Origin of the sequence: Pseudoalteromonas simplex, from assembly GCF_015278155.1 — a bacterium.
Taxonomy (GTDB): domain Bacteria; phylum Pseudomonadota; class Gammaproteobacteria; order Enterobacterales; family Alteromonadaceae; genus Pseudoalteromonas; species Pseudoalteromonas simplex.
This window is the reverse complement of sequence record NZ_JADILN010000009.1, coordinates 1-115,343: the sequence shown is the minus strand read 5'-3', so window position 1 is coordinate 115,343 and position 115,343 is coordinate 1. Positions and strand designations below refer to the sequence as shown.

Genomic DNA, 115,343 nt, shown 5'->3' with positions numbered 1-115,343 from the left:
CTTATAGGTACAGAGCAATGACTTTTACGCGCAGACGCTTTTTAAAAGCATCGGCGGCTGGTTTTGGAGCCGCCGTTTTATCTTTCGGTTTAACGGGCTGTAGTCTTAATGACGATGATGACGAAACTACAAAGCAAACCCCTGTCAGCTTTGATCACGGTGTTGCCAGTGGCGACCCGCTCGCTGACAGCCTCATTATTTGGACTCGCATAACCCCTCTTGAAAACGTCACGAGTATTAACGTAGTTTGGCAAGCCTCAACAGACGCTAACTTCACAACCATTAGCCATGATGGCGAAACACAAGTAAGCGATGCAACCGACTTCACCTTAAAAGTTGATCTGCAAGGCCTCGATGCCAATACCACCTATTACTACCGCTTCATAAGTAATGGTAAAACCTCACCCACTGGAGTAGGTAAAACGCTTCCAACCGACAACATAGAACAAGTTAAATTTGCTGTTGTCTCTTGCGCTAACTATCCTGCTGGCTACTTTCATGTGTATGGCGAAATCGCAAAACAAACCGATTTAGATGCAGTACTGCACCTAGGTGACTACATCTATGAATATGGTAATACAGGTTATGCCACTGAAGATGCCGCCGAACTTGGCCGTTTATTACCTGATGACAATAACGATGAAATCATTTCTTTAGCGGATTATCGCAAACGTTACGCCCATTATCGTAAAGACGAAAACCTGCAAGCTGCCCATAGTCATTGTGCATTTATTACTGTTTGGGACGACCATGAAATAACTAATGATACATGGCACAGTGGTGCAGAAAATCACAACGACGGCGAAGGTGAATTTAGCGAGCGCAAAATGCATGCGCTACAAGCCTACTTTGAATGGATGCCTATCCGTAATGTTGCCGATAAAGAGCGTATTTATCGACGCTTCGAGTTTGGTAATTTAGTGTCATTGCACATGCTCGATACCCGTGTTTTAGCTCGCGACGAGCAAGTTAATTATGCGGATTTCGACTTAACCAACAGCCAAGGACAAACTGACTTTGTTGCAGCAATTAGCTCACCTACTCGTGCTCTATTAGGTAACGAGCAACTTACATGGCTGACTGATGGTTTAACGACAGCAACAACACAATGGCAAGTACTTGGGCAACAGGTGCTGATGACCAAAATGCATTTGCCATTCGAGATTTTACAGTTACTAATGAATATCCAAGTGACTCAAGCAAACGGTGCTGATCCCTCGGCATTACTTGCTCAAGCAAACACATTATTTAGTGAGCTTGCGCAAATTAAAGGACGTATATTAGGTGGCGATCCAACGGTTACTAGTGAACAGAGAGCACGTGTAGAAACAACAGCACCTTATAATCTTGATGCATGGGATGGCTATGCTTATGAGCGCGAGCAAATACTAGGAACTGCAATTGCAGCACAAAAGAATTTAGTCGTTTTAGCTGGTGATACGCATAACAGTTGGGCAGGACAATTAGTCACTGATGCAAGCAATCCTGTTTCTGCTAAAGCCGCAGCTGGTGTTGAATTTGCAACATCTTCGGTTTCATCACCAGGTCTTGAGAACTACTTAGCGTTAAATACGCAATCGAACGAAGCTGTCGCACAAATTGAGCAAGTCATTGCATTATTGGTTAACGACTTAGCTTACAATAACTTAGTTGAACGCGGCTACTTAACCGTCACCTTTACTCAACAACAAGCGCTTGCCCAGTGGCATTATGTAAGTAGCGTTAAAACAGCCGATTACACACTGCTTAGCGAGCGTCAAAAAGCGCTCAGCGTACAAGCTGGTAACCCTACTTTACAAATGGTTTAACGCTTTTCATCTAATAGCGTAACTAACATTTGCTCAATGTTTTTTACGCTATAAGTAAGTGAACGCAGCAGCTCTAACTGACTATCTTCAGGTTGATGCTCAGCTTTAGTACTGCTGCTTTGAGTCATCTCATCTTTTTGTTTTAAGATTGCCTCGCGAAACGTCTCTGCATCAACCACTCCGAGCAATGATACTAATGCACCTTGCCCTGATTGACCTGCCGTTTCAAAACTCAGTCGATAAAGACCAAATTGACGCATTAAAGGACCTTGACTTAGTGCTACATCGGTTATTTTTTCAAGTGGGATCGATTTTTCTTCTTTAAAAAAGACACCGCGTTTTACCACTAACTTACGTGTTAACAACGTGGCTGACATCGCCGCTAAAATACGCCCTGCCACCAGCCAGATTATTAACGCAACAATGGGAATGAAAGGGATCCCTACCATACTAATCACACAGGTAAAAATACCCAGTAATAACCAATACTGTTTTACTTTTGGATCAAAGCTGGCACTCAATAAACTGGTTTCTGTCATCATAGGCTCCTTGATAGAGAGTTATGACAATATACAAACTTTTCATTAAACACAAAAAAAGCCGAGCAAAGCCCGGCTTAAGGGTACTGCAGGGAAAGCTATTCCACTGCTTCAACCGTCACTGTTAATTTACTCAGATCAGGTCCTTGCACTGTAAAACGATAATCCCCCGCTACAGCAATACTCAAGGTGATATCGCCCCCAACGGCTTCTAATAAGGTCGCTTCACCAATAATAGCGATGGGTGAATCACCACTACCGCCATAATTTATGGTGTTCCAGTCGCTTGAAGCGACTTTGAATCCATATTCTCCCACTTCAAGTGCCAGTGTCGTACTATATAAAGCATCGCCAGTATAAATTAACGGATCCACTGGATCCCAATTATTCATGCTGCCTCGCAAATAGACTTGAGTTTCGCCAAACATTTCTGCATTAAATACGGTCATGAGTGGCTCTTCAAGGTTACTAGCATCAAACACAAACTGATATTGACCATCGCTGGCAATATCCATTGTCATGTTTGCGCCTTTTACTGCGAGTAGTTTTTCAGTACCCACTGTAACCGCTGCGCTACTTTCACCTGAGCCATAATCGACTGTATTCCAATCACTTGAAGCAAACTTAAAGCTATAGCTACCTGCAGTTAATTGTTTAGTGAAAGTATAAACACCTTTGCCTTGGTACATTAACTCATCACTGGTATCCCAACTATTGAAGTCACCGCGCACATAAATTGGGGTGCCAACAAATGGCTCTTCATTATAGATTTTAAGCACTGGGTTATCGGTGTCTGTGGCATCGAATGAGAACACATAAACAGCATCCATTGCCGCCGTAAAGGTCATATTGGCGCCACTGCGTGTTAGCGGCTCATCTTCACCTTCGATCACTTCAGCAACATCGGCAGAAAGCGCACCAAAATCAACGGTAGACCAATCTTCAGAAGCCACTTTAAATTCATAGCTACCTGCTGTTAGAGGAATCGCAATTTTGTACTCGCCATTACCTACATATTCAAAGCTATTTGCCGTCCCCCAGTCATTTAACGAGCCACGAACATAAACTGTTGTGCTACCAAATGGAACAATATCTGGCGCCCCCACAGTCGCATCGGCACTTAAGCCTTCACCTTGTGCATCAGCTTGTGGTTTCACAAACACAGCAACAGTATATGGTGGAACATTAAAGGTACCTTCGCCCTCACCAGCCATAAAGCTTGCCGCTGACATACTTGAGTCAACACTCGCTTTTAAAACAGGATGAAGCTCAAAACCCGCAGCCGTTGATACCGTATGCGATAAGCTTTGCTCAGTGCCGTTCATCACCACGACAATGGCATCGTATTGGCTATCTAGGTCAGTCAACCCAACACCATCATCAATACTCATCACCACTAAACCTTGTTGTTGACGCTTACCAATATTGTGGAAGCCAACGCGGTCTAGAATGTCTTGCTCTGTGGTTAAACTAAATAATGGGCTGGCACTACGAATTGCTAAGAACTCAGTAAATACATTACTTGCGTACTCAATGTCGCTTGCCATCGCTTGCGCATTCGTATTTGCAGAAATAGGTGCAATTTCGCCCCACTTCGCTTGGTTATCTTGCGCAGGAGGTAGGCCTACATTCCAGTTATTGGTATCCATACTGAAATCAACAAAGTTGAACCAATCACCAGAATCATAACTGTTACGATCCATTGATTTAGAACGCAGCATATCAGCACCCATTTGCATAAATGGAATACCTTGGCTCATCAGCGGCATAGCTAAAGCCATATTGTGAACACGCACACGCTCTTCAATACTTAAGTTAGTGCCATGTTTATATTGCAGCTGATCCCAAAGTGTTTCGTTATCATGCTTAGAGACATAGTTAATGCTATCAGCTGGGTCGAGTGCATAAGCTGCTGGCTGACCACCCCAACTAAAGCTGCTACCTTTTGCTGAATTACCTTTAAAGTCTTTAAGAATGTAGTTTTGTAAGTTACCTGCCAGCGATAAACGCAACGTATCTTGCTCAGATAAATTGCCATCTGTGGCATTATTGCTAAAGAATGCACCACCACGAATTGCTTCACGGATACGGTCATTAAAGGTACCTACTTCAGTTCCAGCCATATCCATTTGTTTAGCTTGCACAAATAAACGGTTATCAGCGACTTCATCAAAGTTCCATCCTTCACCGTAAAAGTAAGTATCTGGGTCAACTGCTTGCACTGCATTAAGCGCTGCCATAATTGAGGCTTTTGGCATATGCCCCATCACATCAAAGCGGAAGCTATCGTAACCAAAGTCACGGGCTAAAATCACCATAGAGTCAGTAACAAACTTATCCATCATGACATGTTCTGTTGCAGTATTCTCACAACATGTTGAGCGTTCCATTATGCCTGTTGTTTCGTTATATCTGTGGTAGTAACCTGGTACTAGTTTATCAAACACAGATTTATCCCAAACACCTGATGAGGTAGTGTGGTTATAAACAACATCAAGCACAACACGCAAACCAATTTCCTGTAAAGACTGGATCATCGCACGCGTTTCTTTGACTCGTGCAATACCTTCAGGCGATGAAGCGTAAGAGCCTTCAGGCGCAATAAAATGATGCGGATCATAACCCCAATTAAAGCTATCAACACCACGCATAGCATTAGCTAGTGCTTGAGCATCATCAGAACCAGGCAGGTAAGACGCCATTAAATCAACTATCAATGCACTCTTATCTTCGGTTTTACATGCATCAGCATCATCGTCAATGCGGCTACATAAATCACCTAAGGTTGCAGTAATATCAACACGCTGACTAGCATCTTCATCTATGGTGCCAATATCAGTCAGTGGCAGTAAATGGAAATGAGTTAAGCCATTATCTGCCAGCTTTTTAAGATGTTGCATTGGTGCGCTATCAAGTTCAGTAAACGCTAGATACTTACCACGGTTTGCTTCACTGACAGTTTCATCACGCACACTAAAATCACGTACATGACCTTCGTAAATAACCGCTTGCTCTGGGTAATCAACCGTTGGCACCATACGCTCATCCCAGCCGGTTGGTTTAGTATCTTCATCATTAAGGTTAATCAATTGGCTATATAAACCATTGGTCGAAACGTTTAATGAGTAAGGATCTGTGCTCCATAAGCTTTCAATTTGCTTGGTCGCTGGATGATAAACATCAAACATAAAGCGGTAGTAATGGCGATCGTGACTAATATCGATATTGCTAGACCAAATACCCGTTGTGCTATCCAAGGTCATAGCAAATTGTTCAAGCTCTGTTTTATCAGCATCATACAGCGCTAATTTCATATTGCTTGCAGTCGGTGCCCATACCGACACATCAATGCCATTATTTGCATAATGCACACCAAGTTGTGCTTCATTAGCGTCACTTTCGTCACTGGTATATAAGTCATCGAGGGCTTTAGCGGTTTGCACATAAGTGGCTTCTGTTAGCTTGCCATCAGCGTCATAGCCTGCCACAACCAGTTGTTGTTTAATAAGCTCTTTTGCAGTGGCGGCATCCCAGTTACCTTGGTACGCATTCCATCCGGCAAGGTGTGGTACTTTAGCGATTTGCTCATCACTTAAAGATGTCGATGTAAGCTCAACCACTTGACCATTTAGCTCTTCGGTGTCTTCATCTATCGCTAAATCTGCATTGTTTGATGAGTGTAATTTAATGATACTAGTCAGTTCATTACTTGGATTATAGACAAAGGTTGAGAGGTCAAGCCAATGTGCTGAGGCACCTGAAAGACTCACTCCTAAACTCAAAATTGGGAATTCAAAAACAGATGGTTCACCATGAAAAGTAAAGTTCATACGTTGGAACTTTTCATCGTCCTGCATCAATGGCATTTTTAAGTCAACATCACCAAACGCTTTGCCGGACCCTTCGGTTCCAATATGCACAATGAAGTTAGCACACTCGTTGTAACCCTCTTTTAGTTTTACAATCCAATACGCGCCGTAGTTAGGGTCAACACCATCGTATTCATGACCATTTGCCCAATCAGTGGCATCAAACGGTGCAGCGTAAGCATCACAGTCATCGTTATTCCATGAGTGTAAACGGTATCCTTCATAGATTTTATCTGTGCGGTTATAGAATAAGATGGCTTCGTCGTCTGCAGGGAAAACCACAGGATCAGGCAAAGTGGGATCAGCGCCTACTACGCAGCTCTCATTATTTTCATCTGGTACGGAATTGCCTTTACAACTAATTGGTGGTGGATCTACACACTCAGTCCCTGCTTCATTAGGGATTTGCGGTACGCTACAAGTTAATAAAACTTGCCCAGAATCTATATCGTCACTTGCGCCACCACCACATGCAGTTAGCAATACCATGCTACATGCAATCAGTAAGCGGTTTAAATTAGCTATTATTTTCATATTATTATCTCCAGCTTACTGATCAATGGTTATAGGTAAAACCCAGATAAAACTGACGACCAAAGAATTGCGTGGTGCCTGTTTTACTGGTTGTTCCAAAATAGCTTTGTGTTGGTTCATCGGTTAAGTTATTCACTTGTAATAACATGCCGAATGAATCTGTGAACTGATACGATGTTTGGAAATCGACAACCGTTTCTGCATCAAAATTCACCACTTGCTCATTGACAGCAACTTGCTCTGAAACAAAATCATCGCGATAACGCACATTCAAACGTGTTTCAAAGTTTTCATAGCTGTAAAAAAGTGTGCCGTTAAAGACATTGTTTGATAGACCAGGCAAATCTTGCGACACAGAATCGCCACCTAAGTCGGTGATAGACTGCACTTCGCTCTCGGTATACGAGTAACTGGCGTTAATACCTAGGCCTTCAAACGGCGAGGGTAAGAAAGAGAAAACTTGCGTATAGGCAAGCTCAATACCACGAATATAACCGCCTTTGGCATTGTTAACCGCAGTGGTGTACACCCCATTAGTAGTTTCGATTTGCTCACCGCTCACAGGGTCAATAATGTATTCTGGTACGTTAAAACCATTACCCTTAAAGTCAAAGTTCTCTATGGCTACCGTATCTATGAATGAGTCGATATTCTTATAAAACGCAGCAACAACCAGTGCACCATCGGTGTCTTCAAAGTATTGCTCGTACGAGATATCGTATTGATCAGCATAAAAAGGTTTTAAGAATGGGTTATTAGTACTTGAACCGTTAATTTCGCCGTCATTGTTAACCGATGCACTGGCATCGCCTGCTAAACGGTTAATCGGAGCACGCGCCATCACTTTTGCCGCAGCAAAACGAATTTGTGTCGCGTCACTCACTTTAAAGTTTAGGTTTAATGAAGGCAGGTAGTCTGTGTATTTTATGCCTAACACGCTTGGTGCATAAAGGTCGTTAACAATGCCATTGTCATCAACAATATACTGCGCACCGAGTTGTGGGTCACCACCGACGTTTTCAAGCACCGTCGCGGACTGATCGGTATCTACTCGGCGAATACCAATATTACCTGTGATTGGCAGCTTGCCAATTTCAGTATCAATGTTAAGCATAAGGTAAGCGGACACCACTTCTTCATACACTGAACCACTTTGCAACATGGTCCATGAATAGTTAGTGGTATAGTCTTGTGCATCTGGCTCACCATCACCATCTAAATCAACAACACCATCAGCATTACCCCAGGTTTGTACTGGTTGCGGAATACCATTTGGGAACCATGCGTTAAGTGCTTTATCTAAATCTATCGCTAGATATGATGGGAAATAACTAAACTCACCTTGCCAATCAACTACGGTGGTCATGTCATCGGTAAGGCGAAGCGGTGGTTGAGTCGAAGAAAATGCACCATCGTTACCGTATTCAAATACAGAGCGATTATTGCTGTATTCACGGTCAGAATAACGAGCGCCAAATTCAATGGAGCTAAACCAGTTACTCTCTAACTCATACTTAAAATCGAGTCGAAATGCTTTTACTTCATCTTCATTTTCATACGGGTAAATACCGTATTTACTTACCATAACTCGGTCAATATCGCTAAATGCGTCGGCTTGGTTAAAACCTACATCAGGCAAGTTTAAGCCGTTCAATTGATAGTTAAGTGATACATTAGTATCGAACACTGGGTTCTCAACGGTGGCATCTTCCGCAACCAATGCCCAAAGTAAACCATTACGGAAATTACTCTTAGCACGTGATAGCGACACGTCAGCATTGACATTCAAACGCTCGGTAACTTGCCAATCGGCATTAATGCCATAGCTGTCTACTTCATCGAAATCTTGGTTATCATCATTAACGATTTCAACACGGGTAAAGCTATTTGATGTACGGTTAATTGCACCACCAATCACCGCATTACCGTCAAGCACTGGGTTAGCATACACCGCAGACGGACCACCAAACTTAACTCGGAAACCACGAGCAAATGACTCGCTATCAAAACGCGATAAAAACGCATCACCCTTTAATTTAAAGTTATCGGCTGGCACCCATTCAATTGAGGTTAAATAACCATTACGGGTTTCTTCACCACCTAAGTGCTGAAGCTCAAATCCCTCGCTGATGTATTCATTGGCAGGATTATCTGCAGGGCCATCGGTATCATTTGCCAGTCCATCAACATCTTTGTTTCCGTTATATGCTAAACCAATAAACTGAGTCGCCACACTTGGTTGGAATAAGCGCGCATAACCCACTGCGACACCTAGCGTATCGTCAAGAAACTTACCTTGGTAAGAAAAGCTAATACGGTCGCCGTACTCGGTTGCATCAAAGACCTCTGAAGCACGGTCGTTATACATACCGCGCACATTCGCGGTAAATTTGTGTTGCTGGTCATTATCCAATGGGCTGGCTGTTTGAAGCTCTACCGTACCTGCTACGCCCCCTTCAATGAGCGATGCCTTTGGCGACTTATAGACCGCCGCTGAACTGATTAACTCAGAGGGGTATTGGTCAAACTCAATACTGCGACTACCACTAGTAGATACTTGCTCACGACCATTTAATGTCGAAAAAACAAATCCACCAGATAAACCGCGGATGTTGATTTCGGCAGCTTGGCCTCCGGTACGTACCGCCGAGATCCCCGGTAGACGTGTTAATGCATCAGCCATAGACACATCAGGTAATGCCCCTAAGTCATCAGCTGATAGTTGCTCAGAGACTGTGTCGCTAAAGCGTTTTTGATTTAATGATTGAATTAAGCTGCGACTAAAGCCGCGCACTTCGATTACTTCAAGCTCAGGATCGATTTCCTTTGCTGATGTGCGTTCTTCTTCCGTCGCCGCTATTGCACTATTTGCTGCCACTAAAGCCAGCATAAGTGCACTTAGCTTGAATTTCCCCATTGGATTTCCACCCTGTTGTCGTTGGAGGTGTTGTATTTGTGGTTATTGTTGTTGTCAAAAAACAACCAATAAAGTGTAACCAAAAGGTAAATATTGTGTGATGAATACGTATGCAATAGGAGCTTGCTGGGGAGAGCAGCGATCACAACCCTTTTTTATTAGTGATGTAATCGCAATATAGAGGGATTTATAAAGTAATAACGACGCGAACAGCTAAGGCAATAAAGATAACCCCTAGCAATTTTTCGAGCCATGGATTTGTCTTGGTGAAACCAAAACGCTTTTTTGATATGTCGGTTAACAGTGCAACAACTAGATACCAGCCCGTATCAAGCACAAATACCGTTAAACACATGATTAAACCAACTTGCAAAGTCAGCTTTTCAGGATCAATAAATTGCGAAAACAGTGCTAAAAAGAACACCGCAAGTTTTGGGTTTAAAAAGGCAATAGCAAAGCCATCTTGCAATGCGCTACGAGGACTCGGCTTAGTCTGCTCAACATTCAATGTTTGCGAGCTAGGTTTAGCTAACAAAATACGAATACCCAAATATGCGAGATAGGCTGCACCGCCATAGACCAGCACTTGATAAAGCGTTGGCAACTGAGTCATCAGCGCACCTAAACCAAGTAACGAGGCACACGCATAAAAGCCAACCCCAATACCATGGCTTAACGCCGCTAACATGCCATTCTTCATACCGCCATGTAAACTGTGCTTTAAAACCACAGCTAAACTCGGCCCCGGCGACATCGCTCCCATCACGCAAATTAAAACTAAACTCAACCACTCAGTTAGTGTCATTATTCGTTATTCTCGATTAGCAATAAAACGGATGTTATCTGACCATAAACCCCTGTTGCTGTAGTGATGGTTTTCACTTGCCAACCTGCTTGTCCTAATTCGAACACTCGTTGATTTAATGCATCAATATCGATGCCGCCAAAAAAGCGTTTCTTTTTAAACTCTACAACTTTTTGCATGTTAGTCCGTCAGTTGGTATTCAAAGTCATAATGATGAATACCCGATTCAATTCGAATTGCCATTTTACCAGAAATACCTTCAAGTTCACCTGCGCCTGAGTCTGGTACCACTTCTAAAATCAATCGGTCAGCCCCTTTATCCATGGTGCCAAAATGTTGCAGCACAAAACTGCCTTGCTTACCTTCTAAGCTACCAACAACTTGCTCTATCGCTACATAACCTGCACTGCCCTGAGTTGCAGTCATGGCACTGAGCATTTCGCCTTGGCTTGTTGCTTCTAATGGACCTGAAAACTGTTTATCAATCGACATACGTCCTAAATTTACGCCATCTTGCCCTGTGGCATAGCCGCCAATTGGGTTTAATTTTACGGTGAATTGACCACTGATCGTTGTAGATTCCATACTAATCCCTTAATAACTGTTGATTTTTAGAGCATTGATAACCATATCTATACCCTATTCATCAACAAGAATCTAGCATGTCTACCAATAAAGAAAAGGCCGCATTTAGCAGCCTGTTACCGATTTTAGCTTTTATTAAACCCTATAAATGGGTGGTGTTTGCAGCCCTTGGCGCCTTGCTGCTTACGGCCGGTGTTAACTTATCACTCGGACAAGGCGTTAAATTTGTTATCGACCATGGCTTTATTGCAGGCTCACAAGCTCAGCTTCAACAAGCAGTAATGGTGTTGATTGGTTTAATAAGCTTATTAGCTGTAGGTACTTTTTGTCGCTTTTATTTAATGTCGTGGATTGGTGAGCGAGTCAGTAACGATATCCGTAAAGCCGTGTTTGATCGCATCGTTACATTACACCCGAGCTACTTTGAAGAAAACCGTAGTGGCGAGCTGATGTCGCGCCTGACCACCGACACCACCTTATTGCAATCTATCATTGGTTCCTCTTTTTCAATGGCACTACGTAGTAGTTTAATGCTGATTGGTGGCTTGGCTATGCTACTTATTACCAACCTAAAGCTGACTCTTGTCGTTGTTGCCTGCGTACCAGTAGTATTAGTGCCGATGATGATTTTTGGCCGAAAAGTAAGAAAACTGGCAAGCTCAAGCCAAGATGCCATTGCCGATATCAGCACCTATGCTGGTGAGATCATTCAAAATATTAAAGTAGTGCAAAGTTATAGCCATGAAGAACGTGAAAAAGCAGCATTTAGCGAAGAGACCAACAAGGCGTTTCAAGTAGCGAAGAGCCGAATCAAACAGCGCTCGTTTTTGATTGCAGCGGTGATATTTCTGACCTTTAGTGCTATTAGCGTGATGCTTTGGGTTGGTGGCAGTGACGTATTAGCTGGCACTATGACAGGTGGTGAGCTAGGCGCTTTCGTGTTCTATGCGATTATGGTGGCGATGTCTGTAGCAACCGTTGCCGAAGTGTATGGTGAGCTGCAAAGAGCCGAAGGTGCAGCAGCACGGCTGTTAGAGCTACTTGCCGTTGAAAGCATGATCAAAAGTCCAGATACAAATCATGATGCACAACTTGAAGCAAACAAACTTAATCACCCTGCTATCGAGTTTAATGAGGTATCTTTTCATTACCCTTCAAGGCCAGATAAAGCCGCTTTAAATACGCTGAATTTACAAGTAAAACAAGGTCAAACTCTTGCTATCGTTGGCCCATCGGGGGCTGGTAAAACAACGTTGTTTGAGTTACTGCAGCGCTTTTACGACCCAAGTTCAGGGAGTATTTCGCTGGCAGGAATAAACATAAAAGCACTCTCTCTTGATTGCTTACGCCAACAAATGGGGATGGTGGCACAAAACCCAATTTTATTTAGCTCAGACGTAATGCATAACATACGTTATGGCAACCCAAGCGCCAGCGACGAGCAAGTATATGCGGCGGCCAAATATGCCCATGCCGATGAGTTTATTAGTCAACTACCAGATGGTTACCACAGCTTTTTAGGGGAGCAAGGTGTTAGGCTTTCAGGTGGGCAAAAACAACGCATAGTTCTGGCCCGCGCAATATTAAAAGACCCTGCAATTTTATTGCTTGATGAAGCAACCAGTGCACTCGACGCACAAAGTGAGTTTCATGTACAAGCTGCCCTTGAGCATTTAATGAAAGACAGAACAACACTGATCATTGCCCATCGTTTGGCAACGGTTAAACACGCCGATGTGATTGTCGTGATGGATAAAGGAGAAATTATTGCAACGGGTACGCATCAGCAATTGTTTGAGACTAACCCATTGTATAAACAATTGTGCGAATTACAGTTTAATCGAGATTAAGAAGGGAAATGTCAGGTTTGAAAGGGCATATCAAACCTGACCACAAATCTAGATATAAAATCTAACCTTGTGTATTCGGTACGATCTGAATTTCTACGCGGCGGTTTAAAGCTCGGCCATTTGCTGAGTCATTGCTTGCCACAGGGCGTGTTTCACCATAGCCTCGTGTGCTGATACGCGCAGACATAATCTGATGATTCACTAAGTAATCTTTTACGCTTTGCGCACGTTGTTGAGATAACGTCATATTGTAGCTATCTTTACCTGTGCTGTCGGTATGACCTTCTACGCTTAAGTAGGTTTTTTCGTATTTATTCATCACCTTAGCAATCGCATCTAAGGTGCTATGAAAGCCCGACGAAATATAAGATTGGTCAGTTGCAAAAGTAATATTTGATGGCATGACTAGACGAATATTGTCGCCTTCACGAACCACTTCAACACCTGAGCCTGCTAGCTCATCGCGAAATGCTTCTTCTTGCTTATCCATATAATCGCCAACGGCTGCACCTGCTAATGCACCAATAGCCGCACCAATGAAGATACGTTTATCATCGTGGTCGCCAGTTGCTTTACCTAGAACGGCACCTGTAGCAGCACCAATCGCAGCGCCTTTACCTGTATTCGTTGTCTCACAACCTGTCAATAAAACGGCTAATACGCCCACTGTTAAAACTGATTTTGTAAAAGTCATGTGTCTCTCCATGGCAATTATTCAAATTGAATTGTTAACAATTATGAATGAACGTCTATGAACAAACTATGAAGAATGGGTTACTTATCGATTGCTACAGCAGTAACCGGAGGTAAGTTATAACTTTTGACCAATTCTGTTAAACGGCCATTGAGGACTAAGGTATTAAGGCGCTCTTGAATTTTTTCGGCTAAACTCGAGCTTGCAAACTGTTTACTTAGGACAATGTGACCATAAATAACATCTTTATAGCGATAAGGCATTTTTACAATTTCTTGTGAAGGTCGCTGCAAAAAAACGGAGGCATGATCTGCAGTCTCTTCAACAGCAATCACTAAATCAACACGATTTTTTAATAACATCTCAAAAGCATTATGTTCGCTTAAAGCCTCGATTTTAGTGAGGGTTTTATCAGTGTCGAAGCGGGGAAAATGCGCAGCACCTCGCATTACCGCAATGCGCTTACCGACTAGGTCTTGATAATTGTTTATTTTAAGCTCGCTATCAGCTTTTGCATAAAACACGAAAGAAGACGACAGCATCATATACGGCGGGGTAAGAAACTGCATTTTTTGTTCGCGCGCTTCTGTGCGAATAAGGCCGCCCATCACATCCAGCTCATTTTGCTCAAGCATCTTTAAACAACGAGAAAATGGGCAAGCAACATACTCAAACTTAATTGGTAAGCTAGGTTGCATTTCACGCATGATATCAACAATTGCGCCACTCACTTTACCATCATCAGAAATCATGCCATAAGGGGGCGCATGATCAACAGCCACCAACACTTTCTCATAAGAGTTCGCAGATACTAAGCCACTGAAAAAAAATAACAACAAACTTGCAATGTAGTGTTTCATAGTGATACTCATGACTACGTTCACTGGTTCTGTATATTGTAGACGGCCTTGTGTCATAAAAACCACAAAAATGTCATACAATTTTGTCATAATTGAAAAAAAATTACTGATGGCAAATCAATGTTATTCATCATATTTAAGCAATTCTTTTTATTAGGCTGTATGAGCTTTGGTGGCCCTGCAGCACACCTTGGTTACTTCAAACGCCACTTTGTTGATAATTTAAAATGGCTTTCTGCTGAACGCTATGCCCAACTGATTAGTCTTAGCCAAGCATTACCGGGCCCAGGTTCGAGTCAAGTTAGCTTTGCGATGGGGGTTGAAAAAGGAGGGGTATTGGGTGGCCTGTGTGCTTTTATTGGGTTTACCCTACCCTCATTTTTAATCATGTTTTTTCTGGCTCTAAGCGCTCATCAATTTGGTGATATATACTTTGCAGTAATTGCTGGGCTAAAACTCTTTGCAGTAGTGATTGTTGCCGATGCAACCTATAGCATGGCAATGAGCTTTTGCAAAAACCACTTACATAAACTTATAGCAGTGCTAAGTACTGTTGTATTGATTATTTTCTCACAATTATCGAGCCAAATTTTAGTACTTATTGCAGCAGCGGCTATAGGTTGGTGCTATCCACAGCTTAAATTACCTGAAAGCCAAGAGCAAAAATCAGTGAAAATAGCTTGGTTACCACTTGGCTTATTTGCCATCTTGTTATTAATTAGTTTTTTACCTTTCGGTGAATGGCTCTCTTTGTTTGCCCCATTTTATCAAACTGGCGCTATGGTCTTTGGTGGCGGTCACGTTGTGTTACCTATTTTACAAGCTGGTGTACCGAGCCTTGAAACTGAGCAGTTTTTATCGGCTTATGCCAGTGCCCAAGCCATACCTGGACCGATGTTTACTATCGCTACTTATTTAGGCGCACAAGTTACACCAAGCATTCCACTTGTAGGTGCTATTGTCGCGACCATCCTGATTTTCTTACCGGGTTTTTTGTTGATGTTAGCCTTTATGAAAAGCTGGTTACAGTTAGCAGATAAGCCACGCTTTGCAGGCAGTATCGCAGCGCTAAATGCCGCTGTAGTGGGGTTTTTAGCCGCTGCTCTTTATTCACCGATTTGGCAATCGGCAGTGCAAAATCTATGGCAAGTAGCTTTAGTCATTGCAGCATTTACATGGCTAAGAATGGCAAAGCCACCTATTTGGTGGCTTTTGTTAGGCTTTATTACGATTAGCTTATTGATTGGTCAGCTTTAAGCTTTCTCACGTGGAGGATTAGCTACCTTGATACTAGGTTTTAAGCCAGTTTGGGCTTCGCTTGTGCTCAACTGACCCGTAACACTTTGATAAGGTCTAAGCCCAAAAATAGGCAGAACAGCAAGTAGATGATCCATGATCTCTGCTTGCAAGTGCTCGTATGAAATCCAGCGCTTATCCTCACTAAAGCAATAAAACTCAATCGGTAAACCATGATTTATTGGTTGCAGCTCTCGCACCATTAAAGTTAAATCACGATTAATTTTTTCATGTTGCTTTAAGTAACCTTCAGCATAACGTCTAAATAAGCCAAGATTTGTTACTGGGTTAGGTAAATTTGCTACTCGTATGTAGTCATGCAAAGGAATTGCATCATCAATTTGCTCTCGAAAAGCATCATCCACCAAACGAATACTATTCATATCAATGTTTAAAGAACGCTTGATACGACGACCACCTGACTCTTGCATACCACGCCAGTTTTTAAATGACCCTGCAACTAACATGTAAGTTGGAATGGTTGTAATGGTATTATCCCAGTTACGCACTTTTACTGTATTTAAACCAAGGTCGATAACTTCACCGTCCGCGCCATAGCTATCCACTTGGATCCAATCACCATAAGTCACTAATCGATTAGCTGCTATTTGAATACTGGCGACAAAACCCAAAATGGTGTCTTTAAATACGAGTAAGGTCACCGCCGCTATCGCACCAAAACCAGACAAAATATAAGTTGGCGACTTCTCTAGCAAAATGCTCACAATGAGAATGGCGCAAACCATAAAAGTGATAAGTTTTACAACTTGGATCAAGCCCTGAATCGGAATATCGCGCGCAAAATCAAGCTGATTATAAATACCACCAGCAATGCTCACCACACTACTTAAAATGAAGCCACCGTAAATGATCAGTGCAATTTGACCCACCGTTTTAAGTACTAATGCAGCGACATCATGAACTGGATAAACATAATCGAAGGTCGCTAAATAAAGTACACAGCACAATATCCCTGCAAAACGACGGTTTAACTTATTGAGCATAGGTGTGAGCGCACCAATACGCTCAGGAGACAGGCGTGTAACAACCTTTTGAATACCCGGCAGTAATAAGCGACGGGTAAACATGTAAATTATTAGTAATGAGCCAACACCGATAGCTGTAGCGGTTAATGCACTTATTAGCGCCGCGTCTGGCATTGATTCAAACCAAGGCATCACCAACTCTTGTAGGTGAGTTTGCTTCATGGCGCTTCAATCTCCTTATTGATGGTAGCAAGGTACTCAGCTTGCTGAGCTTGGTGATAAGTTAGTAGCTGAGCATCTTTTTGTAACCACAACTCATTAATATGTTGTTGGAAAGCCGTTCTAAATGCACGGTCATGCTGATAATCACCAATCATCTCTGCGCTAATTGCTTGCACTTGCACTTCAACTTTAATCACGTTTAAACGGCCACGCATCAGGTTACGGCAAATATGGTCGCCCTCCCCCTGATAAATAATCGAGGTATTTAATAATGCATCAAATTGCTCACCTAACACCTCAAGAGCAAATGCTATACCGCCTGCTTTGGGCTTTAAAAGGTAAGTAAACGGACTATTTTGCTTACTGTGCTTTTGACTTGTAAAGCGCGTGCCTTCAACAAAGTTAATGATTGTTGTTGGGTGATTACGAAAATCACGGCAGCTACGTTTGGTGCGCTCAACATCAAGCCCTTTCAGCTTAGGATTTTTTGCCAGTTGCGCTTTGCTCACCCGCTTCATAAAAGGCATACCCATAGCCCATGCGCCAGTGCCAATGAATGGCACATACTTCAGCTCATCTTTTAAGAAAAACTTTGGCGCGGGTAAAACATCGATTGCACTCAGAACAACAATGTCTAGCCAGCTCATATGATTAGAGATAAGTAAGTACCAACCATCTCTAGTAACTTTACCTTTAATATCAATTTCAATTACTGGGCAACCTAACCACAAGGCAAAGCGGTTACCTTTACACCAACCGCGATAAGCTAAATGAAGAATATCGCTAACCACCTTAAATGGCAGTAGTAACTTAAGCACACCAAACAGCAGCACCAGCGTGCCCCAAATAATCACATTAGCAAACAAGACAATACTAACTAGAACGCCTGTTAACCAATTTGGTAAAAATTTCTTTAACATATGTGTGCTCTCGACTGCGTTAGCAATACTACTGCGTTTTAGCTTCTAATTCGGCTAACTGTTGATTTTTTTCTTCCCAAATTCGATTTAGCTCAGCTTGAAAATTTACTCTAAACTCTGCATCGCCCGTATAATCCCCAATCAAATTTGGACTCACTTCCATCACTTCTACTCGCACATCGACTTGCTTTACTCGACCACTAGCAAAGTCCACAAAGCTAGGAATACCACCAGGGTAATGAATGGTTACATTCACTACTTTGGAAATTTGTTCACCCATTGCTTGCATAACAAACGCAACCCCGCCCGCTTTCGGCTTTAATAGGTGCTCAAAAGGACTATTTTGGCGAGAATGCTTTTGCTCAGTAAAACGCGTACCTTCAACAAAGTTAACAATACTCACTGGCATTTCTTTAAACTTTTCACAGGCTTTGCGCGTGGTTTCTAAGTCTTTGCCACGCAATTTAGGGTTTTTCTTTAACTGGGCTTTACTCGTACGAGTCATGAATGGGAAATCCAACGCCCACCATGCAAGACCCAAGAAAGGAACGTATATCAGCTCTTTTTTCAAGAAAAAGTTTAAAAACGGAATACGGCGATTAAACAGACGTTGCATAACAACGATATCGACCCAGCTTTGATGATTCGCGATCACCAAGTACCAGTCTTTCGCTTTTAACTGCTCAAGACCTGTCACGTTCAGATTATATGAAGCAAATATGTTTTGGTTGATGCTGTTGCAACTCACCCACATAGTGGCGCATTGCTTAGCAATCCAACTCATTAATTTTTGCAATGGCTTGATTGGAATAAGCTTTATGAGGCCACAAATAAAAATAGGCACAAACCAAAAAAGGGTATTGAGGGTGTAAAATAAAAAACTGAACACACAACGGATCATCGACATTACTACTTATTCCTTTAACGCTTAATCTTCAAAATACGTATAGCCAGCAAGGCCTGCATTTAGTTCTGATAAATATTGTGCCTTAGATTGCTCATCAATTGCCAGTGAGTTGACCCGTTTTGCAAAGTTTTCAGCAAGAATCTCGCTATCATAATCAACAAACTTTAATACGTCCTTAACACTGTCACCTTTAATGGCATTAGTCAGTTGATAGCCTGCTTCTGTAAGCTCAACATGCACTGAATCTGTATCGCCGAACAGGTTATGTAAATCACCTAAAATCTCTTGATACGCACCCACTAAAAACATTGCAATATGGTATTGCTGACCTTGCTTGTACTCAGGAATAGGTAAGCTGCTCTCTATGCCTGTGCCTTCGACATAATCACGAATTTGCCCATCTGAGTCACAGGTAATGTCTTGAATAATGGCGCGCTGTGTTAATGGCTGATGCAAGTTTTCAACTGGCATGACAGGGAATAACTGCCCAATCCCCCAGACATCGGGGAGTGACTGAAATAATGAGAAGTTAACGAAGAGCTTATCGGCAAGTTTCTCGTTTAAATCGTCTAACACTTCTCGATGTGAACGGGCATTCTCACTAAGTGATGCACGAACACGATGTAAAATTGTGAAATACAACTGCTCGAGCTTCGCCCACTCAAGCATAGTGAGTAGGCCATGCACATATTGGTCATGGGCTTCACTGAATAGATGCATTGCATCATGATAAATTTCCAACGCCATTCGCGGTGTTAAACGCTGTAAACACTGCCACATTTCATCTAGTACCAATACACTGCCTGCCTCTGGCGCCGTTGGATTTGCATGGTTTGGCGCACGCTCAACATCAATAACATCTGTAATTAATACCGCGTGGTGCGCTGTTAACGCACGGCCTGACTCGGTAATAATGGCAGGGTGTTTAAGGTCATGTTGCTGACACACTTCAGCAAACGCATTAACTACATTACGCGCATATTCTTCAACACTGTAGTTCATTGAACACGAACTACGTGACCCAGAGCCTTCGTAATCAACACCTAAACCGCCACCGACATCCACGGTATTAAGTGGTACGCCTAACTGTGTTAACTCTGCAAAGTGACGAGCACATTCACGCAGTGCGCGATGAATATCGCGGATATTGGCAATTTGCGAGCCGATGTGGAAATGCACTAGTTGCATTAAATGAAGTTTATTGCGCGATTTAAGCAGCTCAACCGCAGATAGCACTTGCCCTGCTGTTAAACCAAACTTACCTTTTTCACCACCGGTATTCTGCCATTTCCCCTTACCAACCGAGTTTAAGCGAATACGAATCCCAATTGATGGCTCGATGCCTAGGTCATCAATTTCTGCCAATAGAGTAGTTAGCTCAGAAAGTTTTTCTACAACAATATGAACCTTATGACCCATGCCTTGGCCAATACAGGCTAAGCGTAAAAACTCACTGTCTTTATAACCATTACAAACGATGGTAATTGGCTCTTGTGCTACACCTAAAATAGCCATCAGCTCAGGTTTTGAACCGGCTTCAAGGCCCACTAAACCACTTGGGTGAGCAAGTAGTTTACTGACCACAGAACGCTGTTGATTAACTTTAATTGGATAAACACAGGTATAACTACCTTGGTATTCACGGGCATTTCGTGCTTTGGTAAATGCGCTAGTCAGCGTTTCAACGCGATTTTGTAAGATATCGGTAAAACGCACTAAAACAGGTAGGGTAAGACCTTGCTTTTTAAATTGCTCAGTCAGTTCAGATAAAGACACCGCGGCTTTAGTTTGATCGCCATCAGGGTAAGCCACCAGCTCACCTTGTGCGTTAATGTCAAAGTAACCGTCACTCCAGTGAGCAACATTGTATGTTTCGCGTGCTTTATCTAAACCCCAAGTCATGGCAATGTCTTCTGTAAATTCATTAAATATAAACGCACATTTTAATACGCTAGGGCTGACCACGCTAACAAAAATTGCGCTGTATGCCAAAGTGATAAAAAATATTCGCTATACTGATTAAAATTTGATTGAGCAATTAGCCAAGCACTGGCAGAATTGCACCCCCTTTTTTACCATTAACCAAAAGTGTATAAGCAAGATGGCTAATTTAGATCAAAATAACTGGTTCACTGAAATTAGTGACCGTGATGGTAGTGCCTTTTCATTACGCATTACTAAAAAGCTTGATGAACAGCAATCGCCATTTCAAAAAGTAGAAATGTACGAAACAACTGACTTCGGTAATCTGATGATTATTGACGGTTGTACTATGGTAAGTAGCCGTGAAAACTTTTTTTACCACGAGATGATCAGCCATCCGGCATTGCTTGCACACCCAAATCCAAAAAATGTTGTGATCATTGGTGGTGGTGACTGCGGTACTTTACGCGAAGTATTAAAACACCCAAGTGTTGAAAACGTAACGCAAATTGATATCGACGAAGTCGTGACACAAATGTCACTTAAATACTTCCCTGAGCTGTGTGAATCAAATCAAGATCCGCGTGCTACAGTGATGTTTGATGACGGCATCAAGTACATGCGCGAAGCAGCGCCAGAATCAATCGATGTAGTCATTGTTGATGGTACAGATCCAGTTGGCCCAGGCGAAGGTTTATTTAACCACGCTTTCTATACCAGCTGTTTAACTGCACTTCGCCCGGGTGGCATCTTAATTCAACAAAGTGAATCGCCACTTATGCACATGCCACTTTTAGTTGAAATGCGTGATGCAATGACTGAAGTGGGCTTTGTTGACTTACAAACGCTGCCTTTCCCACAACCAATTTATCCAAGTGGTTTATGGTCTGTAACGCTTGCTCGTAAGTCAGAAGCGTTCGCTGGTTTTCGTGAAGATGATGCCAATAAACTTGCGCAAAGCACTGAATACTATAATGCAGGTATTCACCACGGTGCATTAGCCACACCTAATTATATGAAACGTGCTTTCGAGAAAAAGTAAGCGTTTTGACTAAATGAAAAAAGGGCTCATTGAGCCCTTTTTTGTTGTATTAAACCTTAAATCTATTAACTAACTGATTCAGTTCGTCAGTAAGCTGATTCATACGGTTAGCGACCTCTTGTGTTGAACTCGCTAACCCGCCTCCATGTTGGGTTTGATCGTTTAGATCAGACAGGTTTTGACTAATTTCATCTGCCACAGCAGTTTGCTCTTCAGTTGCTTGTGCTGTTTGCATCGCCATATCATTTACTTTGACCGATGATTCTTGCATCGAGTTAAGTATATCGTTAGTTTGGGTAAACGACTCAACTGCTTCATCAGCAAAACGCTTACCACTATTAATCGCCTGTAAGGATTGCTCAACACTGGCTGCAAATTGCTCAACCATAGTTTGAATATCATTAGTGCTTTCTTGGGTCCGAGTTGCTAGGGTGCGAACCTCATCTGCAACCACCGCAAAACCTCGCCCTTGCTCACCAGCTCGCGCAGCTTCAATTGCAGCATTTAGTGCAAGTAAGTTAGTTTGCTCAGCTATAGCGCGAATAACTTCAAGCACTTTAGCAATGTTGTCTGAGCTTTGTTGCAGTTCAGTGGAACGTTGGCTGGCATGTTCCATATTATCTGACAAGGCAACAATTTTTCGACTCGAGTTATCAACCGCAGCCAAGCCTTGTTTAGCCAGTTGCTGTGAGTTGTCAGCTTCATGGGATGAGTTTTGTGCCACACCTGCAACCTCACGACTTGCAACGCTCATTTCATGTACTGCACTAACTATTGATTCAGATGCTTGGCTAAGCTTTTGATTTATTTGATGGTTCTGATTAGCAAAATTATCAAGGTCACGACCTAAATTATGCAGCTCTTTAGCCTGTCCAAGTATGTCTTTGATAAGTTGTTGTAGGTTATCTAAAAATCCGTTAAAAGCCGTCGCAAGTTCTGCAAACTCGTCTTGTGTTTTTACATTGATACGGCCTGTTAAATCACCATCTCCCGACGCAATCTCATTAATTCGCTCTGTCACAAAGTTAATCTGCTTCGTGAGTTGTCGAGGTACATAATAGCTAAACCAACCAGCGACAAGTAAAACGATAGCGATCATTATCATTAGTTTAACTTTAAAGCTGATAACACCATCCATTAACTTCTCAGTTTCAGATTTTGATGTTTTATCTGCTGCTTCGCCTGCTTTATCTAAAATATCCCTCAGTGCTGAAAATGTTTGTTCAGCAATCTGCTTTTTTTCACTGTTTTGTGGGTCATTAATAAAGTTTTTTGATGCCGAATACCATGAATCAAATGCGCTATCAAAATGACGGAACCGGTCGACTACCTCGGTGTAAGGTGACATGTAAGACAAGTATTGCCCAAAGCGCTCTTTAACTTGATCGGCATTTTCTTGATGTTCATTTAGATAAGTTTTGTCTGTGTTACTGCTTGTAACAAGAGTAAGCTCGGCAACCTTTGCTTGGTAAATATCTCTATCAGCATTAACAACGACCGAAATCGCATTCAAAAATCGTTCTGATTGCGCGTCAACAGCTTGTTTTTGCAAACTGATAAGATAAGTGTAGCCTGCAATTAGAATAAGAATGGCAATGCCTAACAAAATAATCGGTAGGGAACTTTTAACGCGAATGCTTTGTAAATTCATACATTTTCCTAATTAAAAATCGAAACCAGCATGCTTATTGAATCTTAGCTGAAAAATATAAAACTGTATGAAATTAAAAGTGCCAACTCGCTGAAAGCTGAAATTGCTGCTGCGAGTTATGCTCATTAAATCCCATACCGGGTCTGTTTTGAGCGTCACTGCTCAGCACTGAATATTCAGCACCTACTTGCCACTTGGTTGACAGTTGATAACGCCAACTTGCGGTTAAAGCTTCTCCACGACTTTGGTTAGGATCAAATTGCCAATCATCATGATCGCTAACCTTGAAATAATCATACCTAATTGTGAGACGATGCTGGTCTAACTTGTGGCTTAATAAAACAAAATGGCTATAAAAATCATTGTCTACCCCACGATTTGTGCCCATCGCAGTTTTACCATCAAGGAGCTGTACAATAATGCGTGTTTGCTTATTAAATTTATACAACCATGCCGCGCTTAAAAAACGTGTATCCCACGCATATTGACCAGTACGGGTATTCAAAGCACCTGGATCGCCATTGTTGTCATAATAATAGACACGTAATTGTGATTTTTTTTGATAATCCCAATGAGCGCCAACGTAATAGCCAAAACGCCCATCTACTTCTTCGAAAGGCTCCACGTGCTCGGCTTGCTTATCTAGCTGCGACCATTCAAATGAACGTGGCACAGCAAAATCAATTTGTTCATTGAACGTAGTCTGCCTGTCATGCATAGCAAAGCCACGCCATGACAGCAACGTCCCAGCAGGATCGTTGCCTTTAAAAACCGCAGCAAAGCCTTCAAAACTATGATTACTTCTAAATTGCCTACCTGGGCGCTTGATGTTTGCCTCTAAACCAAAGATACGCACTTCTTCGCCAATCCAAGTATTAATCGCAGAATTAGTGTAGTTATAAGGTGACATCCAGCCATTTTGCGGGTTCTCAAGCGACATTTTGGGATAAAAGCCACCTCCTTTCACTGTCCATTTATAACGAATAGCTGTAAGAGGCTGATATTGCAAATAAGCCTGAGTTAAACCAACTGTTAGTTCTGGATCAGGATGAGCGTTAAGTACTGTGTGCGCAGACCAATCGCTATTTAACTCAAACCGACTACTCAGCATAGCTTGGGATATCACAACACCATCATGCTCTTGGTCATAACGGTATAAGCCAATTCCTTTACGCTGATAGCTCGCTAGTTGGTCACCACGCACAGCCGAAACAGTTACCAGCCCATCATGCTCAGCATATACCACTGCAGGCAACCCAAAAACACTCGCCAATAGCAAGGCTTGCCATTTATTCATAATCATCAAACTCGTCACTGCTTAGTTCTAATTTTGGTAATAAGTTTTGCTTTAACTGATAGCTCAACGACTTTGCATTGTTCGTTATCTCGATAGTTTCTGGTGTACTGATATCATTAAAGCGGTCATGCCAAACAGCCAGAGTAAACTTACTTTCAGGTAAGCTTAATTCAACCATACCTTGATCATCTGTTTGCCCATAGATCCCACCATCGACGACCACAATGTAACCCAGCATCCAGTCATGAATGTTACAGCCAAGCTCAACAACCCCCGATTGTGCAAAGTTAATCGGTTTTTCGGGTTTATCGTGGTAAAGCTTTAACTCAAATTGCTTTGTTTTAGAAAATGAATAAACGTGGTGCATGATTGAATCAAGGTTAGGAAATTCAACATTTGCCCCTTGTGGCACTGCCAGCACATGAGGCACAAAGGCACGTTCTTTTTGGCTCATGGTGTAGTGACTATCAGCTACACCAAGCTGTTTTGAACCTTTGAGCCAAACCACGGCATTCTTGACTGGCTGATTCTGCTTATCAACTATCTGTATTTGCTGTGCCAATAAACTTTGACTAAACAATAGTAGCAACAGGGTTATTCTTATCATTTTGCTTAACCTTTTTAGGTGCTAGGCTGGATATCGCCGCGTTCACTTTGTTGAATACGTATGCAGATCTCTCGTATTAACCGGCAAGTCACTTTATGCTTTAAGGATGTATGTGAATACGTGACAACAATCCATAACCATAAGCCACCAAGGAACAACAATGCGATTAACTGCCTTAATGTTAGCAGCCTTTTCAGGTACTTGCCTAGCACAAACCACAACCATCAGTTCACCAGATGGGCAGATCAAAGTAACTATCTCAGATGAGCAACACACACCTAGCTACGAAATCAGCTTTGCAGGTAAACAAGTCATTGCGAACTCTTCGTTAGGCCTTGTTTTTAAAAAACAACCAGCAATGAGCGAAGGTTACAAAATTAGCAGCCAAACCACTGATTCGGTAAAAAGCAGCTGGGAGCAACCGTGGGGTGAACGCCAAACTGTGGTTGATAACCATAACGAAGTCGCTGTTACCTTTAAAAAACCACAACCACAAGGTGGCACGTTTACGGTACGTTTTCGCGCTTTTAATGATGGTGTAGGTTTTCGATACGAATTACCAAAACAAGCTGGCTATGATGATGTAGAAATCACTAAAGAACTTACAGAGTTTGCTATTACAGACTCATCAGATGCAACGGCTTGGTGGATCCCCGCTCGTGGTTGGAACCGTTATGAATATGTTTATAACACCACCCCACTTCATAAAGCGGCACTTGTGCACACACCATTTACTATAAAAAATAAAGAGGGTGTGCATATTAGTATTCACGAAGCCGCCCTTGTTGATTATGCAGGCATGGTTTTAAATCAACGTCGTGATGGTACTTTCCAAGCCGATCTAACACCTTGGTCAGACGGTGTCGCGGTTAAAAAGCAAGGCGCATTTAATACTCCTTGGCGTACAATTCAAATTGGTGATGAAGCCGTTGATTTAATCAACTCAGATATCATCTTAAACTTAAACGAACCAAATAAACTGGGTGATGTATCTTGGGTAAAACCAGGTAAATACGTAGGTATTTGGTGGGGTATGCACATCAATGAAAATACTTGGGGTAGCGGTAAAATTCATGGTGCAACCACTGCAAACACTAAATATTACATGGACTTCGCTGCTAAATATGGCTTCGATGGCGTGCTAGTTGAAGGCTGGAATATTGGCTGGGATGGCGACTGGTTCTATAACGGTGACGTATTTAGCTTTACACAACCTTATGACGACTTTGATATTGAAGAACTGACACGTTACGGCAAAGAAAAAGGCGTACAATTAATTGGTCACCACGAAACGTCGGGTAACGTGACCAACTACCGTAACCAAATGGAAGATGCATTTGCGTTATACGAAAAATCAAATGTAAGCCAAGTTAAAACAGGTTATGTTGCTGACGGTGGTAACATCAAGCGTATCGATGAAAACGGCATTGTACGCAAAGAGTGGCACGATGGTCAGTTCATGGTTAATGAATACCTACACAACGTAAAACTTGCTGCAAAACATAAAATTAGTATCAACACGCATGAGCCTGTGAAAGATACCGGCCTACGTCGTACATACCCAAACTGGATTGCTCGTGAAGGTGCCCGTGGTCAAGAGTTTAACGCATGGGGTACACCGCCGAACCCACCAGAGCATATTCCAATGCTAGCTTTCACGCGTATGCTTGCAGGCCCAATGGACTTTACGCCAGGTATTTTTGATATGGGCTTTAACGGTTTAGGTGCTGATACCAACCGCCCACAAACAACCCTAGCGAAGCAATTAGCGCTATACGTTGTAATGTACAGCCCAATTCAAATGGCGGCAGATTTACCACGTAATTATTTAGCGAAGCCAGATGCATTCCAGTTTATTCAGGATGTACCAACTGATTGGCAACAAAGTATTGCACTACAAGGTGAAGTTGGCGATTTCGTTGTATTTGCACGTAAAGAACGCAAGCGTGATCAATACTCAGGTAACGACTGGTATCTAGGTGCTGTTACAGACGAAAAAGCCCGCACTTTAGAAGTGAAGTTAGACTTCTTAGATAAAGGTAAAAAGTTTGAAGCGCAAATCTACCGTGACGGTGACAAAGCTGAATGGGTAAATAACCCTTACGACTTAAAAGTAGAAAAACGCATAGTGACTGCTGATGATAAGCTAACGTTAAAGCTTGCCACCAGCGGCGGTACAGCGATTCGTTTTAAAGCAATCTAAGCTAAAAGCTGTTAGTTTAAGCTTCAAGTAAAAAGAGCGCGGCATTTGATGTCGCGCTTTTTTATTGCCATAAAAAAGCAGCCCACTCGGGCTGCTTAAAACTTAAAGCTTAAAGCTAAATACTTTTAAAAAGGCAAATAGATTTGCGCGCTGAGGCCACCTTCTGGGCGATTAAGTAGTTGTACTCGGCCGCCGTGCATATCGACAATACGTTTAATTATCGCAAGGCCTAAGCCACTGCCTTCGCTACCGCGAGCGGCATCACCTTGTTTAAACGGTTCAAATACAGTTTCAAGTTCGCTTTCAGGGATCCCCGGGCCATGATCGTTAACCACGACCATAGCAAACTTTTTATTACTGCTCACGCGGGTTTCAACCTCTATATCACCATCTGAATAGCGAATTGCGTTTTCAATCATATTAGTAACAACACGCTTTATTGCTACCATACTCACTGGCACTTCGCTTAAGCTCGGATTCTCTTTAAAGGTAATAGTGCGGTGATGTTTTTGTTCAGCTTCGACAACTTCAGAAACAATCGCGTTTAAGTCTTCTAGCTCAAGTTCTTCACGTTTGTGGTGGCGTAAATATTCAATGAATTGGTCGATAATGGCATTCATGTCTTCAATATCATGAATGATCCCTTCACGCAGGTAATCTTCATCGTCCGACATCATTTCGGTGGCAAGGCGAATTCGTGTAAGCGGCGTGCGCAAGTCATGAGAGACACCTGCCATTAATAACCGACGGTCGTTCTCAAGAGCTGCAATACCACGCGACATTTGGTTAAACGCACGGGTTACTTCAATGACTTCTGTAGAACCTTGTTCTTCTAATTTGGTAGAAAAGTCACCTACCCCTACTTTAACAGCGGCTTGTTGCAGTGCTTTTAAAGGTCTATTTAGATGGCGGGCAAACAACCAACCACCGAGCACACTTAAAAAGCCAATACTCGATAAATAAAAGGTTAAGAATTTTAGGTTGTTTTCTTGCAGGCCGGTGAGCGGCACGCGTACCCAATAACCCGGTGCTTGTGGAGCTTCAACCCAATAAACAAGTGGGTCGGTTTGGCTAATACGTACCCGAGCAGAACCATTGAGCTCTTTCGACATACTGCGCGATAACATGGAGTACTCACGAGTTTCAGCCAAACCCTGACTCATCGCTTGGCGCTGGGTCATCACTTCGATGCCGGTGATCTCAAAAAACTTATCAGAAGCTTCCTTGCTAACCTCAACCCCTTCTTCCCATTCAATAAACACGGTTTTCACCTGTTTAGATAGGATCAGGTTTACTTGTTCTATAGTTGGTTTAACAACATAAAAACTGACCGTAATATAAGAGACAATTTGATTGATTAACAGCAGGGCTGCAACCAAAAATACCGTTTGTCCAAACGCACTACGTGGAAACATGCCCATTACTGTTATTTTTCACCGTCTGGCACAAATACGTAGCCTAAACCCCATACTGTTTGTATATAACGAGGATTAGCGGCATCCACTTCGATCATGCGGCGTAAGCGTGAAACCTGAACATCGATACTGCGCTCAAGCGCACTGTAATCTCGGCCGCGAGCTAAATTCATCAATTTATCGCGACTAAGCGGTTCACGCGGATGAGTCACTAACGCTTTTAATACTGCAAACTCACCACTGGTTAACGACATTGTTTTATCACCATGGCTCATTTCACGGGTCGCAAGGTTTAGTGTGAAATCACCAAAGCTAATTTCGTTTTCTTCGGCAGCAGGCGCACCTGGTACTTCTTTAGCACGACGACGTAAAATTGCTTTAATACGCGCCAACAGTTCACGTGGGTTGAATGGTTTAGGAATGTAATCATCAGCACCAAGCTCTAAACCGATTATGCGGTCAACTTCATCGCCTTTGGCTGTAAGCATTACAATTGGAATGTCATTTTCTTTTTGACGTAAACGACGGCAAATTGATAACCCATCTTCACCTGGTAACATTAAATCTAATACAATCAAGTGGAAGTTCTCGCGCTCTAATAAGCGATCCATCTGCTCTGAATTTGCTGCTGAGCGAACAATAAAGCCTTGTTCTACAAGGTAACGCTCTAGCAAGCTACGTAAGCGCATATCGTCATCAACAACCAATACTTTTGTCGTTTCGTGTCCCATAACTTTCATTCTTTTTGTAATATGTTACTTATTAATATAAATGAAAAAGTTAAGAATAAAAAACGAATTACGCGCTTAGATTGTTACTGAACATTTCAAAACCCCACTCGACAAAGGTAAAAGACTTTTATACCTTGCGGCTGGTTTTCTTTTTAGGCTGAATAAAATGGCAAAGACAAATTTAATAACCCGAGAAGGGTATCAGCAATTACAACAAGAACATGACTACCTATGGCATGAAAAGCGCCCTGAAATCACCAAAATTGTGACTTGGGCAGCAAGCTTGGGCGACCGTTCTGAAAACGCAGATTATCAATTCAACAAACGTGTTTTACGACAGATAGATCGCCGCGTACGCTATCTTCGTAAACGCATGCCTGATCTTAAAATTGTTGACTACAACCCACAGCAAGCAGGAAAAGTGTTTTTTGGTGCTTGGGTCGAAATTGAGAATGAACAAGGCGAAACAAAGCGCTTTCGTATTGTTGGCCCCGACGAAATTTACGAGCGCAAAGATTACATTTCGATTGATGCACCTATGGCTCGAGCGCTACTTGGCAAACAGGTTGATGATGACTTTTCGGTGAACACACCTGAAGGCGCAAAAGAATGGTATATCAATGAGATAACTTATCCGGATGCAAACTAATTTTCCCTGAAAATTCAGAAAGCGTTAATTAGTGATTGTTTAGTCTAAAAATGTGATCTATAACTAAAGTTACTCAAGATAAATCATTACTTGAGTTTTAGAAGGTAGTAAGTATGTCAAACGCAATACAACGCATAATGAATAATGCCATTGTATTCGCACTATTAATTAGTGTGAGTTTGATATCTTATGCCAGTGATATAGAGAGCCATTCAGACAGTGTTACGCCAACCGCTCACTTTATTGCGTGTGATAGTGCAGACCCTGCTAACTTAGATACCGACCTCGATAAACATACTCCTGCGTTCATCACTAATGTAGCCCAACCACTGCAAGATGCGCCTGTTGTTTCGTATGTTCCCCCTTGTAATAAGGTGTCTGTTTATAGCGCGCACCAGCGAGGACCACCTGCTTTTTAATTAACTCAAATTTTCTATTTCTGTTTTATTAAAATGTATGGTGATCAAAATGAATAAATTCAAAGAATTACGTCTTCAAGACATTTCTAATGGTGCTTTATCTAATACTGTAAACGAAGTTGAACCAACCCTCGACTTAACTTCTCCAGCGCTAAAAGTATTAAATAGCTTTACAAGCAAAGACCCTGTGCGAGCACATCATGATTTGAGTATCGTCGATGCACTTAAACAAACCAGCAGTCGTTGTTCTGACTTTATTTTAGTCGTAGATAATGACGAAAAGCTTATTGGTATTACTTCAAGTGCTGACTTACAAAGCTCTAAAATCATGATTCTTGCTCAGCGCCTCAATTTACATCGCAATGAAGTTACTTTGCAGCATGTAATGACACCACTTAGCAGCTTAGCTGGTGTAAGCTTACAAAGTATTAGCTATGCATGCATTGGCGATGCACTGCAAACTATGGAACACCAAGGTATGATGTTCCTTTTAGTAACCAGCGCTGAACATGAAATTTGTGGTTTGATTTCAGCCCGTGAAATTGCTAAAAAATTACATATTCCTGTTAATATCAACCCAATTGCTAATGGCTTCAGCGAAGTATTACAGCAGGTTGATCACCCGCACTAAGCGTTAAAACCCGCGTTGTGTAAGACTATTTTTGCAGGCCTTAAAAGCAGTGCTTTTAAGGCCTTCTTATTGTGATATTATTCAGGCAATTAATCTTCAGTTTTACTGATTTTCTATTTTTAAAAAGGGTTATGCATGAGCAATATCTCTGCACGCTTAGCAACTGAGCTAAGTGCCCAGCAACCACAAGTTGTTGCTGCAATCAAATTACTTGATGAAGGTGCCACAGTTCCTTTTATCGCCCGTTATCGTAAAGAAGTAACTGGTGGCTTAGATGACACGCAATTACGTTTACTTGAGCAGCGTTTATCGTATTTACGTGAATTAGAAGAGCGCCGCAGCTTTATCCTTAATACTATCGAAGAGCAAGGCAAGTTAACTGCTGAGCTAAGTGCTGATATTAATAACGCTGACAGTAAAACTGAGCTTGAAGATTTATATCTGCCTTTCAAACCTAAGCGCCGTACAAAAGGACAAATTGCCATTGAAGCGGGTATTGAGCCGCTTGCCGATGCGCTATTTAACAACCCTAGCCTCGACCCTGAACAACAAGCAAGTGACTACATTAATGCCGATGCAGGCTTTGCAGATAATAAAGCGGTGTTAGATGGCGCTAAATTTATCTTAATGGAACGCTTTGCTGAAGACGCCAAATTGCTCGCTAAATTCCGTAGTCATATCACACAACATGGTCAGATTGAAAGTACTGTAATCGCTGGCCAAGAAAATGAAGGCGTAAAGTACCGCGACTACTTTGAGCATCAAGAACCACTTAAAAAAGTACCATCACACCGTGCACTTGCTATGCTGCGTGCGCGTAATGAAGGCGTCTTACAACTTAGTATCAACCCAGAGCCTGGCGCAGAAAATCCGGCGCAAGTGTGTGCACAAATGATTGCCGATCATTATCGCTTAGATGTTAGCAATTCTGCTGCAAGTAGTTGGTTAATGGGCGTAGTGCAATGGGCATGGAAAATTAAGTTAAGCCTTCACCTTGAGAATGAATTTTTAGGTGCAATGCGCGAAAAAGCAGAAACCGGCGCAATTGACGTTTTTGCTAAAAACTTAAAAGATTTATTAATGGCCGCTCCTGCAGGTCCACGTACTACGTTAGGTCTCGATCCTGGCCTGCGTACTGGTTGTAAAATTGCCGTTGTCGATAGCACTGGCAAGCTGTTAACAACACAAACAATTTTCCCGCACGCACCACAAAATCATTGGGATAAATCACTTCGTACTTTAGAACAACTATGCCGCCAGCATAAAGTTGAGCTAATCGCTATTGGTAATGGTACGGCTTCACGTGAATCTGACAAGTTAGTTGCAGAGCTGATCAAAGCGAACAGTGAGCTTAAGCTAAATAAAATTATGGTCAGTGAAGCGGGCGCTTCTGTTTATTCAGCGTCTGAGTTTGCCGCCAATGAATTCCCTAACCTTGATGTTTCACTACGTGGTGCTGTGTCTATCGCGCGCCGCTTACAAGACCCACTTGCTGAGCTGGTAAAAATTGAGCCTAAATCAATCGGTGTAGGTCAATATCAGCACGATGTATCGCAAAGCCAACTTGGTCAAACGCTAACATCTGTGGTTGAAGACTGTGTAAACTCAGTGGGTGTAGACTTAAATATGGCGTCGGTGCCATTACTTACTCGCGTATCTGGCTTAAACAAAACGTTAGCACAAAATATCGTTAGCTACCGTGATGCGAATGGCTCATTTAGCAAACGTTCTGAACTTAAAAAAGTTGAACGTTTAGGGCCTAAAGCCTTTGAACAAGCTGCCGGTTTCTTACGTATCAGCACAGGCTCAGATCCTCTTGATAACTCGTCAGTTCACCCTGAAGCCTACCCAGTTGTTAAGCGTATCTGCGAGAAGAACAGCTTAGATGTTAACAGCCTAATTGGTAACTCTGACATCCTAAACAAGCTCGTTGCGAACGACTACACAGACGAAAAGTTTGGTTTACCAACGGTTACCGACATTATCAAAGAACTTGATAAACCGGGCCGCGACCCGCGCCCTGAGTTTAAAACAGCTGAATTTAAAGCCGGTGTTGAAACCATTAATGACCTAAAACCGGGTATGATTTTAGAAGGTGTAGTGTCTAACGTTGCTAACTTTGGTGCCTTTGTTGATGTGGGTGTACACCAAGACGGTTTAGTGCATATTTCTGCTATTACGAACAAGTTTATCTCTGATCCACGTGAAGTGGTTAAAGCGGGCGATATTGTAAAAGTAAAAGTAGTTGAAGTAGATGCTGCCCGTAAACGTATTAGCTTTACCATGCGTTTAGACGATGATGTTGATACCAGCAATAAAGCCGCATCAGCTAGCAAACCTAAGCCAGCTGCGAAAGCGAAAAGTGCACCTAAACAAAAACGCGAATTTGGCAATGTTGCCATGGGTAATGCCTTTGCTGATGCATTTGCCAATGCAAAAGTGAAAAAATAATAGGCTGTAGGCATAAGTTGAAAAAAACCGCGTAAGTGTAAACTTACGCGGTTTTTTATTTTAGAAGCTTAAATAAAAGCAGAGAACTGATTTTGATTAGTTGGCGAGGTCGCTGCTTGATAAAAATTAGCAATACGTGCAGCGCGCTCATCTACTTCAACGTCACGCTTTGCTGTTTTGGTTTCGCTAGTTTGAGTAGCGCTATCTTCACCATACTCACTGTTTATTTTGAAGGTCGATTTACCTGAATCAACATCGCCATCGGCTGATTGACTGGCGAGCTCAGCTTGCGCTGCCATCAGCTTTTGCGTGGCATCTGCGGCAATTGAACGATCAGCACTCGAAGGCTCTTGTGGTGCAAGTGCTGCAGCACGCACCGTCTGCATTTTTTCAATTGTGGCTTTTGGGTCGCCTTCAATTACAGCAACATCAATTTGCACCTCGCCGCCCACAGCATAGTTCGTACCATCAGGACCGCGTTGATATTCATAGCTTGGTGAGCCCGCATATTGCCCCCCCACTGATGCATGAGCTTGCTCATGAATACGTACTTCGGTATCGCGGGCTTTTAGCTCTTTAATTTGCTCAGCATCTTGCTGCTCTTGCTGGGCAACCTTTTGCTCTTTTTGCTGCTCTTGTTTAGCTTCTTGTTGTTCTTGCTCTGATTGTTCAGGCTCTTCTTGCTCACCACCTTGCTTACGTTCTTCAATCACCTTGTCTTCAGCCAGACGCCCTTTTGCATCATACGTACCCGCCTCAGAACCCGGCTGCTTGGTTTTGTCGCCATCATTCAGGGTTTTATTTTCTGCGTTACTCGGCTTGGTAGCGGCAGGTGGCGGGATCACTTCACGTAACTGATTATCACGGCGAGCACTTTCGGTGTGCACGTTCGCCGTGTTGATATTAATCGAAGGAAACGGAGTGACGATATTCATAAGTTTTTAAACTTTAATATCTATTAATGTGCCGAGCACTTCATCAGCAGTCTGAATCGTGTTGATATTGGCTTTTGCATTAAACTCTTCAACTTTTAAGTTAACAAGCGACTCATCAATTGGGGCAGGTTGTGAAACTGGCGGAGTTACAGCTTCATTTGGAGTCGCCGCTTGTAATTGGCGTTGTTGAGCTAATTGGGCATCATCTTGCTGATCAATTGAGGCACGGCTAATCTCAGCGCTTGCCTTTTCGATACCTTGGCTTGCACGGTTATAACCTTCTACCGCATTATTAAAAACAGAACTGATTGGCATAACACCCTCCAACAGTGAGATCTACCCGGTAAGTATCGCTCATAAAACGAGCAAAATAAAGCTAAATCCCGCTATTTTTCTGGTCTCTCAGCGAGTTTTGCTTAACACATTGATTTCAGTGCTGATATAAATGCTGCTTTATGAGAAATAAAAGGCGCATGTGAAGCTTTATCTAAAACCTCGTATTCAAACTGGGGTTGTATGGCATGCATTTTTTCAATCGCACGATACGGTACTAATGAATCTAAGCGACCGAAAATACCACGCACAGGTACGCTAAGGTTAGCGAATAGTTCCCGTAAATCATCCTGCTGTAAAATGTCTAAGCCCGCACTTAAAGCTTGCTCTTGAGGCGCAGGGTATTGGTTTAAAAGTGCTTTAAGTTGCTTAATATCATCCCGAGCTGATTCACTGCCCATCGCTTGTATCGCCAAAAACCGTTCTATCGTTTTTTCTCTGTGACTAACTAGCTGATCTTTAAATGCATTTAATACGTCAGGTTTGATACCCGGCCATTCGTCGGTTTGCGCAAAAAAAGGCGTTGAGGCAACCAACACAACCTTTGCTACTTTGTCAGGCCAATGTGCTGCAATATACAAGGCAAAAAGCCCGCCCAACGACCAGCCAACAAGAATAGACTGATCATTTAGCTGTGTACTTAGTTGCTCAGCCGCAGCGTGCAATGTGTAAGGTGTGGGAATAGACTGTGCGTTACCAAAGCCAGGTAAATTAAGGCAACGGACTTCACCATCATGAAAAAACTCAAGCTCAGGTTTGATCACTTGCCAAACCCCTTGGTTCATTCCCCAGCCATGTAATAGCACCATATCATTTTGCATATTTTGTATTTCCCAACCACACTTAGCGCTCATAATAGCGTTTAAAGGAATGAATGCAATGTCTCACTTACCTCATGCCTTAAAACTAGGGCTAGACGCACTATTCCCCAACTTTTGCATTAGTTGCCAGAATCACATACAGGCTGATCAAGCTTTGTGTCAGTATTGTTTAGATGACCTTAATTTATTTGACCTTACACGCCATCCAAATCTGTTACACCGACCAGATATATGTGATGCATTTCCTGATAGTAATTTTGACCATTTAATTGCCTGTGCGTGGTATCAAGCACCTTTTAAACTTTGGCTCAAGCAATTGAAATTTAATGACCAACAATATTTTCGTGTGGCACTACAACAAGTGATAGGGAAACAGCTGCAATTAGCTCGTCAAGTTAATGCAAATTGGCCAGACCTTTTTATTGTGCTGCCTCTGCATAATCAACGCTTTTTAGCACGCGGCTTTAATCAGGTAAGCCAAACTTGGCTGCCTGTTTTAAAAAACCAGCAATGTACTGTTAGCTCAGCTCTTTACAAGCAAAAAGCAACCAAAGCACAATCACAGTTAAGTAAAGCGAAAAGAGTTAAAAATCTACAAAATGCATTTGTTTGTCAGCAAGATTTAACAGGGAAAACCGTGGCAGTTGTTGATGATGTGATGACCTCTGGCGCAACTTTAAATGCTGCGACAGAAGCCATAAAAAATGCAGGGGCGAAGCAAATATGGGCTATGCTCACTTGCCTAACAGGGTTAGGCAACCTGCATTATGATTAAGTGTGATTATTTATCACCAGAGGCATGAAAGGCATTACCAAAAAATAAGGCATTGCTTAGTAATCGACTCGTGCCGTACCAGTAACCACGGAATACTGGGTTATCTGTCATGCCTATCACACTGCCTTTGCCATATGAATGCGCAATGAGGCCAGCAGCACCCGCTACTTGCTCTACGTTTACGTCATCAGTAAAGCCAGCTAAAAGCGGTTTATCTGTGTAAGTAAGCACATTAACAAATGGGGCATCTGACTTCTCAAGTAGCCAAGTGCTATTCTTAAACACAGGTAATGTATTACGATTCAGCGAATAGGTAAGTGGGTGAGATAAATCTACAGAGGTATTAAAAATTGCGCCGGCAATACGCTGACGGCCTGCTAAGTGATCTTTATCAGCATAGCTAAGCCCTGTGGTATCAAAGGCACTCGCTACATCACGACGAGATAAGTAATTGGCTTTTAGTAGCTGCTGATCGGCTAAGAACTTAGCACCGCCTTTGTGACCCCAAATAACACCGCCTTTACGCACCCACGACTTAATAGCCACTTTAGTCGCATCATCAAGACGATTGAAATTTCCGTGCGCTAAAATAATATGGCTGTAGTTTTCAAGGTCGATGTTACCTAAACGTTCCATTTCGATAATGCTTGGCGCTGTACCAACAAAACGATCTAAGTAGTACCACACTTCTCCCAGCTCATACTGGCTAGTTCCTTGACCACCCACTAGCAATACTTTAGGCGCTTTCACAACCGCCATTGCACGAGAACCTAAATCAGCCCCCTTCACCGTTAAGCCCGAACTAATGGGTGTAATTTCAATGCCAAACTCATTCTGTGCTTGGTTTAAATAACTAACCCAGTTGCTATCAGTTTGCAGACCAGCAGGAACAAGAATACTACCTGGCTCAAAAGCGATTTCACCTGATGGTGTTTTTGCTGTTAGTGGGCTTAATGCCACACGTGCTTTCACGCCTTGCTCGAGTAAGCTATTAAGCATTTTTGGCGCTAGGTAGTCATCCCATTTGAATGCGTAAGCATAGCTTTGCGGTAATGCTGCAAAGCTTGACTTAACACTTTGCTGCCAAGGCATTTTTGCCACATTTAAACCCCAGTTGCTGCTTACCTTTGCAAATTCTAGGTTGAAGGCATGAGCAAGTGTCCAGCCAGATACATCATAAAACGTATTATCAACAAAACGCTGCTGCTCACTGAAAATTGCTTTAATTAAACGAAATTGTGGCTGTGCTAATGGCACATAATAGCTCTGCTCAGAAAAGCTTTGACCGTTTACTTTTAACGGCTCTTCTAACATGTACGCATTGATTTGATGTTGTCTAAGTAAATCAAGGAAGTATTGCATGCGGCTGTGATCAGCGCCGCCTTTAACTACATACCCTTTAAAGTCTTCATCACCAGCAAGATCAACTGCTTTGTTGTAAAATTTTGCTTGATAATCAAGTAAGTCTGTACGGTTATCAATCGCTGCTTGGAATGTCGATAAGCTAGTTAATAACTGATTTTTAATTGTAAACGGGAAGCTTAACGGACCGTTGATCGTTTCTTGTAAGTGACCACGCGAGCTCGCTTGTTCAAATAAGATGCCTACACCGCCATTGACGTCTGGGTAAGTTGAGCCTTTACCATAGTAAAAGTCATCAAAGCTTTCTTCAGTGAAGTAAAGTGCGTTGTGCTCATCAAGTGTCTTTGCATGATAGTTTGCAATTGCTTTAGTCAGCGTGACATTTTCTTCAGGCGTGATTGGGTGCTTACGAGTTGGGATCCCTGGTTGGAAAAAATAAGTGCTGTTTGGGCCCATCTCATGGAAGTCAGTTAGGATATTCGGTTTCCATTGGTGAAACTGTGCAATACGTGCACGTGATTCAGGATGTTGTAGTAATAACCAGTCACGGTTTAAATCAAACAAGTAATGGTTAGTACGGCTACTAGGCCAACTTTCGATATGTTCACGAGTTTGCGGATCTGATGATAACTTCATGCCACGGTTGCTGTTTGCCCAATTAGCAAAACGCGCTAAGCCATCAGGGTTTAATGACGGGTCGAGTAAAATAACCGTGTTGTTAAGTAAGGCATCGATTTCTGGGCCCTGTGCTGCAGCAAGGTAATACGCAACCAGCAACGATGCATTGCTACCTGATGATTCATTACCGTGAACACTGTAACCCATCCAAACAACCGCAGGCTGCTTGCTTGAGTCACTCGCTTCACCATTTAGGCGAGCTAAGTGAGCCTTACGAATTTGCTCAACTTGGCCAAGTTTGTCGGACGCTGTAATTGTTAGCATCACCAATGGACGCTGCTCATGGGTGCGACCGATTACTTTAAAATTCATTCGGTCACTTTTTTCAGCAAGAATTTGCATATATTGCACAAGCTGATCGTGACGTACATGCCACTCACCCACTTCGTAGCCTAACACCTGTTCAGGAGTCGGAATACTTGGGTCAAATTTCACATCTTGTTCAAAGTAATAAGAAAGTGGTTTTGCTAATGCGCTAACGCTCACTAGCATGGTTAATATTGTTATTATGAAACGCATAGATAGCACCCGTAATTATTTGATCTTTTAACGCTACCATTCGATAAAATAGATGCAACTTTTTACGCTCAACACTGGCGACAACACGATGAGCGGAGTATGATACACAGTATCCGAGTAATTTAGTCAAGTATAGTCCGTTTTATGATCTCTATTTCTGAATCTGCACAATCTCATTTTGCTAAACTTTTAGCAGACCAAGCTGAACAAACAAACATTCGTGTGTTTGTAGTAAACCCAGGTACTTCGCAGGCTGAGTGTGGTGTATCTTACTGCCCAGAAGACGCCGTTGAAGCGACTGATATTCGTCTACCATTCAATGGTTTTGATGCCGTTGTTGATGCAGAAAGCGCCCCTTTCTTAGAAGAAGCTGAAATCGATTTTGTAACTGACAAAATGGGTACTCAGTTAACGCTTAAAGCACCAAACGCAAAAGCACGCAAACTTAGCGATGATGCGTCACTACAAGAGCGTGTTCAACACATGCTTGAAACCGAAGTTAATCCACAGCTCGCAAACCACGGCGGTCAAGTAAGCCTAGTAGAAATTACAGCTGACGGTATCGCGGTACTGCAATTTGGCGGTGGCTGTAACGGTTGTTCAATGATTGACGTCACACTTAAAGAAGGCATCGAGAAAGAAATGATCGCCAAGTTTGACGAAATCAACGGTGTAAGAGACATTACTGATCACCAATCTGGTGAGCACTCTTACTACTAACCGGTATCTAAAGCATGCTTAAAAAATGGGTATTTCGCTTAGGTAGCGATCCCAAATTAAGCTTAAAACGCTTTCTTCGCGGCCTAGCACTGTTTGTGCTAGCCGTGATTTTTATTGCCATAGGTTATTATGGGCCCGCACTATTTCAATTAATTGGCCTAGTCATACTCGCAGTGGCTTTATTCTTTGCTGGTTGGGGCTATTTAGGTATTTTTGCCAACCGCTTCGCGCAAGTTTTAGAGCGCTCTTCACCCAAAAATCACGACCCTGATTTGTGGAAGTAATTTAATCTAATAATTGCTGATTATTGACAATTTTACGGTAGCGAAACCACAGCGTTAACCCGCGCATCAGCATAAAGCTGGTCATCGCAAACCATAAACCATGATTTTGCCAGCTACTCACTAACCAAAACAGTCCAAAAAAGCCCACTAAAGCACTAAATAGCATAGTATTACGCATATCTTTAGCACGGGTTAAACCAACAAATATGCCATCAAATAAGAAGCAGCCCATCGCCGCGATAGGCAATATAATCACCCAAGGAAGGTAAACCGTTGCAAGACTGATAACTTCGGGCACATCGGTAAGTAAGCGAATAATTGCCTCACCAAATAATAAAAATATAAGGCTATAAAACAGCGCAAATAACCCGCCCCAAAATAAGCTCAAATTAACCCATAACTTAATCTGCTTAGCGCTGTGCTCACCTTTCGCTTTACCGACCTTAGCTTCACTCGCATAAGCAATACCATCAAGCGCAAAGCTCACCAACATTAAAAAGTTTAGCAATACGGCATTAGCCGCTAAAGTTGTTTCGCCGATCCGTGCGCCATAAAAAGTCATAAAACTAAAACACAGCTGGAGTGCTAGTGAGCGAATAAAAATATCGCGATTTAAGCTCACCAAATCAAGTAACTTAGCAACACTTAACCAGGCTTTCACGGCAAGGTTGACACCTTGCTTTTTGGCGAGCTGAGCAACTAACATAAGTGCAAAAGCAAGGGCGATATAATCAGCAATTAAAGACGCCCACGCAGCTCCAGCCACACCCCAATCAAGAAACACCACAAAATATATATCAAGCACGATATTGGTAATATTGGTGATTAGTAATAAATAAAAAGGCCCGCGGCCATAATGGACACCTAGCATCCAACCAAGTAAAACCAAATTACATAAAGCAGCGGGCGCACTAAAAATACGAATAGAAAAATAGCTATTTGCTTGTTCTAAAACAGCTTCATTAGCATTTGATAAATATGCCATTAAGGATTGAATAGGTATACTCAGCGCTATTAATAACAGCGCAACCGCTGTTGCTAGTAACAAGCTGCGCTTTAATAGCTCAGCGAGCAAGGTATGATCGCTTTTACCATAAGCTTGGGCAACCAAACCTGTGGTACTCATGCGCAAAAAGCCTGCTAGCCAAAATAATAACGAGATAACTGCTGAGCCCAGCGCTATACCAGCCAAATAGTGAGCGCTTCCTAAGTGGCCGATTACAGCAGTATCAACTAAACCTAACATTGGCACGGTAATATTTGATAAAATCATCGGACCGGCTAATAACAGTAAACTTTTATGGTGTGCCTTATGACGTTTAAGAAAATGTTTCATGTAGTATTTGCAGTCCTGTTAGGTTTATCTTTGCGCGCCCATGGTGCAGTCATTCTACAGTATCACCACGTCAGTGAAAGCCTTCCTGCGGTCACCAGTGTCAGTAGCGAAACATTCACTGAACATATGCAATATTTAAAAGATAATAACTTTAACGTTATTCCATTAGATGAACTCATTACCTCATTACAAACAGGCCAACCGCTAACAGATAAAACCGTCGCGATTACCTTCGACGATGGCTACAAAAATAACTATGAAGAAGCAGCGCCCATCTTAGAAAAATTTGGCTATCCGTACACTATTTTCGTCAATCCCGAGCTAATTGATGAAGGCAAAAGCTATGTAATGACTTGGCAGCAGTTAAAGGAGCTATCGAAAAAAGGTGCCTTAATTAGCAACCATACGCAAATTCATAATTACTTACATCGCAAACAACCAGGCGAGAGTGAAGAAGCATGGCTTGCACGTACTAAAAAAGACATTTTATCTGCCCAGCAGCGAATTAAAGAAGAAATTGGCCATGATTATAAATACCTCGCTTACCCTTATGGCGAGTTTAATAATTCATTGCAACAACTAGTAAAATCGCTAGGCTTTGTTGGTATAGGTCAGCATTCGGGTGCTGTTGGTATCCATTCTGACTTTACCCGATTACCACGTTTTCCAGCATCGGGCTTTTATTCAAAGCTTGAAACACTTGCCACTAAACTCGACTCTCAAGCATTCACTATCAAACAGCTCACCTACTCAGATAGTGTGACAGACGAAAACCCACCTAGTTTAACGATGCAATTTGATATGCAGGACTTTCATAAAAGCCAGTTTGCTTGTTATGTATCAGGTATTGGTCAAGCTGATTTAACCTGGCTTAGTAAAGATACGGTGAAGATCACATCACCTGAAAAACTGAAAAAAGGCCGTTCTCGCTTTAACTGCACGGCCCCTTCTATCGCGAAGAAAGGCAGCTATTATTGGTTCTCTCAACCTTGGGTTATTGTACCTTAACTGCTTGTTTTAGCATTTGCGCTGTGACTTTATCAAGGCGAACCACTTCATTAGCCGCATTGAGTTCGACTGCGGCTTTTGGCATGCCCCATACCACTGACGATAATTCATCTTGCGCGATGGTGTAAGCTCCTGCTTGATTTAATGCGAGCATGCCTTTTGCGCCATCGCTGCCCATACCGGTCAATAACGCAGCCACAACCGCTTTAGGGCAAGCCACAACCAAGGAGTTAAATAGCACATCAACCGCTGGGCGATGGCGATTAACCAACTCATTAGTATCAAGCTGGCAGTATAGGCCGCCTGCTTTTTTCACTACACTTAAATGCTGATCGCCTGGCGCAATGTACGCCCAACCTGACTGTAACTTATCGCCATGTTCAGCCTCCTTAACACTAATTTTGCAGGTTCTATCCATGCGCATCGCAAACGAAGTACTAAAAACCGGTGGAATATGCTGTGTAATCACTATCGGTGGACAGTTTTCTGGCATGCGCACAAGCACTTCTTTAATTGCTTCTGTTCCACCTGTTGAAGCACCAATTGCAAGTACACTATTGGGCTTAAATTGCAGTGCTGTTAAGGCGCTATCGTCTTCAATTTTTGTTTCTTTAAATGCACGTATTCTTGCACCTGCGGCTGTGCGTACTTTTTGATGAAGTAAATGTGCATATCGCTGCAAGTTTTCTGTTACATTGATAGTTGGTTTAGCAATAAAATCAACAGCACCAATTTCGAGGGCTTCCAGTGTAATGGGTGAGCCTTTTTGAGTCAGTGTTGAAATCATCACAACTGGCATAGGACGAAGGCGCATCAAGTTTTTTAAAAAGCTTAATCCATCCATTTTCGGCATTTCGATATCCAGCGTTAAGACATCAGGATTGAGGCGCTTAATTAAATCTCGGGCTTGATAAGGATCTTCTGCCGCGCCAACAACTTGAATGTCTTCTGCTTGCTCGAGTACTTCCTTGAGTAAACCACGGATCAAAGCAGAATCATCAACTATGAGTACTTTGATCATTTGCTCTCCTAAAATAATTCAATATCCGTTTCTGCATCTTGCTGTTCGATATCGTGTAGGTATTTGATTTCACGTTTTTCGAGCTTATCTGAATGCAGTTCACGCATTTTTTTTACTTGGGCTTTACCTGTTTGAGGATCAAACATCACCTTTCGGGGCCAAGGCCCACCGACATCATGAGATACTAAATCTAAACCTTCCTCAAGTATATAAGCATTTGCAAAACGAATGTTGCCAACACCAATATCAGTCATTGAGCGGATTATTTTACCGCCGCCAAACAGTTTTACTTTGAGATTGCGCCTAGAAGCACCGTTTTTAAGGATTTCATTGATCAGATATTCCATTGCCCAGTTACCGTAACGACAATTAAGACTATGAGCATTACTAGGATCGACTCCTTTTTCTACAGGCAACATAAAGTGATTCATGCCGCCAATTCCTAGGCCTTCATCATAAATACATGCTGCAATACATGAACCAAGCACTGTCGTGATCAATTCATCAGTTTTAGAGACATAAAACTCGCCAGGTAATACCTTAGCAATTACCTTCCCACGACGATTATCCCAAAACCGTTTCACATGCTCAAAGCCAGATATAACAGGCCGGAAGTGACTATTCATGATCCGCCCCTTTGGTAAATAGTCTGGCCTAAGTTTTTAAATTCCTTATGATCCTTCCCTAATGTCTCTGAATGCCCTAAAAATAAGTAGCCAGTGTTAGTCAGTAAGTCGTGATAGCGTTTAAAAAGTTCGTCTTTGGTTGGCTTATCGAAATAGATAACAACATTACGACAAAAAATCACATCAAACGGTCCTTTCATAGGCCAGCTCTGTAATAAGTTTAGACGCTTAAAAAAAATGTTCTTTTGTAGTTCGGGCTTTACTTTATAAAGTTCTCCATCGTGGCTTTTCAAAAACCAGCGCTTAAGATGGCTTTTGTCTAGTCCATTCACATTTGCTGCGGTATAGGTGCCAGCCTGCGCTTTTGCGAGTACATTTGAGTCTAAATCGGTGGCTAAAATTTTCACATCCCAATCGGGTGGAAATAAACCATGCAATGTCATAGCAATCGTATAAGGCTCTTCGCCAGTGGAACAGCCAGCTGACCAGACCCTTACCCGCTTTTGTTTTGCATTACCAACCAATAGTTTTGGCACTATAGTATTTTTCAGGTAATTAAAGTGATGGGGCTCACGAAAAAAAGAAGTCAGATTAGTGGTTATAGCATTAATAAATTCACTGAACTCTTGCTCTTTATTCTCATCAAGAAAACCTAAGTACTCCCTAAAACTCTTTAGCTTGTGATGGCGGATACGTCTTGCTAAACGCGAGTAAACCATTTCACGTTTATGCTCCGCCAATACAATGCCACACGCATCGTACACCTGAGAAGAAATAGCCTTGAAATCATTATCCGTTAATAAAAACTCTTTCATGTGTTTGACCCTGCAGCTGTAACAGTCGGTGCAATTAACTTATTAGAATAAAGTCGGGAAGAGTTTAAAACTCTTCCCACTCGTCACTGGGATCAACAAAATTGTTGCCCTTTGGTGCCGAGCGCACTGTCGAACTAGGCTGTTTAACTGCTGGCGCTGAACTAGCGCTGTTTGAAATATCAACTTCGTTATTTGATAACGAGAAGAAGTTTAACAAGCGGCGCATATCATTTGCTTGTTCAGCCATTGATTCGCCCGCAGCTGATGCTTCTTCAACTAAAGCTGCATTTTGTTGAGTCATTTCATCCATTTGAGCGATGGCTTTATTAACTTGCTCAATGCCAGAGCTTTGCTCTTCTGATGCTTGAGCAATATCAGAGATCATTGCCGTAACTCTTTGTACTGCAGTTACTATTTCTTGCAATGTTGAACCTGATTCATTAACAAGTAATGTACCATCTTCAACTTTGCCAACACTGTCTCGGATTAATTCTTTGATTTCTTTTGCTGCGGCGGCTGAACGCTGTGCTAAGTTACGGACCTCACCAGCAACAACAGCGAAACCTCGGCCTTGCTCACCTGCTCGTGCAGCTTCGACTGCAGCATTCAACGCAAGTAGGTTTGTTTGGAAAGCTATTTCATCAATCACACTAATGATGTCAGCAATTTTCTTACTCGATTCATTAATTGCCGACATGCTGGTTACGGCGCGATTGACAACTTCACCACCTTTTTGCGCTTTTGTACGCGTTTCTTCCGCAAGTTCATTCACTTCTTTTGCATTATCAGCATTTTGACGAACCGTACTGGTCATTTCTTCCATGCTTGATGCTGTTTCTTCAAGTGATGAAGCTTGCTCTTCAGTCCGTTGACTTAAATCTGCATTACCTTGTGAAATTTCTTCTGCACCACTGGCAACGAGCGTTGCAGAGGTATTAATGCGATTAATCACTTCAGTAAGCTTATCAGCTGTGGCATTTGCATCACGTTTTAACTTATCGAATGAACCTTGGTACTCTTGTTCTATTCGTTTTGATAAATCACCATTTGCCATGGCATCAAGCATATTGCCCGTGTCTTTTACTGCATCATCGACGATACTAACTAGGCTATTCAAGCCCTGCGCTAGACGTAAGAAGAATCCTTGTTTGCCCGCTTCTTCAACACGCGCTTCTAAATCACCATTCCCGGCAGCAGCAACAAGGCCTGCAATTTCTTTTTCAATCGCCACTTCAGCCGTTCTATCTTCCCACTCTACAACCGTACCAATTCGTTCGTTTTCTGGCGTAAAGATAGGGTTTGCAACTAATCCAAATGTTCGACCACCAACATATATTTCAGTGCTATATGTGCTACTCAGCTTCGCCAGCATATTACGCTGATGTGCTGGGTTTTTATGGAACACATCAATATTTTGACCAATGAGGTTACTACTGTTGAAATTAGGTAAGTCTTTACGTAAATCACTTTCAGCTGCTTTCATCATATTTAAAACAGCTTCGTTCATGTAAATAATATTATTGCCGGCGTCTGCAATCATGGTATTGGTTGCCACACGGTCTAACGCGCGTCGAACACGAAGATTCTCTTCTGCTTCACGTTTTTCAGCTTCCGCTTTTGCCACGCTATCAGTGATATCTTGCCATTCAACAATTGTTCCTAGACGACTTCCAGATACACTGAGCCACGGCGTTGCTATTAAACTAAATATTAAATCCGCAATTTTAAGCGTTGTTTTAAAAGGCTCGGTCAAGGTTCTTAGTACTTCACGCTGATGAGATGGTTGCTTATGAAAGTCATCAACACAGGTGCCAACTATGCTATCAACCGAGAAGTTTGGCAGCACCTCTTTTAAAGCTTCTTCACGAAACTTAAGCATTTTTTGTACTTGGTCGTTAACAAAAATAATTTCTAGGTCATTATTAGCAATCATCACATTGGCTTGGCAGACCCGAAGCGCGTTTGACAGATCTGCATCACGCTTAGATTTTTTTTCTAGCTCTTTTTGCGCTGTAATATCACTGGCAAACTTAATAACTTTAACGACATTGCCATTACTATCAATAATTGGGTTATAGGTAGCTTGAATCCAAATTTCTTTACCATTTTTGGCAAACCGTTTGAATTCATCAGACATAAATTCACCTGTGCGCAAGCGCTGCCAGAACTGTTGGTATTCAGGACTTTGAGTTTCTTGGTCATCAACAAAAATTGCGTGATGTTGCCCTTGAATTTCTTCAAGTCGGTAACCCATGGCATTCAAAAAATTAGCATTCGCAGTGATTATGTTTCCACTTGGTTCGAACTCAATAACTGCCAGCGATTTGTTCAGTGCTGCAACAACTAAATCATTATTTGACTCAACGTTTTTAGGACTACTAAACCATCCCATACCCTTCACCTTCTTGTTAATCTACCCAATTAAATGCCCATTGTTTTTTGTAGGTCTAGTAACGCGACCATCTTTTCACCCACATTGACTAAACCCGCAACAAATTGAGTGTTGTCTGAGTCAGACAAGTGCGGCACCGCTTTCGCTTCATGCTCTGCAATGCTATAGACATCCGACACGGCATCAACCACGATACCCATAATTTTACATGTGCTCTCTAGTTTAACTTTCAGTACAATAACGACAGTTAACGGTCCATAAGTGACAGCGGGCAAGCCAAAGCGCAGCCGTAAATCAATAATAGGAACTATAGTGCCGCGCAAATTTATAACGCCTTTAACAAAGTCAGGTGAGTTTGGAATTTCAGTAATTTCTTCCCAACTACGAATTTCCTGTACCGTAAGAATATCTACACCGTACTCTTCATCAGCCATGAAAAAGGTTAAAAACTGTTTAATATCTTCGTCTTGCCCGATATTCAGCTTACTTTGTAGGTCATCGTGCTCAACAATCATGACGCCTCCAAATTAGCTTTTGATTCAATAATTAACTCTTGGCTTCCTGGCTTCCTTAAGCCTGACAATTTAATTAAGCCGCTGATATCTATAATTAAAGATACTCTGCCATCTCCTAAAATTGTCGCTCCTGATACACCATCAACTTTTTGATAATTCGCCTCTAAACTTTTAATAACCACTTGTTGCTGTGATAATAAATCATCAACCAACAAACCAACTTTTTGATTATCGCTCTCAACAACAACCAACAAAGTTCTATCAAGCGTTTCTATCGCACCTTTGTGATTAAAAATATTGTAAAGCCTTAAAATTGGGATGTACTCATCTCTCAAACGAAGTACATCTAAATCTTTACCGACGCGACTGACTTTGCTGATATCAATTTGTAGTGACTCAATAATAGAAATGAGTGGAATAATGTATGTATGCTGGGCAACTTTAACCAATTGACCATCCAAAATAGCTAGAGTAAGAGGTAACCGGATGGTGAAGGTTGAACCGACACCTGGCGCTGAAGCCACCTCAACCGAGCCACTGAGCGCTTCGATATTACGCCTAACCACGTCCATACCAACACCGCGGCCAGATAAGTCACTCACTTGATCCGCTGTCGAAAAGCCAGGTAAAAAGATAAGCTCATTAATTTCGTTATCGTTTAAATCGTCACTTTCAGAGATCAAGCCATTTTTTATCGCCTTTTCTCTGATCTTTTGCGTGTTGAGCCCCTGACCATCATCCATAATTTCGATAACAATATTACCGCCTTGATGAAATGCATTAAGCGTCACAGTGCCAACTGGGTCTTTGCCCGCAGCAACACGCTTATCAACTGTCTCTAAGCCATGATCTAAGGAGTTTCTCACTAGGTGCACCATAGGATCAGAAAGCTTCTCCATCACCGTTTTGTCTAGTTCTGTTTGTTCACCAAGCAATTTAAGCTCAACTTGTTTATCCAACTTTTGCGAGATATCACGAACTAACCGAGGGAAGCGACTAAATACAAAGCTTATTGGTAACATACGAATACGCATGACATTTTCTTGTAAGTCACGAGTATTATGTGCCAGTTGCGCTAAGCCCTCTTGTAACGAGGCGATGGTTGCTTCGGTTATTTCTTGCTCACCTAACTGGCTTAACATCGCTTGAGTAATAACTAACTCACCCACCATGTTGATCAATGAATCAACTTTGTCGATACCAACCCTGATTGAGGTTGACTCTGCATTGGCTGTGGTCGCTTTAACGGGTACTGGTTTTTTCGTATCAGTAGTTGGTTTAACTGGAATAGGCTCGACTTCTTTCTTTTGTTCGACAACTGCTGTAGCCGTTTCAGTCGTTGTAATTTCTTCATCACCAAACAAGCCACCGCACAATGTGATAGCAATGTCAGCGTCATCCTCAACCCACTCAAAAATTTCTTCTATGCAACTTTGCTCTTTGTCTGTGGTTAAGAAAAAACGCCATGATAAGAAACAGTCTTCGGGGGCAAGGTTAGTAATATCGGGGACATCATCTTGAAAGGCTTGTGTTTCTAGCTCACCCAACTCAGCAAGTTCACTGATCATGTACAATGGTTCATTGCCAGTTTTAAATAAATGATGATGGGGTTTGAAGTCAATTTGAAAGGTATTTTTTATGTTAGTTTCGTTACTAACTGCCTGCTGCTGAACAACTTTGCTCTTAGAGCGCATGCCCAGAATTTCTTCAAATTTAACCCGTAACTCATCAGCCTCTGTTAAGTCTGGCTGCTGCTCCGCTTGCAATGTTCTTAACAACGCTCTTAAGCAATCAACCGACTTGAGAAGGAGATTAACGTGTTCTGCGGTTAAGGTACGAGAGCCTTCACGGATTTGATCTAACAAAGTCTCAAGTACATGAGTAAAGTCAGCAACGGCGCTGAAACCAAAGGTACCACTGCCTCCTTTTATTGAGTGTGCAGCACGGAAAATTGTATTTATCGTTTCCAAGTCTTCTTCGCCTGGCACCAAGTTCAATAACTCGGCTTCCATTGCATCAAGACCTTCGAAGCTTTCTTCAAAGAAAACCTCAAAAAATTGGCTTAGATCTATACTCATGCCCCGCTCCTATTATTAGCGAATCACTTTTTTCAATACCGCTAACAATTGCTCAGGATTAAATGGTTTAACAATCCACCCTGTTGCTCCAGCAGCTTTACCTTCTGTTTTTTTATCAAGCCCTGACTCTGTGGTCAGCATTAGTAGTGGTGTAAATTTATAATTCGGTAAGCTACGCAGCTCGCGAATAAGAGTAATGCCATCCATGACAGGCATATTCACATCAGAAATAACCGCATCAAAACCTTGTTGCTTAGCGATATTTAGTGCTTCGCTACCATCTTTTGCTTCTGTTACATCGAAGCCTGCTTTTTTTAGTGTAAAGCTGACCATTTGGCGCATTGATGCAGAATCATCGACAGCTAGAATTCTCTTCATAAAAACCTCTTAATTGGTATTTTCAAGCACAAGATAATGGCTTAAACCCAAACTAGTAATTGCTTGTTGCAAAGGCTTGCTTTCACCAACCCATATGATTTTGTGTTGTACTGAAAGCAAATGTTTTTGCAGCGCACATAAAAGCTGAATTGACGCCGTATCAGCTCGTGTCACTTCACTAATATCAAGACAAATATCGTCATTCGCAGACAATTCTTGTAGCAAATCTTGATGGAGTGTTTCGACCTGAGTAATGGCTAATTCAATAGGGAGCTTTAACATTATTTGAATCTTCCCTGCTTAAAACAATTCATAATAAAAGCTTAGACTGACTAAACGAAATTGCCATAAATTGCTTTAAAAAATAGTAAATTTTTTTAGTAGCTTAGCGAGTTATGGCAAAAAATGTATTTACTATTGTTAGCTAATATCGCAAGGCAAATGCTTTATTCTGCATAATAGTCTGCTATTAACTTAAACTCCTCCGTTAACTTGCTAGCATCTACTAATGGCACATTACCTTGCTTAAATTGTGGTTTGAAAATAGCTCTAACAGAGCCTGTAGGATCAACTAAAACAACTGATGCACTATGATCAACTGCGTATTCTTGCTGATCGCTATCGTTAATTGCGTAAATTAAGCCTAACTCTCTTACAAATGGAAAAAGTTGTTTATGCGGACCTGAAACAGCAAGAAAGTTAGGATTAAAGTAATCAATATAAGCTTTACGCTTTTCAGTTGTGTCACGCTTTGGATCAACAGCAACAAACCATACTTGTACTTTGTAATCTTGACTTAACTGTTTTTGAATCGCGGTTAGTTTTGCCAGTGTCATTGGACAAATATCTGGGCAACTGGTGTAACCTAGAAAGACCAAATTCCAATGATCCATAAATTGGCTGTTATTTGCAGGCGCACCATGTTGATCAGTTAATGAAAAAGGACTAATCGGTTTCGCTTGCTCATAAACCAGCGCTTCCACCTCAGGGACGCTATTATTTTTTTCACATCCAGCAATAAATAACACCAAGCCCATAAATAATAAAGCGACTATTCGCGTCATAAAACTAACCATTTATCAATAAATAAGACAATAAAGAGTAGCATTAAATGCACAATTGAAAAACGAAATAAGTCCATTGCAGTATCATCTTTAGGTGCTATTTTCAGCTTCAGCGCCTTATAAATGAAAACAGCATTTAGTATGCTCGCCCCAAGCAAATAAATTAGCCCTGACATACCAATTAAGTAAGGCAGTACACACACTAACGCGAGTAAAATGCTGTAAGCCACTACACATGTTTTACAAAATTCAATACCGTGAGTAACTGGCAGCATCGGAATTTTTGCCCGCTCGTAATCACTTTTACGTGCAATCGCTAATGCCCAAAAATGTGGTGGGGTCCAGGTAAATATAATCATCACCAATAACCATGGTGCAGCAGCCATATGGCCAGTTTCAGATACCCATCCTAACAGCGGTGGCATAGCTCCAGCCAAACCACCAATAACAATATTTTGCGGTGTGGCACGCTTTAAAAATGAAGTGTAAATAAAGGCATAGCCAACAAGCGCAAACAAAGTAAGAATGGCTGTAAGTGTATTCGCCCAAATCACAAGCATCATAAAACCTATTACGCCAATCACTCCAGCAAAGCTCAAAGCGTGCTGTTTACTGAGTCGACCTTTTGCCACAGGGCGATGGCGCGTACGTGCCATTTTACTGTCGATTTCACTATCAACAACATGATTGATCACAGCAGCTGCGGCCGACAGCAAGCCAATGCCTAGCAAGCTTGCGAGTTGCACAAATACTCCTCGCCCAACATCAGGAGCTAATGCCAGACCAACCCATGCTGTGAGTACAAGCATGGCAACCACTTTAAATTTACTTATAGCTAAGTAATCTTTAAGTAACTCTGAGCTTTGAATAAATAATGATTTTTCTGAGCTTAGTAATAATGCCATCACAGCCTCCTAGGTTCTTATTTTTAAGTGGAAGCATAGTCTTACCATGCTAAGCAGTAACAATGCGGCCATTAGGTTGTGCGCAAGCGCAACACTTAATGGAAAGTGCCAGTGCACAACAGCTAGACCTAAACAGATTTGGCACAACAAAGCGATTAATACAGTGACGGTACAGTGCTTAATTTTTCGTGAGTAACAGCGTGAATATATGCGCCACATGATCAGCGCTAACACTACACAAGTAACCAGCGCCCAAATACGATGCAGCAAATGAATAGACATACGCGCTTGCTGCGATAGCACACCATATTCATAGGTACTGTGCTCGAGCGGTAATTGAAAAACGCTCTTCAAAGAAAACGGTTGTCCGTAGCTACACAGCGGTAAGCCATTGCAATGTGGAGCTGCATAATTCGCCGCAAGCCAGCCACCCAATGCAATTTGCAGTATAAGCACCACCAAGCCCACCAGCGCTAACCGGTAATATGGCTTTGCGCCGCTATCACTGCTAGCAACAGGTTCGGTCTTTAAACGTAGATACAATAAAAACAGCAACGACAAAATACTAAAACCGCCGAGCAAATGCCCCATTACAACTAAAGGTTGTAGGTTCATAGTGACAGTCCACATGCCCAATACGGCTTGGAATACCACCAGTAATAATAGTGCTAATGGCAGCTTAACCGGCATATTTGGATATTGACGTTTTAAAAATGCAAAAACAAACAAAGCTAAAATTAATAGGCCAAGGGCACCGGCAAAATAGCGGTGGATCATTTCTTTCCATGCTTTTGCAGCCTCAAACATCATATCAGGGTAGTTTTGCTCAACATGTAACAGAGCAGTTTCATGTTTTGGCACGGTTAAAAATCCATAGCACCCAGGCCAGTCAGGACAGCCAAGCCCAGCATCACTCAGCCGTGTATAAGCACCAAGCCCAACAACTAAGATAGAGAAGAAAACCGTAATTAAGACTAAATATTTATAATTTTTATACATCTTTATCCCCTTAATGAGGTTTAACTTGAACGCGCATAGTTAAGTAGTTTCTTTAAGTCTTTAAGTAAGCCTTTTTGAATCAGTCTGTTTTGTTCTGGCTCAGCCGTGTAGGGGTAATGCAAAACCACTAAGCCCATGTGATCAACTAAATATAGGTCTCCCGCTTTGAGTGCAGGACTTACTGCTAATTGACGCCAATTTGCCGATACCTGCTGTTGATTTGTCAGTACCGCCACATCCACTTTTTGCTGATTTTTACCTAAAGCGACATATAGGTTATCTAGACTGGCTAATTGGCTTGCACAAACATCAGTGCACTCTTTTGGATAATTAAGCGCAATAGTCCATTGTTTAGGTTCGCCTTGTTGCCAATCAACTAGCTTCACTTCTTCACTTAAAAGCTCACCATGATTACTCGAACCACTCGGTAACCACTCAAGCTTTAATGCTGCATATGCAAGTGCCAACGGCACAAAACAGCATAAAACGAATAAACTAAGCGGGTTTATTTTCATAACCTCTCCTTCTCATCGCAAAATAAGCAATAACAACACACGCTAAGCCGATTAATAACCACTGCACGGCATAGGCGTAATGTTTATCTGGCCCCATCACGACACTCTGGTAATGCGGGGTTGCAATACCATCTGCTTCATTACGATAACCAATAAAGTCTTGTAAGGGCTTTGCTAATTGAGTACTAAAAATTGTTAAATCGATGCCTTGAATACGCTTAGGCCAGCCTTGTTCTGCACCAATCTCATCGGCGAGTGTGAAGCCTTGTAAGTTGCCTTGTTTCAATTGCACTGTGGCCGAAAACCTTGTTGATTCTGGCCACTTAACGGTTGGTAACTGGTTGCGGTTTACAGGAGCTTTTAACCAACCAAAGTTAACGATTATAGGCGCGGTTTCACCGGTAATTGTCATCGCTACTAGTAAGTCATAGCCCACTTGCCCCTGATAAATTTGATTATCAAGCAGCCAGTATTGTTGTTTATTTACCTCGCCAGAGACCTTGACTTGCAAGCCCGTTTTGTTCAGCTCTTTAGGTAAATTTTGCAGCTCTTGCCAATTCAAAACTCCTTGCTCTTTCGAAACGGCTAACTGGCTTAGTTGCTGCTGTTTTTGCTCGCCTCGCTGGTATTGCCAAACGCTGAGTCGTAAACAAATAAGCACTGCAAGTATCACAACGCAAATTGCGATAATTGAGCTAAGCTTTTGTTTACGCCATAAAATTAACTGCATTTGGAATACCTAATATGATCAAAATCATTATTGTTTTGTTATTACTTTATATTCTGTTCAACCTGTTTAGAGCGCTGTTTGTGATGATGTCAGCAAAAGAGCACTCTAAACCCATGTCGCATTATTTAGGTCGTCGAGTGCTGTTCTCAGGTATTGTGCTGGTGCTCATCATTGCCGCAATGAAATTAGGCTTTATTCACACCAACCCGTCGCCGCTTCACAAAGCTACAGCACGTACACAAATACAAATAAACACAACCACACCACATCAACAAAGTGCCAATACCAAGCAGCTGCTTGAAAGGCAAAATGCTTTTCACTCGTGAAGTGGCCTTTAAAAATTCTGAGCAGCACCACAAATAAAATAATGGTTCCAAGTGTCACGTGCATACCGTGAAAGCCCGTTAACAAGAAAAAGGTATTCCCATAAACGCCCGCATCTAAGGTCAAACCTAGATCTTGATAAGCATGCATATACTCATAAACTTGTAAGCCAAGGAAAATCACACCTAATAGCACGGTTAAAGATAAAAACACCTTCAGGGCGCCGCGCTTGTTGTTTTCAATAGCAACATGAGCAAAGTGAATTGTGACCGACGAGGTAAGTAGAATAAGCGTGTTGATCAATGGTAGACCTTGCCAGCCCATAGCCTGTGTGGTCTCGCCCGCTGGCGTAGTTAATAGCGGCCATACGGCTTCAAAGGTTGGCCAGAGCAATTCATTGGTCATAGCGTTATTACCAGCGCCACCGAGCCAAGGCACCGAAATCATACGTGCGTAAAAAAGAGCGCCAAAAAACGCCATAAAGAACATAACTTCAGAGAATATGAACCAGCTCATACCTTGTCTGAAGGAGCGGTCCATTTGTGCTGAGTAAAGCCCTTTATGAGACTCTTCAATAACGTTTCTAAACCAGCTAAAAACCATATAAACTAATATGGCAATGCCTAGATACAACACATACTGGCCACTACTGCCCTCACCACTTACTTGCATCACAGTTAAACCAGCACCAACAGCAATTAAAAACATCGCGATGGCACCAACTATTGGCCAAGGACTCTCGGCTGGAACATAGTATTTTTCATAATTTTGATTCATTTTGTTTGCTCCCAATTAGCAATTAGCTTGGCGGCTTTTAATCGTTTTTAGCCACAACATGCCCGCTAATATCAAACACGGTATACGACAACGTCAGTTCCTCAACATCGTCGGGTAACTCAGTATCAACATAAAACAACAAGGTAAATTCCATTTCTTCACCGGCTTTCATTGGCTGCTGATCAAAGCAAAAACAGGCGATTTTATGTAAGTACTTTGCCGCTTTACCCGGTGATACTGATGGAATTGCTTGCATGACTTTGTCTTCATTACTGGTGTTTTTCGCTGAGAATTTAACTTCACGCATGGCACCAGGTTGTACTGCCACACTGTATTGCTCAGACTGCACCTTAAATGGCGCGCCGCTTTGAGCGTGAGTGGTAAAGCTGACATCAACTTGTCGCTGTGTATTTATTGATTCACTCGCGCTCGCTTTTTCTAATGATGGCTTACCATTCAACCCTGTAACGTCGCAAAACACGTCGTAAAGCGGCACCATTGCAAAAGCAAAAGCAAACATGAGCAAGCATGTAATCAGCAGTTTTTTTAGCAAAGGTGCATGGTTCATTACTTAATCTCCGGCGGTGTTTCAAAGGTATGATAAGGTGCTGGAGAATCGACTTCCCACTCTAAACCTTCAGCTCCATCCCATACTTTGGCAGGTGCTTTTTCGCCCCCTCTGGCACATTTAAATACCACCAACACAAACAACAGTTGCGATAAGCCAAATGCAAAACCACCAATACTGATAATGGCGTTAAAGTCAGCGAATTGCAGAGCATAGTCAGGAATACGACGTGGCATACCGGCAAGGCCAACAAAGTGCATAGGGAAGAACAGCACGTTGACACTGATTAGCGATAACCAAAAATGCCATTTCGCCAGCGTTTCGTTATACATGTTGCCGGTCCATTTCGGTAACCAGTAGTAGGCCCCCGCCATAATTGAGAACACAGCTCCTGTCACAAGCACATAATGGAAGTGTGCCACCACAAAATAGGTATCATGATATTGAAAATCTGCCGGTGTAATCGCAAGCATCAAGCCAGAGAAACCACCTAAGGTGAATAACACAATAAAGGCGATGGCAAACATCATCGGAATTTCGAAGCTAATTGAACCGCGCCACATGGTGGCTACCCAGTTAAACACTTTAACGCCCGTTGGTACCGAAATGAGCATGGTGGCGTACATGAAGAACAATTCGCCTGCCACAGGCATCCCAGTGGTAAACATATGATGTGCCCAAACGATAAAACTTAGCAGCGCAATCGATGAAGTTGCATACACCATAGACGCGTAGCCAAATAGCTTTTTGCGCGAGAAGGTAGGTACGATAGTCGATATAATGCCAAAGGCTGGCAAAATCATGATGTACACTTCAGGGTGACCGAAGAACCAGAAAATGTGCTGGAACATCACAGGGTCGCCCCCACCGGCTGCATCAAAAAAGCTGGTTGCAAAGTATTTATCGGTCAACACCATAGTGACCGCCCCTGCTAAAACAGGCATAACAGCAATTAACAAAAATGCTGTGATTAACCATGTCCAAACAAATAGCGGTAGCTTCATCCACGTCATACCTGGTGCTCTTAAGTTGACGATGGTCACGATAACGTTAATCGCCCCCATAATTGAGCTAATACCCATGATATGTACGGCAAACACAAACAGTGCGGTGTTATCGTTGCTGTAAGTTGTTGATAGTGGTGCGTAGAAAGTCCAGCCAAACGCAGGACCGCCACCCGGCATGAGTAACGAAGCCAACAGGATTAAAAATGCGAAAGGCAATATCCAAAAGCTCCAGTTATTCATACGTGGTAAGGCCATATCCGGTGCGCCTATCATCATAGGAACCATCCAGTTTGCAAGCCCAGTAAATGCGGGCATAACGGCACCAAACACCATGATCAAACCATGTACGGTAGTCATTTGGTTAAAAAAGTGCGGATCAACTAACTGTAATCCAGGCTGAAACAGTTCAGCGCGGATCACCATTGCCATCGCTCCACCAATTAAAAACATGGTGAGTGAAAAAATCAGGTATAAACTACCAATGTCTTTATGATTGGTGGTGTAAAGCCAACGTTTAAACCCTTTAGCTGGATGATGATGGTCGTGATGCGCATGCCCAGTTGCTTGCTCGTTAATAACATTACTCATTAGTTCGCCTCCGCTGCTGCATCAATCGCGGCTTGAATTTGACTCGGTTGGATAACATCGCCGGTGTCATTACCCCACGCATTTCGCTTATAAGTAATCACCGCAGCAAGTTGCTTAATTGAAAGCTGTTTATCAAACGCTTGCATTGCAGTGCCAGGCTTACCGTGTAACACAATATCTATGTGATCTTTTACATCACCTAACACAATGGGGCTGCCTTTAAGTGCTGGAAATACGCCAGGTAGGCCCATACCGGTAGGTTGGTGGCATGCAGCACAACTAGCCATGTAGACTTGCTCACCCAAGGTCATAAGCTCTTCTTTCGGTAATGTTTGATCAAGCAAAGCAGCATCTGCTGCGGCCGCATTGGCTTTTTCTTGCTTAGCATCTGCAAGCCAATTAGCAAACTCATCTTCAGGTAAAGCTTTCACCACTACAGGCATAAAGCCATGATCTTTACCGCATAACTCAGCACATTGGCCACGGTACACGCCTGGCTCGTTAATACGTGTCCACGCTTCATTGATAAACCCAGGATTTGCATCCTTTTTAACCGCAAAATCAGGCACCCACCATGAATGAATTACATCGTCTGAAGTCATTAAAAAGCGAACTTTTTTATTGATAGGAAGTACTAGCGGTTTATCTACTTCAAGCAAATAATGTTCAGTTTTCTCTGCTTGGTTGTCTATTTGATCTTTAGGAGTAGATAGAATCGAGTAATAGGCAATGTCTTCACCCATGTACTCATAATGCCACTTCCACTGTGAGCCCGTCACTTTAATGGTGATATCGGCTTTAGAGGCATCTTCCATGGCAATTAAGGTTTTTGTGGCAGGCACAGCCATGGCGATTAAGATGACAAATGGAATGGCAGTCCAAAGTATTTCAACTTTTGTACTTTCATGAAATTGGGCAGGCTTGGCCCCTTTGGATTTACGGTGGTGTATTAAAGCCCAAAACATCACCGCAAATACGATGATGCCGATTACACAGCAGATAATAAATATCGTCATATGTAACTCATAAACATTATTACTTATATCGGTCACCCCTTTACGCATATTGTATTGGCTATTTGCCAATGCAAGCTCAGGAAGTGCAAACAATATAAGCCACAAGGCATAACGCAGTTTACCCATGTGACGGCTCCTTTAGATGCTATTGCAAGACGCAAAGCGAAAAGGCGATACAACAAGGTGCCCATTCGTTTTTCTTATTGTTCAGAGCGACTACGTATCATTTTGACCCACTTATGATACCGACCCCTTGACTAACACCTCGCACATTTTTGTGTCTTTTTATTAATTAGGTGTTAATACAGTGTATTAACCAATTAGTTAAAAAATGACCAATAAGCAAGTTTTAATGATAATAAATGTTTATTTTGGTGCAGAAATAACAACTATAATCAGCGCGTTATTTAATGTTTAGGAGTAAGAACGAAATGTAAAAAGAGAGGAAAACTGCGCCATATAAGGCTTTAAATGAAGAGTAAGGATTCACAAATCCTAAGTAAGTAGTAAAATTTCAGTGGCGCACCAAATTGAGTCAATTTGATGCACCAAATTGGGAACGTTTACATCCAGTCAGCGTTACGAATAACACCTACCGCTAACCCCTCGATGTTGAACGACTCATGCTCAAGGTCAACCTCAATAGGCGAAAACTCTTCGTTCTCAGCGTGTAAAAGTACTTTGCGACCCGCTTTTTCTAGACGCTTAACTGTTACATCTTCATCGACTCGAGCTACAACTACTTGCCCATTTTCAGCAACTTGTGTTCTATGTACTGCAAGCAAATCGCCATCCATAATACCAATGTCTTTCATACTCATACCATTTACACGCAGTAAGAAATCGGCAGCAGGTTTAAATAATGAAGGGTCAACTTGGCAGTGACTTTCAACATGCTCTTGCGCCAAAATAGGTTCACCAGCTGCAACACGGCCAATTAAAGGTAAGCCTAATTGCTCTGGCTCATCTTCTTCAATTAACTGAATACCGCGACTCGCCCCAGGCTTCATTTTGATCATGCCTTTTTTTGCCAGTGCTTTTAGGTGTTCTTCAGCAGCGTTGGCACTTTTAAAACCCAATGTTTGAGCTATTTCAGCACGCGTAGGTGGCATGCCTGTATCTTTAATAAAGACTTTAATTAGTTCTAAAATTTGCGATTGGCGTTTAGTTAATGGGCGCATACAACTGGTTTTCCATACAGTACATTTAACTGTGAGTATATACAGTTATTTGAAAATCGCAAATTTAAATTAACCCCATCATATTGCTACAAAACTAACATTGAACCACACCGAAAGATGCCATAAGGTATTAGCTTTAATTAGCAGGCTAAGGAAACACAATGAGTATTTGGCACCAACCAATCACGTTAGAGCTTTGCAAAGAGCTGGAACAAGGGATCACCGGTCAAGGCACTTTAATGAAAACTATGGGCATTGAGGTAACTGAAATTGGCGATGATTATTTAATGGCAACCATGCCTGCTATTCCTGAGCATCATAACCCTATGGGCATGGTCCATGGCGGAGCAAACGTTGTATTAGCAGAGACAGTGGCAAGCTATGCAGCCAATTTCGTGGTTGATTTCAATAAGTTTTATGCTGTTGGCCAAGAAATTAATGCCAACCACATGAAAGCGTCACGCAAAGGAACGTTAACAGCAACTGCGAGACCGCTGCATTTAGGTAAGCGAACTTCTGTTTGGGATATTAAAATTACCAATGCCGCAGGAGAGCTTTGCTGCGTATCAAGAATGACCGCAGCTGTTGTAGAGCGATAAATTCAGGCTATTTTTCGACAGGATAAATAGTAATTTCAATCCCTGCGCCAATTGCAGAGATACGTAACAAGGTATCGGCATGCAGGGGTTGGTTAAAGCATTTAGGCGAATTACCTGATTCAAAGCCTATATCAAATGTACGCTTTGAGCACGATAACCACTGTTTTAATGCATTGCGCGAGCAAGACTCAATAAGCTCGCAAAGCTGATTAATGGCTTTATCTGGAGAGCTGATATCTGCGGTTGCTTCAATACGTGCTAGTTGGCGGTATTCATCTTGGTCATAATGTAAAACCATGGCGTTTTTCTTCAAATCAGCAACAAGCGCACTAATATCGTGCTTTGATTCAAGCTCCAGATCTACATTTAAAAATTGAATTTCCGACATACTCTCGTTTTTACCCTCTATTGATATCGACTGAAACTTTAACTCAGTTTTGTATATATACCAAATCTAGAATACAGTTAATGCGACATTATGCCGCATTGGCAATCTAGCTAAACAACCTAAAATAGCGCCCACATAACAATAATAACGGGGTAATTATGAATAAACGCCTGTTTAAGTATGCTCGTAAAGGGCATAAATGGCTTGGTTATTTACTTGCTTTACAGATCTTTTTTTGGCTTTTAGGTGGGCTTGTGATGAGCTCATTACCACTTGAAAAAGTGCATGGTAAGCATCTGGCTAATCGCAGTTTAAGTAGCCCATTTTTATTGTCGGACTACCCTGCTTCAATTGATAAAATAACAGCGCAATTTGAGCAAATCGAAGGTATTAAATATAGCCACTTTCTAAATACACCGATTATAGAAGTAACAACCTCTAGCGGTACATTCAACTTTGATGGTAGAACAGGTGCTAAAATGCCTGCACCGAGTAAAGCGCAAATCATTGAAAATGCGCAAGCTCACCTGCTTATTGACGCAAAAATAACGCAAGCGCAGTTATTAACAAAAGGGCCTAGAGAAGTCGGTCACAAAGCCAATGTTTGGCAAGTAAGCTTTGATGATTGGCGATCAACAACCTTATATTTAGATAGCCAAACCGGTAACCTTATTACTGTGCGCAGCACCCTGTGGCGCATTTTCGACTTTTTCTGGATGCTACACATTATGGATTATGATGAGCGTGAGAACTTTAACAATCCACTACTCATCAGCTTCTCGGCCACCAGCGTACTATTTTGTATTACAGGAGTTCTCTTGTTACTACAAAACGTTCGAATTAAACGTAAAAAGCCAGCTACACGTGTTGGTCAATCAAAATAGGATTGCCATCTGGGTCGGTGATAATAAAACTCGCGTCACCGGCCTTTTGTATTTCTAATCCTTGTTGCTGAAATTGTGCAGCTAATTGCTCAAAGGTTGCAAATTCATCCAAAGCTTCAGCATTTTGATCCCACCCTGGGTTAAAGGTCAGCATGGTTTTGTCGAACATACCTTGAAACAAACCAATTAAATGTTCACCGTTTTTCATAATTAGCCAATGCTGTTCTATCTCCCCAGCAAACTCGTTGAAACCTAGCTTTTCATAAAACTGCTTTGAAACACGAATATCTTTGACATTTAAACTCACTGAGAAGGCACCTAATAACATAGTTGTAATTCCTTTAATTAAAACGGCCTAACAACTATAGCTGAGTTGAAAAACTTTTCATTTTTAGAATAGTCGCTCTAAAATAGCGCTTCCTGTAGTTCACTGATGTGATGGATATGCGTTTATTTCTATACTTAGCCCTGTGTTTTATTTTCACTTTTCCTATATCCGCTAAAGAATTTTCGAGCTTTTACAGTGCCAAAAAGCATTTAATTAAGAATCTACCAAGCAACAGTAAAAGCTTATATTGTGGCTGCGACATAAAGCGCCAAGGTAAAAAACTTGTGCCAGATCCTGATGCGTGTGGTTATATTCCTAGAAACCCTGTCACCCGCTCAGGAAAAGAGAATGCCCGCGCAAAAAGAATAGAGTGGGAGCACATTGTGCCTGCCTGGGAGTTTGGTCATCAATTACAATGCTGGCAAGATGGCGGTCGTAAAAACTGTAAAAAGGTCAGTGCGAAATTCCGTCAAATGGAAGCCGACATTAATAACCTTGCCCCTGCTATAGGCGAGATCAATGCTGACCGTTCAAACTTTCGCTACGGCATGGTGTCAACATCAAGTGCAAGTTACGGAGCATGCCCTGTAAAAATCGACTTTAAGCAGCGCGTATTTGAGCCACCCATTTATGCAAGAAAGCAAATAGCCGATACCTATTTTTATATGCAAAAAACCTATGGCTTAAAAATATCAGACAAACAACGCAAGCTATTTGAATCGTGGCAAAAGCTTGAAATAGCTAAAATTAGCAATCGTAAGTTACTCTAATAGTGAAATTCTTATGGGCTTCTAAAGTACAAAAAGAGCTCCGTATTTCACTTCCTGATCTAGAGCGCGAAGTTAACTAACAAAAAAGGCGCAGCTTCAGCTACGCCTTTTACATCATAAGCTTTGGTGAGGGCCAAACACCTCGTAGTGAATGCGTTCTCTTGCAACCCCAATACTTAGCAGCTGCTCTTTGATCATTGCCATAAAGGCGATAGGGCCACACAGGTAAAAGTCACCTTTACTAATTGGTAAGCTGTCAGCGATGTGGTTTACATCCATCAAGCCCGCAAAATCGCCCCCCTTGCCATCTTTAAACCAGGTAACACAATGTAATGAAGCGTGCGCTTGTTGTTGCTGTATTAAATACTCTTTAAAGGCAAACTGCGTCTCACTGTCGCAAGCATGTAGATAATGGATTGACTGGTTAGGTTGATTACTTAATAGTGTTTCGAGCATCGCCATCATTGGGGTTTGACCAACACCCGCAGAAATCAATACAACAGGCGAGTCGATTTCGCAAAGCACAAAGTCGCCTGCAGGTGGGTAAATTTCTACCTCATCCCCCTCAGTTAAGCTGTGTAGGTAGTTAGATACCAAGCCTTCTTCTTTCACGCTAATTCGGTAATTGTGGCCATTACTTTGCTGTGATAAAGAGTATTGCCTAACTTGCGTTAACTCACTGTTTGCTGGCGTTACTTTAATTCCTAAATATTGGCCCGGTAAATACGCCACAACAGGCTTTGCATCGGCAGGCGTTAATATGAAACTGCAAATTTGCGATGACTCCATACGTTTTTCTGTAATTGTGAAAGTACGAGTACCAAACCAACCTCCCGGTGCCTTTTTGGTTTTTTGATATAGCGACATCTCCTCATTGATACATACATCCGCTAATAATGAATAGGCTTCACGCCATGCATACTCGACCTCAGGAGTAAATTGTTCTGGCAATAACTCTTTTAAAGTCGCAATCAGATGTCCACCAACAATAGGATAATGCTCTGGCAAAATATGGTAACTGGTGTGTTTATGATTAATGCGCGCAAGCGCACCTTTTAACACTGCCAAGTTATCAATATTTGCCGCGTAGGCAGCTAAGGCATTAAATAGCGCAAATTGCTGAGAGCCCGATTGCTGATGCGTCATATTAAAAATATTTTTAAGCTCTGGGTTGTAGCTAAACATACGATCATAAAAATACTCAGTCACTTGAGGGCCTGCTTGTGCAAGCAACGGCAAAGTACTTTTAACAATCTGGATCGTTTTTTCAGATAACATAGTTTTTCCTATTGGAGAGATTAACCGCGGCGACCATCAACACGAAGATTCACTAAGATGGGCGCACAATGAAATAAAAATAAGCTAAAGCCAGCAACCCACAGCAACGCACTTAACTGCCATGCAAGGTGATGACCTAAATAAACGGGAAGTAACGAACGTACAATGGCAGCTATCACAATGAGTACAAATGCCAAACTAATGTACGCAGGGGCTTGTAATGCGCGCCCAGTGTGACCATGAGAGACACGTACCATCATGGCGATGATCATCACACCTATGGTGCCAACAGTGATCAGATGAAGCGCATCTTTGAATAAGATAATTGGGCTGAAATAGCTCAGCGCGACGAGTATTAAACCAACCGATAAAGCCCAATAAGCCACATGTAATGACCATAGCAAAGGCACTTTTAGAATGCCTTTATACCACCACAAAACACACCGGGCTGAATGTAAACAAGCAAGCCAAGCAAAAACCCAACCGGTGCTCATTGCGCTAAAAAATAGCTGACTCATAAAAAACCACGCAATGGCGAAAAATGAGCTAAATACGACTAATTTATCGAGCTTGGGGGTTCTAACTTGTTCACTTAGGTTAAGGCCGCGCGCGGTAAAAAATGGCACAACTCGCCCAGCCACAACACCAACTAGCAGTGTCATGATAAGTACAGCGGTATCAACAACCCCCAGTGCCAGCGACATTTTATTAAGCACAACTAAGCTCAAAAAAATCACATTGAGCGCACAGAGCAAAGATGCGATGACAACAAATAAGTAGTTATGGCTGCTTTTTGCCTGTATCAGCATGTCAGCTAGAATAATAATTCCAGCTAGCCACCAAACGAGTTGTAGCGCACTAACAATATAAAGGTTTAGCTGCTCGAACCCTGCAATCTCAATAAAAAAACTAAACCTTGCAGCAAGCCAAATCATGCTAAGCAAACAAAGCTTAATACCACTTACACTCGCCACACCTGTCCATGTTTGTGCGGCGGTTAGCAAAAAGCCCATGGCAACCACGCCTGCAAAGCCAAACAGCATTTCGTGAGCATGCCAAAGCGTTGCGGGCATTGTTAGGTGCCACTGTGCATAGCCCGCCAAGATTAAAAACCAGTAACTCATAGCAAATACAGCTAAGGCACCTGCCGCCAAGAAAAAAGGCCGAAATGCTAATGCCCATAACGGCCACTGGCTGAGTTGATAAAATTTGATCTTAGTTGGCATAGGTTCAGTTAAATTAATGACTTTCATTCGTGCTCTCAGCGTTTAATTTCCCCAGCTATTGCACAGTTCAAGCCAAAAATAAAAACCATTAAATATCAACACATTAAATTTGGACGCTTGATAAATAAGTCAAAATGACACACCATTAAAAACATCAATAAAACACATTCAGGTCAAATTGACATGATGCTCAAAAAATCCCTTCTTGATGTTGCACTTGCACTTACCAAGGCAAGCAGTGTTGATCATAATTTCAGTTATCTGTTGAGTTGCATTAATGATTGGCTTGAATGTGATGCTGTTGCCTTATTATTGAAACAAGGCGATGTGTTAAAGCCCGTAGCCCTTCATGGGTTGTCGGACGATACGTTAGGAAGACGCTTTAAAATAGCGGAGCATCCGCGCTTATTTGAAATATGCCGTGGCAGTGAACCGCTAAAATTTGCCAAAGATTGTGGCCTACCCGACCCCTACGATGGTTTATTACAAAGCCAGCATGGCGACTTTCCTGTTCATGCCTGCATGGGCGTGCCGCTGCTGAGTAGCAAAGATAACAACGAACTATTGGGTGTTTTGACCTTTGATAGTTTAGATGAACATGCCTTTGACGCTTTAGCAATGAACGAGCTCAATCAACTAAAACAGCTAGCTGCAGGCTATGTTGAGCATGCCCTAACCTTGCAGCATTTTATGCAACACGCACAGCACAGCCATCAAGTTGCGCAGCAGCTTAACCTTGAGGCACTAACACGAGAAGGTGTCGAAATTATTGGTAATAGCCAAGCAATGCAGACCCTTAAAAATGATATTCAGCTGGTGGCTGCCTCAGAATTTAGCGTTTTAATACAAGGTGATACAGGCGTCGGTAAAGAACTCGTTGCGCGCAATATCCATTTAAACTCAAAACGCCGTGACATGCCGTTGATCCACTTAAACTGCGCATCGTTACCAGAGAACTTAGCCGAAAGTGAATTTTTTGGTCACAGTAAAGGCGCATTTACTGGCGCACATACTGCGCGCCAGGGTAAGTTTCAACTCGCCGATGGCGGCACGCTATTTTTAGATGAAATCGGCGAACTTCCGCTTGCCATGCAAAGTAAGTTATTGCGTGTATTACAAAGTGGTGAAGTACAAACGGTGGGGGAAGATCAAAGCCGTTATGTTGATGTCAGAGTGATTGCAGCAACCAATCGCGATTTAAAACAAGAAGTCGCTGCGGGGCGCTTTCGTGCAGATCTTTATCACCGATTAAGCGTTTACCCATTGCATGTTGCACCACTAAAAGAGCGCGATAACGATGTTATTTTATTAGCAGGCTTTTTTATTGAGCAAACATCTAAAAAACTGGCAATTAAGCAACTTAAGCTTAGTAGCGATACACAATTACTACTGCGTCAATATGATTGGCCAGGCAATGTGAGAGAGCTTGAACATGTGATCAGTCGCGCAGCACTCAAAGCCAAACAACAGCAATGGCAACAAAGCATTGTCACAATCGAGCCTGAACATTGTGATATTGCTAAAACCGCCGTTGCCGCACCAAGCCCTGTTGCAGTTAACGAACAAAAAGCCACTCGCTTATCGCTGAAAGAGGCAACTGACGCTTTTAGTTATCAATTGATTATGCAACAACTTGAACTACATAACCTAAACTGGGCTGCCACAGCACGTAGCTTAAGTGTTGATAGAGCCAACCTTGTGCGCCTAGCCAAACGGCTAGGCATTAGCGTTAAAAAGTCTGTTTAAGCTTTTAAATCTTTAAAATAGGCTTTTAAAAGCTGACTAAATGCTTGGACTTTGGCTGTGCGATGCACCAAGTGATGCGTTACCAGCCAAAGATCCGTTGGCCAGTTTAGCTCTTTAGGAAGCACTGGCAGCAGATCAGGGTATTGGCTTGCCACTTCATGCTGTAAACCACCAATTCCTAAGCCCCTCACAATCGCCCGTGTAGCTTCTGATGTTTCAGACACCCGTAGCTTAATTTGCGAAGGTTCAATGTGTTGATCAACCCATGCAAAATAAGGCACTTTACCGTTATAGCCAGCCACCCCAGAGACAAAACTATGCTGCTGCAACTGCTCAATATTCTTTGGCATGCCATACTTTTCAATATAACTTTTAGAGGCATAAAACCCTGACGAAAGTTCAGCTAAATGCTGGGCAATATAGTCGCCTTCATCAGGCCGAGGACCTGCACGCACGGCAATGTGTGCCTGACCGTGATCAAGACGTAAGCGGTTTTGATCAAGAATAACTTCGAGCTGCACTTGCGGGTGCAGGCTTTGAAACTGTTCGCAGACATCACTAAGCACATCAATAAAACCACTGACCGTAGTTAATAATAAACTGCCTCGCAGTTGGCTATCAGCGGCAATAATATCGTTGTGAAGTTTTTCAAGTTCAGCGTTAATCGATTTTGCAGTCGCAAACAACTTAGCGCCTATTTCTGTCACTGTATAGCCACGGGCATGACGGTGGAATAACCGCGCGTCAAGGTTATCTTCTAAATTGTTGATTCTTCTAAGCACTGTGCTGTGATGAACACCTAACGATTCGGCAGCTGCGGTTAACGTGCCGAGTCTTGCCACTTCAAAAGCGACTTTTACATCTTGCCAATCATCAAATTGAATCGCCATAACGGCTCCTTGTGTGCATATACGCACATAAGTTTTGCGTTTATTTGGCTTTTCTGCAAGCTGTTTTTTGCTACAGTGAGTATATCAACAGTGAAGCTTAAAAAAGGAAGCAATCATGACAGCACCAAAAATTATTGCCCTAGCAGGCAGCCTACGTAAAGACAGCTTTAATCAAAAACTGATCAATGAAGCTGCGCGCTTCGCCCTCGAAAGTGGTGCTGAAGTAGAAGTGATTAAATTAAGCGATTTAAACTTACCTTTATTTGACGAAGATATTGAAGCGCAAGGTACACCTGCTGGCGCACAATTATTAAAAGATAAGCTCCGCGCTGCTGATGGCATTTTATTAGCAAGCCCAGAATATAATGGCTCAATTACAGCACCACTTAAAAACGCAATCGATTGGGCATCTCGTACAGAGCAAGGTGCAGTGCCTGCTTTTCGAAATAAAGTTACTGCACTGTATGCATCGTCACCGGGTGGTTTAGGTGGCTTACGTGGTTTAAATCACGTACGTGATATTTTATCGGGTATTGGTAGCTTAGTACTTGCAGATCAACTAGCAGTGCCTGCTATCCACACTAAATTAGGTGAGCAAGGCCGCATCAGCGATGCTGATACAGCCGATAAAGTTGCCAGCCTTGCCCAGCAACTTGTGAGCGTAGCGAGCAAATTAAATAAATAATTGCTAGCCTAGTTTTATCGCTACTAACTTAGTTTTGTCGCTGCTAACTTAGCAGCGATAAAATCTTCATGGGTTACATACAATAAGCTTGCGACACGGCGAATAACCATTTCTTCATGCTTATCTAAATTGCCATCTGCGTAGGCTAAACGCCACAACAGCTCGATGATATCAATACGCTGCTCGGCGCTGCACTGGGCATTAATTTGCTTTGAAAACTGAAAATAATCTATTGCATCATCTAGGCTTTGCGATGCACTTGCAACTAACTCTTGAACCTCTTCCTCGTTAAGCGAGAAATACTTCTTTAAGGTCTCATTCAGGGTCTGTTGCTCATCATCTTGTAACTCATTATCTGCACGCATAACCTCAATCAATAACGCAGCAACGGCGGTTTTTAGGTCATGCTCAGAAATGCTAGATTGGGTATCATTCAGCGCTGAAAACAGCTGTTTTATTTTATTGAGCATCACATTTTCCCTTTTTGGGTGTTAGACTACATGTAAGACGTAACGTTACCTTAGTTTGACTATGGATGCTAATTCAGGTTCAACATCACGATGAAACAAGGTATTAATCACATGGAGTTAAGTGTTTATGAGTGAACTGAGAAGTACACAAGCACTATTAATTAGCGCCGTTTTAATGTTAGCGGGGTGCAGTAATGCGCAGGCAGCAAAAGGCGAAACCGAAAAGCTCTATGACTTCGACGAAAAAGTCCATTACTACCAAACTAAATTGGCCGACGGCCGCTACCATCTCGAAATTCAGTCTGACGACTACAAGCACTTTCGCAATCAAAGCGTATTCTTACTGCGCCATGCCAGTCGCTTATGTAGAGACAAACCATTTATGCTAAGAGTGACTGATGGAGTGCAGGAATATGAACGTTTTCCAACTAAACCACGCGCCTATCAGCCCCCTTTAACGGTTGTTTTACAGTGTGAAGACGAAGCTAAATAGTACTAGTCTTCATATCCCCACGGCGCGCTTGGCGGCGTGATAGGTTTAGTTAGGTCAAAATCAACGCGAAACTCACGTCCTTCACGCACTAAGCGATACGTAAATTGCTTTGGATAAATATACATTTGCCACGTGTTACCCATTGATTGGGGAATACCTTGACTCACAAACAACTCTTTTGAATACTGATCAGCCGGGAACGACTGTGCGTTAGCAAAACCCGCATCAAGGGTATGGCCACCATACATGGTTGATTTATCATCGCTGCCATCTTTATGACGATGGTCATGCTTTAAACTAAGTCCACTGCCCGTTTTTGTGATGATCCAAGTACGAGACGCATCATCCCCTACATGAAATGGCACTTGTAACTCACGCTCGTTACAACGACGTACATGCATTACTAACTTTTTGCCCGCAAATGAGCTCGGGCCAGCTGCGTTATCAACGCTCACTTTACCTTCGTAAGCTTTACCGCAATGGGCAGCAATATTATCAAAAAAGCCATCATGGCTTGGAATTGACACTAACGGTGCAGGTCGCGCAGCTGCTACTGATGATGCTGCCAAGAGCATCGATGCTACTAAATATTTCATGGTGTGTTCCCTAAATATAATTTTGCTTAGGCTAATTGTTTAAAGGCCATAAAGAAAACAATTACGATAAGCTACTAGACAGCGAGTGGTCATCCTGTTTTTACAACTAATTTGTTGTCATTTTCAGCGCGTACTTTCATTAGCTTGAGAAGTGCTCGGTGAAAGTCCTGAAAGATCACCTCCCCCCATACTCGCGAATAAATGCCAAAGTTAGTGTTATCAAGTACAGTCGTTTTAAGGCTTAACAGCGTTTGATTATCACCACTTGCAACTAACTCATAGCCTCCCTGCAGCGGCGAAAAATATTCACCACCTAATTTCACATGCTGATCAAGTGCATGATCAGGAATTAACTCAGGGTCAATCTCAAAGTTATAAAGCATTTTTTCATTCGGCAGCCACTCGGTTATCACTTCTTTAAATACAACATTTTTCTGCCACTGGCTGGTTCTAATTGCACCTACCCCACCACCACTCATATCAGCTCGAATTGGCCTAGGAATACCAATTAATTGCGAAAATGAACTTGGATATTCGCCCTCATGAATTTGGCTAACATTAGCTAATTGTTGCCACACAACATCAACAGGCGCATTGATAACAATTGTATTTTTAACTTCGTAAGTTTTCGATAAGTGTAAAAAGTTGAGCTCTAAAGGAGAAAGGATCAACGGCAACAAAGCTACCGACATCACCGCTTTGTTGCTTTTCTTTGCCCAAAGGCGATGACATAGCCCTGCTAACATACCGCCAATACTAGCAAAAAACATAAATGCAGGGAGAGCCATTGCAACGCAGATACTTCCTTCTAAAAGAGTTACTACGCTGACAAATAAGAACACAAAAATAGGTTGCCAAGCGACTACCGCCATTCTTCCATATGTCATCGGCGACTGTTGATTATATTCAAAATGTACCCGTATAAACCCAATAGCAACAGGCACTAAAAACATAAACGAAATAGTAACAAGGCTACCGAAATTAAAGGTTCCGCTAATTTCAAGAAAGATGCGCATGCTGATGCCGTAAAGCACACCCATCAAGATGCCGATAGATTTAGGAGAAAGAGGCCACATAGTTATTTGTTGTTTTCGTTATTTTACCAACCAAATTAACAACTTTATTTTTTAGAAACAAATAAAAACGCGGCCTTGGCCGCGTTTAGGTTCACATGGAAAAACAGGTTATTGCCAAGGGCGCTCTGCTGCTAGTTGCTGCTCAAAGGCATCAATTTGGCTGTTAAGTGTTTCAGTCACACCGATAAAGTCCAAGCCACTTAATAAACGCTCTTTGATGTCATGGCGAATATCAAAGTGAATAGTGTCAAACTTATCGCTACGAAGTTGTTGGTTTTCTAAATCAACTTCGATATGAATATCGTCATGCTGTTCACTCAGCACAAATAATTGCTCAAGTGTTTCCGCTGGTAATGCGATAGCAAGCATTTGGTTATTGCCGCAGTTATTAAAGAAAATATCGGCAAAGCTTTCCGCTAAGATCACTTCAAAACCATATTGCTTTAATGCCCATGGCGCGTGCTCACGCGATGAACCACAACCAAAATTGTCGCGAGTTAAAAGAATTTGCGCACCTTGGTAACAAGGACGGTTCAAAATAAACTCAGGGTTTGGCTCGCCGTTATCTAGATAACGCCAATCGTAGAAAAGCGCCGCATCAAAACCATCACGGCTGGTCGACGTTAAAAATTGCTTTGGAATAATTTGGTCAGTATCAACATTGTTTTTATCTAACGGGGCCATTAAGCCACTAAAAAATACACTCATTAGGCTTCTCCTCTGATATCAACAAAACGACCATGAATTGCCGCTGCCGCAGCCATTGCAGGGCTCACTAAGTGAGTGCGGCCACCGCGACCTTGGCGACCTTCAAAGTTACGATTAGAGGTCGACGCACAGCGTTTACCGGCTTCTAACCTATCGTCATTCATTGCTAAGCACATTGAACAACCTGGCTCACGCCATTCAAAGCCAGCTGCTTTGAAGATATCTGCAAGGCCTTCGTCTTCGGCTTGTTTTTTAACAAGGCCAGAACCAGGAACAATCAGCGCTTCAACACCCGCTGCAACCTGTTTACCTTCAACAATTTGCGCGGCAGCACGTAAATCTTCAATTCGGCTATTTGTACATGAGCCAATAAAGACGGTATCAACAGTTGCTGAAGACAATTTATCGCCTGCTTTTAAGCCCATATATTTTAGTGCGCTGCGGATTGCATCAGCCTTGATTAGATCTGGCTCTTGCTCAGGATCAGGAATGAATTCATCTACGCCAATCACTTGCTCAGGGCTGGTACCCCACGTAATTTGCGGTTGAATATCAGCAGCCTCTAATTCAACAACATGATCAAACTCTGCACCTTCATCAGTTTTTAGTGTTTGCCAGTAGGCAACGGCACTATCAAAGTCAGCACCTTGTGGTGCAAATGGGCGACCTTTTAAATAATCATAAGTTGTTTGATCTGGCGCGATTAAACCCGCTTTTGCGCCCATTTCAATACTCATATTACAAAGTGTCATGCGCGCTTCCATAGACAGCGCTTCGATCCCTTCACCACAAAACTCAGCAACATAGCCAGTACCACCCGCAGTGCCTAATTTACCAATCACAGCCATGATTAAATCTTTGGCAGTAACGGTTGGGCGCAGGCGACCATTTATTTGAATTTTTAACGACTTGGCTTTTTTCTGCTGTAGCGTTTGAGTAGCTAGAACATGCTCAACTTCTGAAGTACCAATACCGTGCGCTAGTGCACCAAATGCACCATGGGTAGAGGTATGGCTGTCACCACACACTATGGTTGTGCCCGGTAAGGTAATGCCCTGTTCAGGCCCCATTACATGCACAATACCTTGATTAATCGAATTTAAATCATAAAGTTGAATACCAAACTCTTTACAGTTTGCATCCAATGCCATTAATTGATTTTTCGACACTTCACTCGCAGCATCTAATGAACGGCTTTTTGTTGAAACGTTATGGTCCATGGTCGCAAAGGTTTTTTCTGGGCAACGTACTTTGCGGTTTTTCTCACGTAAACCAGCAAAGGCTTGCGGCGATGTAACTTCATGAACTAGGTGACGGTCGATATAAAGTAAATCAGTTTGATCATTTATGCTGGCGACTACATGAGCTTGCCAAATTTTATCGTATAAGGTTTGGGCCACTTGCTATTCCCTCATTTTAGTTACGCTGAGTGACGAGCTCAGCGCAAACAATTTTTAATTAAATACGTGCCACAATTGCCGCAGCAACATCACTGGTGGTATACCCTGCATTTGGGTAGATATCTGGCGTACCAACACCGGCTTCAACCGCTTCTGCCACCGCTTTTTCAATCGTACGAGCCGCTTCATCTTGCCCTAGTGAGTAACGCAACATAAGCGCAGCACTTAAAATTTGCGCGATTGGGTTTGCCACCCCTTTACCAGCGATATCAGGTGCTGAGCCACCAGCTGGCTCATACAAACCAAAGCCAGACTGATTTAAACTCGCTGATGGTAATAAGCCCATAGAGCCTGTGATCATCGCGCACTCATCAGACAAAATGTCGCCAAATAAGTTATCGCAAAGTAATACATCAAACTGGCTTGGCTGTTTTACTAACTGCATTGCCGCGTTATCAACATAAATGTAGTCAAGGCTTACTTCTGGGTAATCTTTGCTTACTTCAGAGACCACTTCACGCCAAAGTACGCTGGTCGCTAACACATTCGCTTTATCAACCGAGGTAACATGATTACTACGCAGCTTAGCGGCTTCAAATGCAAAGCGTGCGATGCGCTCAATTTCTTTACGTGAATATGTTTGGGTATCGAAAGCAGCTTCTTGCTCCCCTTCGCCACTGCGGCCTTTTTCACCGAAATAAATACCACCGGTTAACTCGCGCACACATAAGATGTCAAAGCCTTGTGCACTGATATCTGCACGCAGCGGTGATGCAGCACTTAGTGCTGGTAATAATTGTGCAGGGCGTAAATTACAGAACAAACCAAAATGCTTACGCAGTGGCAACAGTGAAGCTCGCTCTGGTTGCTCATTCGGTGGTAAGTTTTCCCATTTAGGGCCGCCTACCGAGCCAAATAAAATCGCATCGGCATTTTCACAAGCACTCAATGTACTTTGCGGCAGTGCCTGGCCAAACTCATCAATAGCAGCACCACCAATCGCGTGATGATGACGAGTCAAAGTAAAACCAAATTTTTCGCTTACAGCATCCAAGACGGTTTCTGCTGCTGCCATAACTTCTGGACCAATCCCGTCGCCTGCTAATACTGCGATACTGTAATTCGATTGACTCATCCTGCTTTCCTCTGTTGTTTTAAATCAGACACTTTTTGTGCACGATAAATTAAGTTATAAACGCGGATCATAGCGCGTACCGACGCTTCTACCACATCCGCTGCAATGCCCGCGCCGTGATATGGGCGACCATCGTATTTAGCGATAATATTCACTTGTCCTAGCGAGCTGGCGCCTTGGCCTGTTGCTTCTAGATTATATTCAATCATCTCAACCGACATACCCGTTAAGCGCTCAATTGCTAAGAATGATGCTTCGACAGGGCCGTTACCTGTTGCTGCCTCTTGCTTAGACTCGCCATCAATTGTCATGCCGATTGTTGAACTCGCCACTGATTGCGAGTTAGACGTAGAGTTAACAAACTCAAGTTGGTACTTCTCGTCTTTATCTTTGATTTGATTAAAGTAAATCATCGCTTCTAAGTCGTAGTCATACACAGTACCTTTTTGGTCTGCTAATGCTAAGAAGCTGCTGTATAAGCTATCCATATCGTAATCAGATTTTTGATAGCCTAACTCTTCTAAACGATGCTCAATAACATGACGACCTGAACGCGAAGTCATGTTTAATTGGTTATTTGGTACACCAACACTTTCTGGCGACATAATTTCGTAAGTGTTTTGGGCTTTTAATACGCCGTCTTGGTGGATCCCTGAGCTGTGTGCAAAGGCATTTTCACCAACAATTGCTTTGTTTGGTTGTACTGGCATATTACAAATCTTCGCGACTTGACGCGAAGCACGGTAAATCTCTTCACTGCGAATATCGGTATGCACTTTTAAGTGGTCTTCACGCATCTTCATGATCATCGCCACTTCTTCAAGCGAGCAGTTACCTGCGCGCTCACCAATACCATTAATCGTACATTCGATTTGGCGAGCACCGGCTTGTACCGCTGCGATTGAGTTAGCAACCGCTAAACCTAAATCGTTATGGCAATGCACGCTTAAACGCGCCTTATCGATATTTGGCACATTGTTCATTAAGTGATGGATCATCGCAGCGTATTCGTCTGGCGTTACATAGCCTACGGTGTCAGGTAAGTTGATAGTTGATGCACCCGCATCAATAGCGCTTTCAACGATGCGGCATAAATCCCAATGCGGTGTACGACCTGCATCTTCACACGAAAACTCAACGTCATCGGTGTAGTTACGCGCAAGTTTAATCGACTTAACAGCCATTGCCGTTGCATCGTCTAAGCTCATACGTAATTTGTGTTCAAGGTGTAATGGGCTGGTTGCAATAAATGTATGAATACGGCCCTGCTCTGCCGGGCGAAGCGCTTCACCACATGCTTCAATATCTTTTGCTACAGCACGTGCTAAGCCACAAATAATCGGCCCTTTCACTTCAGTCGCAATGCGCTGTACAGAGCGAAAATCTGCCGGGCTAGATACCGGAAAACCCACTTCCATTACATCCACATTTAAGCGGCTAATGGTATGCGCAAGTTGAATTTTGTCGTCTTCGGTTAGGCTTGCTTTTAATGCTTGCTCACCATCACGTAACGTTGTGTCAAAAATCCAAACCTTATCTTTCATAAACTGTCCTCGTTCCCAATGACCCATTAGCGAGATAAAAAAAACCCCGCGGTTGCGGGGTTTTTTAATGTTCTACAAATGCAAATACACTAAGCCCCGCTCACTGATTTAAGCAGTAAGAGGTTTAGTTTTAATGTAATTGAATGTGTAATTTGCATCTTAATTTACTAAATGTGTGTTCAGTGGCTGTATTTTTAACATTCAAAAAACCAGCTTGCAAGCATAATTTTTCCACAAAATCGATAAAATCACGTCCACGAAAGGTTAAAAAACCCAGACAACAACAATTACACAAATAAAAATACCAACCCTACTTACTAAACATGATAAATAAAATAATGATCGAGCAATCTGTAACTAGAAAACGTAAAGAAAATATTTAACTCTGTGGTTAATAAATTTGATGGTGAGAATTCACAGTTCTGTAGATAACACGACGAGTATAAATTATGTGTTGATCTATCCTGTTGGGTTGTCCTTCGTTGCCATTGCTTTGTAATAGCCTAGCTTGTTGATCTCTCAAATCAACTGATGTTGCATTGCTAGCAGTCTCTGAGCTATGGTTCTTTGAAATAGTAGCGCTTTTTGGGTATAGCGCAATTCGGCTATAAACATGGCGAAACTGACTGTAGGGAACTCGCTTCCAACCATTTTGGTTAATCCAAAACTGGCAGCGTTTGTCATCTCGAAATTGTGAGACCTGATGAGCGTCTAATACGCCAAGCAGGTTATCTTGAATTTTCTTTTGCACACTTTTCGGTAGCGAGTATAACAAACTGCGGCTCAAGTCCCGAAAGCTTGGGCTGTTTTTTACCGTTGTTTCTTCACTCTGTTCTAAAAAATGGGCATGAGTATCATTCACCGGATCCTTGGTGAGCATATGCGTCCTCGCTATTTATTCATATTTTGAGGTAACTGAATAACGAAAAATCAGTTACTTAATTTGGCAGCGAACAATACATAAAACAGGAACAAAAATCCACCATGCTTTAGGCTGTTTTTTCTACATTACCTTTACTATCACGACCATACAAAGTGGCACCGCGAGCAATATAGCGTAATTGCCAGATCAAGCGTTCAACCAGTTCTTCACGTTGTGTCCCTTCAATATCGAGGGCTTCGGCACCGGCATTAAATACTAAAGTCACCATGGCTTCGGCTTGAATATATGCATGAGTTGGGTCGCACGGAGTTTCGCTTTCAAGGTAATGCGCAAGCTCTAAAATGAAATGTTTAATTTCACGAGCAACCGCAGCACGAAATGCTTTTGAAGTTCCTGAGCGCTCACGCAATAACAATCTAAATTGGTTGCTCGAGTTATCGATGAACTCCATAAAGGTCACGATTGATGTCGTGATCACACTACCGCCGCTCTCAATACGGCGACGCGCTTGGCGCATAAGTTGACGCAGTGTTAAACCAGCTTCATCAACCATGGTCAAACCAAGCTCATTCATGTCTTTAAAGTGGCGGTAAAAAGAGGTGGGGGCAATCCCTGCTTCACGGGCAACTTCACGTAAGCTTAAATTAGAAAAACTATGATCGGCACTCAATTGATTGAATGCAGCCTCGATTAGTGCTTGTCGTGTTTTTTGTTTCTGTTGCGCTCTAACACCCGACATGGAAACTCCCAGCGTGAACTTTTAATGATTTTTCGGTTAATGAGCTAGTCTAATACTTGACGCGGAGAGAATGAAACACTATTTTAGCGTACAACTGTACGCCGAGATTTATTCAGATGAAAAAACCACCGATTATTTGGACCAATGTGCTATTTTTTAGCCTTACATTTTTGGCCGCGATCACCCTTGTTCCTTGGTATGGCTTTAGCTACGGATACACCAGTACACAGTGGATAGCCTTTGTTGGCTGTATGTTCTACGCCGGACTTTCTATTACTGCAGGTTATCACCGCTTGTGGGCACACAAAGCCTATGATGTGCATCCTGTTATTGAAGTAATTTTTGCCTTAGGTGGTGCTTTTGCATTACAAAATAGTGCCTTGCACTGGAGTAGCGATCACCGTATTCACCATGGTCAAGTTGATGATCCAATCAAAGACCCTTACGCCGCTACTAATGGCTTTTGGTATAGCCACATCGGTTGGATGCTGCGCGATTATCAAGGCGAACAATACGGTAACTACAGTAACTGCCGAGACTTACAAAAAAACAAAGTCGTTATGTGGCAACACCGTCACTATATGAAGTTAGTCGTCGCGACTAATTTTGGTATTCCTTTACTACTTGGTTTAATGCTTGGCGATGTATGGGGCATGTTATTATTGGTTGGTTTACTGCGCTTAGTATTGAGCCAGCACTTTACCTTTTTTATCAACTCGCTGGCGCATATCTGGGGCTCACGTCCATACACAGAAAAAAACACCGCCCGTGATAATGGCTTTTTAGCGCTATTCACATACGGTGAAGGCTATCATAACTTCCATCACATTTTTGCTAGCGACTATCGCAATGGCATTAAGTGGTATCACTATGATCCAACTAAGTGGATGATCCGCTCTTTAGCGGCAATCGGTCTTGCTTCAAAATTAAAGCGCACACCGATTGAGCGAATCGAAAAAGCCAAGGCAGAAACCTTGATGAATAAGACTCAAGGTCGCCTTGCAAAATTGCCTTTAGCGCAAGATAAGCTTACATTATTACAATCTGAGTACGATTTACTGCTGAAAAAACTGCAACACTTCTGTGCCTTGCAAAAACGCGTGTTAGAAATCAAACGCAATAAAATGATGAAACAGTGTGAAAAATCAGCATTAATGACACAATATCACGAGCTTGAAGCCGCTTGGGAAAACCAAAAGCAGGCTTGGCTTGCACTAAATGCGAGGTTGTTAAAAGCCTCTTTTAGTTAACATAGGAGCGGCTGTGGCCAAACAACAAGTAAAGCAAAAAGATACTCCATCTTATCAATATGATGCAATCATCATAGGTACAGGTCCTGGCGGTGAAGGTACCGCCATGAACCTATCTAAAAGTAATAAGAAAGTCGCTGTTATTGAGCGTCAAGAAGCAGTAGGCGGCGGTTGTGTGCACTGGGGTACTATCCCGTCAAAAGCATTACGTCACTCTGTAAGTCGTTATATTGAATATAAAGCAAACCCGCTATTTAATATTAGTGAGCGCCCTAACCGCTTAACTTTCCCCGATATTTTGCGCCACGCAAGTAACGTCATTTCAAAGCAATCTAATTTACGCAGCAGCTTTTATGAGCGTAATCGCATTCATATGTATCAAGGTGATGCTGAGTTTATTGATAAACACACTATTAAAGTGACGCACCTAGACGGTTCGTTTGAAACGCTTACTGCACAAACAATCGTTATTGCTACTGGCTCGCGCCCTTACCGTCCACCAGGTGTAGACTTTAAACATCCACGTATTTACGACAGCGATACCATTTTAGGCCTTGAAGATGACCCTCATCGTGTGCTGATTTATGGTGCAGGTGTAATTGGTTGTGAGTATGCCTCTATTTTTAAAGGTTTAGGCGCCAAGGTTGACCTAGTGAATACCCGTGACCGCCTACTTGCCTTTATGGATGCGGAAATTTCAGATGCTCTGAGCTATCACTTTTGGAATAGCGGTATTGTTATTCGTCATAATGAAGAGTTTGATCGTGTAGAAACCCGTGATGACTGTGTGGTAATGCACTTGAAATCAGGCAAGCGCGTAAAAGCTGACTGTATTTTATTTGCCAATGGCCGTACCGGTAACACAGACACATTAAACCTTGAAGCTGTTGGCCTAAAAGCGGATGGTCGTGGCCAGCTTAAAGTGAATGAAACATACCAAACAGAAGTCGATAACATTTATGCTGTGGGCGATGTAATAGGTTACCCAAGCCTTGCCAGTGCGGCATTTGACCAAGGCCGTATTGCAGCCGATGCGATTGCATGTGGTAACTGTGATGAAAAGCTGATCATTGATATCCCAGCAGGTATTTATACAATCCCTGAAATGAGCTCAGTGGGTAAAACCGAGCAAGAGTTAACAGCTGCAAAAGTCCCTTACGAGGTAGGCCGTGCTCAATTTAAGCATTTAGCGCGTGCGCAAATTGCAGGCACTGAGGTGGGTAGCCTAAAGATTTTATTCCATGTTGATACCAAAGAAGTACTGGGTGTGCACTGCTTCGGTGAGCGTGCCTCTGAAATCGTTCACATCGGTCAAGCGATTATGGAACAAAAGAACGGCGGTAATAACATTGATTACTTTGTAAATACCACGTTCAACTACCCGACTATGGCTGAAGCCTATCGCGTAGCTGCATTAAATGGTTTAAATCGTTTGTTTAAGTAAATAAAAAAGCCCGCTTAATGCGGGCTTTTTTACGATTAGCTTTTGCTTATTTGTGGTATTTACCACTGAATTCATGAACAGCGTTGATAAATACACCTGCATTTTCTGGGTCTACATCTGGTGTAATACCGTGACCTAGGTTGAATACATGGCCAGAGCCTGTACCAAAGTCTTCTAGGATAGTAGCAACTTCTTGGCGAATACGCTCAGGCGTGCCATGCAGCATTGCTGGGTCCATGTTACCTTGCAGCGCGACTTTATCGCCAACACGACGCTTTGCATCACCAATGTTAATAGTCCAGTCTAGACCTACTGCATCACAGCCTGTTGCTGCAATTGCTTCAATCCACTGACCACCATTTTTAGTAAATAACGTCACTGGCACTTTACGGCCATCGTATTCGCGAATTAAGCCATCAACAATCTTGTGCATGTATTGTAATGAAAACTCATTGTAGTCACGTGGGCTTAATACACCGCCCCATGAGTCAAATACCATTAAAGATTGCGCGCCCGCTTTAACTTGCGCGTTTAAATAGTCGATTACTGAGTCAGCTAATTTATCAAGTAATAGGTGCAGTGTTTGTGGATCTGCAAAGGCCATTTTCTTGATTTTACCGAATGTTTTGCTGCTACCACCTTCAACCATGTAAGTGGCAAGTGTCCAAGGTGAACCAGAGAAACCAATTAGCGGTACTTCACCTTTTAATTCGCGACGAATCGTACTTACCGCATTCATCACATAACCAAGCTCATCAGTTGGATCGATATTTGGGATTTTTTTAACATCTGCTAATGAAGAAATCGGACGTTCAAATTTTGGACCTTCACCTGTTTCAAAGTAAAGACCTAAGCCCATAGCATCTGGAATAGTTAAAATATCACTGAATAGAATTGCAGCATCAAGCGGATAACGACGTAATGGCTGTAACGTTACTTCACAAGCAAGTTCAGCATTTTTACATAAACTCATAAAGTCGCCTGCTTGGGCACGTGTAGCACGGTATTCAGGTAAATAACGGCCAGCTTGGCGCATCATCCATACCGGTGTGACATCAACAGGTTGCTTTTGTAGTGCACGTAAATAACGATCGTTTTTTAATTCGCTCATGCGTATAGAATCCTAGAACTGAATGAAATTGAGCAGATTGTATCACCATATTGCGCGTCTCACTATGGATAGATAATCAAGGCTAGATATAGATCATGTTTTTTAAGCCTACCTAAGCCTATAGTGTGTTTTTTGAGCGAAAACAAAATAAATTTAAAACTTTTCATTAATAAATTTGCAACATACAAAAAAGCTTGGTATAACTTATCCCGCGTTAACAAAAACAATAATAAAAATCTTATAACAATAAGAACAACAATCTTCCCATAATAATAAGAACGCTTGTTTTAACAAGTCTTAGAAAAAGAATTAAACCACCAATTTTGGTGGTTTTTTCTTTTCTAAATCAGCAAATTACAACTCATCCACTTAGATAAAAATCGCAAAATTAATACTAGTAGTTTTGAATCAATTCCCATACACTGCAATGAGAGCAAAAAAAGTCCACTCTAAAAAACAAGGAATTTTTTAGCTTATTCAATGCTGAAAACTATGCCTTTAGAATGACTTTTACAATCTGTTGCAATTAGACACTAAGAATTTAGTTGATCTTTGTGTCATATTTCCTTTTTATATATACAAAGGAAAACCTACTCAGCGAGGAGATGAAATATGCTGACGCGTTTGGAAAAAGCTCAACAAAAGTGGGGTGGTAGTCACTCTGTAATCGACAAATGGCTCACAGAACGTCAAGAGCTGCTTGTGTTGTTCTGCCGTATTGCAGGCTTTTCACCGTACGAAAAGAAAGATCACGCCCTTCCTGATCAGCTGCAAATTCAAAACTTTTGCCAAATTCTGATGGATTACCTTTCTGCTGGCCATTTCGAAATTTACGACGACATTGCCAAAGCGTGTAAAGAAAAAGGTCCTGAAAGCCAAAAGCTGGCTAATGCCTTATACCCACGCATTTCTGAAACCACAGATGTGGCACTCGACTTTAACGACAAATACGCAGAAGTTGACAAAGATGACTTGCTTGATGAGTTTGATAAAGACCTATCAATCTTAGGCGAAGCGCTTGAACTGCGCTTTGAGCTAGAAGATGAGTTAATCGATAACCTTTATTCTAATCACACCAGCTAACAGCTTAGTTACACAGCAGAGAAACACTCTCTGCTGAAAAACACCTTTTTGCCTGCCTAAAAAGAATCATCTATTCCATTTCGTAACAAATATTTGAAATATTTTCTTCAATGCGATACTCATACTATAAAAACATGAGGCTCGCTATGAATAAACGGTCATTTTTAAAGTCACTTTCAATTCTTGCCGCAGGCGCAAGTCTGACATCAGCTCCTTTAATGGCGGCGCAGAGTGCTAGCACCCAAACATTAATTAAGCCAAAAGCTCTTCCTACAGGCGGCACAATTGGGATATGTAGCCCTTCAGCTGCCACTGCTGCGCACGCTGATATTTTATTAGCACAAGGCGTTATAGAGGCACTGGGTTACAAGGCTAAGCTTGCACCAAACATTCTAGCTAGACGCGGTCATTTAGCTGGCACTGATGCAATGCGAGCTAGCGACTTAAATAGTTTATTCAACGACAAAGAGGTTGATGCCATTTTGTGTTTACGTGGCGGTTCAGGCGCTGCCCGTATTCTACCTTTGCTCGACTACGCAATGATCCGTAACAATCCAAAACCTCTAATGGGCTATTCAGACATTACCGCTCTTCACAATGCATTACTGTCTCAAGCTGGGTTAATCAGCTTTCATGGTCCAAATGCATCAAGTGACTGGAACCCGTTTCATGTCGCGCAATTTAAGAGCATGTTCGAAGCGCGTAAGTTGATGCATTTCCAAAACTTACCAAAAGCCGATGATGAGCTTGTTAACACTCAGTACCTGACCCAAACGATTACATCAGGTAAAACCTCTGGACGATTAATCGGCGGTAATTTAACGGTACTGACAGCCCTTGCAGGCTCGAACTATTTACCTGACTTTAATGGCGCAATTTTATTTTTAGAAGATATCGACGAAGCACCGTATAGAATTGACAGGATGATGAGCACACTAAAACTTATGGGCGCACTTGATAAAATTGCAGGCTTTGTATTTGGCGATTGTAATGACTGTAAGCCAGGCAGTGGTTATGGCTCATTAACCCTTGATAATATTTTTGCAGATTATATAAAACCGCTGGGGATCCCTGCTTATCGTGGAGCTATGATTGGCCATATTAAGCGCCAATTTATCCTGCCTGTTGGTACTGTGGTTGAGCTTGATGCTGATAGTGGCACATTAAAAATGAAAGAAACGGCATTTAGTTAATAAACTTCGCGCATAAAAAAGGGCTTTTCAGCCCTTTTTGTATTGAATTAAATATTACTCAGCTGGAACAGCTTTTTCATCGCTTTGGATTTCAAGTAATTCTACTTCGAAAACAAGCGTTGAATTTGCAGGGATCTTACCAAGATCACGCTCACCGTATGCAAGTTCAGATGGAATAGTGAACTTGTACTTAGAGCCAACTGGCATTAATTGTAAACCTTCAGTCCAACCTGGGATCACACGGTTAAGTGGGAAAGTAGTTGGTTCGTTACGTGAGTATGAGCTATCGAACTCAGTACCGTCTAATAAAGTGCCTTTGTAGTGTACTTTAACAACGTCTGTTGCTACTGGCTTTTCGCCTTCACCTTCAGTGATCACTTCGTACTGTAGGCCAGACTCAGTTACTGTAACGCCTTCTTTTTTCGCGTTTTCAGCTAGGTATTTTTCGCCTTCAGCTTTGCTCTTTTCAGATTCTACTTTCGCTTTTTCTTGTTGTTTAGTGCGAATGCTTTGGTCAAGTGCAGTTAACACTTCACGAATTTTTTCGTCATCAAGTTTAGCGTTACCCGCTAGTGCGTCTTCAAAACCACGCTTAAGAAGTGCTTCGTCTAATTCAACACCTAGCGCTTTTTTATCAGCAAGGTCTTGGTTTAAGAAGTTACCAACAGATGCACCAATACCGTATGCTTGTTGTTGAGCTTCAGTCTCTAGTTTAACTTCAACTTGCTGTTCTTTTTTTGCTTCCTGATTACAAGCTGTAAGCGCTAAAACTGACGCTGCAATCAATGACAATTTAATCGTCTTTTTCATTTTATATCTCCGACACACTTTGCAGTTGTCAATTATTGTATTATTACTAGTTAAAGATTAACGACCTACATGGTAGGCTGCTTGTCTAATAACTAACGTCATGCCAATGCATGATCAGCGATTAGACTAACAACCTAGGCCTTCAACGAGACCTAGTCTAACCTCTCAATCACTAAGAGTTAAGGGGAAATACTCGTAATATGTCGATATTTCGTACTTTTTTGTATCTGCTCAGCCTTTGCTTAGTTGTAGCGTGCTCTGAGCAACATGAGCAATCAACTGCACGCTATGAGCATGCGGCTAAAGGTGCCTTCGCCTCCGCGCTGTCGCACGATGGTAAATACAGCTTAATCTCATCAATACACCATGGGGTTGCATTGTGGGATAATCAACAGCAGGTATTAAAATACCAATGGTTTCAACAACAAGCCCAAGATAGTCTCGTCCATACTGTTGCTATCTCGTACGACAACAGCCATGCAGTTACCGCTGAGAAGTCCACCTTTGCAGTGTGGAACATTGCCACGGGCAACAACACGGGTTATTACAAAATACACGCCTCAACAATTAGAGATATCGCGATAAGTAACCAAGGGCGCAGTGTATTATATGGTCGCGCCGACGGTGTAGTCGTTTACCTCGACTTAGAGAGTGGCAGGCGCATAGAGTTCCTTGGCCACCAAGAAAAAGTCAATGTTGTTGATCTATCACCTAACGGTCACTACGCCATTAGCGGCTCAAATGACTATGTTGCTTACTTTTGGGACACTCGCACAGGGCAAGTGATCCATCGCTTTAATCACCCAAGTCGCGTTACTCAAGTCGCCCTTGATCCACAAGGTCGTTACGCATTTACCGCAGACAGTATGAAGCAAGCAAATGTATGGCAACTGACTACAGGTGATCTTGTTAGCAAACTGGCGTATATTGCGCGTCAGAAAATTTTTACCGCCGTCCGTTTTAACGATGAAGGCACTTTAATTGCCACAGGTTCACCCAATCGATTGGTTGATTTATGGCAGCTAGAGTCAGGTAAAAAATTACAAACGTGGCAAGTGATTCCTCGTGAAGGAAGCCGCCCGAAATCAGCCGTGGTGTTAGATGTTGCGTTTACTGATAACAACCAAGCGTTATTAACCGAAAGCTCCAGCGGATTCGCTGAAAGTTTTAATCTAAGAGAATCAAATGAATACAATTGAAGATCGTCTAATGGAACTTGAAGCGAAAGTCGCTTTTCAAGATGAAACAATTGAAATATTAAACGATGAGCTTAAAGCGCACCAACAGCAGCTGGCTAAAATGAAGCGCCAGACAGAGTTACTTGCAGAAAAGATTAAAGAAGCGCAGCAGCCATCTTTAATGTCACAAATGCAAGAGCCGCCACCGCCGCACTATTAATTAAGTAGTGATAGAGCCGGGAATTAATCGCCCGGCTTAAATACACCAATCACTTGCTCAAATTGGCGTGTTGAGGCTTGTACAGCCTGCTCTGGTTGCGTCATTTTGTGGCCACACTGTACGCACTCCACTTTTTCCACATCATGTTCTTTATAAAGCATCATGGTATCCATGGCCTTACACTCAGGGCATGATGCGCCAGCAATAAAGCGTTTTCTTTGTCTCATAGATGATCTCCCGTGGCATGTAGGCGGCTATTTTAGCCTAATAATTCTCTGTTTGATACGATTGCGAAGGCTAATGTGATCCGTGTTATGATAGCGGCAATTTAATCAGTGCTGTGCAAGTAAACATTCATGATCCAAATTTCAGACATCGAACTTCTACGTGGTGGTAACGCCTTACTAAAAGGGGCTTCTGCAACCTTATTCCCAGAGCATAAAGTCGGCCTTGTTGGCGCTAATGGCTGTGGTAAATCAACGCTGTTCGCGCTATTAAAGTCTGAATTGCAACTCGATGCCGGTGAATGCCAAATTCCTAAAGACTGGTCAATTGCCTCTGTAAAACAAGAAACTCCCGCGCTCGAAATCAGCGCTCTGGATTATGTATTACAAGGTCACCCTGAATATTACGCGCTAAGAATTGCACTACGCGAAGCCGAGCAAAATAACGACGGCGATGCGCAGGCAAAAGCACATATTGGCCTAGAACATATTCAAGGCTATAGCATTGAGGCAAAAGCAGGTGAGCTATTACACGGTTTAGGTTTTAGTAATGAGCAAATTGACAACCCAGTGAGCGCCTTTTCAGGTGGCTGGCGTATGCGCTTAAACTTAGCACAAGCACTTATTCGTGATGCTGATTTATTACTGCTAGATGAGCCAACCAACCACTTAGATCTCGATGCCGTTTACTGGTTAGAGCGCTTTTTACGCGCCTACACAGGCACTCTAGTGCTTATTTCCCATGACCGAGAATTCTTAGATGCCGTTGTTGACCAAATTTGGCACATAGACGCACAAAAAATAAATGTTTATAAAGGCAATTACTCGCAATTCGAACGCCAAAAAGCAGAGCGCTTATTACAGCAACAAGCGATGTTCGAAAAGCAACAAGAACAAATTGCTCACCTAGAAAAATTCATTACGCGCTTCAAAGCAAAAGCCAGTAAAGCTAAGCAAGCACAAAGCCGCGTAAAAGCCCTAGAGCGTATGGAAAAGTTAGCCCCAGCCCATGTTGACTCACCCTTTGATTTTGAATTTGCGGAGCCAACAGCGCTGCCAAACCCGTTAATGACTCTCGACCAAGCCAAAGCAGGCTATGGCGACACCACCATTTTGCATAGCATCAAGCTAAACCTTGTGCCGGGTAGCCGTATTGCGCTGCTTGGCCGAAATGGTGCGGGTAAATCAACACTGATTAAATTATTAGCTGGCGATTTACAACCTCAAGCAGGTGAAGTATTTCAGCATCAGGGCTTAAATATTGGTTACTTTGCGCAGCATCAACTTGAGTCACTTGATTTAAAAGCCAGTGCAGTGACCCATTTACAACGTTTAAATCCGCAAGCTCCTGAGCAATCATTGCGTGACTTTTTAGGCGGTTTTGCATTCTTTGGCGATAAAGCACTTGAGCCAGTTGCGCCATTTTCTGGCGGTGAAAAAGCCCGTTTAGTGCTAGCAATGCTGGTGTACCAAAAGCCAAACCTACTATTACTGGATGAGCCAACCAACCACCTAGACTTAGAAATGCGTCATGCCTTAGTAATGGCGCTACAAGGCTTCGAAGGTGCTATGGTGACCGTATCGCACGACCGTCACATGCTTAAAAATACCGCTGATGAGTATTACCTTGTTGATAACGGCGAAGTAACACAATTTGGTTATGACCTTGATGCCTATTACCAATGGCTTCTCAATGCCAATAAAGAAGCTGCTAAAAGCCCTGAAGACAACGCCCCTAAAGCACATTCAAGCGTTAACCGCAAAGAGCAAAAGCGCTTAGAAGCTGAGTTCAGAAAGTCAGTGCAGCCATTGAAAAAGCAAATCGAAAAGCTTGAAAAGCAACTTGATAAGTACTCTACAGAGCTTGGAGAAATCGAAAACGCACTTGCCGATAATGATTTATATAGTGATGAAAATAAAGCCAAACTGACAGAGCTGCTCACTAAGCAAGCAAGCTTAACACCCAAGCTTAATGACGTTGAAGAAGAGCTGCTCATGGCACTTGAAGAGCTTGAAGAAAAAGAGCAGGCCTTTGCCGATGAAACCGCTTAACAGCGAACAGTTTTGGCAGTTTGCATGCAAGCTTTACAGCAAAGACGGCATGCAAACCAAGCTACTAGGCTATCAAGACCAGCAAAGCAAAAATGTTAACCTTTGCCTGCTGCTTTATTATCTTGATTCGTTAGAGCTGGCTGTAACACCCTCTCAACTGAGTGAGCTTGAGTCGTGCATTGCCGAATTTGACCAACAGGCTTTACAGCCCCTACGAGCCACACGCGCCTACCTTAAAACCATTCAAAACGAGGTTTCAGACTACCCTACCATTCGCAAAGAGCTACTTAGCGCAGAATTAAAGCTAGAAAAAAAGCAGCAACAATTACTGATAAACGCAGCAAATACCATGATATTCCCCCTCCATAAACAGGCTGAAAATGTAAGGCTTTATTTAAGCGACAAGCAGTAAAATCTAGTCGGTAGCAATCTTAATTGAATTGCCCTCAGTAAAGGCCCCTTTCTATCTGATTAAAACTTATAGCTAAAAGCTCCGAACTCCCCTAATAAACTTGATCCAAATCAACAATTAAATCACCTCCCATAGCATCAGGAAAATTGCTTGATCTGGATCATATCTGCCGTCCTCAAGCCAGCCTATGATTAACCCATAGACATTAGGAGGCACAACCATGAACGTATTCTTTAGAGATTTTTTTAGCGACCCAGTTTTATTTATGTCATTCGGCATTTTGGCAGTTGTTATCGTTTTATGCCTTTTCTATGTTGGTTACTTCATTAAAAAAGTACATGACGCAGAAGTTCCTAAGTAAGAATTAAGCACGACGCACAAAGCCCCTATCCAATTTATTGTTTAGGGGCTTTTTATTTGTGTATAGCTAAAATCTTGTAGCTGTTCTCAAAAAGCAAAAACTTGCTACAATAGGTGCTTATTTTGTTTCGAAAGTGTCAGCTATGTTACCTGATTTTAAGCCTGCGTGGTGGATGCGCAATCGCCATTTACAAACCATAATGCCGCGCTTTTTTCGCCCTTTTCATAATACCCGGTATGACTTATCGACTATCGATACCCCTGATGGTGACTTTTTAGAACTGGCTTGGGCAACACCTCATAATGAGCAAGCCCCCCTCGCTATTGTATTGCATGGCTTAGAAGGCAATATAAATAGCTTTTATGCTAAAGGCATGATGAAAAAACTTAAGCAACAAGGCTTTGCTGTAGTTTTAATGCATTTTCGAAACTGCTCGCGCGAAGTTAACCGTTTAGCACGTGCTTATCACAGCGGCGAAACAGAAGACCTGCGCTTTTTCATCAATCACCTTAAGAGCAAATTCCCAAAACGCCCGTTATTTGCCGTGGGCTTTTCACTAGGTGGTAATGTACTAGCAAAATATTTAGGTGAGCATGGTACTAAATCGAACTTAACTGGCGCAGCCGTTGTGTCTGCACCATTTGACTTGTCATCATCGTGCGAAGTTATTCGTAAAAGCTTAGGTAAGATTTATCAAAAATATTTGCTCGATCGAATGAAAAAATCGATGCAAAGAAAGCTGCCACAAATCGAACAGCAAATTAGCCTAACGCCAGAAAAACTTATGGCGATTGATGACTTATGGCAATTCGATAATATGCTCACGGCACCATTGCACGGCTTTGCCGGTGCTGAAGATTACTATCAGCAAGCGAGTGCAAAACCATTTTTAAAAAGCATTGCAACACCTACGCTGATTGTGCACGCCAAAGATGACCCAATGTTATCAATAAAAGCCGTGCCAGATAGCTTAGATGTGAGTGAACATGTTACGCTGCGCATCTCAGAACAAGGTGGCCATGTCGGTTTTATTAGCGGTAAAAACCCTTTTAAGCCCGAATATTGGCTTGAACGAATTGTTCCTGAGTATTTTCAACAATTAGTTAAAAAAGAGCAGTTATGATCATTCCCCACGAACGCCTCGATAAAGAGACTCTGTATAATTTAATCGAAAGTTATGTTTTACGTGAAGGCACTGATTACGGCGAACAAGAATTTAGCATTGAAAGCAAAGTAGCGCAGGTTCATCAACAGCTTAAAAATGGTGAAGCCATGGTGTTTTTTTCTGAGTTACATGAGTCAGTGACAATTATATCCAAAGCTGAATTCATTGCTCTACAAGCTGACCCAGAGTACCAAGAGTCGTTCAACGACTAAACTTGTAAGTTACACTGTAACCCTTCACAATGGCTTTTTAACTTAAAGAGCCATTAAAAAATGAAAAAACTAAGCTCACTGGCTGCCGCAGTTTCTTTGGCCTTAATTGGTCAAGCAAATGCAGATCAGGTTACTGCATCAGATAAAGCCATTAAACTGGCAAAAGACACTATTTTAATCGATACCCATATCGATGTGCCTTACCGTATTCATAACAAGTGGGCTGACGTAACAAAAGCCACAAGCGATGGTGACTTTGATTACCCGCGTGCTGTGCAAGGTGGTTTAAATGCCCCTTTCATGTCAATTTACATTCCTGCAAACCTAGAATTTGAAGGCAAAGGTAAAAGCTACCAATTAGCAAATCAGCTAATCGATTCTATGGAAGCGATTGTACAACGCGCGCCAGATAAGTTCGCAATTGCAGACTCGACTGCCGATATTATAGAGCAGTTTAAACAAGGCAAAATGTCGATTGCTATGGGTATGGAAAACGGCTCACCTATCGAAGGCGACATTAAAAACCTTAAGCATTTTTATGAGCGTGGCGTACGTTACATTACGCTCGCTCACTCGCAGAGTAACCACATTTCTGATTCATCTTATGATATTCGTCGTAAGTGGAAAGGCCTGAGCCCATTCGGTAAAGAGCTGGTAAAAGAAATGAACAACATTGGTATGCTGGTTGATGTATCACATATTTCTGATGATGCGTTTTACCAAGTGATGGAAATTTCGAAAGTACCCGTGATTGCTTCACACTCGTCACTGCGTAAATACACCCCTGGCTTTGAGCGTAATATGAATGACGACATGCTGTTAGCACTCAAAAAGAACGGTGGTGTTATTCAAATTAACTTCGGTTCAAGCTTTGTTACGGCAAAGGCTGGCTCTTGGTACGATCAGCTTAAATCAGCAAAGGCTGAAAAGAAAAAAGACGGTACTAAGCTAAGCAAAGATTTTGATGCTGCTTATCGGGCTAAAAACCCGTTTCCATTTGCAAGCTTAGAACAAGTACTTGATCACATTGACCATGTAGTTGAGCTTATTGGCATCGATTATGTGGGCATTGGCTCAGATTACGATGGTGTCGGCGACTCTCTACCTACTGGTTTAAAAGATGTATCTAGCTATCCTAACCTAGTGCAAGGTCTAATGGACCGCGGTTATAGCAATAAAGACATCAAAAAGATTTTAAGTGGCAATATGCTCCGTGTATGGCAACAAGCTGAAGCATACGCAAAAGCCCATTAATCGACATAAACTCTATTTAAAAGCGCAGCTAACTAGCTGCGCTTTTTGTTTTCGGCCCTAAACCACCTACTTCAGTAGGTGGTTATCATCATTTAGGCTTTGCCTGAAAAAATACTCATGTTAATTCCTTACTTGATTTTTAGCGAAGTCATATAAGGAAAAAACATGAGTAGATACGAGAAAGCATCTCATGTGTATTGGCGATGTCAATATCACATAGTCTGGACACCAAAGTATAGGTTCAGAATATTGAAGAACAAAGTAGGCAGAGATGTTTACAGGTGCATACAAGTGTATTGTGAGCAGTTAGGGTGCAAAGTAGTCGAGTTAAATGTGCAGGTTGACCATGTTCATTTGGTAGTAAAGATACCGCCGAAGTTATCAGTCTCGAAACTAATGGGTGCTTTAAAGGGAAAAATAGCGTTAAAGCTATTTAGCAAATATCCATACTTAAGGAAAAGCAAGTTATGGGGAAACCATTTTTGGCAGAGAGGGGATTTCGTAGATACTGTAGGGATAAATGAAGAAATAATAAGACGGTATGTCAGGCACCAAGAAAAGGAAGAGGTGCAAGAGCAGGCGCAGTTAACACTGCAGTAAACAACGCCCCCTTCTAGGGGGCTAATGCAAAGCCACCTTCTTTAGAAGGTGGATCTTTTACTTTTATCATCATAAGTAATTGATAATACAAATGGCTTGTTTTAATCTGCTGATATTACAAAGCAACTTGGATGATGTGATATGTTGATTTGGCAAGGGAGTACTGCGCTGGCATTTGCAAGCATTGCACTGGGCTTATCAATTTATAGCTATACAAAAGTAAACTCGAATGACAAGCCTGTAGTTATACAGCAGGCAAAACCTAACTTAAAAGAGTTAACCATTCCAGAGCAAGACAGAGAAAACCTAGTTGCCTTACATGGCTATATTTTAGATCTCGAAACACGCATTCACGAGCTTGAAAATCAAACCCACACTCTTGACCAAGAGCAACTGACCTCATTGGTAAAACAAGCAATGGCACAGCAAGAAAGTGAGCGACGAGCTGAGATAGAAAAAAGGAACCCAGCAATAGGTTGGCTAGGAAATTTACCTGATGACTACCGCGAACGCATCAAAGCAGACCCACAATATGCCGACAGCTCAATAAATGAAGCTCTTGCTACCTTACTCAATTTGAGTAAGTCCGAAAATGAGCGCTTAGCAGCCTACGGGCAACTAAAAATGACCTTAAGCATGCTCAGGCGCGACTTAGATGAAAGCCAAGAAAATGCTGTTATCGATGCCATGATAAGCATTAGCGAATACACTAATGATCCTAAGATTCGTGTCAGTACTTTAGAGAATTTATCTCGCCAAAATAACGTCTCGCCTAAGCTCGCTGAGCATTTTCAAAAGCTGTTACAAACAGACGATAATGATTATGTTCGCAATATTTCTGCCACAGCCCTCATCGGCCAATTTTTTCGCGCCACAAGAGACGGCAACAATAGTTATGCCAGTGATTTAGCAGAACGAATAACCACTATTGAGAATAGCAGTAATGCAAAAGCTGCCGAAATCATGGCTGAAAACCTAAAAGGTCCACGCTTAAGAGAAGAACTAGATAAAGCGTTGGGGAAATAAAAAAACCGTAAGTTGCCACTAGTAAAAGGCTCTAGCTCTTGGGTTTTACTTTACGGTGCTTTTTGACTCGCCCGTGTTTAGGGATAATTGTTAAGTACATTACTAAAGCTAACCACGAAAAGAAGATGATACCGATTAACCAAGCATTCTTTTCGTGGCCTTGCGTGCGTTTACTATTGAGCACAATGACCACAGGTAAAATGTAGGCACTGAGTACGATAATTAAAAACACAACTTCATTCATATATACCAATTCACTTAATTAAAAGTATTATTGCGGATTGGTACTATACCAACGCTGACCAATCAACTTCGTCGCTCAAAACTCGTTCAGCAGCGATATAATGCAAAATATCTCCCTCACTCACCACGTAATCAAGTGGCGGGTTTAAGTCCATATTTTTTGCACTCAAATTATGTGCGACACCCAGTAATATAGCATCGTGACTATATTTAAAGTGATGAAACAGTTTGCCAAATTCCATTGCTTGCACGCCTTTTGGAATTGGTAAACTAAATTGAGTATCACCGTGCAATGTCGATAGTAACTCTTCTTGCACGCGACTTGAACCTGGGTCTTGCATTGAACGCACTAATATCTCGGCTGATTTAGCACTGCTACATTCTACATTGTGGCAATGCTCATGTAGCATTTCGATTTTAGTTTCATCAGAAAAATGTGCACTAATGTGGCACTGTTCATTTACCAACTTGCTAATACGTAATGCCGTTGTAAACGTTTGGTCATCATCTTGGCCATCAATAATAATTTTATCGGCTCGGCCAATCGCAATTCGGTTCAACTCATCTAGGTCAGTAAAGCTAGTTAAGCGTGCAAAATCAACCATCGGGTTTGCTAAAAATGGATGCTCCATTTGCTCCGTAACGGCCAATAAAATACGACGATCTAAACGTTTATGATCGGCCAAGATATAATCGACCATCTTCTTAGTACGTGTATCATGCCAACCAAAGATAATAATGTGATTGTTTATATGTGCGAAGCTTTTATCACCCGTCATAGCGCGCCTAATTAAATAAGTTACTGTTTGCCCTGTTTTTCCTAACAGAACGCCAAATAATGCTAAACCAAAAGGTATTTGCAATAATGCGACAATCCAACGGCCAAGCTCAGTGCTCGCACTAAAGTCGCCATAGCCAACTGTTGACGTAGTTACTACATAATAATAAAAATAAGTGCCAAGAGGTGTAAGAGCTTGCTCTCCTGCAAGCATAAGCAGCCACCAAATTAGTAGCATATGCAAAAGCGTGGTAAGCACCACAGCCTGCCAACTTACTTGATCAATATGGCTGCGAATAAGAACTACTATTCGATTAAAAAAATAGTGCATGATCCTTGCAATTTATCGTGGGGGAAATTATCGATACGGTACTGTAATGCAGGATATTTAGCAACAGGCGCTAAATTGAACATACATGTCGATGAAAAATAATAGTAGACTATACTATCTCTGTATTAGGTGTTTAGGGTGAAATATGTCAGGTGTTCTTGCTTCTGTTGATAAGCGTACGCAACTGGTCGGTGAAAACCGCTTAGAGCTTTTGCTATTTTACCTTCACAGCCGTCACTTATTTGCTCTAAATGTGTTTAAAGTTAAAGAAGTAGTAAAGCTGCCACCAATTAGCAAGATCCCTCATGCGCACCCAAAAGTATCGGGGGTAGTCAATATACGCGGTGAATCAATTCCGGTTATTGACTTACGCAAGGCGATTAATATGCCTGAAGCTAAAAACATCGAAGATACAAACCTAGTTATCACTGAATACAACCGCACTGTGCAAGGCTTTTTAATTGGTAAAGTTGATCAGATCATTAATATGACATGGTCAGATATCATGCCACCGCCAACCGCAATTGGTAAAAATCACTACCTAACAGCCTTAACTAAAGTAAAACGCGATGGCCAAGAACATCTAGTTGAAATTATCGATGTAGAAAAAGTGCTCGCCGAAATCGTTGAGTATGAAGTACAAATATCTAATGACATTCTTGATAAAAGTATCGTGAATGAATTTGCAGGCCGCAAAATTCTTCATGCCGATGATTCGCCAACGGCTCGTAAACAAGTAAGCGATACCTTGTCGCAACTTGGCATCGAAATCATACCTGCTCGTAACGGACTTGAAGCACTCGAAATGTTAAAAGGCTGGGCTGATCAAGGCAAAGATGTTGAGAAAGAATTACTCATGGTGATCACCGATGCAGAAATGCCGGCAATGGATGGCTACCGCTTAACACACGAAATTCGTAACGACAGCCGCATGAAAAACCTATATATCGTGCTTAACACATCTTTGAGTGGTAGCTTTAATCAAGCTTTGGTCGAGAAGGTTGGTTGTAATGCGTTTTTATCAAAGTTCCAGCCAATACTGCTAGTCGAAGAAGTTCAGGCTCGCTTAAAAGCGGTGCTTGAGCAAGATTCACAGTAATTAATTTTAGCATTTTTTTTGAAGGCATAAGCTCAAGCAACGACGTCGCAATTTGCCAATCATCGTTATTCATGATTTATTGGCACTATCGATTCGACGACAACAATAAAAACCATGCTAAATCGCGTTGCTAAACCATTCACTAATCTAGTAGAGCGTTATCTACCCGACCCGTTTGTATTTGTTATATTACTCACCTTGCTGAGCTTTATCGTTGCGAGCCTCTTTACTCCGTCAACGCCCACGCAAGTGCTCGCGGCTTGGGGTGGTGGTTTTTGGAACCTATTACAATTTGCCATGCAAATGTTGCTGGTGCTGCTAACGGGGTACATGCTAGCGAGTACCCCGGTGATGCGCAGCATACTCAACAAGCTTGCGACTTTCGCCAACAGCTCTGCCAAAGCGATTATACTCGTTACGCTCGTGTCATTATTGGCTAGCTGGCTAAATTGGGGCTTTGGTTTAGTTATTGGCGCTTTGTTCGCCAAAGCAATTGCGAAACAAACCCGCGTTGATTACCGTTTGTTAGTAGCCAGTGCCTATTCAGGTTTTATTGTTTGGCATGGTGGCTTAGCCGGTTCAGTGCCGCTGACCATCGCAACCGATGGCCACTTTGCACAGCAAAGCATTGGGGTGATAGGTACCGAAAACACAATTTTTTCGGCATTTAATATCGCTATTGTTGTGGGCTTGTTTATTATCATGCCGTTGGTAAATCGCTATATGCTGCCAAGCGAAAAAGACAGTGTTTATGTTGACCCCGCAAAGCTTGATGATGAAACGCAGCAAATAGCAACACCCACCCGCCCAGCCGAAGTCATAGAACATAGTCGTTTGCTTGGTATGGGAGTAGGTGCCGTTGGTCTTGCCTATTTATTTTATTATTTTGTGTTAAACGGAGGCGGCTTAAACTTAAATAGCGTGATCGCAATTTTCTTATTTAGCGCAATTTTACTGCATCAAACACCGCATAATTTACTTAGCAGCTTACAGCAAGCAATCCCTAGTGGCGCTGGCATTGTGATTCAATTTCCATTTTATGCCGGGATCATGGCGATTATGGTAAAAACGGGACTTGCTCAACAAATATCTGAAGGGTTTATTGCCATTGCAACAGCCGAAACACTGCCATTTTGGAGCTTTTTAAGTGCAGGGTTTGTGAATATATTTGTGCCATCAGGCGGCGGCCAATGGGCGGTGCAAGCGCCGATTGTCATTCCTGCAGCACAAACACTTGGCGCGGATATGCCACGGGTTGCTATGGCTGTCGCATGGGGCGATGCTTGGACTAACCTTATTCAGCCGTTCTGGGCACTCCCCGTACTTGCTATTGCCGGCTTAAAAGCAAAAGACATCATGGGCTTTTGCCTTGTGCAGCTTATCATCACCGGCGTGTTTATATCGTTAATGCTGAGTTTTTATCCTTAACACCAAATTAGGAAGTGATAAAGACACTTCCTAATATCTGGCAATACGAGTTAACTTGCTAAGATCTTCATTGGTAAGCTTAGGATTGGGCTTTCTGAGTCAGCAAAGTGCATCATCACAGCAACGTGACCTGCAACAACCAGTGCGTACATTACTGCTGAAAAACCTTGCCCGTAAGTATCAAGAGGAATGAGGTGTGAGTAGTGACGCCCGCGCCACTCAAAGATAATCTCAAGTGCCCCTACAAATAAGAAAAACACCAGTAGCATCAAGCCAAAGGTGTAACTCAGCCACAAGCCAAATAACACACCTAATAAACATACACTTAGGCCTATCCATGAACGCATCGAAAAACTAATGCTTTTAAGTACATGGCCACCATCCAAGGGCAGAATAGGTAACAAGTTAAATAGGTTTAACAGTGCACTGAGTACCGCCACACCGGCGAATATTTCCATTTCAGTGGCGTAGTAAAGCACCACTCCTAGCACTGAGGTAATTAAGCCAAAAGCGGGCCCCATGAGTGAGATCACCACATCTTGCCATCGAGTGGTAATTTTATCATCAGAAACAGCCAAACCACCGACAAAGGGAATAAGGTAAATACCTTTCGTTTTAATGCCAAAATATTTCATTGCGCGCACATGACCGTATTCATGCACAACCAAGCAAGCGATTAACATTAAGGCAAATTCAATGGAAAATAGCCAAGCGTAGCCAGCCACCGAAGCACCCGCTAACGCAGCTTTCACGACTTTTGCACTTTTGAATAATTTAAAACCTAATGCCAGCAAACCAATAATGCCGCGTTTTGGTTCGGCTTCTTGCAACTCAGGTAAAGCAAGTTGACTTACCTGCTGCTGATTAAAAAAAACCACTAAGCTTTTTTCGTGCACTTTACTGGTATCAAGGCCAATACGCTGCCCCTGAAAATCAAACTCATAAAGTTTTGGCTCTGGATTATCGAAGGCAATTGCTTGTTGTTGATGAAAAAGCTGAATTAACTGTGAGCCGTTTAAATGCAAAATAAAGATTTCATCTGCGAGACTCAACTGAAGTCTGACCATAGTTCTTATAAATACGAATAAAAAGTGCGGCTATTATACTTCGCACAGATAAAATTACGAGTTTCAACCCCTTAAGTGATTGTTCATTTATCATACAAAAAGAAATCAATAAACATGACTTAATGCAATTTTTCTACTACTTTTATAATAGTATTCTCATTCAAGGAATGAATATGGTTAAGTCAAATAGGCACATTCTCGTCGTAGATGATTCGAAAGCAATTTTAATTGTCATGCATGCTATTTTGAATGAGCTCGAAGTCCCTCATATCACCACCAGCTTAAGTGCTGAGGAAGCACTAGAAAAAATAAAAAAAGCCCCGAAATACTTTGATGCTGTTTTTACTGATCTCAATATGCCAGACATGGATGGCATGGAACTTATCCGCCATTTAGGCGCCATGAAATACCAAGGTGCAATTGCCATTATTTCTGAGATGGACCCTAAGGTTATAGACCTAGCTGCTGACTTAGCTCGCAAGCATAACGCTCACTTAATTGGTAATGTTTCTAAGCCAGTACAATTAAATCAAGTTTACTTACTACTTCAAAAGTTGGAACACTTTGCTATTCATGTTGAACGAACTCAGGCGCCTATTTCTGAATCATTACTACTGCATGCTATCAGCCACAATGAAGTGATCCCGTTTTATCAGCCTAAAATTAATCGTCATGACAACCGGGTTGAAAGTATTGAAGTATTAGCACGGATCAACACGCGTCAAGAACAAGAAATCATTTTGCCCGAACGCTTTATTTGTGTTGCTGAAGATTTGGACTTGATAAACCTTATTACTTTTCAATTATTTGAAAAAGCCACTAGCGATTTTATTGAAATAAAGGAAAACTTTGATCAAAACTTAAAGCTCGCTTTCAATTTATCACCCTCGCAACTAGAAGATTTAAGCTGCCCAGATAAACTTGCGTTAATCTTACACTTAAATAATTTAACTCCAAGTGAAATCATCCTCGAAATCACTGAGCAGTATGCACTTAGAAGTGCGGCACAGCTCGAAACACTCAACCGTTTACGAATGCGCGGTTTTGGTATTTCGCTCGATGACTTTGGCACTGGCTTTACTAATGTTCAACAACTCAAAACGCTACCGTTTACCGAAATTAAGATCGATCGCACCCTGATTAGCAATATTGAAACCGATCAGTTTTCCCAAGTGATTGTTAGTAGCTTAGTGAATATAGCGATACAAGAAGATCTCGCTATTGTAGCCGAGGGCATTGAGCGAGTGGAAGAACTCGAATACCTCGACCGCTACAAAGAGTTTATTCTTATGCAGGGCTTTTTGCTGTGCCGCCCGAAAGCCAAAGAAGACTTTTTAAATTGGTCACTCTCATGGCGACAAATGGTAAAAACCGCAGCGGGGCATCGCCGCTAAGGTTTACGCTTATCGTCACTGACGATGGTATTACTCGATGCTAAACGTTGTCGCCAACGCTGTTTGGCGACTTTTTGCATATTAGCTGATTGATCGTGCTCATCAACAATTTCGAGCCCCATTAATGCTTCGATTAAATCTTCAAGGGTGACAATACCTTGCACATCACCGTATTCATCCACGACTAAACAAATATGCGTGCGCTCAGACAGTAAGGTTTCGAGTAAAGTCGGCACATGTAAGGTTTCTGGTACGGTGTAAATAGGCTTAACGAGCTTGCTAATTTTATAGTCTTCACCTAGACGATGATAAGCCAGCATAATGTCATTTTTATGCACAAAACCAATAATATCATCACCATTTTTGTCATAAACCAATACCCGAGAAAACGAAGAAGAACCATGCTCCGCCAAGTATTGGTTTACAGTTAAATCTTTATGTACTTTAAAAAGCACCGTACGTGGTGTCATTAAGGTATCGAGTTTGGCATGACGAAAATGCAGCAGGCTGCGAATGATTTCAGATTCATCTTGCCCAAGGGCTCCAGATTCAGTACCAATATCAGCCATGGCTTCAATTTCTTGGCGAATATAATAGGCTTCATCGTAATTACGCCCTAAAAAGCGCGTTAAAATATCTGCAAACCACACAAAGGGTTTTAGAATAAACACCAACCAAATTAGGCTCACACTAACAATGGGTGTTAATCCTCGCCAATAATTAGCCCCTAATGTTTTCGGAATAATTTCAGAAAGCACCAACACCAATAGCGTCATAATTGCAGAGGCAACGCCAACCGCAGCATCTGAAAACACCACTGCAGCTTGTGCGCCAACACCAGCTGCGCCTGCCGTGTGCGCTATGGTATTTAACGTAAGTATTGCTGCCAGCGGTTGGTCTATATTGTCTTTAAGCTTACCAACACGTTTTGCCAGTTGTGGTTGTTGCTTTCTGAGCATGGCAACATAACTTGGCGTAATACTTAACAGTACCGCTTCCATCACTGAGCACAAAAACGAAACCGTAATAGCAACAAACATATAAACAAGTAACAATGTCACTGTAAGCCCTCTTAAAAAGTTAACCTGCTCACCATAGCAATTGAAATCCACAAGCTCAAACCCGACTGCAATCTAACGCAGAGCACTTTTTGGCTAATTTGCAGCGTGCTATATTGGTTTAAATTACCTTCAACAGGCGAAACTATGACACTTTCAACTACTTGGCTAAGCCAATCAGCCAAGCTAAAAACAACATTTAGTGCATTAGCGTTATGTGCGTTAAGCAATACTGCGATGGCCGCTGCCATTGATAAATCAGCGGTGCAATTTATTGGCCCTCTTGACGAAGATATGCAACTTAAGCCATATCAAACGGATCATCGTGATGCCATTATTGCTAACCTATTACCAAGCTTGCAAAACAGCAGCGATAGCATGCGTGTTTTTGGTAATGAACTTGACTGGCAATCATTCGATAAAGTGAGTGCGCTAACACTTGGTGGTTTACAGGCACTCAAATTTACCGCCTCAACTGAACGTTTTAGCCAAGGCTCATTAACACTTAAAGGCATTGAAAACGCGCAGCTATTTATTGATGGTGAAAAGCAAACAGAAAAAAATAAAAGCTATGAGCTAGCTTTAAGCCAAGGCGATCATCAGTTTATTATCATCACTGAGCAAGTAGCCAACTGGAATGAGGTTGAGCTTGATTTTACGGCTAAGTCAGAACTAGATGCTGTGCAATTTAGTGCTAAACAACAACACGGTTTGTCGGCTAAGCAATTATTCGATGCGCCAACGGTTAGTTATATTTCAATGGCACCAAATGGCGATTACTTCATAACTAGCCAACGTCATTACGAAGATGCAACCGCTAATCAAGCGCAATATGTTACTGAGCTTAAAGACGCAAAAAACAATACACTTTATCGCTTTGAGTCAGCCCAGCCGAGTAACATAACTTGGAGCCCAGATAGCAAAAGCTTAGTGTATTTATTAAATGGCGAGCTTAAGCGTTTAAACCTAAAAACCATGCAACTTAGCGTCATTGCTAAAAACCTCGCGGGTGCAAGTGGCTTTCAGTTTTTCGATAACAACAGCTTAATTTTTAGTTGGTCGAAGTCTCCAACAGACAATGGCAAGCTCGCTAAACATTACCAAGGCCTGCAAGACCGTTGGTCTTATGCTCGTACCAAGTCGCAAGTCTATTTACTCGATATCGCCACAGGTCTAAGCAAAATCTTAAGCCAAGGCCCACTTAGCCATTCACTTGAAGATTTTGACGCTAAAAACGGCCACGTCTTAATGAGCCGCTCGGCACAAGCAATGCAGCTATCACCACAACCAGCAACAGAACTTGTTGAGCTAAACCTAGCTACATCGGCTCTTACGGTACTGGGTCAATACAATACATTTAATCAGGCTAAATATACTGACGACGGAATTTATGTCACTGCCGGACCAGATTTTAATAATGGCTTAGGTCGTAATCTTCCTGAAGGAATGCTTGCTAATAACTATGACGGTCAACTTTATTTGCTAAGCCGTGACGGTAAAAAGGCAAGCGCGCTAAGTAAAGAGTTTAACCCGGCTATCGGCCAGTTACACGTACTTAAAAACGGTGATGCGCTTATTAAAGTGACCGAGCAAGATACCGTACAACTTTATCAATTCGACTTAAGCAAAAAGCGTTTTAATAAAGTGAATACGGGTTTTGATGTTGTTGAGCAAGTTAGCTACTCACACGAACGCACCCCGCGCATTTTGGTTACCGGCACCACAGCGTCAACACCTCAGCAGTTAAAACAACTAAGCTTAGGTAAAGGTCGCGCTAAAGTAGTGTGGGACTCTAAGCCAATTGGCTATAAAAATACGCAAGTAGCCTCACTGGAAGAGTTTAACTTTACTAATAAAGATGGCATTGAAATTAAGGGCCGCGTTTATTTACCCCATGATTTAGATAGCAATAAACAATACCCTGCACTGGTTTATTATTATGGTGGTACATCGCCAGTAACCCGTGGTTTTACCGGTCGCTACCCATTTAACCTATGGGCTGAGCATGGCTATGTTGTTTACGTTGTACAACCTACGGGCGCAACCGGCTTTGGCCAAGAGTTCTCGGCTAAACACGTCAACGCATGGGGTGAATACACCGCCAACGATATCATCGACGGCACAAAAGCCTTTTTAGATAAATATAGCTTTGTAGATAGTAAGCGTGTGGGTAATTTAGGGGCCTCTTACGGCGGCTTTATGACCATGCTACTCGCAACTAAAACAGATATGTTCAGTGCATCGATTGCTCATGCTGGAATTTCAAACATCACCTCGTATTGGGGCCAAGGCTGGTGGGGTTACTTATACTCAGCTGAAGCATCTAAAAATAGCTATCCGTGGAACAATCCTACACTTTACAGCCAACACAGCCCGGTTTTTCATGCTGACAAAGTAACAACGCCGTTATTACTCCTTCATGGTGATTCAGATACCAACGTACCGGTTGGTGAAAGCCACAATATGTACACGGCATTAAAATTATTAGGTAAAGATGTTGACCTGATTGAGTACAAAGGTGCAGATCACCAAATTTTTGCTCGTGATAAACGCTTCGACTGGTGGAATACCATGTTGGCTTATTTCGATAAAAACTTAAAAGATCAGCCACAATGGTGGCAATACCTTTATCCTGAAAAGTAGTTTAATCCCTTGGCTGGGCACTGTGTGAGTGCTCAGCTTTCATCCTTTTAAACTATCGCTAAGCCATTAAATTGTAAGAAATAGTTATAAACCTTATCATGACTCTTCTCAGCCTTTGCCATACAGTGCTAACATTACAACAAATCAAGTGTGAAATTAAAGCGAATGACTATTCAAGTTTTATTGGTTGAAGACGACGAACTACTCGTTAAACGCATTCTTAATCATTTTAATGAAACTGAGTTTAATATTGAGGTAGATTCAACGGGTGCAGATGCATTAAGCATTGTACAATCGCGTGCTTCATCAAAAAAAGCAATCTCTTTAGCCGTTATCGACATTGTGTTACCAAAACGCGATGGGCTTTTGCTTGCCAAAGAGCTTAATGCACTAACAGACATTGGCGTTATTGTGCTGTCTAGTCGTGACTCGCAAGCTGACCGTATTGCTGGTCTTGCACAAGGTGCCGATGACTACATTTGCAAACCAGTTGATTTACTTGAACTTGAACTAAGAATGCGCGCCCTGTTTAAACGCATAAAAGGCTCTCAGCAAGATGATGAGAGCGAAGAGTTTATTGAATATGCCGACTTTAAACTGCACCCTGATAACCGCACATTAGTCACCCCTAATGGTGAAGAGTCTCGTCTTACTGAAGCAGAACACAAGGTACTTATTTGCCTTATTGCAAATGCGGGTAAAGCGACATCACGTGAAAAAATTTCCGAAGAAATTGGTCAGCCTGACTGGAGCCCAAGCGATCGTACCGTTGATGTACTTATTGGCCGCTTACGTAAAAAACTCAGTGATGAAAAAGACCAAAAGCGTATCGTAACCGTTCGCGGTAAAGGCTACATGCTATCAATTTAAAAGCTCACTAAAACTGCGTTAATTGGCTTATTAGCCGTTCAAACGCACGATAATTCAACGCCTCTTTTAATTCGTTTAAAGTAATTGCAGGCTGTGCTTTTAGGTCGCTAATGGTACGTGCCACTTTAATAATGCGATGATATGAACGCGGTGATAGCGCCAGTTTTTCGCTGGCTTTTGCTAAAAACTGCAACTCAGCAGTTGCCAACTCACAATGAATGCTCATTTCTTTATTATTCAAGCGCGCATTCACTTTGCCTTGTCGGTTGAGTTGAATTGCATAAGCTCTTTCGACTCTGGCTCTTACTTGTTCACTGCTTTCTTCTACTTGCGTGCTCTGCAATTGACTACTGGTGAGTCGCGGCAGCTCAATTTGTAAATCAATCCTATCGATAAATGGCCCAGATACCCGAGATAAGTACCGCAATACTTGATCTGGCGTTGCACGCTTATCAGTATGACTTCCCGTTGGGCTAGGGTTTAACGCAGCAATTAACTGAAACTGTGACGGGAACTCCATTTGTCGTGCCGCACGCGATATAGTCACCACACCTGTTTCCATTGGTTCACGCAATGAGTCGAGCACTTTTCTTTCAAATTCGGGTAACTCATCTAAAAACAGAACGCCATTATGAGCGAGAGAGATTTCACCCGGTTTAGGATTTGAGGAACCACCAACAAGGGCAACAGCAGAGCAAGTATGATGTGGGTTTCTGAAGGGGCGTTCACGCCAATTCGATAAATCAACCGATTGACCAATTATCGAATATAACGCGGCAGTGCTAATTGCTTCATCATCCGACATGGTTGGCATAACCGTTGGCATACGCTGGGCAAGCATTGACTTGCCAGTACCTGGAGGACCAAGAAACAATAAATTATGGCCACCAGCCGCAGCAATTTCGAGTACCCTTTTGGCTCCAGGTTGGCCTTTCACATCACTTAAATCGAGTAGCGAGTCACGCTGCGACTGCTGCTCTGGATAACAAATATTAAGTGGCAGAGGTTGCTGATTTAATAAGTCATTCCAAACATCTTGTAAGGAGTAAACGGCTTTTCGAGAAACGCCCGACACAAGACTTGCGAGATTGTCGTTTTCAGCGGGTAAGAAACAACAGCGACCCTGCTCTTTCGCTCCTAACACCGAAGGCAAAATAGCATTCACCCCTCTTACCTCACCATTTAAAGCCAGTTCTCCGTAGAACTCATAACGATGAATATCGGGGCAGTTTATTTGCCCAGAAGCGACCAAGATACCCACTGCAATAGCCAAGTCAAAACGGCCACCCTCTTTAGGTAAATCAGCAGGCGCAAGGTTGACGGTTATTCGTTGGTCAGGAAAGCCAAACTGTGAGTTTTCGAGTGCGCTACGCACTCTATCTTTTGACTCTTTGACTGACGCTTCTGGCAAGCCAACGATATGAAAAGCAGGTAAGCCGTTGCCTAAGTGTACTTCTACAATCACTTCAGGAGCTTGCACACCTACTTGTGCACGAGAAAATATTCTAGCTAAAGACACGATCCATGATGTCCCTATCATTCATTCTTAATACTAATCTTAGTCGGGATATTTAAAAACGTGTAATGTAAGGTGCCATTTCATTGCAGCTAAACGCAGTGATAAGGTCATAAGCATAGCCAACACCATGGCCATTTCGGTCACTAAACCCAGTGAGATACTTAATGTGTAAACAATCCCACCTGCGATGCAAGTAATAGCATAGAGCTCACCTTTTAACAGCATCGGCATATTTCCAGCCAACACATCACGGATAACGCCACCAAAACACCCTGTGATCACACCCATAATAATCGCGGTGGTATCAGGCATACCGGCAAGCATGGCTTTTTGCGCCCCCATCACCGCAAAAAATGCTAAACCAAAAGCATCTGCCACTTGCAATGCATTAAGTGAAATCGAACGCTGTTTATTGATTAAACGAGTGGTAACAAATACAGAAAGTAATATAGCCCAGAAATAGCTTTGATCATGTAACCAAAATACGGGCACATCTAAAATAACATCGCGCACAGTTCCACCGCCAATAGCAGTGACTGTGGCTAACACAACAACCCCAAAGCCATCCATTTTTTTGTCGTACGCTAATAGCGTTCCAGAAACAGCAAACACGGCTACGCCGATTAAATCAAACCAATGGTAAAGTTCAGTCATGTTTGTAACTAAAAAGTAATGTTAGTGCCGTTGTAACATAAACTTTTCAATCTTTTAAGCGAAGATTAGATCTAAGTAGATTAGCTGGTGTGTATTTTGATTTACTACGACTATCAATCCTAAAAAAACAGCCCAGTACTTCATACTGTGCTGGGCTTTATATACCCAAACCATTTCAAGGTGCGAGTTTCAGTTGGAATTAAAAGCGATTTAGGCAAGGCATTGATTGCAAGTAATAGTGGTTCTATTGTTAAAATCAATAACGCAGTATAAATCGCTTTTAAACCAACCCTTTGGGCGCTTCGCAGGCACTTACTCTCATCGTTGTTACTTCTTAAAAGGGACTGCCATTCTTGCAAAGTAACGCCTTGATTTAAAGCACCTGTGAAACGCTGAATTCTGCATCTTGAGGTGGTTTGGGTATAAATTACTGCTTAATTAAGCTGCCTGACAAAAATGTATGTAATGCAGGGTCATCATCGTCGTTATAGCTTTCTGGTACTTCAAAACCTAAAGTTTCAACGCTAAATCCTCCATCAACGGTTGTGATAGGAGTCATTAACACGCCATAACCATAATTCTGACTCTCAGTAGCCTCACTAAACATCATTAAAGATCCTAAATGCAGCTCCCAAGACGCACTACGAACTTCACCATCTAATTCGAATGAAGCGCTGCCATCTTCAGCAATGACAATATTTGATGTTTCAACACCACCACTCTCGGCCATATAGGTGAAAATATGTGTACCAATTAAGTCGACTTCGGTAAAAGAATCTTGCTCAATAACTCGCGTAATTCTTTGCATTACACCGAAGTCATCGCCATCTTTAAATTGTAAAAAGTTGCCTTGTGCTTTGACAATAAAGTGCGGGTCAGCTTCTTCTATTGGGCTACCGTATGTTTTTTCATAGAAATCGACAAACACTTTTTGATTCTCAATATCATAATTATAGTAACCTCCAGATATACCCAGCTCATCATTTTCAGTGTCATGAGCAAGCTCTAAGAAAGTACCGTCTTCTTTAAATATGCCCATAAAGAAGTCACCATCAAGCGACCCATCGAAATAAGCACCTACTAGTGGATTTCCCAGACTATAAATACGTGTTAGTACAACATCACCTTCCCCTTCAATTTCAAGAGTAAGTGTATCTGCAGAGACAGACGCTATAATGCTGCCAGCATCGTCAATCCCAAAACTTCCATTGGTATCTTCGCTTAGTTCAACAGCAAACTCACCTGTACTCTCATTCCAAGTAAAATCGCCTAACTCAAATCCCGGATGAGCATCATCAACGCCTTCATCTGCCATTGCTTGAATCTGAATCCACTTCCCATCACGTAAAACCACTGCAACATCAGGTTCATCGGCAAGTTGCCAGGCGCCATCTAACGGGTGCTCTGTTGTAGGGCGATCAATATCAACCTGCGCTTCCGCCATCGCTTTATCAAAGAACCAAGCTTGCTTATCACCTTCAGTACAACTCGCTGACTGCGCATAAACACAAACCGTTAAGAAATACCTATCAAAGTCACTAACCTCTGCTTGCGATGTATTAAACATCAATTTGCCGGAGGCTAAGCTGTAGTCATATTCAGTTAAAACTCCAAGATATGAAAAGCTAATTCTACGTTTATATTCATCTAATTCATCGTTATAGATTGTCTCAACTTTAATAGTTTCAACACCACGTTCCCTTGGCGAATAAAGCTCAATAAAACCAACGTTTGTCGGATAACCATTTTCATCATAGCTAGCGTTTTCTTCTAACCAGTAGGGAGCAAATTTAGATACGCCATATTCATTAGAAACTGAGAAGTTACGAAGATGTGATGAGTAATCCTCTGGGCGTTCGGTTCCGTCATAATTAAAAAAGCGATACTTACGGTAAGTAAAGTTTTGCCCGTTATTGGTTGCTAGCAGACGTTGAGAAAACTCACTATATACTTGGCAAACATCATCTTCAGGGCAGATTGGCTGAATGCCATTACTTGTAAAATAGTTATAACGTAAGAATTCTCCATCACTACTTACTTGCCAAGAACGAAAGTTTTGATTCAAATTAAAATTCATTAAACCATCGTCATAAACGTCGTAATGAAGGTCTGTTTGTGGTGAGTTATAACCTTGGTACACAGTCCATTTACCAAGTAGATCTGCTTCAGTAAATGAAAGCTGGTTATCTTTCACCATTAAACCAGTAACTGTTCGCGAGCTATCATCTGTTTTAGCTTCGAGTGATGCAGCAAATTGATAACCAACTTGTACATTTTTAACTAACCAAATTGCGATGTCATAATTGATACTTTCTGCGCTATTACTTATAAGCAGTTGATTCTCATCGACTTGCCAAGTAACACTTACAGGCGCTTTATCGTTATCAGTGAGCGTCCCAGTTCCACCAGAAAGTAGCTCAATACTTACAGCACTACTATACCCACCAAACTCGCTCAAATTATCAATAACCCAAGTACCAATAAGCTCATCTGCTGTCACTGCAAGTGTTTGTCGTTGTTCAATAAGGGTGGCGTTATAATTAGATTCAGAGCTGTTATACACTTCACCGCTGTTACTGAAACGAGTTTCAGTTTTGCGAGAAAACTCTACAGTTCTATTAGCATCATTCTCCAAGAGAATAATTAGATCTAACTCAACTAAATACTCACATACCTCCTGCTGCTGATCATTTTCATCATTGCTAAATGAGCAGTTTATAAGTACAGGCTCAGCTAAATTAATTGTAATATCCTGCTCTTGCTGAGACCAATTAAAGCTTGTATCGACATCAATCAAACTAGCATAGCCAGTTCCATCAGCCTTAAACTCTAACTGCGCAGTTGATGCTCTATAGTATTGCGGCTGCATTAAAATATACTCACCCACAATACTAGTAACGGTCTGATCTACAAGTTCATCATCTTCTTTAATTTCTTCTTTTGTCGATTCAATTAGACCCGGTTCTTGGCTCTCTACGGTATTAACAAAGTTATCAATATCCTCAGAATTTGATACAAGGTCTAAGGTTGATTCGACGCCTTCAGGAAGTTCATAGTTTTCGTTATCAACAATAATTTTAATTAATGATGCTAAAAGTAACTTCTCATCCGCATCAACAGCTAACAATGCATCATCGAGTGCTTCTTCGGAGTTGATATCAGCACCATCACGAGTCAATAATGCAAACTCTGCGGTAGTAACATTAGTTACATTAACGCCAAAATTATCCTCTTTACTAAGTTTTCCATCAGCTCCTGCTTGCGCCAGCAAAGTTGAAATTGATTTTAGCTGTGAGACAAACTCTACACCGGGATTAATTGAATTATTACCATATGCGACTAGCTTCACTAATTCATTTGCATCAGAATCATCCACTTCAATATCTACGCTAAAACGACCCTGGGCATCCGCGGTTACTTCAAACTGTTCATCACCAATTTGAACTACAACACTAGAATTAACAATTGGCTCATCAGTTACAATGCCTTCAAATGTTATTTTTAGTGCCTTGCGCTTCAGAGCTATATTAACTTCTGCACTTGCAGTTGCATCGTCATCATCTGTTACAGTCAAAGCAAGAACAATATCTGCATCTTCTTCAACTGCAGGTGCTGTAATTGTTAATGTGCTTGTATCGCTACCAGAAAGATCAAGGGTAGGACCAGATACTTGTGTCCAAGCATATTGACTAATGCTTCCGTCACTATCAGTCGCTGTCGCCTGTAAAACTAGCTCCTCTCCCTCTAGTAACTCTGTGTCACTGTTAATTGATACTGTTGGACTTTTATTCTCTTCAGCAACAGGAGGGGTATCATCTTCGTTATTGCTATTATTCCCACCACAAGCTGTTAAGCTAATAATACTGGCTGCGAAAAGTAATTGTTTTATAAAATTCATAGACCTGAAATTTGGAGGGCTCATCATGTTAATCCTTACATTGATTGCGGTATAGCTCACTAAAAAGAGGCAACTGCAGAGCAGTTGCCAATCTCAAAGGAAGCAAATCTTAATAAACACATGAACAAGGTCAGCGCTCGATCACTCTTTTAACCATAAATTAGACTTTATGTTTGCCCGTCAATTTGAGTACTTCGAAGCATGTTTTCCCGTTCATTTTTCATTAAGGTTTTATGGTAGATGAGTTATTCAAATTGTGTGTACTGAATGCCGACAAAAATGTACTCAAATACGACATGTAATTAAAAAACAGTAGGTTAAAGTTTTTGACATTGATATTCTTTTGCCGTCACACCATATTTTTCTTTGAAAAACTTAGAAAAATACGAACGTGAGGAAAAACCAACATCATCTATAACTAGACTTACTTGGCGACCCTGCTGTAACAACTCAGCAGCTCTTTGCAATCTATATTCGCGAAGATATTCACTTGGTGTGATATTTAACAATACTTTTAACTTTCTTTGGAATTGACGCTCACTCAATGCTAAGTGCTTCGCACATTCAAGCATAGAAAAGCCCTGCTGATGAAAATGCTCAGCAACATATTCAGCTAACTTTTCAAGCAGCTTTTTGTCTCTCGGATCGAGTGAAAAGGCCGTTTTTTGCTGAGCTTTATGTGGCGACTTTTCAGATTTCGATTGTTGTGCATATTGAGCTACCCAACCTAGCCAGTTCTCAATTTTTAAAAATAGCTCTTCTCTATCGAATGGTTTAGTGATCACATCTAGCGCGTGTTGCTGCAAACTACTCACTCGAGTTTCATAATCGCCCTTTGCGGTCAAAATAATTACTGGGATATGGCATGTAACGGGCGAGTTATGTAATGAATCTAACACAGTAAAGCCATCAACTTTAGGCATCATTAAATCAGTGATGATTAAATCTGGCACTTGGCTCAAAGCTATTTGCAATCCAACTTGGCCATCTTGCGCTAATAAAACTTGGTAGCGGTGTTGTAACTCAGATTTAAGGTAATGGCGTAACTCATCGTTGTCTTCAATAATTAATACACTGGCTTTATTCTGCACTTCATTTGATTTTGAACTGATACTTGCAGCAGAAGCTTGAGCTGCAAATTGCGTTGCTTGAAATGAAAGTTTAAAACTAGTTCCTTCCCCTAAGCGACTTGCCAGCACAAGCGTGCCTTTGTACTTATCAACCAAACGCTTAACGATGGCTAGGCCAACGCCACTACCTTCTACATTTGCATGACTACTCACTCTGTAGAAAGTATCAAATACTTTGCCTTTTTCAGCGTCTGCGATACCTTTACCTGTGTCTGTTACTTCTATGTTGGCAAGCTCACCTGATACGCTTACAGTTAAGCTGACTTGACCTTGCTGAGTATATTTAAATGCATTGCTTAAAAGGTTGGTAAGAATCGTGATCACCCCTTCTCGGGTGCTTTCGATAAATACGGCTTCTTCAATATCGACCTTAAAGTCGATAGACTTTTCACCTAACACAGCAAACTGCCCTGCGACCTCTCTGGCAATTGCCGATAGTGACACAACTTTTATAATCTCTTCATGGCGCTCATCATAACGAGTCAGCGTTAATAGCTTATCAACCAAATTTTCTAAACGCCGGCTATTTCGCAATACCAAATTCAGCTGCTCACGCTTTTCAGTAATTCGCTCATCAGCTATTAGCTTTTGCAACGGCGCAATCAACAAACTCAAAGGAGTACGTAATTCATGAGATGCATGCGTGAAGAAGCGTACTTTATTTTCGAGTGAATCACTCAGAGCTTCAGCTTGCTGTTCGATGAGCGTTTTTTGCTCTGCGATTTCGTCGGTACGCTCACTAACAATTTGCTCCAGATAATATTTTTGTTTGCGTATCCGGCGAGTCCAAAGCACTGTGAATAGCCAGACCATCGCCAAAATCAGCATAGCCGCTAACAGATAAAACTCACTAGTTTGCCACCAAGGAGCAAGAACGGTTATGTTTAACAGTAATGGAGTGAGCACATTTGCCCCGCTTTCACTACTAGCATTAACTTTCAACTGATATTTACCAGCAGGAAGGTTAGTATAATCAACAGATAAAAAAGGCCCTGTAGCTTTACGCCATTGCTGTTCAAAGCCCGCTAACTGATAAGAGTACAGGTTAGTCTGTGGCTCAGAGTAGTGTAGGTAACTAATCTGAAAGTGAACCCGTTTGATGCCCGCAGGAATAGTCACTGAACGGCTTTTTTCTATTTGGTATAAACTGCCTAAACGACTGACTCCTTCGTTTACCACATCCTCATCATCAAATTGCAAACTAGTAAGTGCCAATTGCCCGCCAATAGTATTAACTTCAAGGTCAGCAGGATTAATGACACTCACCCCCTGTGTGCCACCAAACATCAAGCGGCCATCACGGGTTTTTAAATAAGCACCGGCATTAAATTCATTACCTTGTAAGCCATGGCGAGCTTTATAGTTTTTAATGCTCATGGTTGCAGGATCTATTTTAGCGAGGCCGTTGTTGGTACTGAGCCAAACCCAATCTTCATTGTCTTTTAACAATGCATAAACGACTTGATTAGGAAGGCCTTGAGCGACATTAAACTGATGCACTTGCTGATTGCTCAAATCAATAATATTTAAGCCGTTCGACGTTGCGAGCCACATTTGCTGGTCAATTTCTAAAAACGCACGCACTGTATTATCAGATAAAGCCAAGTCGCCTTTGCGATAATTAGTGAGAGTATCGGTTGCAGCGTTGTAATGATAAGCCCCATCACCATCTGTGCCTATCCAAAGCTCTGCTTGAGAGCTTTTATATAAACTCGTCACCCGCGCAGTCGGAATTATAAGTTGTGTATTCGCTACAGGCTGTGCAAAACTAATAAATTTGCTGCGCTGCCTATCAAAGCAAAACAGCCCTCCACCATTCGTGCCAACCCAGACATTATTTTTCTCATCGACTAAAAGAGCATATATACTGTTTTCAGTTAAGCCATGCTCGCCTTCACCTGCTCGAAAGTGACTGATGCTACCATCGGTATGCAAAACATCAATCCCTTGCTGCCAACTGCCAATCCATATATCGCCATTACGATCTTCGGCAATGGCTTTAATTGCATTGCTACTGATTGAATACGGTGAACTTTCGGTGGTTATGCGCTCTAAACGATTTAATTGCTGATCAAGAATATCGATACCGCCACCCCAGCTGCCATACCAAATACGTTGCTTTGAGTCTTCAAATAGCGCCCACGCATCGTTACTTGAAAGTGGCGCTGGCTTTTTTAACTTACTAAATTGCAATGATGCTGGGTCGAGCTTACTGATCCCATTGGCAGTACCAAACCACATAATGTCGCTACTGTCTCGGTAGATACTATAAACCCGGTTATGAGCAAGACTATATTTATCAAATGGGTCATGTGCTAAAACGGTGAAGCTTGCATTAATTGGATCGTAAACATTAACCCCGCCACCTCGCGTTGCCAGCCAAACTTGGCCTTGGCTATCAAACTCAATATCACGAATTTCATTACTGCTAAGCCCAACACCGCCATCATTAGAGGTAAGCCACTGCGTCATTGTTTTAGTGCTTAACTCAATCTTATATAAGCCACCACCCTGACTTGCCAACCAAATACTGCCATCAGCTGCCTGTTTGATAGCAAAGATACTGGCATGAATATCTATTGGCTCAGCAAAGCCAGAAAAAATAGTATTAATTTGTTGTTTATTAATAAGATCATAATGAAGTAACCCAGCTCCATGGGTACCAATCCAAAGGATGTCGGCAATTTTTGATAGCGCATAAATAGGCTTTTTTAAGTCTGTTATTAACCTTTCAAGTTGCTGTGTTCGCTTATCGTAACGAAACAGGCTGCCGTCGTAAGTACCAATATAAACGTGCTGTTGCGCTACCAATAAACTGGTGATGCGACGCTCTTTTAAGAGTGGCTCAGAAAATTGATAATTATGTAATGCAAGTTGGTTTACACCACTATTTCGCGTACCTATAAACAGCTGTGATTCGCTATCAAGTGCCAATGGATAGATATAGTTATTTGCTAGGCTATTTGTCTCATCAGAGGCTGTGAATACGGTAAACTTATTGCCATCATAACGGTTTAAACCTGCCTGCGTCGAAAACCACATAAAACCTTGCTGATCTTGCACAATATCGAACACAACACTTTGCGATAATCCATCCTCAATATCGTAATTATGAAATGCAGACCAAGCTGAAGGTAAAAACAGAACTGCTAACAGCGCTATAAAAAAACGGATCATCCCTAAATCTACACATTTATTATTAGTTATTAATCAAGCGTAGTTCAGTTCAGCTAACATTCATAATCATTTCCCAATTTAGGGATGAATAACCAAGATAGATATCAAGGGGTTGGATTTAGATGCGAGTTAGCGAGGGTAAAGGCTCTAGGTTATAGGTCAAGCATAACCTTGGGAGTGTTTTATGGTGGTTTGGGTTTACCAAAGAAAAGGTTTACATGTATTGTGTTGGGTTTCGCTGCGCTCAAACCAACCTACCTGAAGAATGAACAGGCAGAATGCTGAGTGAGACACCACACTAAACAACCCTCTCGATCTAATCTGACGTCTGACAGCTGATAGCTTTTTCACCCATAAAAAAACCCGAGACTAAGCTCGGGTTTTTCTTAATGCTTAATGCTTAATGCATCACTATAGTTGATTACTCAACGATAGTTGCAACAACACCAGCACCAACTGTACGGCCACCTTCACGGATAGCGAAGCGTAAACCTTCGTCCATCGCGATTGGGCAGATTAGTTCTACAGTCATCTTGATGT

General features: G+C 42.0%; 105 protein-coding genes. 39 read left to right on the top strand and 66 right to left on the bottom strand.

The window, feature by feature from the left end; genetic code table 11:
- Positions 1-17: 17 nt before the first annotated feature.
- Entirely contained in the window at positions 18-1,808 is a 1,791-nt protein-coding gene (locus IRQ78_RS16005) for an alkaline phosphatase D family protein (protein ID WP_194442674.1), read from the top strand.
- Here IRQ78_RS16005 and IRQ78_RS16000 read toward each other — a convergent pair.
- The 6 genes from IRQ78_RS16000 to IRQ78_RS15975 form a co-directional block, all read right to left on the bottom strand.
- Complete coding sequence (locus IRQ78_RS16000) at positions 1,805-2,347, bottom strand: PH domain-containing protein (RefSeq protein WP_054554410.1); 543 nt, start codon at positions 2,345-2,347, stop codon at positions 1,805-1,807. The two genes, IRQ78_RS16005 and IRQ78_RS16000, sit on opposite strands and share 4 nt — an antisense overlap.
- Before the next feature lie 98 nt (positions 2,348-2,445).
- The gene (locus IRQ78_RS15995) at positions 2,446-6,750 is read right to left on the bottom strand and encodes an alpha-1,6-glucosidase domain-containing protein (protein ID WP_194442673.1); all 4,305 of its coding nucleotides are present in this window, start codon (positions 6,748-6,750) and stop codon (positions 2,446-2,448) included.
- Between the two features lie 22 nt (positions 6,751-6,772).
- Positions 6,773-9,667: a TonB-dependent receptor gene (locus IRQ78_RS15990; protein WP_194442672.1), complete on the bottom strand. Its 2,895-nt coding sequence runs from the start codon at positions 9,665-9,667 to the stop codon at positions 6,773-6,775.
- A gap of 187 nt (positions 9,668-9,854) precedes the next feature.
- Complete coding sequence (locus IRQ78_RS15985; RefSeq protein ID WP_194442671.1) at positions 9,855-10,472, bottom strand: LysE family translocator; 618 nt, start codon at positions 10,470-10,472, stop codon at positions 9,855-9,857.
- Entirely contained in the window at positions 10,472-10,651 is a 180-nt protein-coding gene (locus IRQ78_RS15980) for a DUF4177 domain-containing protein (RefSeq protein ID WP_054554414.1), read from the bottom strand. The genes IRQ78_RS15985 and IRQ78_RS15980 overlap by 1 nt, the downstream gene beginning before the upstream one ends.
- Before the next feature lies 1 nt (position 10,652).
- Positions 10,653-11,057: a DUF3224 domain-containing protein gene (locus IRQ78_RS15975; protein WP_054554415.1), complete on the bottom strand. Its 405-nt coding sequence runs from the start codon at positions 11,055-11,057 to the stop codon at positions 10,653-10,655.
- Positions 11,058-11,134: 77 nt separating this feature from the next.
- Here IRQ78_RS15975 and IRQ78_RS15970 point away from each other — a divergent pair, with 77 nt between their 5' ends.
- The gene (locus tag IRQ78_RS15970; protein ID WP_194442670.1) at positions 11,135-12,907 is read left to right on the top strand and encodes an ABC transporter transmembrane domain-containing protein; all 1,773 of its coding nucleotides are present in this window, start codon (positions 11,135-11,137) and stop codon (positions 12,905-12,907) included.
- A 61-nt stretch (positions 12,908-12,968) separates the two neighbouring features.
- Here IRQ78_RS15970 and IRQ78_RS15965 read toward each other — a convergent pair whose 3' ends face one another.
- Entirely contained in the window at positions 12,969-13,601 is a 633-nt protein-coding gene (locus IRQ78_RS15965) for an OmpA family protein (RefSeq protein ID WP_054562840.1), read from the bottom strand.
- Positions 13,602-13,681: 80 nt separating this feature from the next.
- A complete protein-coding gene (locus IRQ78_RS15960; RefSeq protein ID WP_194442669.1) occupies positions 13,682-14,461 on the bottom strand; it encodes a substrate-binding periplasmic protein in 780 nt (259 codons plus the stop codon).
- Between the two features lie 120 nt (positions 14,462-14,581).
- Here IRQ78_RS15960 and chrA point away from each other — a divergent pair, with 120 nt between their 5' ends.
- Entirely contained in the window at positions 14,582-15,718 is a 1,137-nt protein-coding gene (gene chrA / locus IRQ78_RS15955) for a chromate efflux transporter (RefSeq protein WP_138618416.1), read from the top strand.
- Here the strand turns inward: chrA and IRQ78_RS15950 are convergent.
- From IRQ78_RS15950 to speA, 4 genes are read right to left on the bottom strand one after another with little or no spacing between them, the layout of a single operon-like run.
- Positions 15,715-16,965, bottom strand: a complete 1,251-nt coding sequence (locus tag IRQ78_RS15950; RefSeq protein ID WP_054554419.1) for a mechanosensitive ion channel family protein — start codon at positions 16,963-16,965, stop codon at positions 15,715-15,717. The genes chrA and IRQ78_RS15950 overlap by 4 nt on opposite strands.
- Complete coding sequence (locus IRQ78_RS15945) at positions 16,962-17,885, bottom strand: acetyltransferase (RefSeq protein WP_194442668.1); 924 nt, start codon at positions 17,883-17,885, stop codon at positions 16,962-16,964. Before IRQ78_RS15945 ends, IRQ78_RS15950 begins: the two co-directional genes overlap by 4 nt.
- A 28-nt stretch (positions 17,886-17,913) precedes the next feature.
- Positions 17,914-18,792: an acyltransferase gene (locus IRQ78_RS15940; protein ID WP_054554421.1), complete on the bottom strand. Its 879-nt coding sequence runs from the start codon at positions 18,790-18,792 to the stop codon at positions 17,914-17,916.
- Positions 18,793-18,813: 21 nt separating this feature from the next.
- A complete protein-coding gene (speA, locus tag IRQ78_RS15935; RefSeq protein ID WP_054554514.1) occupies positions 18,814-20,694 on the bottom strand; it encodes a biosynthetic arginine decarboxylase in 1,881 nt (626 codons plus the stop codon).
- Between the two features lie 199 nt (positions 20,695-20,893).
- On the opposite strand from speA, the gene speE reads away from it, so the two are divergent.
- Positions 20,894-21,757, top strand: coding sequence for a polyamine aminopropyltransferase (gene speE / locus IRQ78_RS15930; RefSeq protein ID WP_054554422.1), 864 nt, complete (start codon positions 20,894-20,896; stop codon positions 21,755-21,757).
- 49 nt (positions 21,758-21,806) lie between these two features.
- Here speE and IRQ78_RS15925 read toward each other — a convergent pair whose 3' ends face one another.
- The 3 genes from IRQ78_RS15925 to IRQ78_RS15915 form a co-directional block, all read right to left on the bottom strand.
- Positions 21,807-23,408 carry a methyl-accepting chemotaxis protein gene (locus tag IRQ78_RS15925; RefSeq protein WP_054554423.1) on the bottom strand — a complete coding sequence of 534 codons (1,602 nt, stop codon included), beginning with the start codon at positions 23,406-23,408 and terminating at the stop codon, positions 21,807-21,809.
- A 73-nt stretch (positions 23,409-23,481) separates the two neighbouring features.
- Positions 23,482-24,711: a hypothetical protein gene (locus tag IRQ78_RS15920; RefSeq protein ID WP_194442667.1), complete on the bottom strand. Its 1,230-nt coding sequence runs from the start codon at positions 24,709-24,711 to the stop codon at positions 23,482-23,484.
- A complete protein-coding gene (locus IRQ78_RS15915; protein WP_194442666.1) occupies positions 24,698-25,312 on the bottom strand; it encodes a methylamine utilization protein in 615 nt (204 codons plus the stop codon). The genes IRQ78_RS15920 and IRQ78_RS15915 overlap by 14 nt, the downstream gene beginning before the upstream one ends.
- 160 nt (positions 25,313-25,472) lie before the next feature.
- On the opposite strand from IRQ78_RS15915, the gene IRQ78_RS15910 reads away from it, so the two are divergent.
- Entirely contained in the window at positions 25,473-27,515 is a 2,043-nt protein-coding gene (locus IRQ78_RS15910; protein WP_194442665.1) for a glycoside hydrolase family 97 protein, read from the top strand.
- Between the two features lie 125 nt (positions 27,516-27,640).
- On the opposite strand, the gene envZ is transcribed toward IRQ78_RS15910, so the two are convergent.
- Both envZ and ompR read right to left on the bottom strand, forming a co-directional pair.
- Positions 27,641-28,936 (bottom strand): two-component system sensor histidine kinase EnvZ, encoded by a 1,296-nt coding sequence (gene envZ / locus IRQ78_RS15905; RefSeq protein WP_138618428.1) that lies wholly within the window; start codon positions 28,934-28,936, stop codon positions 27,641-27,643.
- Positions 28,937-28,941: 5 nt separating this feature from the next.
- Positions 28,942-29,661 (bottom strand): osmolarity response regulator transcription factor OmpR, encoded by a 720-nt coding sequence (ompR, locus tag IRQ78_RS15900; RefSeq protein WP_054554428.1) that lies wholly within the window; start codon positions 29,659-29,661, stop codon positions 28,942-28,944.
- A 166-nt stretch (positions 29,662-29,827) separates the two neighbouring features.
- Between ompR and greB the strand changes: the two genes are divergently transcribed.
- The 4 genes from greB (at position 29,828) to IRQ78_RS15880 (ending at position 33,811) form a co-directional block, all read left to right on the top strand.
- On the top strand, positions 29,828-30,310 hold the full coding sequence (greB, locus tag IRQ78_RS15895) for a transcription elongation factor GreB (RefSeq protein WP_194442663.1): 483 nt from the start codon (positions 29,828-29,830) through the stop codon (positions 30,308-30,310).
- A gap of 113 nt (positions 30,311-30,423) precedes the next feature.
- Entirely contained in the window at positions 30,424-30,729 is a 306-nt protein-coding gene (locus IRQ78_RS15890) for a hypothetical protein (RefSeq protein ID WP_194442662.1), read from the top strand.
- A 49-nt stretch (positions 30,730-30,778) separates the two neighbouring features.
- On the top strand, positions 30,779-31,360 hold the full coding sequence (locus tag IRQ78_RS15885) for a CBS domain-containing protein (RefSeq protein ID WP_054554431.1): 582 nt from the start codon (positions 30,779-30,781) through the stop codon (positions 31,358-31,360).
- A 135-nt stretch (positions 31,361-31,495) separates the two neighbouring features.
- Positions 31,496-33,811, top strand: a complete 2,316-nt coding sequence (locus IRQ78_RS15880) for a Tex family protein (protein WP_194442661.1) — start codon at positions 31,496-31,498, stop codon at positions 33,809-33,811.
- Positions 33,812-33,879: 68 nt separating this feature from the next.
- Here IRQ78_RS15880 and IRQ78_RS15875 read toward each other — a convergent pair whose 3' ends face one another.
- The 3 genes from IRQ78_RS15875 to bioH all read right to left on the bottom strand — a co-directional run bounded on the left by IRQ78_RS15875 (position 33,880) and on the right by bioH (position 35,900).
- Complete coding sequence (locus IRQ78_RS15875; protein WP_138601025.1) at positions 33,880-34,746, bottom strand: putative metalloprotease CJM1_0395 family protein; 867 nt, start codon at positions 34,744-34,746, stop codon at positions 33,880-33,882.
- Between the two features lie 6 nt (positions 34,747-34,752).
- Complete coding sequence (locus IRQ78_RS15870; RefSeq protein WP_054554434.1) at positions 34,753-35,061, bottom strand: hypothetical protein; 309 nt, start codon at positions 35,059-35,061, stop codon at positions 34,753-34,755.
- Between the two features lie 101 nt (positions 35,062-35,162).
- Positions 35,163-35,900: a pimeloyl-ACP methyl ester esterase BioH gene (bioH, locus tag IRQ78_RS15865; RefSeq protein ID WP_054554515.1), complete on the bottom strand. Its 738-nt coding sequence runs from the start codon at positions 35,898-35,900 to the stop codon at positions 35,163-35,165.
- Positions 35,901-35,958: 58 nt separating this feature from the next.
- Between bioH and IRQ78_RS15860 the strand changes: the two genes are divergently transcribed.
- A complete protein-coding gene (locus IRQ78_RS15860; protein ID WP_138601023.1) occupies positions 35,959-36,675 on the top strand; it encodes a ComF family protein in 717 nt (238 codons plus the stop codon).
- Positions 36,676-36,681: 6 nt separating this feature from the next.
- Here IRQ78_RS15860 and IRQ78_RS15855 read toward each other — a convergent pair whose 3' ends face one another.
- Complete coding sequence (locus IRQ78_RS15855; protein WP_054554436.1) at positions 36,682-39,234, bottom strand: M14 metallopeptidase family protein; 2,553 nt, start codon at positions 39,232-39,234, stop codon at positions 36,682-36,684.
- A 144-nt stretch (positions 39,235-39,378) separates the two neighbouring features.
- Here IRQ78_RS15855 and nfuA point away from each other — a divergent pair, with 144 nt between their 5' ends.
- A complete protein-coding gene (gene nfuA / locus IRQ78_RS15850) occupies positions 39,379-39,954 on the top strand; it encodes a Fe-S biogenesis protein NfuA (RefSeq protein ID WP_054554437.1) in 576 nt (191 codons plus the stop codon).
- A 14-nt stretch (positions 39,955-39,968) separates the two neighbouring features.
- A complete protein-coding gene (locus IRQ78_RS15845; protein ID WP_054554438.1) occupies positions 39,969-40,238 on the top strand; it encodes a hypothetical protein in 270 nt (89 codons plus the stop codon).
- 1 nt (position 40,239) lies between these two features.
- On the opposite strand, the gene dinF is transcribed toward IRQ78_RS15845, so the two are convergent.
- Positions 40,240-41,574 carry an MATE family efflux transporter DinF gene (gene dinF, locus IRQ78_RS15840; RefSeq protein ID WP_194442660.1) on the bottom strand — a complete coding sequence of 445 codons (1,335 nt, stop codon included), beginning with the start codon at positions 41,572-41,574 and terminating at the stop codon, positions 40,240-40,242.
- Between dinF and IRQ78_RS15835 the strand changes: the two genes are divergently transcribed.
- Entirely contained in the window at positions 41,551-42,582 is a 1,032-nt protein-coding gene (locus tag IRQ78_RS15835) for a polysaccharide deacetylase family protein (RefSeq protein WP_228290611.1), read from the top strand. The two genes, dinF and IRQ78_RS15835, sit on opposite strands and share 24 nt — an antisense overlap.
- Here IRQ78_RS15835 and IRQ78_RS15830 read toward each other — a convergent pair.
- The 13 genes from IRQ78_RS15830 to IRQ78_RS15770 form a co-directional block, all read right to left on the bottom strand.
- Positions 42,569-43,603 carry a protein-glutamate methylesterase/protein-glutamine glutaminase gene (locus tag IRQ78_RS15830; RefSeq protein WP_138601017.1) on the bottom strand — a complete coding sequence of 345 codons (1,035 nt, stop codon included), beginning with the start codon at positions 43,601-43,603 and terminating at the stop codon, positions 42,569-42,571. The genes IRQ78_RS15835 and IRQ78_RS15830 overlap by 14 nt on opposite strands.
- An 8-nt stretch (positions 43,604-43,611) precedes the next feature.
- Positions 43,612-44,229, bottom strand: a complete 618-nt coding sequence (cheD, locus tag IRQ78_RS15825; RefSeq protein ID WP_054554441.1) for a chemoreceptor glutamine deamidase CheD — start codon at positions 44,227-44,229, stop codon at positions 43,612-43,614.
- Positions 44,226-45,044, bottom strand: a complete 819-nt coding sequence (locus IRQ78_RS15820) for a CheR family methyltransferase (RefSeq protein WP_054554442.1) — start codon at positions 45,042-45,044, stop codon at positions 44,226-44,228. Before IRQ78_RS15820 ends, cheD begins: the two co-directional genes overlap by 4 nt.
- Before the next feature lie 64 nt (positions 45,045-45,108).
- Positions 45,109-47,436: a methyl-accepting chemotaxis protein gene (locus IRQ78_RS15815; protein WP_194442659.1), complete on the bottom strand. Its 2,328-nt coding sequence runs from the start codon at positions 47,434-47,436 to the stop codon at positions 45,109-45,111.
- A 29-nt stretch (positions 47,437-47,465) separates the two neighbouring features.
- Positions 47,466-47,951, bottom strand: a complete 486-nt coding sequence (locus IRQ78_RS15810) for a chemotaxis protein CheW (protein WP_194442658.1) — start codon at positions 47,949-47,951, stop codon at positions 47,466-47,468.
- Complete coding sequence (locus IRQ78_RS15805; protein ID WP_138601013.1) at positions 47,948-50,029, bottom strand: chemotaxis protein CheA; 2,082 nt, start codon at positions 50,027-50,029, stop codon at positions 47,948-47,950. Before IRQ78_RS15805 ends, IRQ78_RS15810 begins: the two co-directional genes overlap by 4 nt.
- Before the next feature lie 15 nt (positions 50,030-50,044).
- On the bottom strand, positions 50,045-50,407 hold the full coding sequence (locus IRQ78_RS15800) for a response regulator (protein ID WP_054554446.1): 363 nt from the start codon (positions 50,405-50,407) through the stop codon (positions 50,045-50,047).
- Positions 50,408-50,416: 9 nt separating this feature from the next.
- Positions 50,417-50,689, bottom strand: a complete 273-nt coding sequence (locus tag IRQ78_RS15795; RefSeq protein ID WP_194442657.1) for an STAS domain-containing protein — start codon at positions 50,687-50,689, stop codon at positions 50,417-50,419.
- A gap of 164 nt (positions 50,690-50,853) precedes the next feature.
- Entirely contained in the window at positions 50,854-51,471 is a 618-nt protein-coding gene (locus IRQ78_RS15790; RefSeq protein WP_194442656.1) for an SCO family protein, read from the bottom strand.
- The gene (cyoE, locus tag IRQ78_RS15785; protein ID WP_054554449.1) at positions 51,468-52,376 is read right to left on the bottom strand and encodes a heme o synthase; all 909 of its coding nucleotides are present in this window, start codon (positions 52,374-52,376) and stop codon (positions 51,468-51,470) included. The genes IRQ78_RS15790 and cyoE overlap by 4 nt, the downstream gene beginning before the upstream one ends.
- 9 nt (positions 52,377-52,385) lie before the next feature.
- Entirely contained in the window at positions 52,386-53,375 is a 990-nt protein-coding gene (locus IRQ78_RS15780) for a COX15/CtaA family protein (RefSeq protein WP_054554450.1), read from the bottom strand.
- A 20-nt stretch (positions 53,376-53,395) separates the two neighbouring features.
- Complete coding sequence (locus tag IRQ78_RS15775; RefSeq protein WP_054554451.1) at positions 53,396-53,890, bottom strand: hypothetical protein; 495 nt, start codon at positions 53,888-53,890, stop codon at positions 53,396-53,398.
- On the bottom strand, positions 53,871-54,620 hold the full coding sequence (locus IRQ78_RS15770) for an SURF1 family protein (protein WP_194442655.1): 750 nt from the start codon (positions 54,618-54,620) through the stop codon (positions 53,871-53,873). Before IRQ78_RS15770 ends, IRQ78_RS15775 begins: the two co-directional genes overlap by 20 nt.
- A gap of 14 nt (positions 54,621-54,634) precedes the next feature.
- Between IRQ78_RS15770 and IRQ78_RS20845 the strand changes: the two genes are divergently transcribed.
- Positions 54,635-54,946 (top strand): DUF2909 domain-containing protein, encoded by a 312-nt coding sequence (locus IRQ78_RS20845; RefSeq protein WP_082389325.1) that lies wholly within the window; start codon positions 54,635-54,637, stop codon positions 54,944-54,946.
- Here IRQ78_RS20845 and IRQ78_RS15760 read toward each other — a convergent pair.
- The 5 genes from IRQ78_RS15760 to lexA form a co-directional block, all read right to left on the bottom strand.
- Positions 54,846-55,721, bottom strand: a complete 876-nt coding sequence (locus tag IRQ78_RS15760) for a cytochrome c oxidase subunit 3 (RefSeq protein WP_194442654.1) — start codon at positions 55,719-55,721, stop codon at positions 54,846-54,848. The two genes, IRQ78_RS20845 and IRQ78_RS15760, sit on opposite strands and share 101 nt — an antisense overlap.
- A gap of 37 nt (positions 55,722-55,758) precedes the next feature.
- Positions 55,759-56,289 (bottom strand): cytochrome c oxidase assembly protein, encoded by a 531-nt coding sequence (locus IRQ78_RS15755; RefSeq protein WP_054554454.1) that lies wholly within the window; start codon positions 56,287-56,289, stop codon positions 55,759-55,761.
- Positions 56,289-57,884 carry a cytochrome c oxidase subunit I gene (gene ctaD / locus IRQ78_RS15750; protein ID WP_054554455.1) on the bottom strand — a complete coding sequence of 532 codons (1,596 nt, stop codon included), beginning with the start codon at positions 57,882-57,884 and terminating at the stop codon, positions 56,289-56,291. Before ctaD ends, IRQ78_RS15755 begins: the two co-directional genes overlap by 1 nt.
- Positions 57,884-59,026: a cytochrome c oxidase subunit II gene (gene coxB, locus IRQ78_RS15745; protein ID WP_138601005.1), complete on the bottom strand. Its 1,143-nt coding sequence runs from the start codon at positions 59,024-59,026 to the stop codon at positions 57,884-57,886. Before coxB ends, ctaD begins: the two co-directional genes overlap by 1 nt.
- A 437-nt stretch (positions 59,027-59,463) precedes the next feature.
- On the bottom strand, positions 59,464-60,081 hold the full coding sequence (gene lexA / locus IRQ78_RS15740) for a transcriptional repressor LexA (RefSeq protein ID WP_054554457.1): 618 nt from the start codon (positions 60,079-60,081) through the stop codon (positions 59,464-59,466).
- A gap of 161 nt (positions 60,082-60,242) precedes the next feature.
- On the opposite strand from lexA, the gene IRQ78_RS15735 reads away from it, so the two are divergent.
- Positions 60,243-60,680 carry a PaaI family thioesterase gene (locus IRQ78_RS15735; protein WP_054562879.1) on the top strand — a complete coding sequence of 146 codons (438 nt, stop codon included), beginning with the start codon at positions 60,243-60,245 and terminating at the stop codon, positions 60,678-60,680.
- Positions 60,681-60,687: 7 nt separating this feature from the next.
- Here IRQ78_RS15735 and IRQ78_RS15730 read toward each other — a convergent pair whose 3' ends face one another.
- Positions 60,688-61,068, bottom strand: coding sequence for a hypothetical protein (locus IRQ78_RS15730; RefSeq protein WP_054554459.1), 381 nt, complete (start codon positions 61,066-61,068; stop codon positions 60,688-60,690).
- A 158-nt stretch (positions 61,069-61,226) separates the two neighbouring features.
- Between IRQ78_RS15730 and IRQ78_RS15725 the strand changes: the two genes are divergently transcribed.
- Positions 61,227-61,952: a hypothetical protein gene (locus tag IRQ78_RS15725; protein ID WP_138601003.1), complete on the top strand. Its 726-nt coding sequence runs from the start codon at positions 61,227-61,229 to the stop codon at positions 61,950-61,952.
- On the opposite strand, the gene IRQ78_RS15720 is transcribed toward IRQ78_RS15725, so the two are convergent.
- The gene (locus IRQ78_RS15720; protein ID WP_194442653.1) at positions 61,927-62,280 is read right to left on the bottom strand and encodes a VOC family protein; all 354 of its coding nucleotides are present in this window, start codon (positions 62,278-62,280) and stop codon (positions 61,927-61,929) included. The two genes, IRQ78_RS15725 and IRQ78_RS15720, sit on opposite strands and share 26 nt — an antisense overlap.
- Before the next feature lie 116 nt (positions 62,281-62,396).
- Between IRQ78_RS15720 and IRQ78_RS15715 the strand changes: the two genes are divergently transcribed.
- Positions 62,397-63,050 (top strand): endonuclease, encoded by a 654-nt coding sequence (locus tag IRQ78_RS15715; RefSeq protein ID WP_194442652.1) that lies wholly within the window; start codon positions 62,397-62,399, stop codon positions 63,048-63,050.
- Positions 63,051-63,164: 114 nt separating this feature from the next.
- Here IRQ78_RS15715 and hmpA read toward each other — a convergent pair whose 3' ends face one another.
- Complete coding sequence (gene hmpA, locus IRQ78_RS15710) at positions 63,165-64,328, bottom strand: NO-inducible flavohemoprotein (protein WP_194442651.1); 1,164 nt, start codon at positions 64,326-64,328, stop codon at positions 63,165-63,167.
- Positions 64,329-64,348: 20 nt separating this feature from the next.
- Positions 64,349-65,581 (bottom strand): NnrS family protein, encoded by a 1,233-nt coding sequence (locus tag IRQ78_RS15705; RefSeq protein WP_194442650.1) that lies wholly within the window; start codon positions 65,579-65,581, stop codon positions 64,349-64,351.
- A 156-nt stretch (positions 65,582-65,737) separates the two neighbouring features.
- Between IRQ78_RS15705 and norR the strand changes: the two genes are divergently transcribed.
- A complete protein-coding gene (gene norR, locus IRQ78_RS15700; protein WP_054554465.1) occupies positions 65,738-67,300 on the top strand; it encodes a nitric oxide reductase transcriptional regulator NorR in 1,563 nt (520 codons plus the stop codon).
- Here norR and IRQ78_RS15695 read toward each other — a convergent pair.
- Entirely contained in the window at positions 67,297-68,190 is an 894-nt protein-coding gene (locus tag IRQ78_RS15695; RefSeq protein WP_054554466.1) for a LysR family transcriptional regulator, read from the bottom strand. The genes norR and IRQ78_RS15695 overlap by 4 nt on opposite strands.
- A 115-nt stretch (positions 68,191-68,305) precedes the next feature.
- On the opposite strand from IRQ78_RS15695, the gene IRQ78_RS15690 reads away from it, so the two are divergent.
- Positions 68,306-68,875 carry an NADPH-dependent FMN reductase gene (locus IRQ78_RS15690; RefSeq protein ID WP_194442649.1) on the top strand — a complete coding sequence of 190 codons (570 nt, stop codon included), beginning with the start codon at positions 68,306-68,308 and terminating at the stop codon, positions 68,873-68,875.
- A 23-nt stretch (positions 68,876-68,898) separates the two neighbouring features.
- Here the strand turns inward: IRQ78_RS15690 and IRQ78_RS15685 are convergent, their stop codons facing one another.
- A complete protein-coding gene (locus IRQ78_RS15685; protein ID WP_194442648.1) occupies positions 68,899-69,345 on the bottom strand; it encodes a tellurite resistance TerB family protein in 447 nt (148 codons plus the stop codon).
- A 175-nt stretch (positions 69,346-69,520) separates the two neighbouring features.
- Between IRQ78_RS15685 and IRQ78_RS15680 the strand changes: the two genes are divergently transcribed.
- Positions 69,521-69,838: a hypothetical protein gene (locus tag IRQ78_RS15680; protein ID WP_251603649.1), complete on the top strand. Its 318-nt coding sequence runs from the start codon at positions 69,521-69,523 to the stop codon at positions 69,836-69,838.
- 2 nt (positions 69,839-69,840) lie between these two features.
- On the opposite strand, the gene IRQ78_RS15675 is transcribed toward IRQ78_RS15680, so the two are convergent.
- The 8 genes from IRQ78_RS15675 to fabR all read right to left on the bottom strand — a co-directional run bounded on the left by IRQ78_RS15675 (position 69,841) and on the right by fabR (position 77,919).
- Positions 69,841-70,434 (bottom strand): hypothetical protein, encoded by a 594-nt coding sequence (locus tag IRQ78_RS15675; protein WP_194442647.1) that lies wholly within the window; start codon positions 70,432-70,434, stop codon positions 69,841-69,843.
- Positions 70,435-70,523: 89 nt separating this feature from the next.
- Positions 70,524-71,450: an SRPBCC family protein gene (locus IRQ78_RS15670; protein WP_323741611.1), complete on the bottom strand. Its 927-nt coding sequence runs from the start codon at positions 71,448-71,450 to the stop codon at positions 70,524-70,526.
- A gap of 168 nt (positions 71,451-71,618) precedes the next feature.
- Positions 71,619-72,218: a 3-isopropylmalate dehydratase small subunit gene (gene leuD / locus IRQ78_RS15665; protein ID WP_054562894.1), complete on the bottom strand. Its 600-nt coding sequence runs from the start codon at positions 72,216-72,218 to the stop codon at positions 71,619-71,621.
- Complete coding sequence (leuC, locus tag IRQ78_RS15660; protein ID WP_054554474.1) at positions 72,218-73,618, bottom strand: 3-isopropylmalate dehydratase large subunit; 1,401 nt, start codon at positions 73,616-73,618, stop codon at positions 72,218-72,220. Before leuC ends, leuD begins: the two co-directional genes overlap by 1 nt.
- A gap of 58 nt (positions 73,619-73,676) precedes the next feature.
- Positions 73,677-74,753 (bottom strand): 3-isopropylmalate dehydrogenase, encoded by a 1,077-nt coding sequence (gene leuB / locus IRQ78_RS15655; RefSeq protein WP_054554475.1) that lies wholly within the window; start codon positions 74,751-74,753, stop codon positions 73,677-73,679.
- On the bottom strand, positions 74,750-76,297 hold the full coding sequence (gene leuA / locus IRQ78_RS15650) for a 2-isopropylmalate synthase (protein ID WP_063528590.1): 1,548 nt from the start codon (positions 76,295-76,297) through the stop codon (positions 74,750-74,752). The genes leuB and leuA overlap by 4 nt, the downstream gene beginning before the upstream one ends.
- Positions 76,298-76,688: 391 nt before the next feature.
- Positions 76,689-77,177, bottom strand: coding sequence for a hypothetical protein (locus IRQ78_RS15645; protein ID WP_166341161.1), 489 nt, complete (start codon positions 77,175-77,177; stop codon positions 76,689-76,691).
- Between the two features lie 109 nt (positions 77,178-77,286).
- Positions 77,287-77,919, bottom strand: a complete 633-nt coding sequence (fabR, locus tag IRQ78_RS15640) for an HTH-type transcriptional repressor FabR (protein ID WP_166341163.1) — start codon at positions 77,917-77,919, stop codon at positions 77,287-77,289.
- 116 nt (positions 77,920-78,035) lie between these two features.
- Here fabR and IRQ78_RS15635 point away from each other — a divergent pair, with 116 nt between their 5' ends.
- Together IRQ78_RS15635 and sthA are read left to right on the top strand one after the other, a co-directional pair.
- Positions 78,036-79,169 carry an acyl-CoA desaturase gene (locus IRQ78_RS15635; protein WP_058586121.1) on the top strand — a complete coding sequence of 378 codons (1,134 nt, stop codon included), beginning with the start codon at positions 78,036-78,038 and terminating at the stop codon, positions 79,167-79,169.
- Positions 79,170-79,182: 13 nt separating this feature from the next.
- On the top strand, positions 79,183-80,613 hold the full coding sequence (sthA, locus tag IRQ78_RS15630) for a Si-specific NAD(P)(+) transhydrogenase (protein ID WP_054562900.1): 1,431 nt from the start codon (positions 79,183-79,185) through the stop codon (positions 80,611-80,613).
- A gap of 46 nt (positions 80,614-80,659) precedes the next feature.
- Here sthA and hemE read toward each other — a convergent pair whose 3' ends face one another.
- Complete coding sequence (gene hemE / locus IRQ78_RS15625) at positions 80,660-81,724, bottom strand: uroporphyrinogen decarboxylase (RefSeq protein ID WP_054554485.1); 1,065 nt, start codon at positions 81,722-81,724, stop codon at positions 80,660-80,662.
- Between the two features lie 612 nt (positions 81,725-82,336).
- Here hemE and rsd point away from each other — a divergent pair.
- Together rsd and IRQ78_RS15615 are read left to right on the top strand one after the other, a co-directional pair.
- A complete protein-coding gene (gene rsd, locus IRQ78_RS15620; protein WP_166341170.1) occupies positions 82,337-82,807 on the top strand; it encodes a sigma D regulator in 471 nt (156 codons plus the stop codon).
- 146 nt (positions 82,808-82,953) lie between these two features.
- A complete protein-coding gene (locus IRQ78_RS15615) occupies positions 82,954-84,000 on the top strand; it encodes a S66 peptidase family protein (RefSeq protein WP_194442645.1) in 1,047 nt (348 codons plus the stop codon).
- A 54-nt stretch (positions 84,001-84,054) separates the two neighbouring features.
- On the opposite strand, the gene fkpA is transcribed toward IRQ78_RS15615, so the two are convergent.
- A complete protein-coding gene (gene fkpA, locus IRQ78_RS15610) occupies positions 84,055-84,810 on the bottom strand; it encodes an FKBP-type peptidyl-prolyl cis-trans isomerase (RefSeq protein ID WP_054554488.1) in 756 nt (251 codons plus the stop codon).
- A 200-nt stretch (positions 84,811-85,010) separates the two neighbouring features.
- On the opposite strand from fkpA, the gene IRQ78_RS15605 reads away from it, so the two are divergent.
- Together IRQ78_RS15605 and IRQ78_RS15600 are read left to right on the top strand one after the other, a co-directional pair.
- On the top strand, positions 85,011-86,009 hold the full coding sequence (locus IRQ78_RS15605; RefSeq protein WP_054554489.1) for a WD40 repeat domain-containing protein: 999 nt from the start codon (positions 85,011-85,013) through the stop codon (positions 86,007-86,009).
- Positions 85,996-86,208 (top strand): SlyX family protein, encoded by a 213-nt coding sequence (locus IRQ78_RS15600; RefSeq protein WP_054554490.1) that lies wholly within the window; start codon positions 85,996-85,998, stop codon positions 86,206-86,208. The genes IRQ78_RS15605 and IRQ78_RS15600 overlap by 14 nt, the downstream gene beginning before the upstream one ends.
- Before the next feature lie 23 nt (positions 86,209-86,231).
- Here IRQ78_RS15600 and IRQ78_RS15595 read toward each other — a convergent pair whose 3' ends face one another.
- Entirely contained in the window at positions 86,232-86,435 is a 204-nt protein-coding gene (locus IRQ78_RS15595; RefSeq protein ID WP_054554491.1) for a YheV family putative zinc ribbon protein, read from the bottom strand.
- A 129-nt stretch (positions 86,436-86,564) separates the two neighbouring features.
- Between IRQ78_RS15595 and IRQ78_RS15590 the strand changes: the two genes are divergently transcribed.
- The 8 genes from IRQ78_RS15590 to IRQ78_RS15555 all read left to right on the top strand — a co-directional run bounded on the left by IRQ78_RS15590 (position 86,565) and on the right by IRQ78_RS15555 (position 93,514).
- Positions 86,565-88,484, top strand: a complete 1,920-nt coding sequence (locus IRQ78_RS15590; protein ID WP_054554492.1) for an ATP-binding cassette domain-containing protein — start codon at positions 86,565-86,567, stop codon at positions 88,482-88,484.
- Positions 88,471-88,896 (top strand): TIGR02444 family protein, encoded by a 426-nt coding sequence (locus IRQ78_RS15585; RefSeq protein WP_194442644.1) that lies wholly within the window; start codon positions 88,471-88,473, stop codon positions 88,894-88,896. The genes IRQ78_RS15590 and IRQ78_RS15585 overlap by 14 nt, the downstream gene beginning before the upstream one ends.
- Before the next feature lie 220 nt (positions 88,897-89,116).
- The gene (locus IRQ78_RS15580) at positions 89,117-89,257 is read left to right on the top strand and encodes a DUF3149 domain-containing protein (RefSeq protein WP_074989877.1); all 141 of its coding nucleotides are present in this window, start codon (positions 89,117-89,119) and stop codon (positions 89,255-89,257) included.
- A gap of 142 nt (positions 89,258-89,399) precedes the next feature.
- Positions 89,400-90,380: a hydrolase gene (locus IRQ78_RS15575; RefSeq protein ID WP_194442643.1), complete on the top strand. Its 981-nt coding sequence runs from the start codon at positions 89,400-89,402 to the stop codon at positions 90,378-90,380.
- Positions 90,377-90,634 (top strand): YheU family protein, encoded by a 258-nt coding sequence (locus IRQ78_RS15570; RefSeq protein ID WP_166341180.1) that lies wholly within the window; start codon positions 90,377-90,379, stop codon positions 90,632-90,634. Before IRQ78_RS15575 ends, IRQ78_RS15570 begins: the two co-directional genes overlap by 4 nt.
- A 60-nt stretch (positions 90,635-90,694) precedes the next feature.
- Positions 90,695-91,888, top strand: coding sequence for a dipeptidase (locus IRQ78_RS15565; RefSeq protein ID WP_194442642.1), 1,194 nt, complete (start codon positions 90,695-90,697; stop codon positions 91,886-91,888).
- 165 nt (positions 91,889-92,053) lie between these two features.
- A complete protein-coding gene (gene tnpA / locus IRQ78_RS15560; RefSeq protein ID WP_194442641.1) occupies positions 92,054-92,488 on the top strand; it encodes an IS200/IS605 family transposase in 435 nt (144 codons plus the stop codon).
- A gap of 141 nt (positions 92,489-92,629) precedes the next feature.
- Complete coding sequence (locus IRQ78_RS15555) at positions 92,630-93,514, top strand: hypothetical protein (protein WP_194442640.1); 885 nt, start codon at positions 92,630-92,632, stop codon at positions 93,512-93,514.
- Between the two features lie 31 nt (positions 93,515-93,545).
- On the opposite strand, the gene IRQ78_RS15550 is transcribed toward IRQ78_RS15555, so the two are convergent.
- Complete coding sequence (locus IRQ78_RS15550) at positions 93,546-93,758, bottom strand: hypothetical protein (protein ID WP_054554498.1); 213 nt, start codon at positions 93,756-93,758, stop codon at positions 93,546-93,548.
- 43 nt (positions 93,759-93,801) lie between these two features.
- On the bottom strand, positions 93,802-94,866 hold the full coding sequence (locus tag IRQ78_RS15545) for a potassium channel family protein (RefSeq protein ID WP_187490135.1): 1,065 nt from the start codon (positions 94,864-94,866) through the stop codon (positions 93,802-93,804).
- 145 nt (positions 94,867-95,011) lie between these two features.
- Here IRQ78_RS15545 and IRQ78_RS15540 point away from each other — a divergent pair, with 145 nt between their 5' ends.
- Positions 95,012-95,965 carry a chemotaxis protein CheV gene (locus tag IRQ78_RS15540; protein WP_054554500.1) on the top strand — a complete coding sequence of 318 codons (954 nt, stop codon included), beginning with the start codon at positions 95,012-95,014 and terminating at the stop codon, positions 95,963-95,965.
- Between the two features lie 114 nt (positions 95,966-96,079).
- Positions 96,080-97,393 carry a short-chain fatty acid transporter gene (locus IRQ78_RS15535; RefSeq protein ID WP_054554501.1) on the top strand — a complete coding sequence of 438 codons (1,314 nt, stop codon included), beginning with the start codon at positions 96,080-96,082 and terminating at the stop codon, positions 97,391-97,393.
- Positions 97,394-97,443: 50 nt separating this feature from the next.
- Here the strand turns inward: IRQ78_RS15535 and IRQ78_RS15530 are convergent, their stop codons facing one another.
- Positions 97,444-98,460, bottom strand: a complete 1,017-nt coding sequence (locus IRQ78_RS15530; protein ID WP_194442639.1) for a metalloprotease — start codon at positions 98,458-98,460, stop codon at positions 97,444-97,446.
- 173 nt (positions 98,461-98,633) lie between these two features.
- Here IRQ78_RS15530 and IRQ78_RS15525 point away from each other — a divergent pair, with 173 nt between their 5' ends.
- Complete coding sequence (locus IRQ78_RS15525) at positions 98,634-99,854, top strand: EAL domain-containing response regulator (protein ID WP_054554503.1); 1,221 nt, start codon at positions 98,634-98,636, stop codon at positions 99,852-99,854.
- Here IRQ78_RS15525 and IRQ78_RS15520 read toward each other — a convergent pair.
- Entirely contained in the window at positions 99,851-100,915 is a 1,065-nt protein-coding gene (locus IRQ78_RS15520) for a hemolysin family protein (protein WP_166338889.1), read from the bottom strand. The genes IRQ78_RS15525 and IRQ78_RS15520 overlap by 4 nt on opposite strands.
- Before the next feature lie 144 nt (positions 100,916-101,059).
- Between IRQ78_RS15520 and IRQ78_RS15515 the strand changes: the two genes are divergently transcribed.
- Entirely contained in the window at positions 101,060-103,555 is a 2,496-nt protein-coding gene (locus tag IRQ78_RS15515) for an alpha/beta hydrolase family protein (protein WP_194442638.1), read from the top strand.
- A 165-nt stretch (positions 103,556-103,720) separates the two neighbouring features.
- Positions 103,721-104,425 (top strand): response regulator transcription factor, encoded by a 705-nt coding sequence (locus IRQ78_RS15510; RefSeq protein WP_194442637.1) that lies wholly within the window; start codon positions 103,721-103,723, stop codon positions 104,423-104,425.
- A gap of 7 nt (positions 104,426-104,432) precedes the next feature.
- Here the strand turns inward: IRQ78_RS15510 and IRQ78_RS15505 are convergent, their stop codons facing one another.
- The 5 genes from IRQ78_RS15505 to IRQ78_RS15485 form a co-directional block, all read right to left on the bottom strand.
- Positions 104,433-105,944, bottom strand: a complete 1,512-nt coding sequence (locus tag IRQ78_RS15505) for a YifB family Mg chelatase-like AAA ATPase (protein WP_194442636.1) — start codon at positions 105,942-105,944, stop codon at positions 104,433-104,435.
- A gap of 39 nt (positions 105,945-105,983) precedes the next feature.
- The gene (locus tag IRQ78_RS15500) at positions 105,984-106,598 is read right to left on the bottom strand and encodes a trimeric intracellular cation channel family protein (protein ID WP_138600951.1); all 615 of its coding nucleotides are present in this window, start codon (positions 106,596-106,598) and stop codon (positions 105,984-105,986) included.
- A gap of 427 nt (positions 106,599-107,025) precedes the next feature.
- Positions 107,026-110,523 carry a PKD domain-containing protein gene (locus IRQ78_RS15495; protein WP_194442635.1) on the bottom strand — a complete coding sequence of 1,166 codons (3,498 nt, stop codon included), beginning with the start codon at positions 110,521-110,523 and terminating at the stop codon, positions 107,026-107,028.
- 290 nt (positions 110,524-110,813) lie between these two features.
- On the bottom strand, positions 110,814-114,803 hold the full coding sequence (locus IRQ78_RS15490) for a hybrid sensor histidine kinase/response regulator transcription factor (protein ID WP_194442634.1): 3,990 nt from the start codon (positions 114,801-114,803) through the stop codon (positions 110,814-110,816).
- 421 nt (positions 114,804-115,224) lie between these two features.
- A partial coding sequence (locus tag IRQ78_RS15485) for an EF-Tu C-terminal domain-related protein (RefSeq protein WP_456107211.1) occupies positions 115,225-115,343 on the bottom strand: 119 nt, incomplete at its 5' end.

Bases quoted from the DNA above. Each gene is read 5' to 3' on its own strand.
- IRQ78_RS16005 (WP_194442674.1), top strand. From the start codon at position 18: ATGACTTTTACGCGCAGACGCTTTTTAAAAGCATCGGCGGCTGGTTTT.
- IRQ78_RS16000 (WP_054554410.1), bottom strand. From the start codon at position 2,347: ATGACAGAAACCAGTTTATTGAGTGCCAGCTTTGATCCAAAAGTAAAA.
- IRQ78_RS15995 (WP_194442673.1), bottom strand. From the start codon at position 6,750: ATGAAAATAATAGCTAATTTAAACCGCTTACTGATTGCATGTAGCATG.
- IRQ78_RS15990 (WP_194442672.1), bottom strand. From the start codon at position 9,667: ATGGGGAAATTCAAGCTAAGTGCACTTATGCTGGCTTTAGTGGCAGCA.
- IRQ78_RS15985 (WP_194442671.1), bottom strand. From the start codon at position 10,472: ATGACACTAACTGAGTGGTTGAGTTTAGTTTTAATTTGCGTGATGGGA.
- IRQ78_RS15980 (WP_054554414.1), bottom strand. From the start codon at position 10,651: ATGCAAAAAGTTGTAGAGTTTAAAAAGAAACGCTTTTTTGGCGGCATC.
- IRQ78_RS15975 (WP_054554415.1), bottom strand. From the start codon at position 11,057: ATGGAATCTACAACGATCAGTGGTCAATTCACCGTAAAATTAAACCCA.
- IRQ78_RS15970 (WP_194442670.1), top strand. From the start codon at position 11,135: ATGTCTACCAATAAAGAAAAGGCCGCATTTAGCAGCCTGTTACCGATT.
- IRQ78_RS15965 (WP_054562840.1), bottom strand. From the start codon at position 13,601: ATGACTTTTACAAAATCAGTTTTAACAGTGGGCGTATTAGCCGTTTTA.
- IRQ78_RS15960 (WP_194442669.1), bottom strand. From the start codon at position 14,461: ATGAAACACTACATTGCAAGTTTGTTGTTATTTTTTTTCAGTGGCTTA.
- chrA (WP_138618416.1), top strand. From the start codon at position 14,582: ATGTTATTCATCATATTTAAGCAATTCTTTTTATTAGGCTGTATGAGC.
- IRQ78_RS15950 (WP_054554419.1), bottom strand. From the start codon at position 16,965: ATGAAGCAAACTCACCTACAAGAGTTGGTGATGCCTTGGTTTGAATCA.
- IRQ78_RS15945 (WP_194442668.1), bottom strand. From the start codon at position 17,885: ATGTTAAAGAAATTTTTACCAAATTGGTTAACAGGCGTTCTAGTTAGT.
- IRQ78_RS15940 (WP_054554421.1), bottom strand. From the start codon at position 18,792: ATGTCGATGATCCGTTGTGTGTTCAGTTTTTTATTTTACACCCTCAAT.
- speA (WP_054554514.1), bottom strand. From the start codon at position 20,694: ATGACTTGGGGTTTAGATAAAGCACGCGAAACATACAATGTTGCTCAC.
- speE (WP_054554422.1), top strand. From the start codon at position 20,894: ATGGCTAATTTAGATCAAAATAACTGGTTCACTGAAATTAGTGACCGT.
- IRQ78_RS15925 (WP_054554423.1), bottom strand. From the start codon at position 23,408: ATGAATTTACAAAGCATTCGCGTTAAAAGTTCCCTACCGATTATTTTG.
- IRQ78_RS15920 (WP_194442667.1), bottom strand. From the start codon at position 24,711: ATGATTATGAATAAATGGCAAGCCTTGCTATTGGCGAGTGTTTTTGGG.
- IRQ78_RS15915 (WP_194442666.1), bottom strand. From the start codon at position 25,312: ATGATAAGAATAACCCTGTTGCTACTATTGTTTAGTCAAAGTTTATTG.
- IRQ78_RS15910 (WP_194442665.1), top strand. From the start codon at position 25,473: ATGCGATTAACTGCCTTAATGTTAGCAGCCTTTTCAGGTACTTGCCTA.
- envZ (WP_138618428.1), bottom strand. From the start codon at position 28,936: ATGGGCATGTTTCCACGTAGTGCGTTTGGACAAACGGTATTTTTGGTT.
- ompR (WP_054554428.1), bottom strand. From the start codon at position 29,661: ATGGGACACGAAACGACAAAAGTATTGGTTGTTGATGACGATATGCGC.
- greB (WP_194442663.1), top strand. From the start codon at position 29,828: ATGGCAAAGACAAATTTAATAACCCGAGAAGGGTATCAGCAATTACAA.
- IRQ78_RS15890 (WP_194442662.1), top strand. From the start codon at position 30,424: ATGTCAAACGCAATACAACGCATAATGAATAATGCCATTGTATTCGCA.
- IRQ78_RS15885 (WP_054554431.1), top strand. From the start codon at position 30,779: ATGAATAAATTCAAAGAATTACGTCTTCAAGACATTTCTAATGGTGCT.
- IRQ78_RS15880 (WP_194442661.1), top strand. From the start codon at position 31,496: ATGAGCAATATCTCTGCACGCTTAGCAACTGAGCTAAGTGCCCAGCAA.
- IRQ78_RS15875 (WP_138601025.1), bottom strand. From the start codon at position 34,746: ATGAATATCGTCACTCCGTTTCCTTCGATTAATATCAACACGGCGAAC.
- IRQ78_RS15870 (WP_054554434.1), bottom strand. From the start codon at position 35,061: ATGCCAATCAGTTCTGTTTTTAATAATGCGGTAGAAGGTTATAACCGT.
- bioH (WP_054554515.1), bottom strand. From the start codon at position 35,900: ATGCAAAATGATATGGTGCTATTACATGGCTGGGGAATGAACCAAGGG.
- IRQ78_RS15860 (WP_138601023.1), top strand. From the start codon at position 35,959: ATGTCTCACTTACCTCATGCCTTAAAACTAGGGCTAGACGCACTATTC.
- IRQ78_RS15855 (WP_054554436.1), bottom strand. From the start codon at position 39,234: ATGCGTTTCATAATAACAATATTAACCATGCTAGTGAGCGTTAGCGCA.
- nfuA (WP_054554437.1), top strand. From the start codon at position 39,379: ATGATCTCTATTTCTGAATCTGCACAATCTCATTTTGCTAAACTTTTA.
- IRQ78_RS15845 (WP_054554438.1), top strand. From the start codon at position 39,969: ATGCTTAAAAAATGGGTATTTCGCTTAGGTAGCGATCCCAAATTAAGC.
- IRQ78_RS15835 (WP_228290611.1), top strand. From the start codon at position 41,551: ATGACGTTTAAGAAAATGTTTCATGTAGTATTTGCAGTCCTGTTAGGT.
- dinF (WP_194442660.1), bottom strand. From the start codon at position 41,574: ATGAAACATTTTCTTAAACGTCATAAGGCACACCATAAAAGTTTACTG.
- IRQ78_RS15830 (WP_138601017.1), bottom strand. From the start codon at position 43,603: ATGATCAAAGTACTCATAGTTGATGATTCTGCTTTGATCCGTGGTTTA.
- cheD (WP_054554441.1), bottom strand. From the start codon at position 44,229: ATGAATAGTCACTTCCGGCCTGTTATATCTGGCTTTGAGCATGTGAAA.
- IRQ78_RS15820 (WP_054554442.1), bottom strand. From the start codon at position 45,044: ATGAAAGAGTTTTTATTAACGGATAATGATTTCAAGGCTATTTCTTCT.
- IRQ78_RS15815 (WP_194442659.1), bottom strand. From the start codon at position 47,436: ATGGGATGGTTTAGTAGTCCTAAAAACGTTGAGTCAAATAATGATTTA.
- IRQ78_RS15810 (WP_194442658.1), bottom strand. From the start codon at position 47,951: ATGATTGTTGAGCACGATGACCTACAAAGTAAGCTGAATATCGGGCAA.
- IRQ78_RS15805 (WP_138601013.1), bottom strand. From the start codon at position 50,029: ATGAGTATAGATCTAAGCCAATTTTTTGAGGTTTTCTTTGAAGAAAGC.
- IRQ78_RS15800 (WP_054554446.1), bottom strand. From the start codon at position 50,407: ATGAAGAGAATTCTAGCTGTCGATGATTCTGCATCAATGCGCCAAATG.
- IRQ78_RS15795 (WP_194442657.1), bottom strand. From the start codon at position 50,689: ATGTTAAAGCTCCCTATTGAATTAGCCATTACTCAGGTCGAAACACTC.
- IRQ78_RS15790 (WP_194442656.1), bottom strand. From the start codon at position 51,471: ATGACGCGAATAGTCGCTTTATTATTTATGGGCTTGGTGTTATTTATT.
- cyoE (WP_054554449.1), bottom strand. From the start codon at position 52,376: ATGGCATTATTACTAAGCTCAGAAAAATCATTATTTATTCAAAGCTCA.
- IRQ78_RS15780 (WP_054554450.1), bottom strand. From the start codon at position 53,375: ATGTATAAAAATTATAAATATTTAGTCTTAATTACGGTTTTCTTCTCT.
- IRQ78_RS15775 (WP_054554451.1), bottom strand. From the start codon at position 53,890: ATGAAAATAAACCCGCTTAGTTTATTCGTTTTATGCTGTTTTGTGCCG.
- IRQ78_RS15770 (WP_194442655.1), bottom strand. From the start codon at position 54,620: ATGCAGTTAATTTTATGGCGTAAACAAAAGCTTAGCTCAATTATCGCA.
- IRQ78_RS20845 (WP_082389325.1), top strand. From the start codon at position 54,635: ATGATCAAAATCATTATTGTTTTGTTATTACTTTATATTCTGTTCAAC.
- IRQ78_RS15760 (WP_194442654.1), bottom strand. From the start codon at position 55,721: ATGAATCAAAATTATGAAAAATACTATGTTCCAGCCGAGAGTCCTTGG.
- IRQ78_RS15755 (WP_054554454.1), bottom strand. From the start codon at position 56,289: ATGAACCATGCACCTTTGCTAAAAAAACTGCTGATTACATGCTTGCTC.
- ctaD (WP_054554455.1), bottom strand. From the start codon at position 57,884: ATGAGTAATGTTATTAACGAGCAAGCAACTGGGCATGCGCATCACGAC.
- coxB (WP_138601005.1), bottom strand. From the start codon at position 59,026: ATGGGTAAACTGCGTTATGCCTTGTGGCTTATATTGTTTGCACTTCCT.
- lexA (WP_054554457.1), bottom strand. From the start codon at position 60,081: ATGCGCCCATTAACTAAACGCCAATCGCAAATTTTAGAACTAATTAAA.
- IRQ78_RS15735 (WP_054562879.1), top strand. From the start codon at position 60,243: ATGAGTATTTGGCACCAACCAATCACGTTAGAGCTTTGCAAAGAGCTG.
- IRQ78_RS15730 (WP_054554459.1), bottom strand. From the start codon at position 61,068: ATGTCGGAAATTCAATTTTTAAATGTAGATCTGGAGCTTGAATCAAAG.
- IRQ78_RS15725 (WP_138601003.1), top strand. From the start codon at position 61,227: ATGAATAAACGCCTGTTTAAGTATGCTCGTAAAGGGCATAAATGGCTT.
- IRQ78_RS15720 (WP_194442653.1), bottom strand. From the start codon at position 62,280: ATGTTATTAGGTGCCTTCTCAGTGAGTTTAAATGTCAAAGATATTCGT.
- IRQ78_RS15715 (WP_194442652.1), top strand. From the start codon at position 62,397: ATGCGTTTATTTCTATACTTAGCCCTGTGTTTTATTTTCACTTTTCCT.
- hmpA (WP_194442651.1), bottom strand. From the start codon at position 64,328: ATGTTATCTGAAAAAACGATCCAGATTGTTAAAAGTACTTTGCCGTTG.
- IRQ78_RS15705 (WP_194442650.1), bottom strand. From the start codon at position 65,581: ATGAAAGTCATTAATTTAACTGAACCTATGCCAACTAAGATCAAATTT.
- norR (WP_054554465.1), top strand. From the start codon at position 65,738: ATGATGCTCAAAAAATCCCTTCTTGATGTTGCACTTGCACTTACCAAG.
- IRQ78_RS15695 (WP_054554466.1), bottom strand. From the start codon at position 68,190: ATGGCGATTCAATTTGATGATTGGCAAGATGTAAAAGTCGCTTTTGAA.
- IRQ78_RS15690 (WP_194442649.1), top strand. From the start codon at position 68,306: ATGACAGCACCAAAAATTATTGCCCTAGCAGGCAGCCTACGTAAAGAC.
- IRQ78_RS15685 (WP_194442648.1), bottom strand. From the start codon at position 69,345: ATGCTCAATAAAATAAAACAGCTGTTTTCAGCGCTGAATGATACCCAA.
- IRQ78_RS15680 (WP_251603649.1), top strand. From the start codon at position 69,521: ATGTTAGCGGGGTGCAGTAATGCGCAGGCAGCAAAAGGCGAAACCGAA.
- IRQ78_RS15675 (WP_194442647.1), bottom strand. From the start codon at position 70,434: ATGAAATATTTAGTAGCATCGATGCTCTTGGCAGCATCATCAGTAGCA.
- IRQ78_RS15670 (WP_323741611.1), bottom strand. From the start codon at position 71,450: ATGCGCATCTTTCTTGAAATTAGCGGAACCTTTAATTTCGGTAGCCTT.
- leuD (WP_054562894.1), bottom strand. From the start codon at position 72,218: ATGAGTGTATTTTTTAGTGGCTTAATGGCCCCGTTAGATAAAAACAAT.
- leuB (WP_054554475.1), bottom strand. From the start codon at position 74,753: ATGAGTCAATCGAATTACAGTATCGCAGTATTAGCAGGCGACGGGATT.
- leuA (WP_063528590.1), bottom strand. From the start codon at position 76,297: ATGAAAGATAAGGTTTGGATTTTTGACACAACGTTACGTGATGGTGAG.
- IRQ78_RS15645 (WP_166341161.1), bottom strand. From the start codon at position 77,177: ATGCTCACCAAGGATCCGGTGAATGATACTCATGCCCATTTTTTAGAA.
- fabR (WP_166341163.1), bottom strand. From the start codon at position 77,919: ATGTCGGGTGTTAGAGCGCAACAGAAACAAAAAACACGACAAGCACTA.
- IRQ78_RS15635 (WP_058586121.1), top strand. From the start codon at position 78,036: ATGAAAAAACCACCGATTATTTGGACCAATGTGCTATTTTTTAGCCTT.
- hemE (WP_054554485.1), bottom strand. From the start codon at position 81,724: ATGAGCGAATTAAAAAACGATCGTTATTTACGTGCACTACAAAAGCAA.
- rsd (WP_166341170.1), top strand. From the start codon at position 82,337: ATGCTGACGCGTTTGGAAAAAGCTCAACAAAAGTGGGGTGGTAGTCAC.
- IRQ78_RS15615 (WP_194442645.1), top strand. From the start codon at position 82,954: ATGAATAAACGGTCATTTTTAAAGTCACTTTCAATTCTTGCCGCAGGC.
- fkpA (WP_054554488.1), bottom strand. From the start codon at position 84,810: ATGAAAAAGACGATTAAATTGTCATTGATTGCAGCGTCAGTTTTAGCG.
- IRQ78_RS15605 (WP_054554489.1), top strand. From the start codon at position 85,011: ATGTCGATATTTCGTACTTTTTTGTATCTGCTCAGCCTTTGCTTAGTT.
- IRQ78_RS15600 (WP_054554490.1), top strand. From the start codon at position 85,996: ATGAATACAATTGAAGATCGTCTAATGGAACTTGAAGCGAAAGTCGCT.
- IRQ78_RS15595 (WP_054554491.1), bottom strand. From the start codon at position 86,435: ATGAGACAAAGAAAACGCTTTATTGCTGGCGCATCATGCCCTGAGTGT.
- IRQ78_RS15590 (WP_054554492.1), top strand. From the start codon at position 86,565: ATGATCCAAATTTCAGACATCGAACTTCTACGTGGTGGTAACGCCTTA.
- IRQ78_RS15585 (WP_194442644.1), top strand. From the start codon at position 88,471: ATGAAACCGCTTAACAGCGAACAGTTTTGGCAGTTTGCATGCAAGCTT.
- IRQ78_RS15580 (WP_074989877.1), top strand. From the start codon at position 89,117: ATGAACGTATTCTTTAGAGATTTTTTTAGCGACCCAGTTTTATTTATG.
- IRQ78_RS15575 (WP_194442643.1), top strand. From the start codon at position 89,400: ATGTTACCTGATTTTAAGCCTGCGTGGTGGATGCGCAATCGCCATTTA.
- IRQ78_RS15570 (WP_166341180.1), top strand. From the start codon at position 90,377: ATGATCATTCCCCACGAACGCCTCGATAAAGAGACTCTGTATAATTTA.
- IRQ78_RS15565 (WP_194442642.1), top strand. From the start codon at position 90,695: ATGAAAAAACTAAGCTCACTGGCTGCCGCAGTTTCTTTGGCCTTAATT.
- tnpA (WP_194442641.1), top strand. From the start codon at position 92,054: ATGAGTAGATACGAGAAAGCATCTCATGTGTATTGGCGATGTCAATAT.
- IRQ78_RS15555 (WP_194442640.1), top strand. From the start codon at position 92,630: ATGTTGATTTGGCAAGGGAGTACTGCGCTGGCATTTGCAAGCATTGCA.
- IRQ78_RS15550 (WP_054554498.1), bottom strand. From the start codon at position 93,758: ATGAATGAAGTTGTGTTTTTAATTATCGTACTCAGTGCCTACATTTTA.
- IRQ78_RS15545 (WP_187490135.1), bottom strand. From the start codon at position 94,866: ATGCACTATTTTTTTAATCGAATAGTAGTTCTTATTCGCAGCCATATT.
- IRQ78_RS15540 (WP_054554500.1), top strand. From the start codon at position 95,012: ATGTCAGGTGTTCTTGCTTCTGTTGATAAGCGTACGCAACTGGTCGGT.
- IRQ78_RS15535 (WP_054554501.1), top strand. From the start codon at position 96,080: ATGCTAAATCGCGTTGCTAAACCATTCACTAATCTAGTAGAGCGTTAT.
- IRQ78_RS15530 (WP_194442639.1), bottom strand. From the start codon at position 98,460: ATGGTCAGACTTCAGTTGAGTCTCGCAGATGAAATCTTTATTTTGCAT.
- IRQ78_RS15525 (WP_054554503.1), top strand. From the start codon at position 98,634: ATGGTTAAGTCAAATAGGCACATTCTCGTCGTAGATGATTCGAAAGCA.
- IRQ78_RS15515 (WP_194442638.1), top strand. From the start codon at position 101,060: ATGACACTTTCAACTACTTGGCTAAGCCAATCAGCCAAGCTAAAAACA.
- IRQ78_RS15510 (WP_194442637.1), top strand. From the start codon at position 103,721: ATGACTATTCAAGTTTTATTGGTTGAAGACGACGAACTACTCGTTAAA.
- IRQ78_RS15500 (WP_138600951.1), bottom strand. From the start codon at position 106,598: ATGACTGAACTTTACCATTGGTTTGATTTAATCGGCGTAGCCGTGTTT.
- IRQ78_RS15495 (WP_194442635.1), bottom strand. From the start codon at position 110,523: ATGATGAGCCCTCCAAATTTCAGGTCTATGAATTTTATAAAACAATTA.
- IRQ78_RS15490 (WP_194442634.1), bottom strand. From the start codon at position 114,803: ATGATCCGTTTTTTTATAGCGCTGTTAGCAGTTCTGTTTTTACCTTCA.